Genomic DNA, 84,767 nt, shown 5'->3' with positions numbered 1-84,767 from the left:
AGCGCCTCGCCGTCCTTGACCACCCGCACGATGAAGTGGCTGCCCTTGCGCAGGCCGCCGGAGGCGAGCACGTGGATCTCACTCGGGTAGCCGTAGACCTCGGCGATCTCCCGCCGCAGCCGGCGGGCCACCGCGCCGGTGTCCAGCTCCGCCTCGACCACGACGCGACCCGACACGATGTGCAGGCCGCCGGCGAAGCGCAGCAGGGCCGCCATCTCCGCCCGGCGGCAGCAGGGCTTGGGCACGTCGACCCGACTCAGCTCGTCCTTGACCGCAGCCGTCATCGCCATTCCAGCGCCCCCTCAGGACCGGTTCCGGCGTGTCGCCGGTGATTACGTACGTGTCTAACGATCGGCGCCCAGGACAGGCACCAGTGCGGCGCCGAGTGCGGCCGGATCATGACGGGGCGTGCCGTCGGTGACGGCGACGGGGGCGAGGACCAGCCGGGCACCCAGCGATTCTGCCGCACGTTCGACCGCCGCGGGTCACCCACCGCCGTGGAGTCGGCCAGCACCATGTCCACCTTCAACTCGGGCAGATAGCGCCGCAGGGTGTCCAGATGGTCGGGCAGGGAGAGCCCGGAGGTCTCCTTCTCGGCCACCAGGTTCAGCGTCACCAGCCGGCGGGCCGGGCTGGACACGATCGCGTCGGCCAGGCCCGGCACCAGCAGGTGCGGCAGCACGCTGGTGTACCAACTGCCGGGCCCGAAGATCAGCCAGTCCGCGGCGCGTACCGCGGTCACCGCCTCGGCGCACGCGGCCGGCGCGGCCGGGGTCAGTCGCAGCGACTCCACAGTGCCCGAGGTGACCGCCACCTGGTGCTGGCCGCGCACGGTGCGCACCTCGTCCGGGTGGGCCGGGTCGACGCCGCGCACCCGGGCCTCGATGCCGACCGGCTGGCGGGACATCGGCAGCACCCGGCCGACCGCGCCGAGCATGGCGCCGGCGTGGTCGAGCGCGGCCACCGGGTCGCCGAGCAGCTCGGTCAGCCCGTGCAGCAGCAGGTTGCCGACCGCGTGGCCGACCAGCGGATCGCCCGCGCCCGACGCGACCGGCACGGCGGGTGTCGGCGCCGGCGCGCTGGCGGCGAAGCGGTGCTGGAAGAGCGCCGCGCTGCGCCGGGTGGCCGGGTGATCCCCGGCCAGAGCGACCAGCGCCTGGCGCAGGTCACCCGGGGGCAGGCCGCCGCGCTCGGCGCGCAGCCGGCCGCTGGAGCCGCCGTCGTCACCGACCGTGACCACCGCGGTGATGTCCAGGTCCAGTCCGGGTACGCAGTGCCGCAGCGCCCGCAACGACGCCGAGAGCCCGTGCCCGCCGCCGAACGCGACCACCCTGGTCGGGCTCATTCCCGCCCCAGGTCCCGGTGCTGCGCGTTGGCGGCGATGCCGGAGCGGCGCAGCCGGGCGGCCAGTTCCTCGGCGATCGCCACGCTGCGGTGCTTGCCGCCGGTGCAACCGACGGCCACGGTCAGGTAGCGCTTGCCCTCCCGCTCGAACCCGGCCGTGGTGGCGTTGACCAGGTCGGCGTAGCCGGCGACGAACGCGTCCGCGCCCTCCTGGCCCAGCACGTACGCGCTGACCGCCTCCTCCCGACCGGTGTGCTCGCGCAGCTCCGGCACCCAGTACGGGTTCGGCAGGAAGCGCGCGTCCATCACGAAGTCGGCGTCGGGCGGGAGGCCGTACTTGAAGCCGAACGACAGCACGGTGATCCGCAGCCGGCGGGCGTCCTCCCCGCCGAACAGCTCCTCCACCCGGCGGCGCAGCTGGTTGACGTTCAGGTGGCTGGTGTCGATGATCACGTCGGCCTGGTCGCGGGCCTCCTCCAGCAGCGCCCGCTCCACCGCGATGCCGTCGGCCAGCCGCCCGTCGCCCTGCAACGGGTGCGAGCGGCGCACGCTCTCGAACCGCCGGATCAGCACCTCGTCGTCGGCGTCCACGAAGACCACCCGGGGGGAGAAGCCGCGCTCGCGCAGCTCCCGGATCGCCCCGGCCAGGTCGGTGGAGAAGGCGCGCGAGCGCACGTCCAGCACCATCGCCGTACGCCGGGCGGCGCCGCCGGCCTTGAACGCCAGCTCGGCCATGTCGAGCAGGAGCGCCTGGGGCAGGTTGTCGACCACGTAGTAGCCGACGTTCTCCAGCGCCCGCGCCACCGTGCTGCGCCCGCCGCCGGACAGGCCGGTCACCACCACCAGGGAGGTGTCCGCCTCGGCCGGCGCCGGCCGCACCGGCACCGTCTCCGTGTCGGTCGGCACCAGCTCTCCCGCCGTCCGCGCCTCGCTCACCCGCTACCCCCAGCCGTGGCGCCGCGGCCGAGCGGCCGCGCATGGTCAGTCGCCGACTCTAACGGCTGCGACCCCGCCCGGGATTCCACGGGGTGACCACCGGAACAGGCGGTTGCCCGATTTGTCGGGGTACCCGTACCCGCCACACGCCCGCGCGGGACGGGGCGTTGTCGGCGGGCGCTCGTAGACTGCGCGGATGGTCTCCCCCACCGACGAGCGGACCGAGGACGCGCTGCGGGTGTTGCGCCGGGTCTTCGGCTACGACGCCTTCCGCGGCTTCCAGCAGGAGGTCGTCGAGCACGTGGTGGCCGGCGGCGACGCGCTGGTGCTCATGCCCACCGGTGGCGGCAAGTCGCTCTGCTACCAGATCCCGGCGCTGGTCCGCGACGGCGTGGCGGTGGTCGTCTCCCCGCTGATCGCGCTCATGCAGGACCAGGTCGACGCGCTCACCGCGGTCGGCGTCCGGGCCGGCTTCCTCAACTCAACCCAGGAGCCCGCCGAGCGACGCCGGGTCGAGGCGGCCTACCTCGCCGGCGAGCTGGACCTGCTCTACCTCGCACCGGAAGGGCTCGCGGTGCGGTCCACCCTCGGCCTGCTGGAGCGCGGCCGGATCGCCCTGTTCGCGATCGACGAGGCGCACTGCGTCTCGCAGTGGGGGCACGACTTCCGTCCCGACTACCTCAGCCTGTCGATGCTGCACGAGCGGTGGCCGGACGTGCCGCGGATCGCGCTCACCGCCACCGCGACCCGGGCCACCCGCACCGAGATCGCCACCCGGCTCCGGCTCACCGAGGCCCGGCACTTCGTGGCCAGCTTCGACCGGCCCAACATCCAGTACCGGATCGTGCCCAAGCGGGAGCCGCGCCGGCAGCTGTTGAGCCTGCTGCGCGACGAGCACCCGGGCGACGCCGGCATCGTCTACTGCCTGTCCCGGGCCTCGGTGGAGAAGACCGCCGAGTTCCTGGTCGCCAACGGCATCCCGGCGCTGCCCTACCACGCCGGCCTGGACGCGCGCACCCGCGCCGCCAACCAGCAGCGCTTCCTGCGCGAGGACGGGCTGGTCATGGTCGCCACGATCGCGTTCGGCATGGGCATCGACAAGCCCGACGTCCGCTTCGTCGCCCACCTCGACCTGCCCAAGTCGGTCGAGGGCTACTACCAGGAGACCGGCCGCGCCGGCCGCGACGGGCTGCCCTCGACGGCCTGGCTGGCCTACGGGCTGCAGGACGTGGTGCAGCAACGCAAGATGATCGAGACGTCGGAGGGCGACCTGGCGCACCGGCGCAACCTCGCCGCCCACCTCGACGCCATGCTGGCGCTCTGCGAGACGGTCCGGTGCCGCCGCGCCCAACTGCTCGACTACTTCGGCGAGTCCGGCGCGGCCACCTGCGGCAACTGCGACACCTGCCTCGACCCGCCGGAGTCCTGGGACGGCACGGTCGCCGCGCAGAAGCTGCTCTCCACCGTCTACCGGCTCGACCGCGAACGCAACCAGCGGTTCGGCGCCGGGCACAGCATCGACATCCTGCTCGGCAAGCACACCGACAAGATCGACCAGCACGGCCACGACACGCTGAGCACCTTCGGCATCGGCACCGAGCTGCGTGACGCCGAGTGGCGCGGCGTGGTGCGTCAACTGCTGGCCGAGGGCCTGCTCGCGGTGGAGGGCGACTACGGCACGCTGGCGCTGACCGAGGCCAGCGCCGACGTGCTCGGCCGGCGGCGCACCGTCACCCTGCGCAAGGAGCCGGAACGGCCGCTGTCCGGCCGGGCCGCGAAGCCCCGGGGCGCGGCCACCGTCGTCGCCGACCTCTCCCCCACCGCCGCGCCGGTCTTCGAGCGGCTCCGTGCGTGGCGCGCGGCCACCGCCAAGGAACAGGGCGTGCCGGCATACGTGATCTTCCACGACGCCACCCTGCGCCAGATCGCCGCCGAGCCGCCGGCCTCGCTGGCCGAACTGTCCCGCGTCAACGGCGTCGGCGAGAACAAACTCGCCAAGTACGGCGAGGGGATCCTCGCGGTCCTCGCCGACGGATGAGAAAGGGCCCGACCCCGTGGTGGGGTCGGGCCCTTTGCCGTGTTGGTGGGTCAGCTGGTGCTGTAGCCGCGGGTGGCGATCCAGTCGGCGAGGTTGTCGATGCTCATCCGGTAGGAGGCCATGTTGGGGTCGGCGCTGTCGGCGATGGTGACGGTGTTGCCGTTGTCGCGGTAGCCGATGACGCTGATGTAGTGGCCGCCTTCGAAGGAGTGGGTGGTGTTGTCGGTGTCGGTGGCGGTGCCGGCGATGTTGGCCACGACGGCGCGGCCGTCGTCGACGGTGCGGATGATGTCGGCGCGCAGGGTGTCGGTCTGCTTGTTGTCGGCCTTACCGCTCTTGATTTCGACGGAGCGGTAGGGCTTGCCGGTTTCCTTGTTCAGGACGGGGGTGATGTCGTTGATGCTGTTGGTGCCGGCTTCGGTGGTGCCCATTTCGCGGGCCATGGCGTGGACGTCGATGTTCTTGCCCAGGACGCTGATGGCGTTGCGGGTGGCGGCGGGGCCGCAGTAGTAGAAGTTCGGCTGGGCTTCGTAGCGCACGTCGAGTTCCCGCTCACCGTGGCCCTTGCGGTCGGCGACCACGGTGGTGGTGTCGGTGGGGGCGGCGTGGGCGGCGATCGCGGGGCCGGCGATGCCACCGGCGGTCGCGGCGATACCAGCAGCGGTCAGCACGGTCTTACGCAGCAGAGTGGTAGCCATGATGATGCCTCCCAAAGGGGGGGGTGGGGGCACGGCACGGGGGTGCCGTGTGAAAGGGGGGAAGTCTGAAAGTCCGGCAGCCCGACAGGGCGTGCACGGGGCCTGCGCGGCGGCCAGCGGGGGGGCCTGCACGGGCGGCTCAGGGGGATGTAACCACCGGCGGGGGCCGGTCATTCCAACTGCGGCCTGCCGGGGGCCGGGTGTGTAACCCCCGTGGCGGCCGGTCATTTCCGACCGGGCGGCCTCCCGAACCGGGTGTGTAACCACCGGTCGCGGCCGATCATTCCGACCGGGCCTGGCCTGCCGACGCGATGGTCGGGGCGGCGCGTGGTCTACCCGGTACAACGCCGCACCCCCGGCACCGATTCCACGCTCACGGTGGCGCCGACCACCGCCAAACCCGGCACACGGGTTCATGGCACGCAGCCACTGTGCGTGGCGGCCCGCCGAACCGGACATCAGGGCGGTTATCTCCGGACACCTCCGCGTCGACGTCGGCTCTGGTCGACGGTCCCGAGATCTTGGAAGGTAGCGGCCCTCATCGGGGCCGTTTCCTTCCAAGATCTCGAGGCGTCCCGGGCGGTGATCCTGAGGCGAGCAGCCAACACCCCACACGGCGCAGTTGGCATCCGGCCGGCGGGCACCACCGACGGGGGACGTCTGGTGACCCCGCACGGGCCGGGCCGTGCCCTGTCACGGTGCCTATCGAGCTGATGCCGTCAGTGACTCACGCTCTCGTCGGGGGCGGGCGCCGACGCCCGGAAGCGACTCACGCTCTGGTTGCGGGCGGGTCCCGGCCCTCCGAGTCGTTTCTGATATCAGCTCGAAAGGCGTTGCGGAGGCGAGTGCTGCGGGCGCGGGCTGTGCCCGATCCGTCCTGGGTGCGGTGGCGGCGAACAGGGCCGCCGGCTCGATCACACCCCGGGTCGCAGCCACTCGGCGGCCGGCTGGCGGAGAAGCGGATCGCGCGGCGCGACGCCACCGGCAGCAGGCCACCTCACACCGCGTGTCCCAGCCAGGGGCATGTCTCCTCTTTGCCGATATGACTGAGCGTCATAGATATGCCTCTGAGGTATATCCGTGTCAGCGCATGCCTCGTGGTCAGGCCGACACGCCCGGCAACCAAAGGGAAAGCCGACCAACCGACCCCAACGCCGGGTCCCACGACAACCACGCCCACCACGACCACGCCGCCACCGGTGCCTGCCCGGGCGCCATCCGCCGTACCGCGTCGCCAGGCGGCGCGGAACGCGCCGCGCCGGTGTCCTCGTGCGGCCGGTGGCGCTCCCGTCCAGGTCACCCGGCCGGGGTGGCGGCGTCGGAGCCGTCGAGCGCGGCCAGGATCGCCTCGGCCGTCCGCCGGCCGACCCCCGGCACCTCGGTGATCTCCTCGACCGTGGCGGCGGACAGCCGCTTCAACGAGCCGAAGTGCCGCAGGAGCGCCTTGCGCCGGACCTCGCCGAGGCCGGGGACGTTGTCCAGCGCCGACTCGGTCATCCGCTTGGAGCGGCGCTGGCGGTGGAACGTGATGGCGAAGCGGTGCGCCTCGTCGCGTACCCGTTGCAGCAGGTAGAGCGCCTCGGACGTGCGGGGCAGGATGACCGGGAAATCGTCGTCGGGGAGCCAGACCTCCTCCAGCCGCTTGGCCAGCCCGCACAGTGCCACGTCGTCGATGCCCAGCTCGGCGAGCGCCTGCGCGGCGGCGGCCACCTGGGGCGGGCCGCCGTCGACCACCACGAGCTGCGGCGGGTACGCGAACCTGCGCGGCCGCCCGGTGGTCGGGTCGATGCCGGGCCGGTCGGGGTCGGCGGCGGTTTCCTCGCCCAGCTCCCCGGTCTCGGCCCGGGCGTCCAGGTAGCGGGCGAACCGCCGGCGCAGCACCTCGGACATGGCGGAGAGGTCGTCGGTGGCGCCGCGCACGATGAACCGGCGGTATTCGCTCTTGCGGGGCAGCCCGTCCTCGAACACGACCATGCTGGCGACCACGTCGGTGCCCTGGATCTGGGAGACGTCGAAGCACTCGATCCGCAGCGGTGAGGTGCGCATGGCGAGCGCGTCGGCGATCTCGTCGAGGGCCTGGCTGCGGGTGGTCAGGTCACCGGCCCGCTTGAGCTTGTGCCGGGCGAGCGCGTCCTTGGCGTTGCGCTCCACCGTCTCCAGCAGCGACCGCTTGTCGCCCCGCTGCGGCACCCGCAGCGACACCCGGCTGCCCCGCCGGGCGGAGAGCCAGTCGGCCAGCGCCTCCGCGTCCCCCGGCAGCTCGGGGACGAGCAGCTCGCGCGGGACGTCGGCCTCGCCCTGCTCACCGCCGTAGACCTGGGTGCAGAAGTGGTGCACGAGGTCACCGGTGGTCAGCTCCTCGGTCTTCTCCACCACCCAGCCGCGCTGGCCCCGCACCCGACCGCCGCGGACGTGGAACACCTGCACCGCCGCCTCCAGCGGGTCGTCGGCGAAGGCGACCACGTCCGCGTCGGTGCCGTCACCGAGCACCACGGTCTGCTTCTCCATGGCCCGGCGCAACGCGGCGACGTCGTCGCGCAACCGGGCCGCCCGCTCGAACTCCAGCTGCTCGCTGGCGTCGAGCATGTCTCGCTCCAACCGGCGGACCATGGTGTCGGTGCGGCCGGCCATGAAGTCGCAGAAGCCGTCGACGATCTCACGGTGCCGCTCGGCGCTGACGCTGCCGACGCACGGCGCCGAGCACTTGCCGATGTAGCCCAGCAGGCACGGTCGACCGACCTGGCCGGCCCGCTTGAAGACGCCCGAGGAACACGTCCGCGCCGGGAAGACGCGCAGCAGCAGATCGAGCGTCTCGCGGATGGCCCAGGCGTGCGAGTAGGGCCCGAAGTAGCGCACGCCCTTGCGCTTGGCGCCACGCATCACCTGCAGGCGCGGATATTCCTCGTCGAGGGTGACCGCCAGGTAGGGGTAGGACTTGTCGTCGCGGTAGCGGACGTTGAACCGGGGGTCGTACTGCTTGATCCAGGTGTATTCCTGCTGGAGCGCCTCCACCTCGGTGGCCACGGTGATCCAGTCCACCGACTCGGCGGTGAAGACCATCTGCCGGGTGCGCTGGTGCAGGTTGACCGGGTCGGCGAAGTAGGAGTTGAGCCGGCTGCGCAGGTTGCGCGCCTTGCCGACGTAGATCACCCGGCCGGTGCCGTCCCGGAAGCGGTAGACCCCTGGCAACTCCGGGATGGTGCCGGTCGCGGGACGGTAGGTCGAGGGGTCAGCCACGGCCCAAGCCTAGTCCGCACCCCCGACACCCGGCCGCCGCCGCGCCCCCGCCCGCGAGCGGCGGGCGGGGAGGGCGGGATGCCGGTCAGGCCAGCGTGATCTGGTCGCCCTCGACCTTGATCTCCTTCGCGGCCAGGGGCTTGGTGGCGGGGCCCTGCTTGACCGAGCCGTCGCTGATCGAGAACCGGCTGTTGTGGCAGGTGCAGTTGATGGTGCCACCGTCGACGTTCGACACGGGGCAGCCCTGGTGCGTGCAGATGGGGTCGAACGCCTTGAACTGGCCGGCCTCGGGCTGGGTGATCACCACGCCCTTGCTGGCGTAGATCGCGCCGCCGCCCACCGGGATGTCGGTGGTGCGGGCCAACGGCGCGCTGCTGTCCCGGTCGCCGCCGCCCGCGTCGCCGGTCGCGGTGGCGCCGGGCGGCCCACCGCTGGTCGGGGCCTGCCCGGGGGTCGCGTCGTCGTCGCCGCATCCCGCGAGCACCACGGCCGCGCCGACGGCTCCGGCACCCGCGAGCAGGGTCCGACGGGTCTGGGTGATCGGTCCGGTCCGCGCCTGGTCGTCACTCATATCCGGCCTCTCTCTCGGCTGTCGCCACCGGTCATGATCCGGCGCCACAGTGTGCAACACGCACCAGGATCCGGCACGGTTCATACTGCCGCGTCACGAAACGGGCGTCTGTGCGGATGACGGACGGGCCGGACCGCCGGCCCCGTCCGTCATGCCCGTGGGTCAGCGCGCCCCGGCCGGCACCTTGCGGGCGCGGGTCTTGGCCCCGCCGTTGGCCTTGGCCGCCCGGGTGGTGGCGGCCTTGGCGCCCTTGGCCGCGCCGTCGAGCTTGAGGATCGGCCGCAGGAACTCGCCGGTGTGACTCTCCGCAACCTCGGCGACCTCCTCCGGGGTGCCGGTGGCGAGCACCGTGCCACCCCGGTGACCGCCCTCGGGGCCCATGTCGATGAGCCAGTCGGCCGTCTTGATCACGTCGAGGTTGTGCTCGATGGTGATGACCGTGTTGCCCTTGTCGACCAGGCCCTCCAACACCATCAGCAGCTTGCGGATGTCCTCGAAGTGCAGCCCGGTGGTGGGCTCGTCGAGCACGTAGACGGTGCGGCCGGTGGAGCGCTTCTGCAGCTCGGAGGCGAGCTTGACGCGCTGCGCCTCACCGCCGGACAGCGTCGGCGCGGGCTGGCCGAGGCGGACGTAGCCGAGGCCGACGTCGACCAGGGTCTTCAGGTGCCGGTGGATGGCCGGGATGGCGGAGAAGAACTCGGCCGCCTCCTCGATCGGCATGTCCAGGACCTCGGCGACCGTCCGGCCCTTGTAGTGCACCTCCAGCGTCTCCCGGTTGTAGCGCGCGCCCTTGCACACCTCGCAGGGGACGTAGACGTCGGGCAGGAAGTTCATCTCGATCTTGATCGTGCCGTCGCCGGAGCACGCCTCGCAGCGCCCGCCCTTGACGTTGAACGAGAACCGGCCCGGGCCGTACCCCCGGACCTTGGCCTCGGTGGTCTCGGCGAAGAGCTTGCGGACGTGGTCCCAGACCCCGGTGTAGGTGGCCGGGTTGGAGCGCGGGGTGCGCCCGATCGGCGACTGGTCGACGCCGACGACCTTGTCCACGTGCTCCAGGCCGGTGATCCGGGTGTGCCGGCCGGGCACCAGCCGGGCGCCGTTGATCTGGTTGGCCAGCACCGTGTAGAGGATGTCGTTGACCAGCGTCGACTTGCCCGAGCCGCTGACCCCGGTGACCGCGATGAGCTGGCCGAGCGGGAAGCTCACGGTGAGGTTGCGCAGGTTGTGCTCGCGCGCGCCGTGCACCACCAGCTCCCGGCCGGGCGTCTGCGGCCGGCGGGTGGCCGGCGTCGGGATGGACTTGCGCCCGGACAGGTACGCCCCGGTGACCGACTCGGCGTTGTCGAGCAACGCCGGCACCGAGCCGCTGTGCACGATCTTGCCGCCGTGCTCGCCCGCGCCCGGACCGATGTCGACGATCCAGTCGGCGACCCGGATGGTGTCCTCGTCGTGCTCGACCACGATCAGCGTGTTGCCCAACCCGCGCAGCCGCAACAGCGTCTCGATGAGCCGGTGGTTGTCCCGCTGGTGCAGGCCGATGGATGGCTCGTCGAGCACGTAGAGCACGCCGACCAGGCCAGAGCCGATCTGGGTGGCGAGCCGGATGCGCTGCGCCTCGCCGCCGGAGAGCGTGCCCGCGGGGCGGTCCAGGGAGAGGTAGTCGAGGCCGACGTCGAGCAGGAACTTCAGCCGGGCGTTGATCTCCTTGAGGACCCGCTCGGCGATCATCTTCTGCCGGTCGGTCAGCTCGATGCCGGCCAGCAGGTCGGCCGCCTCGCCGACGGAGAGGTTGCAGACCTCGGCGATGCTCTTGCCGGCCAGGGTGACCGCGAGCACCTCCGGCTTGAGCCGGGCGCCGCCGCACGCGGCGCAGGGCACGTCCCGCATGTAGCCCTCGTACTTGTCGCGGGACCACTCCGACTCGGTGTCGGTGTGCCGGCGCTCGATCCACTGCACCACGCCCTCGAAGCCGGTGTAGTAGGAGCGCTCGCGGCCGTACTTGTTGCGGTAGCGGACGTGCACCTGGTCGTCGGAGCCGTGCAGGATCGTCTTCTGCGCCCGCGACGGCAGCGCCCGCCAGGGCGTGTCGATGTCGAAGTGCTCGGCCTCGCCGAGCGCCTCCAGCAGGCGCAGGAAGTATTCCAGGTTGTGCCCGGTGGCCCAGGGCTGGATCGCGCCCTCGCGCAGCGAGCGCTCCGGGTCGGGGATGACCAGCTCGGGGTCGACCTCCTTCTTGGTGCCCAGGCCGGTGCACTCCGGGCACGCGCCGTAGGGCGCGTTGAAGGAGAAGACCCGGGGCTCCAGGTCCTCGATCGCCAGGGGGTGGTCGTTCGGGCAGGCCAGGTGCTCGGAGTAGCGGCGCTCGCGGGCCGGGTCGTCCTCCGGCAGGTCGACGAAGTCGAGCAGCACCAGACCGCCGGAGAGGCCCAGCGCGGCCTCGACCGAGTCGGTCAGCCGCTGCTTGGCGCTCGGCTTGACGCTGAGCCGGTCGATGACCACCTCGATGGTGTGCTTCTCCTGCTTCTTGAGCTTCGGCGGCTCGGTCAGCGGGTGCACCACGCCGTCGACCCGGGCCCGGGCGTAGCCCTTGGCCTGCAGCTCGGCGAAGAGGTCGACGTATTCGCCCTTGCGGCCGCGCACCACCGGGGCGAGCACCATGAACCGGGTGCCCTCGGCCATCGCCAGAACCCGGTCGACGATCTGCTGGGGGCTCTGCTTGGAGATCCGCTCGCCGCAGATCGGGCAGTGCGGCTCGCCGATGCGGGCGAAGAGCAGGCGGAGGTAGTCGTAGACCTCGGTGATGGTGCCGACGGTGGAACGCGGGTTGCGCGAGGTCGACTTCTGGTCGATGGAGACGGCGGGGCTGAGGCCCTCGATGAAGTCGACGTCGGGCTTGTCCATCTGACCGAGGAACTGCCGGGCGTAGGACGACAGCGACTCGACGTAGCGGCGCTGCCCCTCGGCGAAGATGGTGTCGAACGCCAGGCTGGACTTGCCCGAACCGGACAGCCCGGTGAAGACGATCAGGGCGTCCCGGGGCAGGTCGAGACTGACGTCACGCAGGTTGTGCTCGCGCGCGCCACGGATGATCAGACGGTCGGCCACGGTGCGTGTGCTCCCGGAAGAAGAATGTGCGGCGGATCTGTCCGCCAGACGTCAGGTCTGGGCGGTTCTCACAGGTTGTCGAGGCGCAGGGAAGACGCCCCGGCAACTCTAGCCCCGAGGTGTGACAACTTCCGTCGGGCGCACATTCCCCCAGCTCAGACCGGTCGGGCGGGATGCGGCCGACCCCGCCCGGCCGGTCCGGGCCGACTCAGAATGCGCCGGGCGCGGGCGGGGTCGCCGGACGCCCGGTGCGCCGCCGCCCGCCACGCCACCCGCCCCGCCGCTCGGCGGCCAGCCGGGCCGCGCGACGCCCGCCCTCGTACGCGACCTCCCGCTGCAACCGGCGCCAGCTCTCCCAGCGGCGCGCCGGCAGCTCGCCGCTGTCCAGCGCGTCCCGCACCGCGCAGGCCGGCTCGGCGTCGTGCGCGCAGTCGGCGTACCGGCAGCCGGTGGCCAGCTCGGCGATGTCGGCGAAGGCCCGGTCCAGGCCGACCACGCCGTCCAGCAGGCCGACCGCGCGTACCCCGGGGGTGTCCAGCACCGCTCCCCCACCCGGCAGCGGCACCAGCGACCGCCAGGTGGTGGTGTGCCGGCCCTTGCCGTCCACCCGGCGGATCGCCTGGGTCCGCATCACGTCCGCCCCGGCCAGCGCGTTGACCAGGCTCGACTTGCCGGCCCCGGAGGGGCCGAGCAGGCCCAGGGTGCGTCCCGGGGCGACGTGCCGGCGCAGCGGCGCCAGGCCGGTGCCCCGCTCGGCGCTGACCGCCAGCACCGGCACCCCGGGCGCCAGGTCGGCCAGTTGCCGGGCCACCGCGGCCGGGTCGGCGGCCAGGTCCGCCTTGGTGAGCACCACCAGCGGCTCGGCGCCGGACTCGTGCGCGAGCGAGAGCAGCCGTTCGATCCGCGCGGCGTCCGGCGTCGGGTGCACCGGCTCGACCACCGCGGCGGCGTCGAGGTTGGCGGCCAGCACCTGCCCGCTGGCGTCCTTGCCGGCGGTGCGCCGCACCAGCGCGGTCCGTCGTGGCAGCACCGCCTCCACCGTGACCGGGCCGTCCGGCCAGGTGGCGAGCAGCACCCAGTCGCCCGCGCAGGGCAACGCGGTCAGGTCGCGGGCCGCGGCGGCGAGGACGCCGCCGCCGAGGCTCGCCCGCACCGGCCCCTCCGGGCGGAGCACGGTGCACACGCCCCGGTCCACCCGGGCCACCCGCCCGGGTCGGTGGTCGGCGCGTCGATCGAGGTGGATCGCCCAGTCGGCGTCCCAGCCGAGGGCGGTCAGGTCCAGGTTCATGGTGTCCTCATCGGTGTCGAGGGGGTTCACGGCGGAACACGCGTGCTTCGACCGGCATGCTCACCACCTCCGCTCCGACTCCCGGCGCCCGCGTCCGGCACGACGTCGGCCCGGCGCGTTCCCGCCGCGAGCCGCTGTCGTTCGACCCGACGGTAGGGGCCGCGCCGACGCGCCGAAAGCGATTTCCCCGGCGGCGCGGCCGGGTCCCGCCCGCTACTGTCGAACCGTGAGAACGAGATGACCAGTGACCCCCTGCTGTTGACCGGTGACCTGGCCGAGGCGAACGACCGGCTGCTGCGTACCGTCGCCGGCCTGACCGCCGCGGACGTCGCGGCGCCCTCGCTCCTGCCGGGCTGGACCCGCGCGCACGTGCTCACCCACCTGGCCCGCAACGCCGACGGGTTCGTCAACCTGCTCACGGCCGCGCGCACCGGCGAACCGATCCCGATGTACGCCTCGGTCGAGGCGCGTAACGCCGACATCGAGGCGGGGGCCGGCCGGGGCCCGGCCGACCTGCTGGACGACCTGCGCCGCAGCGGCCAGCGCTTCGACGCGGCGGTGGCGCAGATGCCGGCCGAGGCGTGGGGCGCCATGGTGCGGGCCCGGCGCGGTCCGTGGCCGGCGGCGCTGCTGGTCTGGGGCCGGCTGCGCGAGGTCGAGGTGCACCACGTCGACCTGGCGACCGGCTACCGCCCGGCGGACTGGCCGGAGGCCTTCGCCCAGCGCCTGCTGCACGAGGTGACGACCGGGCTCGCCGGCAACCCGGCCGCGCCGGCCATGGTGCTGCGCGTCGACGGCGCCGCACACGAACTCGTCGTGGGTGACCCCGAGGGGGCGCCCACGGTCACCGGCCCCGCGCCGGAACTCGCCGCCTGGCTGACCGGCCGGGGCGCGGGCGAGCTGCTCGCCGTCGTCCCCGACGGTCCCCTGCCGAACCCACCGGAATGGATCTGAACGCCGTCATGACCTACACCGGAGACGTCACGCCCGGCGGCCCGCCGGCCGTGCGCGAGCTCGACCGGCTCACCGTCAGCAAGCTGTCGGTGGGCCCGATGGACAACAACGCCTACCTGCTGCGCTGCCACGCCACCGGCGACCAGGTGCTGATCGACGCCGCGAACGAGGCGCCCCGCCTGCTGGAACTGGTGGGCGACGGCGGCCTGGCCGCGGTGGTGACCACCCACCGGCACATGGACCACTGGGTGGCGCTGGAGGAGGTGGTCGCCAAGACCGGCGCCCGCGCGCTGGTGCACGCCGACGACGCCGAGGGCCTGCCGATCGACGCCGAGGCGCTGCGCGAGGGCGACACCGTCGAAGTCGGCGACTGCGCGCTGGAGGTCATCCACCTGCGCGGGCACACGCCGGGGTCGATCGCGCTGCTCTACCGCGACCCGGCCGGCACCCCGCACCTGTTCACCGGCGACTCGCTGTTCCCGGGCGGGGTCGGCAACACCGACCAGGACCCGGAGCGGTTCGGCCAGCTCGTCGACGACGTCGAGGCCAAGCTCTTCGACCGGCTGCCGGACGAGACCTGGTTCTATCCGGGACACGGCAAGGACAGCACGATCGGCGCGGAGCGGGCGGCGCTGCCGCAGTGGCGGGCCCGCGGCTGGTGAGCGCGCCGGGTCCGGCCTCCCCCGTGGCGGCCGGACCCGGCCCGGTGCGCCGGTCACCGCGCGCAGCCGGCGCCGGGCGCCGAGCAGCACCGGCCCGGCCAGCAGCAGCCCGACGGCCATGGTGAGCACCGTCGGGTCGGGCGCGCCGGGCAGCAGCACGGTCAGCGTCCGCGCGGCCAGCCCGAGCGCCACGTAGAGCCCGGCCCAGAGCGTGGCGCCGAGCGCCGCGCAGGTCACGAACCTCCGGTACGGCATCCGGAGCCCGCCGGCGGCCAGCGGCAGCAGCGCGTTGAACACCGGCAGGAACGGCGCCACCAGCACGATCCGTCCGCCGCCGCGGTGCAGCAGCGCCTCGGCGGCGGCCCACCGGGACTCGCCGATCCAGCGCCCCAGCCGGCCGTGCCGCAACCGCACGCCCCAGCGCCGCCCGGCGAGGAAGCTCAACGACCAGCCGGCCACGCAGCCCGCCACCACGGCCGCGACGGTCACCGCCCCGCCCGCCGGCCGCCCCGCGCCGACCGCCGCGAGGACCGCGGCGTCCCCGGGCACCAGCACCCCGACCAGGGGTACGGCGTCGGCGAGCATCACCACGCCGAGGAGCCCCATCAGCAGCGTGGTGGGCAACTCCCCGAGCTGGGCGAGCAGGTCCGTCATGACGAGCACGCTATGCGTCACCGACCGCCCGGCACATCGGGCGTGACCCCCCACCCGACCCGGAGGCCGGACCCGGGGGCCCCTCAGGGTCAGCGGGGGCGGAGCACCTGCACCCGGCGTACCGGGGAGTCGACCGAGGGCTCGGTGGTCGGCACCGGATAGCTGGCCACCAGGTCCAGGCCGTCCGGCGGCAGGTGCCCGCGGTCCGGGTCGCCGACCAGCACCTCGACGCCGCGCTCGGCGCACCGGCGCAGGTACGGCAGCACCCGGGCGGCCAACCCGGCGTCGTAGAGGGCGTCACCGGCCACCACCAGGTCGACGACGGGGACGCCGTCGAGCAGGTCCTCGCCGTCGGCGGTCACCCGGACCTGGTTGGCCCGGGCGTTGACCGTGACGGCCGCCACCGCGTACGGGTCGACGTCGTTGGCGACCACCCGGTCGGCGCCGGCGAGCGCGGCGGCGATGGCGACCAGTCCCGACCCGGCGGCCAGGTCGAGCACCCGGCGGCCGGCGACGAGGTCGGGGTGGTCGAGCAGGTGCCGGGCGAGCGCCTGCCCACCGGCCCACACCGAGGCCCAGTACGGCGGCGGCAGCGACCGCCCGGCCGCGGCCTCCATCCGCGCCCACCACAGGATGGCGTCCTCGGCCAGGTGCAGTCGCACCTCGGGCACGAACGGCGTGCCGACCAGCCGCAGGCGGTCCGGGCCCGCGCCGGGCGCCGCGATCTCCTGTTCCAGGTCGGCCAGTGCCGTGATTGTGCTCATCGGGGCAAGCATGCCGTGCCCCGATCGGTACCGGGGGCATTTCCGGCTCGCAGGTATTCACGTGCCACGCCGGCACTTCCGCCAGCGGATCCCGGTTCGGCCGGTTACTGTCAGGGTGGTACAGGGCGATCATCGGCCGAGGGGCCGGTGCTCACCCGCATTGAACAGGGAGAGACGCATGGCAACCGGCACGGTCAAGTGGTTCAACTCGGAAAAGGGCTTCGGCTTCATCGAGCAGGACGGCGGAGGCCCGGACGTGTTCGTCCACTACTCGGCCATCCAGAGCAGTGGCTACCGCGAGCTGAACGAGGGCCAGAAGGTCGAGTTCGAGGTGACCCAGGGCCAGAAGGGCCCGCAGGCGGACAACGTCCGTCCGATGTAGCGACGTGCCGGTGGCGGCGGTCGGAGCACCGACCGCCGCCACAGTGCATTCTTCGGGCCCGGCACAGCCGGCCAGGGCATTCCTCCGGCCCCGCACAGCCGGCCGGCGCACTCCTCAGGCCGGCGCGGCCGGCAGGTCCCGTCGCCGGCGCAGCGGGCCGACCAGCAGGATCAGCGGGGTGAGCGCCAGCCAGGCGGTCATCACCCGGATCGCGCCGTCCGGCCCCCAGGCGGCGCCCAGCGCGCCGGCCACCACCGCGGCGAGCGGGATGGTGCCGTAGTTCAGCAGGTGCATGCTCACGGTCACCCGGCCGAGCAGCCGGTGCGGCGTGTAGGTCTGCCGGAAGCTGCCCTTGACCACGTTGCCGACCGCGACGCCGAGGCTCACCAGCATCCCGCCGAGCACCAGCCAGGTCACCCGCGCGCCGGGCCCGGCCAGCGGGATCAGCAGCGCGGGCGGGCCGGTGAGGGCGCCGGCGACCAGCAGCGCGCGGGCGGTGCCGAGCCGGCGGGCCAGCCGGGCGGCGGACGCCGCGCCGACGATGCCGCCGAGGCTGGCCACACCGATCAGCACGCCGACCAGGCCGGCCGGCAGGTGCGCCGAGCGGACCAGGAAGACCACCAGCACGGCCTGGTAGCCGGTCAGCCCGATGTTGCTGGCCGCCCCGAACACCGTCAGCACCCGCAGGTAGGGGTCGCGGGTGACGAAGCGCAGCCCGGCGGCGACCTCCTGACGCAACGACGACGCCCCGGCGGGGCGTCGCGGTCGGGGCTCGACCGCCCGGATCCGGTGCAGGCACAGCGCGGAGAACAGGAAGCTCACCGCGTCCAGCGCCACCGCGACGACCGCGCCGGCGAGCTGGGCGATCAGGCCGGCCAACCCCGGGCCGACCAGGTAGCTCGCGGTGTGGGTGGCGTGCAGCCGCGAGTTCGCCTCGGGCACCTGCTGGGGCGGAAGCAGCGTGGGCAGGTAGACCTGGTCGGCGGTCTCGAAGAAGACCCGGGCCAGGCCGGCGCCGAGCGCCACGACCAGCAACTGCCAGACGGTGAGCAGGCCGAGCGGCGCCGCGACCGGGACGCTGAGGAACAGCGCCGCGGCGGCCAGGTCGGCGCCGATCATCACGGGACGGCGGCGGACCCGGTCGACCCAGGCCCCGACCGGCAGGCCGGCGAGCAGCCAGGGCAGCCAGGCGGCGGCGGTGAGCACCGCCACCTGGAACGTGGTGGCGTCGAGCACCGCCACGGCGACCAACGGCAGCGCCACCGTGGTCATGTTGCTGCCCACCGCACTGACCGTGTGCCCGGTCCAGAGCAGCCGGAAGTCGCGGTGCCGGAACAGCCCGCCGCGCGGGCTGTCGACGGCCGGCGCGGACGGTCGGGCCGGGGCGCTCACGGCCGGGCCGGGACGCCGTAGGAGAACAGGAAGACCGGCTCGCGGCGCTGCCCGTCCTCGGGCACGGGCCGGTCGGCCCACCGGGCGAAGAGCGCGATCACCTCCTGGCTGAGTTGGGCCAGCTCGTCCGGGGTCAGCCGCAGCCACTTGTCGGTGCTGAACGGTCCCTCGCCCCAGGCGGCGCGGGTGTCGTCGGAGGCCGCGTGCCAGGCCCGCACCAGCTCCGCGTGCCGCTCCAGGTTCAGCGAGCCGGCCGCGTCGGCCACCGCCCGGTCGGCGGGGTCGCCGTCGAAGTCCGTGGTGGACCAGCGCACCCCCCGGTCACGCAGCCGCCACCACCGCTCGCGACGGTCCCGGGCCAGCTCCGGCGCCTCCACCAACAGGTCGGCGGCGGCCAGGACCCGGAGGTGGTGGCTGACGTTCGCGGGCGCCTGGTCGGTGTGCTCCGCGAGCAGGCCGACGGTGCACGGACCGTGCACCTTGAGCACGTCCATCAGCCGGCGACGCAGGGGGTGGGCGAGCGCCGCGAGCACTCGCGAGTCGGTGACCTGCCGGACGGTGGGCTCTGTCATGCCACCCACCCTGACATTCGCAAGAGGTGTTGCGCAATACCTGTTGCGGATTGGATCGGACGCCGCGGCGACCGCGTCGACGCGGTCGCCGCGGCACCGGACGGTCAGGCGGTCAGCCGCCGGGACAACTCGTCGGCGACGTCCCGGGCGATCTGCGGGGGGATCGCCTCGGCGATCTTCTCCGGCGGGAGGCCGGCGAGGACCCCGCTGACGATCTGCTGCTCGTCGGTGAAGTCCTTGCCCGACAACTCGTTGACCTGCGCGACGAGCGCCGGCCAGGCCCGCGCCATCGCCAGCATCTGCTGCAACGGCGAGTTGGCCATCGGCGGGCTGACCAGGCCGGTCGTGTTGACCGGTGAGATCAGCCAGTTGCGCAGGTTCTCCACGTCGGCCAGCACGTCGCCGACCGTGCGGTTCGGGTAGCCGGTGTTGCCGACGAGCTTGTCGGTCTGTTCCATGTCGTCCTCCGGTTTCACAGGGGCGATCAGCCCGATCGCGGTGAGATAGCGGCGGAACAGCGGGGTCTGGTCCCGGCCCGCCTTGGTGGAGTCGCGGAAGAAGCTGAAGTGGGTGTGGAAGAGGTGGCTGCTGTCGCCACTGGTGCGCTTGCCGAGCCGGTCCCAACGCCGCACGGTCCGGCCGTCCGGGGAGTAGATGATCTCCCGGATGTCCCGGGTGTCGGCCGCGTTCGCCGCGCACTGCGCCGCCATCCAGGTGGAGAAGGTGCGCAGGGTGTGGGTGGCGCCGCCGGAGCGGACCGAGAACGTGCCGACGTCCAGCGCGGACGCGTAGAGGGTCAGCCCGGACCGGTCCCGGGTGGACTCCACCACCGAGTAGTCGTTGACGACCACCCGGTCGGAGCCGCAGTGGTAGCCGCCCCGGTGGTTCGCGTCGCCGACGATGCCGACCTCGGCCGGCTCCAGGTCCTGATCCCGTACGGCGTTCTTGTCGACGTTGAGGTAGGTGAGCAACAGGTTGCGGACCGCCAGCAGGTTCGCCGGAGCCGAGGTCATGGTGGATCCCCTTCCGATCGATGGCCGGCAGGGCATGACGATCACAGCACGTGATGGCTTGCGATCCGCGGTCGCGCCCCGCCGATGAGTTGCACGGCACCGGGCACCTGCTCCGAGCTTAACCACGGTTCGGGGAAAACGCCCAGTTCAGAGGCGGTATTTGGAACTATCGGGCCGCTGTGGACGGTGCCGGCGTCAGCGGCAGGTCCAACCCCGAGGGATGTTCACCATCGTGCAGCACGTCGCGCCATCCAGCACGAAGAGTCACGGCGGTGCCGAGCGGCTCCCCGGTGCCGGGGTTGCGGGCGTATCGCGGGTGGGCGCCGCCGGAGACCTGGAGGCGCAACCGGTGCCCGGACGCGAACCGGTGCGCGGTCGGCCAGAGCGTGACCGGAACCCGGACCGCGCCGGAGGCGTCCCGGGGGAACCGGTCCGGCTCGACCCGGGCCAGCCCGTCGCAGACGTTCCAGGACCGCCCGCGCAGGTCCACGTCGCACAGTCGCACGAACACGTCCAGGTACGACAGTTCGCTGCGCAGGTGGATCTCGGCGTGCACCGGACCGACCACCTCGACGGCGGCCGGCAACGGCTCGGTGGTGTAGGTGAGCACGTCCGGCCGCGACTCCACCGGCCGGTTGTCCACCGCGCCCGCCCGCTGGGCCACCAGCAGCGGTCCGCCCAGCGACGGGGTCGGATCCGCCGGGTCGTACCAGATCCGGTCCGGCGTCTCGGCGTCCGGCGGCGTGCGGTCCAGCCGGCCGTCCGACCGCAGGTGCCAGCGGGTCGGGGTCGCCGGCGGCGGCCAGTCGGGCAGGTCCCGCCACCCGCCGCCGTCGCCGCCCACGTGCACCCGCACCGGTGCACGCTCCGGCCGGGCCCGGCCGGCCAGGTGCGTGTCGAGCCAGTCCAGGCCCTCCCGCAGGGCCGCCACGAGCAGCCCCGGGCTGCCGTGGGTCCAGGGACCGACGGTGAGCCGGGGCCGGGCGCCGGCGGCCCGCAGCCGGGCCCAGTCGTCGAGCTGCGCCGGGAGGAAGATGTCCTGCCAGCCGCTGACCATGGTCACCGGCGCGCGTACGTCGGTGATCCGGTCGCCGAAGACGCGGGTGCGCCAGTAGTCGGCGTCCGGGGTGTGGTGACGCAGCCACTCCTGGAAGAACGGCACGGTCACGCCGGTGGCGACCCGGTCCGCCTCGGCCAGCGGGAGGTGGGACAACGCGCGGGCCAGTCGGGGTTGGCCGCGTTTGAGCTCCCACTGCCGGGCCAGCCAGGGCACGGTCTGCGCCTCGAGCAGCTCCGCCCAGGTGAGCACCGTGTCGAGCGCGAAGGACTCCCCCGCGTACGTCGAGTCGCGGGTGGCCGAGGCGGTCACCACGGCGACCATCGCGCGCAGCTCGTCGCCCGCCTCGGCGGCCACCGCCCACTGCACGAACCCCTGGTAGCTGGCGCCGAACATGCCGAACGCGCCGGTCCACCAGGGCTGGCGGCGCAACCAGTCGAGGGTGTCCAGGCCGTCGTCACGCTCGTGCACCAGCGGGGCGAACTCGCCACCGGAGCCGTCCGTGCCGCGGCAGGACTGGATCACCACGTGGAAGCCCCGTTCGGCGATCAGGCGGCCGAGTAACCGGACCGGCCCGCCCCGGCCGTACGGGGTGCGGATCAGCACGCACGGGGCGCCGGCGAGATCCGGCGCGTAGTGGTCGGTGCGCAGGCAGGTGCCGTCACGGACCCGGACCGGGAGGTTCCGGGTGACGGTCACCCGGCCGGTGCGGGCGGCGGGCAACCGCAGCGCCGCCGCGACGAGCCGGGTGACCGGTCGCACGGTCAGCGGTCGCCGGCGGGGTCGGGGGCGGCGGCGCGGCGGGGCTCGCCGCGGGCGGCGCGCACCTCGTCGCGGTGCGCCCGCATGGACCGCATCATCTCGGACATGAACCGGTGCACCACGGCCAGCTCGTCGTCGGTGAACCGGGCCATCACCTCGTCGGTGCGGCGGCCGAGCGGCCCGAAGAAGCTCTGTGCCAGGGTGGCGCCCCGGTCGGCGTAGTGCAGCAGGACCTTGCGGCGGTCGACGGTGTCCCGGTCGCGCCGGATGTGGCCCGCGCGCTCCAGCCGGTCGACCAGCGCGGTCACCGACCCGGAGGAGAGATTGAGCACCTCACCGAGCCGGCCCGGGGTGATCGGCTCGCCGACCAGCTCGGCCTCCATCACCGCGATGAGGGCCTGCAGGTCGGTGGCGTTGAGCCCGTGCAGGCCGGCGAACGCGTGCCCGACGTGTTGCGCGTCGAACGAGTAGCGACGCAGGTCGTTGGTGATCTCCGCGACCATCCGCCCCCGCGGGTCGTCCCGCCGCCGGTACATGCCGTGCCCCGTCACCGCTCGCCGCCACCCCCCTGCCTGCTCCGGTCCGGTTGCAGCATAGGCCCTCCCCGGATAATCTCGCTCATCAAGATACTCTCTCGACAAGAATCACCCCCGCAAAGAAACCTGTGAGGGCACCGATGTCACTGTTCACCCGCGTCGCCCGGGGCCGGCTGGCCGCCTGGCTCACCGTGGTCGCCGCACTCGTCGTCGGCGCGGTCGTCTTCGGCCTACCCAAGCCGGACAATCCCCAACCCGTCTCCGCCACCGGCCTGTCCGTCGAGTGGCAGTCGACGCAGGTCGAGCGGCTCCAGGAGCAGCTGCCCTCCCGCGACACCCAGCCCGCCCTGGTGGTGGTCAGCCGCGACGACCGCGCCCCGCTCAGCGCCGCCGACCGCAGCGCGCTCGACGGCGCGGCGGCGAAGCTCGGCGCGCTCGCCGCCGGCGGCCGGGTCGCCCCCGCGCAGGTCTCCCCCGACGGCACCGTCGCGCTGGTCGTCGTGCCGCTGTCCACCGCCGGCGATCAGCAGGCCGTGGTCGACGAGGTGGTCAAGGTGCGCGACGCGGTCGGAGACCTGCCCGCCGACCTGACCGTCGAGGTCACCGGCGGGCCGGCGTTCACCGCCGACCTGAGCAAGGTGTTCCAGGGCGCCGACACCACCCTGCTGCTGGTCACCGCCGCCGTCGTGGCGCTGCTGCTGCTGGTCACCTACCGCAGCCCGTTCCTGTGGCTCGTGCCCCTGCTGGTCGTGGCCGCCGCCGAGCAGCTCACCCTGCGCACGGTGGAGACCGTCGTGCCCGCGCTCGGCATCTACCTGCCCAGCGGCCAGGTCACCGGCATCGCCAGCGTGCTGGTCTTCGGCGCCGCCACCGACTACGCCCTGCTGCTCATCGCGCGCTACCGCGAGGAGCTGCGCCGGGACGAGAACCGCTTCACCGCGATGCGCTCCGCCCTGCGCCGCACCGCCGAGCCGATCCTGGCCAGCGGCGGCACCGTCGTGCTCGGAGTGCTGACGTTGCTGCTGTCGGAGCAGGAGACGAACCGGGCGCTCGCGGTGGCCTGCGCCATCGGCGTCGTGTTCGCCATGCTCTCCGCCCTGTTCGTGCTGCCGGCCGCGCTGGTGCTCTTCGGCCGTGGCCTGTTCTGGCCGTTCGTCCCCCGGGTCGGCGGCGCCGCCCGCGAGGGCCGGCTCTGGGGCCGCCTCGGCGCGCTGGTCGTCCGCCGGCCGTTGCCGGTCGCGGTGCTGGCCACCCTGCTCCTGGCCGGCCTCGCGCTCGGCGGCCTCGGTATCCGCACCGGCCTGTCCGAGACCGAGCAGTTCCGCGAGAAGCCCGAGGCGGTCGCCGGCGCGGAGACCCTCGCCCGGGCCTTCCCCGCCGGCAGCACCCAGCCGGTTGCCGTGCTCACCAACCCGCAGGCCGCCGCGGCGGTCGTCGCCGCCGCCGACGCGGTGGACGGCGTCGCGTCGGTCCGCCCGGGCCTGGCCGGAGATCGGGTCGCCCAGGTCGACGTGGTGCTGACCGCCGAGCCGGGCACCGCCGCCTCCGACCGCGCGGTCGTGGCGCTGCGGGACGCGGTCGCCGCCGTGCCGAACTCGGCGCCGCCGACCGTGGCCGGCGCGGACGCCCCCGACGGCGCGCTGGTCGGCGGCACGGTCGCGGCCACGTACGACTCGAACGAGGCCAACACCCGCGACCTCCGGCTGATCCTGCCGATCATCCTGCTGCTGGTCGGCGCCGTGCTGGTGCTGCTGCTGCGCGGCCTGCTGGCCCCGCTGCTGCTGGTGCTGACCGTGATCGCGTCGTTCTTCGCCAGCCTCGGCGCGGCCTGGCTGCTCTTCGACCACGTGCTGGACTTCCCGGCGCTGGACTCCGGCGTGCTGCTGCTGGCGTTCGTGTTCCTGGTCGCCCTCGGCGTGGACTACAACATCTTCCTGGTCACCCGGGCCCGGGAGGACGCCCGCCGGGTCGGCACCCGGGACGGGATGCTCTCCGCGCTGCGCGTCACCGGCGGTGTCATCACCAGCGCCGGTGTGCTGCTCGCCGCGGTCTTCGCGGTGCTGGGCGTGCTCCCGCTGATCACGCTCACCCAGATCGGGATCATCGTCTGCATCGGCGTGCTGCTGGACACCCTGCTGGTCCGCACCGTGCTGGTGCCGGCGCTGGCGTTCCTGCTCGGCGACCGGTTCTGGTGGCCCGGTCGGATCACCCGGGAAGCGGACGCGCCGGCCGAGGCGCCCGGCGCGCCGGCCGAACCAGTCACCGCGCGGGACTGACCCGACGTCCGGGGGCCGGCGTCACGCCGGCCCCCGGACGCCCGACGGGCCTCAGAACGCCAGGCACTCGCAGCTGGTCATCAGCTCGCGCACGTTGTAGACGTACTGCGGGTTGGGGACGGCCAGTGGCTGCCCCTCCCGGGCGACCGCGCCGTGCCCGTAGTTGTACGCCGCGATCACGGCGTTGAGCAGGCACGAGTTCAACTCGGCGGTGCACAGCGAGGCGTCCAGCCGGTAGTCGGACTCGAAGTACATGTCGCCGATGTACTTGGTCAGCCAGGCCAGGTAGGTGCCGCCGAGGTAGGCGTTGTCCCGGTAGTCGTCGATGTCGTACGACTGGCCGAAGCGCTGGTTCATCCACTCCGCCGTGGCCGGCATGACCTGCATCAGCCCGACGCCGCCGTCACAGGCGACGATGGTGGACTGCCAGCCGCTCTCCTGCCAGGCGGTGGCCTTCATCAGGACCGACGGGATGCGGATGTCCGGCGCCGAGGTGGGCCAGTAGGTCCGGGCCGCGGCGTCGGCCAGCGCCGCCTTCACCTGGCTCTGCGTCGCCTTGGTGCCCCGGTGGCTGGGCGTGCAGCCGGCGGGCGCCGGCTTCGGCGGGGCCGGCGGCACCTGGGTCTCGGTCGGCGGCTTCGGCTTCGCCAGCGGCTTGGTGGACGTGCGGGACGGCTTCGGCCGGGGCTTCGCCGACGCCGACGGGCTGGGCCGCCCGCCCATCGCCTCGACCGCCGGCGGCTCCTCGCTCGGCGCGTCGGCGGGCGCCTCCTCCGGCGCCTCGACCGGGGCCACCGTGGGCAGCTCCGCGGCCACCTCCCGGACCGGCTGCTCCTCGCCGCCGCAGCCGGTCACCAGACCGGCCGCCACCAGCGCCGCCACCGCAGCCGCAGCCCACCGGCTGACTCCTCGCCGCATCGAACCTCCCCGTGGTCCCCGTCCGGCGCACCCTAGCAGGGATCGACGGGCCTGCGGGGTACCCGCGACGCCGGCCGCCGCTCCCGGGGCCGCGGCGGGCCCTCCCCCACGGCCGGCCGGGCCGGGGCGGCGTCCCCGGGCGCCGACCCGCCGTCGCCGCCCGCCGCGCGGTCCCGGGTCGTCCAGGCGACCACGAACACGGTGGTCCACGCGGCGCCCAGCAGCACCGCGGACGCCGTGCCGCTGGCCGTGCTCCAGCCCAGGTAGAGCCGGGCGCCGGTGACCGCGACCACGCCCGCCGACGCGGCGGTCCAGACCGCGACCCCGACCGGCCAACGGGCCCCCCGCGACAGCAGCCACGCCAGCGTGCCGAAGCTCGCGGTGACCACCGCGTTCTGGGTGGGGAACAGGTCCCGGACGTCGTCCGGCCCGCCCGGACCGGTCAGGTCCGCCACCACCACCAGCAGCACCAACGGCACGGCCGCGCCGACCGTCCCCACCACCCCCAGCGGGTCCGCGCGCCAGGACCGCCGCCGGCCGGTCACCACCACCGCCACCAGGGCGACCGCCGTGATGAGGACCCAGCCGCGCAGCACCGACACCGCGCCCAGCGCGGCGTCGACCACCCCCGGGGTACGCCGGGCGGCGAACCAGTCCGCGACCAGCCCGTCGAGCACGCCCAGCCCGCTGTGCCGGACCACCGCCTCCAGCAGGGCGGCCACGGCCAACCCGGCGCCGAACAGCAGCGCCAGCCCCAGCACCAGGTTGATCAGCAGCGTCCAGACCGGGCCGACGCGCATGCCGACCAGGAAGAACAGCACCCCGTAGCGGTCCCGCAGCCAGCGCAGCGGCGGCAACGCACCGGCCCGGGCCGCCAACGCCCGGACCGGGTCCGGGTTGCGCCCGAGCCACCGGCCGGCCAGCACCACGCCGAGCAGGCAGACCAGCAGCACCAGCACCGCCCCGGTGGCCCGGCCCAGCAGCTGCGACACCCGCTCGTACGACTCGCCGGCCAGGTAGCCGGCCAGCACCGAGGCGCCGACCCAGCTCACCACCCCGGCCAGGTTCCACGGCGCGAACCGCCGGTACGGCAGCCCGGCCGCGCCGGCCAGCCGGGGCGCCAACGTGCGGGCGAACGCCACCCAGCGGGCGGCGAACACGCCCCGCCCGCCCAGGCGCTCCAGCAACTCGTCGGCGCGTCGCCAGCGGTGCGCACCGATCCGGGCGCCGAGCCCGGAGGCGCGCAGTCGCGGCCCGTACCGCCGCCCGGCCCGCCACGCGAGTGTGTCTCCCATCACGGCGGCGGCCACCATGGCCAGCAGCGTGGGGACGAGCCGTAGCGTCCCCGCGTACGCTAGGAAGCCGACCAGCAGCAGGGTCGCCTCGCCCGGCACCAGCAGCCCGAAGATCACCGCGGTCTCACCCGCGACGATCGTCGCGGCAGCCAGGTAGATCAGCAGGGGCGGCAGCTCCTGCAGCCAGTTCAGCAGGTCAGGCATCCGGCACCCCGCACGGGAGCCAGCATGCCAGTCGCTGGAACGGTCGGCACAGCACTTTCGCCACAGATCCGGGCGATCTCGGGGTGACCCCGAGGCGTGCCCCGGCAACCGCAGACAGGAGTATGGAGGGTATGCAGCTACGCACCGACCTCCGCAACGTCGCCATCATCGCCCACGTCGACCACGGCAAGACGACCCTGGTCGACGCCATGTTGCGGCAGGCCGGCGCCTACGGCGCCCGTGGTGAGGACACCGAGCGGGTCATGGACTCGATGGACCTCGAGCGGGAGAAGGGCATCACCATCCTCGCCAAGAACACCGGCGTGCGGTACCTGCCGGCGGACGGCGACCCGGTCACCATCAACATCATCGACACCCCCGGTCACGCCGACTTCGGTGGTGAGGTCGAGCGCGGCCTGACCATGGTCGACGGCGTGGTGCTGCTGGTGGACGCCAGCGAGGGCCCGCTGCCGCAGACCCGGTTCGTGCTCCGCAAGGCGCTGCGCGCCCGGCTGCCGATCATCCTGGTGATCAACAAGGTGGACCGCCCCGACGCCCGGATCAAGGAGGTCGTGGACGACACCTACGAGCTCTTCCTCGACCTGGACGCCGACGAGGAGCAGATCGACTTCCCGATCGTCTACGCCTGCGCCCGCGACGGCATCGCCTCGCTCACCCAGCCGGCCGACGGCGCCGTGCCGGACGACAGCAGCAACCTGGAGCCGCTGTTCCGCACCCTGCTGGACACCATCCCGGCGCCGGCGTACGAGGAGGACGCGCCGCTCCAGGCGCACGTCACCAACCTCGACGCGTCGCCGTTCCTGGGCCGGCTCGCGCTGTGCCGGGTCCGCCAGGGCACGATCAGCAAGGGCCAGACCGTGGCCTGGTGCCGCACCGACGGCAGCACCCAGCGGGTCCGCATCTCCGAGCTGCTGATGACCGAGGGCCTGGAGCGCAAGCCGGCCGAGTCGGCCGGACCGGGCGACATCATCGCCGTCGCCGGCATCCCCGAGATCATGATCGGGGAGACGCTGGCCGACGCCGAGAACCCGATCCCGCTGCCGCTGATCACCGTCGACGAGCCGGCCATCTCGATGACCATCGGCACCAACACCTCGCCGCTGGTCGGCCGGGTGAAGGGCTCCAAGGTCACCGCCCGGATGGTCAAGGACCGGCTCGACAAGGAGCTGATCGGCAACGTCTCGCTGCGGGTGCTGCCCACCGAGCGGCCGGACGCCTGGGAGGTGCAGGGCCGTGGTGAGCTGGCGCTGGCCATCCTGGTCGAGCAGATGCGCCGCGAGTCCTACGAGCTGACCGTCGGCAAGCCGCAGGTCGTCACCAAGGAGATCGACGGCAAGACCTGCGAGCCGGTCGAGCGGCTCACCATCGACGCGCCGGAGGAATACCTGGGCGCGATCACCCAGCTCCTCGCCACCCGCAAGGGCCGGATGGAGCAGTTGGTCAACCACGGCACCGGCTGGATCCGGATGGAGTGGCTGGTCCCAGCGCGCGGCCTGATCGGCTTCCGCACCGAGTTCCTCACCGACACCCGGGGCACCGGCATCCTGCACCACGTCTTCGAGTCCTACGAGCCGTGGTTCGGCGAGCTGCGCACCCGCAACAACGGCTCGCTGGTGGCCGACCGCGCCGGCGCGGTCACCTCGTTCGCCATGATCAACCTGCAGGAGCGCGGCCAGCTCTTCGTCGAGCCGACCACCGAGGTGTACGAGGGCATGATCGTCGGGGAGAACTCCCGCTCCGACGACATGGACGTCAACATCACCAAGGAGAAGAAGCTCACCAACATGCGGGCCTCGACCTCCGACGAGACCGAGAAGCTGATCCCGCCGCGCAAGCTGTCGTTGGAGCAGGCCCTGGAGTTCTGCCGCGAGGACGAGTGCGTCGAGGTCACCCCGACCTCGGTGCGCATCCGCAAGGTGATCCTGGATCAGACGCAGCGGGGCCGGATGGCCGCCCGCCGCAAGCACGCCGGCTGACCCACCCGCCCCACGCCCCACCCGCCCCACGCCCCACCCGGAGCCCGGCCCGCCACCCCGGCGGACCGGGCTCCCCCTTTCCCCGTCACCCCGTCACCCCGTCGATCATGAAGTTGGCGGCGATTTTGGAGATCAACTCTGCCGCCAACCTCATGATCGACGGGGTAGGGGCGAGATCTTGGTACGAAATGGCCGCCATAGGGGCGTTTTCCTTCCAAGATCTCCGCGCGTCTCGATTTGTGGTATCGGCTCTCGGATTGTGGGAGGGAGCGAACCGGCGGGGCGGGGCTGAACGGAAGGGGGTCGCGATGGGGTGCGGGAGGCGGGGACGCGTTCCGCGGTGAAACTCCGGGGGCGCCCGGTTCCTGGCCGTCAGTGGGGTCTGGTGGCGCGCAGGGCCAGGACGTCGGGGATCGGGCCGGAGCCGGACTCCACCACCCGGTCGAGCACCAGGCCGGCGGCGGCGACGGCGGTGAGCAGGTCGGCCAGGGGCAGGTGCCAGGCGCCCACCCGGGCCCGTACCCCGCTCGCGTTCCAGGACCGGGTCGTGCGCTCCCGGGTGGCGTAGCCGCCGTCGATCACGATCCGCTCCGGCTCGGACCGGTCCGCGAAGGCGCCCACGAAGCACGGATGCACCCCGATGTGCACCAGCCGGCCGCCCGGGGCCAGCACCCGGGCCGCCTCCGCGATCGCGGCCGGGTAGTCCGGCACGTCGGTGTGCGCGAGCACGCAGACCACGGCCGGCAGGGCACCGTCGGCCAGCGGCAGGGCGGTGGCGTCGGCACCGGCCACCGGCAGCCGGGAGCGGGCGTGCCGCAGTTGCCCGGTCGACAGGTCCACCCCCACCGGCGACCAGCCGAGCCGGTGCAGCTCGGCCACGTGCGCCCCGGTGCCGCAGCACAGGTCCAGGCACCGCCCGGGGCCGGCGCCCAACAGCTCCGCCAGCACCGATCGGACCCGGTCCATGTAGGCAGCGGAACCGACGGTGGCGTACTCCTCGTACCAGTCCGCGATGTCGTCGTACAGGGCGGTCGTCATGTCCGCACGCTAGCCCCGGACCCGGCCGTGCCGCTGCCCCGCGACCGCCGAAGATCCGCTACGGTCACCCCATGATCTGGGAGGACCTCGACGCGCACCTGGACAAGGTGCCCGGCACCGTCTCCGCGTACGTGGGCCGCCCCGGCGCGCGGCCCACCTGGACCCGGCGGGCCGACACCACCCACTACGCGGCGAGCACCATGAAGGTCGCCGTCCTGGTGGCGCTGCACCGCGCCGCCGAAGCCGGCCGGCTCGACCTGGACGCGCCGCTGCCGGTGCGCAACTCCTTCGACTCCGCGCTGCCCGGCGCGCCCCGCTTCACCAACGCCCGCGACTACGACAACGACGAGGCGGTCTGGGAGCGCGTCGGCGGCGCCGCCCCGCTGCGCTGGCTCGCCGAACGCATGATCATCCGCTCCAGCAACCTGGCCACCAACATCTGCATCGGCCAGGTCGGCCTGCCCGCCGTCGCGCAGGCGTGGGCGCTGGCCGGCGCGCGACACAGCGTCACCGGCCGCGGCATCGAGGACTTCGCGGCCCGCGACGCCGGCATCGACAACCTGGTCACCGCCGCCGACCTGGCCGCCCTCCTCGGCGAGCTGGCGCTGGGCGCGACCCGGCCCGGCCCGCTGGCCTCGCCGGCCGGCTGCGCCGCCATGCTCGACGTGCTCGTCGCCCAGGAACACCGCGAGGACCTGGCCGCCGGCCTGCCCGACGGCACCCGCATCGCACACAAGAACGGTTGGGTACGCGGTGTCCGCCACGGCGCCGGCGTGGTCTTCCCGGACGACGCGCCGCCGTACACCGTGGTGGTGTGCACGACCACCGACCTGGCCGACGGCGGCGCGGACGGCGAGCAGGTCGAGGACGACGCCTGCCGGCTCATCGCGCACGTCTCCGCACGGGTGTGGGACGCCCGGCACGAGCTGGCCGGCTGAGCCCCTACTCCAGCAGGCCCGCCCGCAACCCCGCCCGGACCTCGTCGGTCACGCCCAGCCCGTCACGCAGGTACGCCTCGAACGTGCCGTGCACCCGGCGCACCTCGTCGTAGGCGGCGTCGAGATACTCCGGGCGCACCTCCAGCAGCGGCCGGGCCACCGCCGGGTCCAGGTCCGGCCGACGGCGCGTCATGGCCGTCAGCAGCACCTCGCGCAGGCTCTCGGTCAGCTCGTTGTGCCGCAGGTAGTCGGCCCGGATGGCCGGCTCCGGCACCCCCAGCGCGGTCAGCAGCACCACCGACAGCCAGCCCGTCCGGTCCTTTCCGGCCGAGCAGTGGAACAGCAGCGGCAGGTTCCCACCGTCCGCGGCCAGCCGCACCGCGGCGCCGAACCCGGCCCGGGCCGACTCCCCGGTGACGAACCAGCGGTAGATCGCCGTCATCGCCCCCGGCATGCCCTCGGTGGCCAGCGCCGCGTACGCGTTCAGGTCGTGGCCCTGGAGCACGGCCGAGACGTACGTGAACACCGGGTGCGCCGCGTCGTAGACCGGCAGGTGCACCCGCCGGGGCTCACCCACCAGTCGGTCCGGCGGGGCCACCGCCTGCTCGTCGGCGTCGCGCAGGTCCACCACGCAGGCCACACCGAGCTTGCCCAGCACCGGCAGGTCGTCGTCGGTGAGCCGGCCCAGCGCCGCGGTGCGCAGGAGCCGCCCGGCGCGGACCCGCCGCCCGTCCGTCGTCGGCAACCCGCCCAGGTCGCGGGCGTTCGGCGCGCCCACCAGCTCCCAGTCCCGCCCGGTCATCGGCCCTCCCCTGCTCGCCACCAGTTGCCTATAGGGTGCCCCACATGACGATCGCCGCGGTACGCACCCACCGGCTCTCGGCCCCCTTACACACCCCGTTCGTCACCGCGCTGCGCCGCACCACCACCGTGGAAACCCTGGTCGTCGAGGTGATCGACAGCGACGGTCGCTCGGGTTTCGGCGAGGCCCCGCAGGTGTGGCAGGTCACCGGCGCGTCGGTCGCCGGGGCCGAGGCGTGCGTCCGCGAACTGCTCGCGCCGCTGCTGACCGGCCGCGACGCGGACGACCTCCAGGCCCGGTGCGCGCAGGTGCGCGGGGCCGTGGTGGGCAACGAGTCGGCGAAGGCGGCCGTCGACGTGGCGCTGCACGACCTGGCCGCGCGGCGACTCGGCGTACCCCTGGTGCGGTTGCTCGGCGGCACCGCGCTGCGCGTCCCGACGGACGTCACGCTGGCCGCCGGCGACGCGGTCGACCTGGCCACGGCGGCCGGCCGGCGGCGGGCCGAGGGGTTCACCGTGCTCAAGCTGAAGGTCGGCACCGACGCCCGCGGCGACCTGGACCGGGTCCGTTCGGTGCGCGCCGCCGTCGGCCCGGACGTCCGGATCCGGCTGGACGCCAACCAGGGGTGGACGCCCCGCGAGGCGGTCCGGGTGATCCGCGGCATCGAGGACGCCGGGCTCGACGTCGAGCTGGTCGAGCAGCCGGTGCACCGCCGCGACCTGGACGGGCTGGCCTGGGTCAGCGACCGGGTGGACCTGCCGATCCTCGCCGACGAGTCGGTCTTCGACGTGCGCGACCTGGTCGAGGTGATCCGCCGCCGGGCGGCCGACATGGTCAACGTCAAGCTGGCCAAGTGCGGTGGGCTCCAGCCGGCCCGCACGCTGCTCGACCTGGCCGCCGCGCACGGCATGGGCACGATCGTCGGCTCGATGATGGAGGGTCCGGTCGGCGTGGGCGCGGCCGCCAGCCTGGTCGCCGCGTACGGCACCACGGCTGTGTCGGACCTCGACGCCGCCTGGTGGCTCGCCTGGTCGCCGGTCAGCGGCGGGCTCCGGTACGAGGGCTCGACAGTGCTGCTGCCGGACGCGCCGGGGCTCGGGATCACCGACGTGAGTGAAGCTAAGGTTCAAAGCCGCGGTTGAGTGTCGTTGGAATTTTTCATAGGGTCGCCCGGAGAAGCGTGGGAGGAGGGGTGCACATGGCGCCTCAGCCGGGCCACCAGGCCGTCGTACGGGTCGCGGTGGCGACCCTGTGGACCGCACCCGAGGCGGTCCGCGCGATCGACCGCCCCGCCCTGGCCGACCCACCCGACGTCGCCGCCTGGATCGCCGCGATGGACACCGAGCAGCAGGTCGGCGACTGCGTCCTGACCCAGCTGCTGCTCGGCGAGCAGGTGCTGGTCACCGAGGTCCGGCCGGACGGCTGGGCCCGGGTGGTCGCGCTCGGGCAGCCGGCCGCCAAGCTCGACGTCCGCGGCTACCCGGGCTGGCTGCGCACCGCCCACCTCGCCGGGCCGGCCGACGCCGCGCCGTCCGCCGGCACGCTGGTGGTCGACGTCGTCCGCACCGCGCTGCGCGCCGCCCCGGACGGCCCGCCGGCGCTTCCCGGCGTGGTCCTCGGCACCCACCTCGCCTCGGCCGGGCGACCGGTGGACGGCTGGCGGCCGGTCCGCGCGCCCGGCGGGGTCGACCCGCTCTGGGCGCCGGAGGGCGACCTGGTGCCGCTGCCCGGCGAACGGCCGGAGGCCAAGGAGGTGCTCGCGGTCGCCGAACGGCTGCGGGACCTCGTCTACGTCTGGGGCGGCCTGTCCACCGACGGCATCGACTGCTCCGGCCTGGTGCACCTGGCCTGGCGGCGGTACGGGACCACCCTCCCCCGGGACGCCGACGACCAGGCCGAGGCCACCACGCCGCTGGCGTTGGACGACGAGCGTCCGGGCGATCTCTACTTCTTCGCCCGCCCCGGCCGGCGCATCCACCACGTCGGCATCGTCTCGGCCGAGCCGCACGACGGCCGGCGCCGGATGCTGCACGCCTGCTACCGCACCCGCCGGGTGATCGAGGAGGAGCTGCCGGAGGCCCGGGTCGCCACCCTCGTCGGCGCCCACCGGGTCTGACCGGGCAGACGGATCAGGGGCGCCCCCGACCGGCGGGGACGCCCCTGACGTACGTACCGGTCAGCTACGCGCCTCGGCCAGCTCGCGCCGCCGGTCGCGGGACGACTTGACCAGGCTGGCCACCGTGGCGACGGCCAGCGTGCCGAGGATGACGGTCAGCGACAGCCAGATCGGGATGTGCGGCGCCCAGGCCACGTGCTCACCGCCGTTGATGAACGGCAGGTTGTTGTCGGCCAGCGCCTCCAGGACCAGCTTGACGCCGATGAAACCGAGCACCACGGCCAGCCCGTAGCTGAGGTAGATGAGCCGGTCGAGCAGCCCGCCGAGCAGGAAGTAGAGCTGCCGCAGCCCCATCAGCGCGAAGACGTTGGCGGTGAAGACGAGGTAGGGCTCCTGGGTGATGCCGAAGATCGCCGGGATCGAGTCGAGCGCGAAGATCAGGTCGGTGGTGCCGATCGCGATCATCACGATCAGCATCGGGGTGAACAGTCGCCGCCCGTTCTCCCGGGTGGTCATCCGCGCCCCGTCGAAGTCCCGGGACAGCGGCAACGCCTTGCGGCTCCACCGGATCAGCAGGTTCTCGCTGAACTCGTCCTCGTCCGGCTCGCCCTGCCGGGCCAGGTTGACCGCCGTGTAGATGAGGAAGGCGCCGAAGATGTAGAACACCCAGGAGAACTGGGAGATCAACGCGGCGCCGGCGGCGATGAAACCGCCGCGCATGACCAGCGCCAGCAGGATGCCGATGAGCAGCACCTTCTGCTGGTACTGCCGGGGCACACCGAAGCGGGCCATGATGATCACGAAGACGAAGAGGTTGTCCACCGAGAGGCTGTACTCGGTGAGCCAGCCGGTGTAGAACTGGCCGGCGATGCTCGCCCCGGAGGTCGCCCAGAGCACCGCGCCGAAGACCAGGGCCAGCGCCACGTAGAAGCCGACCCAGAGGCTCGACTCCCGGACGCTGGGCTCGTGCGGGCGGCGACCGATGATGAACAGGTCGGCGAGCAGGACCGCGATCATCGCGGTCAGGGTTACCGCCCACACCAATGCGGACACGTTCAAATCCATCCTCCGGCAGACACGCAGCGTCGGGCACACCGTACGCCGGGTGTGGGGCCGGGGTGCGTCGACGCTGACTCTGGTGACTGTCGGAGGTCTCTTCCGCCGGGGCCTGGTGGTCCCGACCGACGGAGCCGGGTCGAACCACCGGGGGTGCCGGCGCTCTTCCGTGCTGACGACTCCGTCGCGGGGGAATACTCCCCTCCTCGGCCGCCATTGTTCACCATCACCCCCGGGTGCCGCATCTCCGGGCGTCCGAACGCCGCCGGCACGTGCGCAGGCTCACGTCGCGCACGGCGTCCTAGGAGGCTAGGTGAGGGTCTGGAGGCGGCCCTTCGGGCGTGCCGCCGGGAGCCGAGCCGAACAGTCGAGAGCGATACACCGCTGAGGCATAAAGATGACCCAGCGGTATATCGCCCGTCGCGAACCCATCGGTCGGAAGCACCTCGCGGGCCGATGTCCGGCGGCCCACCGGGACACGAGCAGGGCGGGCGCGCCAGTGGAGCAGGAGCCGTCAGGGGCGCGCGGGCAGCACCGGATCGGTGAACGACCAGCCGGCGGCGAGCAGCGCGTCGCATGCGGTCACGGCCGTGGCCAGCCGCTCCTCGTGCCCGCCGCGCAGCTCGACCACCGGCACCCCGCACCCGGCCAGCTCGGCCCGGAACCGCCCGGTCATCCACGCCCGCAGGTGCTCCCCGTCGCGCAGGCCGTCGTCGTCGAACGGCACCCCGGCGTCGTCGGTGAGCAGGTACAGCGCCGGACGGCGGGCGGCGGCCCGGACCTCGGCCGAGGACGACCCCAGGTAGCGCTCCTCCCAGATCGCGGTGGCCCGGGCGTCGGTGTCGCAGAACAGCAGCGGACCGCTGAGCCGGGCCGCCGCGTCCTCGGCGGCCTGCTGCTCGCGGACCACCTCGACGAAGTCGTCCCGGTCCCAGCTCACGTCGACGACCGTCGCCGCCGGGCGGGACCGGCGCAGCGCGGCGAGCTTGCGCTCGGTCAGCTCGCGGCCGTACTCCGGCACCCAGGCGGTCCGGTAGTGGGCGGCCAGCGCCCGCGCCATGGTCGTGGTGCCGGTGGACTCGGCGCCGACCACCACCACCCGGCGGACCAGCCACGCCCGCACCGGCGGGCTCAGCCACCGCCAGTGCGCCGCCGGGTCCGCGCGCACCGCGGTGCCGGACACCGGTACGGCCCGACGCCCCGGGTCCACGGCGACCGCGACCGCGTCGAACCGGCGGGCCAGTTCCTCGCCGTACGCCTCGGAGGAGAAGACGGCGTCCACCGGCTCGCCGCCGAGCGCGTCGGCGAACACCGCGCAGTGCAGGTCCCAGACCGCCGGGTCCGCGTAGTCGACGGGGTGGTCGTCGTACCGGCCGACGAAGCGCACCCACGGCGTGTCGGCGTGGGTCTCGCGCAGCCAGGCCAACCTCAGCTCCAGCGGGATCGACTCCCGGCGGGACGGCGCCACCACCACGGTCACCGCGGCGCAGCGGGCGGCGGCCGCCTCGACCAGCGCGTGGTGCCCGGCGTGCGGCGGATAGAACTTGCCCACCACCAGGCCGTGCCGGGACGGCCGTCGGTCGCCCGCGGGCCCGCTCACGCGGCCACCGGCGCCGGGCCGGGTGGCACCGGCGTGGCCGCCGCACGTCGCCGCAGGTCCGCCCGCCAGGCCCGCAACCCCACCACGCAGAGCGCCAGGAAGATCAGGTACAGGCCGCCGGTCAGCCACAGTCCCTTGTACGCGTAGAGCGGGATGTAGATGAGGTCGGCGGCGATCCACAGCCACCAGCTCTCCACCAGCTTGCGGGTCTGACCGTAGGTGGCCAGCAGCGACAGCGCCGTGGTGACCGCGTCGGCGAGCGGGACGGTGGAGTCGGTGGCCCGGTCCAGCAGCACCCACAGGCCGGCGGTGAGCAGCACCCCGGCCGCGCCCAGCGCCCACCACTCCCGCCGCCGCGTGCGGGTGACCGTCAACCGGCTGCGCCGCTCGCCGCCGACCAGCCAGTGCCACCAGCCGTAGACACCGAGCGCCACGTAGACGAGCTGGAGGCCGGCGTCGGCGTACAGGCCGGCGGTCCAGAACAGCACCATCAGCAGCAGCACGTTCGCGATGCCGACCGGCCAGTTCGCGATGTGCTGGCGGGTCACCAGCCAGACGTTCACCACGCCGGTGACGAAGCCGAGCAGCTCGGCCCAGGTGGTGCCCGCGCCCAGGACGGTGAACGCGCTGCCGGTGAGCCAGTCGAGCATGTGTCCTCCCCCGCCGCCGGCGCCGCCATGGAGGGATGCGGCCCGCCGGAGCGCCCCCGGAGCGTACCGGTGGGCGCCCGGCATGAAAGGCTGCGGTCATGGTTCTTGAGGTCGCGCTGATCGACGTGACGCCCGGAAACGAGGACGACTTCGCCGCCGCCTACGCGAAGGCCCGTCCGGTCCTCGCCGGCGCCGAGGGGTGCCGCTCCGTGCGGATGACCCGCGGGGTGGAGTCCCCCACCCGGTTCGTGCTGCTGGTCGAGTGGGACTCGGTCGAGGCGCACGACGTGAACTTCCGGCAGACCGAGCGGTTCGCGCAGTGGCGGGGGCTGATCGGCCCGTACTTCGCCGGCCCGCCGTTGGTCGAGCACTTCGTCGACGTGCCGGCCTGATCTGTCGTACCCCTCACATAGCCTGCGCGCGACGCGCGGCCACCGGTCCCGACGGGCATCGGGGGCGCCGGGCCCGGTGGACGCGCGGCGTCACTCCAGCTCGTGCGGGTCCCGGGGCCGGGGTACCGGCGCGGCCCCGAGCCGGCGGGCCAGCAGCTCGACCGTCGCCTCCTCGGTCAGCGCCGCCGCGAGCAGCCGCTCGATCACCTGCTCGTAGCGGGCCACGTCGGTCTCCGCGACCAGGCGCAGGTCCGTGGTGAGCGTCTCCACCAGCACCGTGCGCGGGTCGGCCGGGTCGGGATAGGCGTAGTAGGAGAAGGGCGCCAGCGGGTGCAGGTCGTCGCCGGGCGAAGCGCCGCGCGGCAGCACGCGGACGGTGACGTGCGGCCGCTCGGCCAGCGTCAGCAGGTGCCGCAGCTGGTCCCGCCACACGTCGGCCGGCAGACCGCCCGGGTCGCAGGCCCGCTCGTCGATCAGCGCGGTGTAGTGCGGCGGGTCCGACCGCACCAGCAGCTCCTGGCGCACCGCCCGGGCGCGGACGTCGGCCTCCACGTCCACGCCGTCGGCGAGCAGCGCGCCGGCGGTCACCCGCAGCCGGGCGTACGCCGGGGTCTGCAACAGCCCGGGCACGAGCGCCGGCTGGTACTCGACGATGCGCTCGGCGCCCGCCTCCAGCTCGGCGTACGCCCGCTGCCGCTCACCCATCTCGCCCAACGCCTTGGACCAGCCGCGGCCGGTGGCGGCGTCGCGGGCGATGACGATCAGCTCGTCGCGCTGGTGCGCTGGCACCGCGTAGACGTCGAGCAGGTCGAGGACGTCGGCCAGATCGGGCCGGCTCTGGCCCAGCTCGATGCGGGACAGCTTCGATGTGGACGCCCAGCCGAGCCGGGCGCACACCTGCTCCAGCGTCATCGACTCACGCCGACGCAGCCGGCGCAGCTCGACGCCGAGCCGCACCCTCCGGACGACAGGACTTGCTGACAACGGCATGCGCGCCTCCCAGGGTGGGAGCGTACGCATGACCATCACACACGGCAATACCTCGCTCGCGCAGAGCTACCGGGCGGGACGCGGTCAGGGACGGTAGGTGCCGAAGGACCAGACCACGCCGGCCACGTCGCGGGCGGCGTAGTCGCGGGAGCCGTAGTCGGTGTCGAACGGCGCCCGGACGATCTCCGCGCCGGCGGCGCGGGCCCGCTCGTGGTGCGCGTCGACGTCGTCGACCGCCACGTAGACGCGGTAGTCGTCGTCGGCCGGCCGGCTCGCCGGCGCGGGCCCCGGCCCGACCATGACCAGGTCGTCGCCGTGACCGAGTTGGGCATGGCGGATCGTGCCGTCGGGCCCCTCGTGCAGCTCGTGGACGGTGAGCCCGAACGCCGACCGGAGGAAGTCGACGCCGGCGCGGACGTCGGGATAGCGCAGGACCGGATAGATGCTTCGCATGCTGGTCAGTCTGCCGCCCGCCGGGTCAGCCGGGATTGGACGAATGCGATCCGGCCCGGACCAGCGCCGCGGGCGTGGCGCCGGCGAACTCCTGGAACTCCCGGATCAGGTGCGACTGGTCGTAGTAGCCCCACCGGGCCGCCCGCTCCGCCCACCCCGCCCCGTGCGGACCGGCGGCCGGCGCCGCGCACAGGGTGCGGCCCAGGCTGGCGTACGCGCGCTCGAAGCGCAGGAGCCGGGCGACGGTCTTCGGCGGCAACCCGAACTCCTGCCGGAACCGCACCGCCAGATGGCGACGCGACCAGTCGACCTCGTCGGCCAGAGCGCCGACGCTCACCGCTCCCCCGGTGCGGTCGAGTCGCCGCCAGGCCCTCAGCAGGCGACCGTCGACCGGATCGGTGGCCGCCAGCCGCGCGGCGAGGGCGGCGTCGAGCCGGGCGAAACGCGCCGGCCAGGCCGCCTCGGCGGCCAGCTCGTCGCGGAGCCGGACCAGCCAGCCGCCGACCCCGTCGACCGGGACCGCCCGGTTGGCCAGCTCACCCAGGGGCACGCCGAGGAACCGCCGGGCGGCCGGCGCGCTCAGCACCACCTGCACGCCCGCGCCGGTCCCGGTGGTGCGGGTGACGCACCAGCCGTCGAACGGGCCGGCCAGGAAGGCGCTGCCGGAGACCCCCCGACCGACGGCGCGCGGGTCGGCGACGTCGAGCGGGTCGGCCCAGCCGAGGATCAGCACCACGAAGGCGCCCGCGACCTCCCGGCGCACCAGCGGGGTGGACGCGACCTCCCGGTAGCCGAGGTAGCGGTCGACCCACGGACACAGCCGGGGATCGGGCAACCCGACGACGGCCTCGGTCAGCATCGCACCCCTCCCCGCGCCGGCGCGCCGGTCACCGCACCCCGGCGGCGTCCATCCCGCGCAACTCCTTCTTGAGGTCGGAGACCTCGTCCCGGATCCGCGCGGCCAACTCGAACTGCAGCTCCCGCGCGGCCGCGAGCATCTGGTCGTTGAGCTCCTGGATGAGGTTGGCCAGGTCGGCCCGGGCCATGCCCTCGCGCGACGGGGTCGCCGCACCGCCCCGGCCCCCACGGCTGCGCGTCTCCTTCACCGGCGCCTTGCCCCGGGACAGCTGCCGGGCGGCCCCGCCGACCGTGGCGTTCTCGGTGTCCTCCGCCTCGCGGTAGATGTCGTCGAGGATGTCGTGGATCTTCTTGCGCAGCGGCTCCGGGCTGATCCCGTGGGCCTCGTTGTGCGCGATCTGCTTGGCCCGGCGGCGGTTGGTCTCGTCGATCGCGTTCGCCATCGACGGGGTGATCTTGTCGGCGTACATGTGGACCTGACCGGAGACGTTACGGGCCGCGCGGCCGATCGTCTGGATCAGCGACCGGCCGCTGCGCAGGAACCCCTCCTTGTCGGCGTCGAGGATCGCCACCAGGGAGACCTCGGGCAGGTCGAGGCCCTCCCGGAGCAGGTTGATGCCGACCAGCACGTCGTAGTCGCCCTTGCGCAGCTCGCGCAGCAGCTCGACCCGGCGCAGCGTGTCGACCTCGGAGTGCAGGTAACGCACCCGGATGCCGTTCTCCAGCAGGTAGTCGGAGAGGTCCTCGGCCATCTTCTTGGTCAGCGTGGTGACCAGCACCCGCTCGTCGCGCTCGGTGCGCAGCTTGATCTCGTGCATGAGGTCGTCGATCTGCCCCTTGGTGGGCTTGACCACCACCTCGGGGTCGATCAGGCCGGTGGGCCGGATCACCTGCTCGACGAACTCGCCCTGGGCCTGCTCCAGCTCCCACGGGCCGGGGGTGGCGGAGAGGAAGACCGACTGGCCCACCCGCTCCAGGTATTCGTCGAACCGCAGCGGCCGGTTGTCAGCGGCGCTGGGCAGCCGGAAGCCGTGGTCGATCAGCATCCGCTTGCGGGAGGCGTCGCCCTCGTACATCCCGCCGATCTGCGGGATGGTCACGTGCGACTCGTCGACCACGGTGAGGAAGTCGTCGGGGAAGTAGTCGAGCAGGCAGTGCGGCGGGCTGCCGGGCAGCCGGCCGTCCATGTGCATCGAGTAGTTCTCGATGCCGGAGCAGAAGCCGACCTGGCGCATCATCTCGATGTCGTAGGTGGTGCGCATGCGCAGCCGCTGCGCCTCCAGCAGCTTGCCCTGGCGCTCCAGCTCGGCCAGCCGCTCGGCCAGCTCGGCCTCGATGTCGCGGATGGCCCGCTCCATCCGCTCCGGACCGGCCGCGTAGTGCGTCGCCGGGAAGATCACCAGGCTGTCCACCTCACGGACCACGTCACCGGTCAACGGGTTGAGGTAGTAGAGCTTCTCGATCTCGTCGCCGAACAGCTCGATCCGGACGGCCAGCTCCTCGTAGGCCGGGATGATCTCCAGCGTGTCGCCGCGGACCCGGAAGGTGCCGCGCTGGAAGGCCATGTCGTTGCGCGTGTACTGGATGTCGACCAGCCGGCGCAGCAGCTGGTCGCGGTCGAGCTCCTGGCCCACCTTGGCCCGCACCGCGCGGTCGAGGTATTCCTCCGGCGTGCCCAGGCCGTAGATCGCCGAGACGGTGGCGACGACGATGACGTCGCGCCGGGTGAGCAGCGACATGGTCGCCGAGTGCCGCAGCCGCTCGACCTCCTCGTTGATCGAGGAGTCCTTCTCGATGTAGGTGTCGGTCTGCGGGATGTAGGCCTCGGGCTGGTAGTAGTCGTAGTAGGAGACGAAGTATTCGACCGCGTTGTGCGGCAGCAGCTCGCCGAACTCCTTGGCGAGCTGGGCGGCGAGGGTCTTGTTCGGGGCGAGCACCAGGGTGGGCCGCTGCAGCCGCTCGACCAGCCACGCCGTGGTGGCGCTCTTGCCGGTGCCGGTCGCGCCGAGCAGCACCGTGTTGCGGTCGCCGCGGCGCACCCGACGCTCAAGGTCGTCGATGGCTGCCGGCTGGTCGCCGGCCGGCTGGAACTCGCTGACGACCTGGAAGCGGCCGTCGAGCCGGGGAATGTCGAGCGCCATGACACCAACCGTACGCCCGCGGTCCGACACTTCCCCGACGACCACGGACCGTCCCTGATCGGCTTCGATATTCCCATTGTGTGGCTCATCTCACCGGTCTACCCTCGTACCGTAGGCCGCTCGCGGCGGCCGCCCGGGCCGGTGGCCGCCCCCTCCGGGGGCCCGGCCGCCCCCGGCGCCAGGGCCGCAGCACCCGGGACGACCGGCGTGCGCGCCCACGGTGGTCGCGCCGACGGCGCTGACCGGCCGCCGCGAGCGCCCCTGCTCGTCACCGAAACCCCACCGCCGCGTTCTCCACGTGTGGAGACCTCTCCCGAGCGCCGGCCGCGAGGCGATCACACCCCGGACACCGGCGTGCCCACCCCGGCCGCGGAACCGGGCCGGCCGCGCACCGAGAGAGCCCCCCACCGGCCCACCGCGCGCGGCGGCGGCGACCAGGCCGTGCCACGCGAGCCGGGCCGGGGGCACCGGCGCGGCCGGACCAACGCCCCGGCGCGGCCGGCCACGGTCGCCGGTCGCCGTCGGCGGACCGACGCCGGCGCCGGCCGGTTGTCGGCCCGGTCCACCGGCCTCGGCGACGACCCGGAGACGGACGGCAGGGCCGACCCGCCCGATCCGCCGGGCCGGCGGCGCGTCGCGTTGGCCGCGCTCGTGGCGGCCGCCGCGGCCTCCGCGGCCGTCCTCGTCGCCGGCCTGCCGGGCGGCCCGCCGGAGCCGGCCGACCGACCCGGGGCGACGCGCGCGCTGAGCGCGGACGAGACCGATCGGGTGGCCGCGCTGCGGGTCGGCAACCTGCGGGACGTCCGCGCCGGCGTGCGGATCGCCGTCGGCGCCGGCGGCGACCGCGTCGAACTGCTCGGCTGGGTCGACTGGGCCCGGCCGCTGGTCTACCTGGACGTCGGCGGTCCCGGCGCGGGCGCCGACCGCGGGCTGGCCCAGGCCACCGCGTCGACGCTGCTGGTCCGCCCCGACCCGAGCGCGCTGCCCACACCCGCGCGCCCGCCGCTGGTCCCGCCGGTCGACCGCTGGCGACTGCGCGAGCCGCCCGCCGGGCGGGGCCTGGCGGCCGTACGCGACCTCCTGCTCTCACTCGGTGCGGACCGGGTCGACACGGCCGGATCGGACGGTCGCTGGCTGCGCCGGGAGACCCTCGGGGGCGTGCCGGTGGACGTGGTCCAGGCCCCGCTGGCCGGCGGCGCCACGCCGTCGGGCGGCCCCGCGCCGACGCTCTGGATCGACCCGGACGCCCGCCTGCACCGGCTGACCGGCCGGCTGCCCGACGGCGCCCCCGTCACCGTCGACCTGGTTCGCGCCGACCGACCCACCCTGCGCCCGGTGGACGCGCTCGGCGGGCCGCCCGGGCAGCCCCGGGCGCTCACCGACGACGAGGCCGACCGGCTGGCCCGGCTGCCCGCCCGGCTGCGTGCCGCCGGTGGCGCGGCGGTGACCGTGGCCGCCCCGCTCGGCCCGTCCGCCAACCTGGGCGGCAACGGCACGCTGAGCTGGGCGGCGCCGTCGGCCTACCTGGCGGTGACCGACGAGGACACCGGCCGCCGCTCGCTGCGGTGGATCCGGCCGGGGCGGGTGGCACAGACACCCGGGTCTCCCGACGGTCCGGGCACGCCGCCGACGCCGGTGCCGACCGGGCTGCTCACGGCCACCGCCCGGCCGGCCGCCGACGACCTGGACCGGCTGGTCGACGCCACGCTGCGGGCCACGACCCGGGCACCCGCCGCGGCGGCGGTCCGGATCCGCGAGGACCGGCTGGCCGGCCGCGTGGTGGACGTCGTCGAGGTCCCGGGCGGCCGGCGCTGGTGGCTCGACCGGGGCGGGCTGCCGCGCCGGGTGGAGCTGCGTACCGGCCGGGGCGTCTGGGTCCGGCTCGACCTCACCCCCGGACGGAGACCGGGCGCCGGCCCGACGGCCGCGCCGTCCGCACGCTGATCGCCCACGGCGGGACAGGCGCCGCCTCAGGGGCGCCAGCCGGTCTGCGCGGCCCACTCCTCGGCCCGCAGGTGCTCCTCGTCGAACCAGGGATCGCCGAGCGTGCCCTGCTCGGCGCCCGCCGGCGCGGTGGCCGCCAGATCCCGCTTGACCTGGAGGTAGTCGGCCCGCCGCCCGGGGTCGGCGCGGAGGTGGTCACGCATCAGCAACGCGTACCGCCAGCCGGCGGAGCCGGCCGGGCGCAGGTGCAGCAGCACCGGACGACCGGGGTCCGCGCCGCCGTGCAGCCGCTTCGCCCAGTGCACCCGGTCGGGCCGGCGCGGCGCGTCCCACCACTCCCCCGGCAGGCGGGGGAAACCGGCCTCGGCGAGCCGGTCGGCGAGCGGCCCGTCCGCCTCCTCCAGCGACGGCACCGTCAGCTGGATGTCGATGACGTCGGGCGCGGCCAGCCCGGGCACGGCGGTGGAGCCGACGTGGTCGACCCGGACGTCGCCGCCGACCGCGTGCCGGATCCGGGCGGCCAGCCGCGCGTACTGCTCGGGCCAGGTCGGGTCGGGCCCGGTCGGCGCCGTCGGACCGGGCCGCACCGCGTGCCGCGCCCGGAGGTTGCGCTCGTAGGGCAGCAGGCGCTCGTGCCAGAGGCGGTCCACCGCGTCGTGCAGCTCGGCCAGTGTGCCGTCGTTGGTGAGCAGCGCGTCCGCCACCGCCCGCCGGCGGTCGTCGTCGGCCTGGGCGGCGATCCGCCGCTCTGCCTCGGCCGGGTCCATGCCCCGGTCGCGGGACAACCGCGCCAACCGGGTCGCCACCGCCGTCTGCACCACCAGCACCAGGTGGTACGTGGGCGCCAGCCCCACCTCCACCAGCAGGGGCACGTCGTTGACCACCACCGCGTCGGCGGGGGCGGCGGCGACCAGCTCGGCGGTCCGCGCCCGTACCCGGGGGTGGGTGATCGCCTCCAGCCTGCGGCGGGCCGCCTCGTCGCCGAAGACCACGGCGCCGAGGGCGGCCCGGTCCAGCGCCCCGTCGGCGTCCAGGACCCGGTCGGAGAAGGCGGCGACCACCTCGGCCAACCCCTCGGTGCCCGGGGCGACGACCTCGCGGGCGATCCGGTCCGCGTCGACGACCACCGCGCCGAGCGCGGCCAACCGGCGCGCCACCGCGCTCTTGCCGGATCCGATTCCGCCCGTCAACCCCACCTTCAGCACCCGGACAGTCAACCGGATGCCCGTCCGCGTGCCAACCGGGCCCCACCGGCGACGACCGGATCCGGTCGTCGCCGGAAACGGAGCGGACCCCGCCCCCGGCGCTCCGCTGGTGCGGAACGCGGGGACGGGGCCCGTTCGTCGGAGGCGACCTGCCGGCCCGCCCGAGGGTGGACCGACGTCAGCGACCGGTCACTTGCCGCCGGCGAGCTTCTCCCGCAGCGCGGCGAGCGCCTCGTCGGTGGCCAGCGTGCCGGCCGGCTCCTCGGCCTGACGGCTCGGGGCCGAGGTCGAGGTGGTGGTGGCGCTGGTGGTGGCCGGAGCCGGGTTGGCGGCGGCCTCGGCGTCGGCGGCGCGGGAGGTCTGCACCTGCTTGGTGTGGGCCTCCCAGCGCTGACGCGCCTCGGCGTACTGCTGCTCCCAGGTCTCGCGCTGCTTGTCGTAACCCTCGAGCCACTCACCCGTCTCCGGGTCGAAGCCCTCGGGGTAGATGTAGTTGCCCTGGTCGTCGTAGGTCGCGGCCATGCCGTAGAGGGTCGGGTCGAAGTGCTCCTCGCCCTCGACGAAGCCCTCGTTGGCCTGCTTGAGCGACAGCGAGATCCGGCGGCGCTCCAGGTCGATGTCGATGACCTTGACCATGACCTCGGAGCCGACCTGCACGACCTGCTCGGGGATCTCCACGTGGCGCTCGGCCAGCTCGGAGATGTGGACCAGGCCCTCGATGCCGTCGTCCACCCGGACGAAGGCGCCGAACGGCACCAGCTTGGTGACCTTACCCGGCACGATCTGCTGGATCGCGTGGGTGCGGGCGAACTGACGCCACGGGTCCTCCTGGGTCGCCTTCAGCGACAGCGAGACCCGCTCGCGGTCCAGGTCGACGTCCAGGACCTCGACCTCGACCTCCTGGCCCACCTCGACGACCTCGGACGGGTGGTCGATGTGCTTCCAGGACAGCTCGGAGACGTGCACCAGGCCGTCCACGCCGCCCAGGTCGACGAACGCGCCGAAGTTGACGATCGAGGAGACGACGCCCTTGCGGACCTGCCCCTTCTGGAGCTTGTTGAGGAACTCGGTGCGCACCTCGGACTGCGTCTGCTCCAGCCAGGCACGGCGGGACAGGACCACGTTGTTGCGGTTCTTGTCCAGCTCGATGATCTTGGCCTCGAGCTCGCGGCCGACGTACGGCTGCAGGTCACGCACCCGCCGCATCTCGACCAGCGACGCGGGCAGGAAGCCGCGCAGGCCGATGTCGAGGATGAGACCACCCTTGACGACCTCGATGACCGAGCCGCGGACGACGCCGTCCTCGTCCTTGATCTTCTCGATCGTGCCCCAGGCCCGCTCGTACTGCGCCCGCTTCTTGGAGAGGATCAGCCGACCCTCCTTGTCCTCCTTCTGGAGGACGAGGGCCTCGATGTGGTCACCGACCGAGACGACCTCGGCGGGGTCCACGTCGTGCTTGATCGACAGCTCCCGAGAGGGGATGACGCCCTCGGTCTTGTAGCCGATGTCGAGCAGGACCTCGTCCCGATCGACCTTGACGACGGTGCCTTCGACAATGTCGCCGTCGTTGAAGTACTTGATGGTCTCGTCGATCGCGGCGAGGAAAGCCTCCTCGGAACCGAGATCGTCGTGCGTGACCTTGTTGGCGCTCGAGGGGGCCTCGATGCTGCTCGTCATGTGGGCGGTTGCTCCGGTCGGATGGGTTGTCACAGCGGGCATGGGTGTCGCGGTGACTCTTCCGCGCCAGCGGATCCGTCGCGGGGCACACCGAACGATCGACGCGAGAAGATCATTAGTGGCTCCGGTGACCGCGCACCTGCTCCCTGCCGAGGCACACGATCCGCGAGCGCATCGTCTAGCCTACCCGCTGCATTACCACAGCGTGCAAGCCCTCCCGGGTCCGTGCGACCTCATCCGCTGCGAAAGCGGAGATTTCGCGCGGTAAGGTGCCACAGCTGTCTCGTCCGTCACACCTGCCCCACCCGCAACACGCCGACCCCGACCGGATCCGGCGCCCCGGTCCGCCCTAGCGTGGACGGGTGGACGACGACAGGGTGACCCGCCGGCGGGTCGACGCCGCCGAGATCCGCCGCGCCAACCGGGGCTGGTGGGACACCGACGCCGACGCCTACCAGGCCGAGCACGGCGCGTTCCTCGGCGAGACGGACTTCGTCTGGTGCCCGGAGGGGCTGCGCGAGGCCGACGCGCGGCTGCTCGGCGACGTCGCCGGCCGGCGGATCCTCGAACTCGGCGCCGGCGCGGCCGCCGCCGCCCGCTGGCTGGCCGCGCAGGGCGCCCGACCGGTCGCGCTGGACCTCTCCGCCGGCATGTTGCGGCACGCCGCCGAGGCCGCCGACCGGACCGGGGTACGCGTGCCGCTGGTGCAGGCCGACGCGCTCGCGCTGCCGTTCGCCGACGCCGCCTTCGACACCGTCTGCACCGCGTTCGGGGCGATCCCGTTCGTGGACGACTCCGCGGCGGCGATGCGCGAGGTGGCCCGGGTGCTGCGTCCGGGCGGCCGGTGGGTCTTCTCGGTCACCCACCCGATGCGCTGGATCTTCCTCGACGACCCGGGCGAGGGCGGGCTGACCGCCGTGCACTCGTACTTCGACCGGTCCCCGTACGTCGAGCAGGACGAGCGCGGCGTGGCCACGTACGTGGAGCAGCACCGCACGCTCGGCGACCGGATCCGGGAACTGGTCGGCGCCGGCTTCCGCCTGCTCGACCTGGTGGAACCGGAGTGGCCGGCCGGGCACGAGGGGGTCTGGGGCCAGTGGAGCCCGCTGCGCGGTCGGCTCTTCCCCGGCACCGCGATCTTCGTCGCCGAGAAGCCGGCGGACTGAGCGCGTCGCACGTCCGGTCCGACACCGGCCCGGTTCCCCGGCGGTACGCTCGCCGCATGAGCGCCGAGCCCGTCCCGACATCACCTGGCCCCTGGTGTCCGGACCCGATGCGGCAGCAGCGTGCGGACTACACGCTGGACGACCTGCTCACCCTGCCGGACGACGCCCCCCGCGTCGAACTCGTCGACGGAATCATCCAGGTGACACCCTCCCCCACCCTGGGCCACCAAACCATCGCCAGCCTGCTCTGGCTCTGGCTCCGGTCCCACGCACCGACGCATGTCCAGGCCTCCCTGGCTGTTGGCGTTGGGCTCAGCCCCAACACCAGCCGGCAACCGGACGTCCTGCTCCATCACGCCGGGCTGCCGAGCGACCGGTCGCTGCTGCGAGCGGCGGACGTCGTCCTGGCCGTCGAGATCGTCTCCCCCGGCACCCGGCGGGTCGACCGGTTCGCCAAGCCGGGCGAGTACGCCGCCGCCGGCATTCCGTTCTACTGGCGGATCGAGCAGGATCCGGTGCACCTCTACGCCTACCGCCTCGGTGACCGGATCGGCCCTGGTGGCGAGCGCCAGTACGAGCTGGTGACCGACGGCAGCGAGGTGATCGAGCTGACCGAGCCCTTCGCCATCAAGCTGCCGATCGCGGAGATCCGGCCCTGACCGTGCCGTTAGCCGCTGGTGCCGGCGGGTAACCGGCCGGCATGGCCGAGATGGAGTTCCGCGCCGGCGACCACGTCTCCTGGGCCAGCCACAGCGGCCGGGCGTACGGGGTCGTCAAGGAGAAGCTGACCGAGCGCACCCACGTCCGCGGCCACACGGTGGACGCCTCGCCGGAGCAGCCGCAGTACCGGATCACCAACGACGACTCGGGCCGCGACGTCGCCCACCGCCCGGAGGTGCTGCGCCATGAGTCGCGCTGAGGATCCGCAGCAGACCTACCGGGAGTTCACCGACGCGGTGAACATGAAGCCCGCCGAGCTGACCCGCTGGCTGGAGAGCGACGAGTCCAAGCACGTCGGCTGGCACAAGAAGGGCACCAAGGGCGGCGAGTCCGTCGGGCACGACTCCGGCCGCAGGATCGTCGACCTGCTGCGCCGCAAGCGCGCCGACCTGACCGCGGCCGACTACAAGCACATGCGCAAGGTGATCGGGTACGTCCACCGGCACCTCGCCCAGCGGCCCTCCGGCGACGTCCGGGACACCCGCTGGCGCTGGTCGCTGATGAACTGGGGGCACGACCCGCTCAAGGGCTGAGCCCGCCTGGTCGCTCGCGGCGTGTTGGTACCGTGCCGGCGATGACGACAGGCACCTCGATCGACGGCCGTCATCCCCGCGCCGGGCGGGTGGTCCTCGTCGCGGGCCTCGGGCTCGTCGTCGTCGCGGCCGTCTTCCTGGTGGCCACCGGGAACACCGGCGTCAGGTACAGCGCCGACCACGACGGCACCGTACCCATGTGGAACCGGTGGATCCCGGCGCTCGCCGGCATCGCCCTGATCCGGCTGATCCCGCCCGCCGCCGACCCGAGGTGGCCGGACCCGGTCGCGCCGTACCGCGAGGCGGTGCCGCTGCTGCTGGCCGGCGTCGCGTTCGCCGCCGTCATGCCGCTGCTGGGCGGCGAGCCCGCGTACTCCGTGCTGAAGCTCGCGCTGCTGCTCGGCGTACCGGTCGGGGTGTTCCTGGCCGCGCGCCGGCGGCCGCCGCGGTGGCGGCCCGGGCCGGCCCCGGCGGACGCCGCCCACCGGTGGGGTCCGGCGCTGCCGGTGGCGGTGTGGCTGGTGCTCAGCTACGCGACGCCGCTGGCCGTGCCGGCCAGTGACTGGGGGCGCACCGTCACCGTGGTCGAGCTGGTCGTCGTGCTGCTGGTGGGCTTCGCGGTGAACGCGGTGCTGGAGGAGGTCTTCTACCGGCGGTGGCTGCAGACCCGGTGGGAGTCGCTGCTGGGCCGCTGGCCGGCGATCGTGCTCGCGTCGCTGGTCTGGGCCGCCTGGCACGTGGCCATCCAGGGCAGCGGCCGCCCCGGCGTCGACCTGGCGTCGGTGATCGTGAACCAGGGCGTGACGGGGCTGTTCCTCGGCTACCTGTGGTCCCGGTACCGCCGGATGTGGCCGCCGCTCGTGGCGCACGGCGCGGTCAACGCGGCGCCCCTCCTGCTCGGTCTCTGACCGGCTGTCCCGGTGACCGGACGCGGCCGGCCGACCCGGAGGGTCAGTGGTCGGCGCTGTTCCAGTCGCGGCCGTCGCCGACCGACACCTCCATCGGGACCGAGAGCGGGTGCGCCTGGCCCATCTCCCGGCGCACCAGCGCCTCCAGCGCCTCGCGCTCCCCCGGTGCGACCTCGAAGACCAACTCGTCGTGCACCTGCAGCAGCATCCGGGACCGCAGCCCGGCCTCGCGCAGCGCGGCGTCGACGCGCAGCATGGCGACCTTGATGATGTCGGCGGCCGAGCCCTGGATCGGGGCGTTGAGCGCCATCCGCTCGGCCATCTCCCGGCGCTGCCGGTTGTCGCTGACCAGGTCGGGCAGGTAGCGGCGGCGACCCAGGATGGTGGAGGTGTAGCCGTCCTGGCGTGCCCGGGCCACCACCTCCTGGAGGTAGTCGCGGACCCCGCCGAACCCGGCGAAGTAGTTCTCCATCAGCCCACGCGCCTCCTCGGCGGTGATGCCGAGCTGCTGGGACAGGCCGAACGCGCTCAGCCCGTATGCCAGGCCGTAGTTCATCGCCTTGATCTTGCGCCGCTGGTCGGCGGTGACCTGGTCGACCTCGACGGTGAAGACCGACGAGGCGGTCGCCGCGTGGAAGTCGTGCCCGGAGTTGAACGCCTCGATCAGCGCGTCGTCCGAGGACAGGTGCGCCATGATCCGCATCTCGATCTGGCTGTAGTCGGCGGTCAGCAGGGACTCGTAGCCCTCGCCGACCACGAAGGCCCGGCGGATCCGCCGGCCCTCCTCGGTGCGGATGGGGATGTTCTGCAGGTTCGGCTCGGTCGAGGAGAGCCGCCCGGTCGCCGCCACGGTCTGGTTGAACGTGGTGTGGATCCGGCCGTCGTCGGAGACCGACTTGAGCAGCCCGTCGACCGTCGACTTGAGCTTGGCGACGTCGCGGTGCCGCAGCAGGTGGTGCAGCAGCGGGTGCTCGGTCTGCGCGTAGAGCCACTGCAGCGCGTCGGCGTCGGTGGTGTAGCCGGTCTTGATCCGCTTGGTCTTGGGCAGGCCCAGCTCGGTGAAGAGGATCTCCTGAAGCTGCTTCGGCGAGCCGAGGTTGAACTCCCGGCCGACCACCTCGTAGGCGGCCTGGGCGGCGGCCTTCACCTCGGCGGCGAAGTGCGCCTCCAGCTCGGAGAGGTAGTCGGTGTCGGCGGCGATGCCGGTGCGCTCCATGGTGGCGAGGACCCGCATCAGCGGCAGCTCCACGCCGGCCATCAGCCGGGCGGACTGCTCGCCGTCGCGGGACAGCTCGGCGTCGATCGCGTCGGCCAGGTCGAGGGTGGCCCGGGCCTGGAGCATCAGGTTCTGCTCGGCCGCGCCGTCGTCGCCGAACCCGTCGAGCGTGAGCTGGCCGGTCTCCGGGGCGTCGACGCGCAGCTCGCGGTGCAGGTAGCGCAGCGCCAGGTCGGTGAGGTCGTAGGACCGCTGGTCGGGGCGGGCCAGGTAGGCGGCGATCTGCGTGTCGCGGGCGATGCCCTGCAGGTCCCAGCCGTGCGCGGCGAACGCCAGCACCGCCGGCTTGCTGTCGTGCAGCACCTTCGGGCGCGTCGCGTCGGCGAGCCAGCCGGCCAGGGCGCCCTCGTCGTCGGCGCCCAGGCCGCTCGGGTCGAACCAGGCCGCGGCGCCGCCGGCGGTGGCCAGCGCCATCCCGGTCACGGTGGCGGTGTGCCGACGGTTGGGTCCGGTGTCGAGGGTGACCGCCAGACCGACGGGCGCGCCCGCGCCCGCGTGCGTGTCCAGCCAGCCCGCGACCGCGCCCGGCTCGGTGAGCACCTCGCCGGCCAGCTCGAAGCCGGCCTCCGCCTCCGGTTCGACCGCCTCCAGGTACTGGTAGAGCCGGTCGCGCAGGATGCGGAACTGGAGCGTGTCGAAGACCTGGTGCACGGCCTCGCGGTCCCACCCCTGCCAGCGGGCGTCCTCCGGGCGCACCGGCAGCTCCAGGTCGGAGACCAGGCAGTTGATCTCGTAGTTGCGGATCACGTCGGCCAGGCGCTCGCGCAGGCTGTCGCCGGCCTTGCCCTTGATCTCGTCGGCCCGGGCCACCACGCCCTCGACGCCGCCGTAGAGGTTGATCCACTTGGCCGCGGTCTTCGGCCCGACGCCGGGGACGCCGGGCAGGTTGTCACTGGTCTCGCCGACCAGCGCGGCCAGGTCGCGGTAGCGGTCCGGCGTGACACCGTACTTCGCCTCGACCGCGGCCGGGTCCATCCGGGCCAGGTCGGAGACGCCCTTGCGCGGGTAGAGCACGGTGACCCGGTCGCCGACGAGCTGGAACGCGTCCCGGTCGCCGGTGGTGATCAGCACGTCCATGCCCTGGTCGCGGGCCTGGCAGGCGAGCGTGGCGATCACGTCGTCGGCCTCGAAGCCCTCCTTCTCGACCACCGGCACGCGCAGCGCGGCGAGCACCTCCTTGACCAGACTGACCTGCCCCTTGAAGTCGGTCGGGGTCTCGCTGCGGCCGGCCTTGTACTCCGCGTAGCGGTCGGTGCGGAAGGACCGGCGGGAGACGTCGAAGGCGACCACGATGTGCGTCGGCTGCTCGTCGCGGAGCACGTTGATCAGCATGGAGGTGAAGCCGTAGACGGCGTTGGTCGGCTGCCCCGTCGTGGTGGAGAAGTTTTCCACCGGCAGGGCGAAGAAGGCCCGGTATGCCAGGGAGTGTCCGTCGACGAGGAGCAGGCGCGGCGTCGTAGCTGTCACGGCAGCGACTCTAGTCCGTGGCCCCGACAACCCGTGGCCGGCGGCACCGGGAACGCGACGGCCGGTCGCCCCCCGCGGGGACGACCGGCCGTCGACCGGTACGACCTCAGGCCACGCCGAGGTACGCCTCCTTGACCGCCGGGTCGTGCAGCAGGTCCCGGCCGGTGCCCTCCTTGACGATCCGGCCGGTCTCCAGCACGTAGCCCCGGTGGGCCCGGGAGAGCGCCTGCTGGGCGTTCTGCTCGACCAGCAGGATGGTGGTGCCCTGCTCGTTGATCCGGGTGATGATCTCGAAGATCTGCTGGATCAGCATCGGCGCGAGACCCATCGAGGGCTCGTCGAGCAGCAGCAGCTTCGGGCGGGCCATCAGCGCCCGGCCCACCGCCAGCATCTGCTGCTCGCCGCCGGAGAGCGTGCCGCCGGCCTGCTTGCGCCGCTCGTGCAGCCGGGGGAAGAGGTCCAGGACCATCTTCATGTCCTCGGCGATGCCCGCGCGGTCCCGGCGGGTGTACGCACCCATCTCCAGGTTCTCCACGACCGACATGCCCGGGAAGACGCCCCGACCCTCCGGCGCCTGCCCGATGCCCCGGACCACCCGCAGGTCGGCCCGCATCCGGGTGACGTCGGTGCCGTTGAACATGATCGAGCCGCTCGCCACCGGGCGCAGCCCGGAGATGGCGCGCATGGTGGTGGTCTTGCCGGCGCCGTTCGCGCCGATCAGGGCCACCACCTCACCCTCGTCGACGTGCAGGCTGATCCCGTGCAGCGCCTGGATCCGCCCGTACAGCAGGGTCAGGTCGTTGATCTCAAGCAGCATCGGTCGGCACCCCCAGGTACGCCGCGATCACCTTCGGGTCCTCGCGGACCTGGGCCGGCAGGCCCTCGGCGATCTTCTTGCCGAACTCCAGCACCACGATCCGGTCGGTCACGCCCATGACGAGACGCATGTCGTGCTCGATCAGCAGCACCGTGGTGCCATTGTCGCGGATCTTCCGGATCAACCCGTTGAGTTCCTCCTTCTCCGCCGGGGTGAAGCCGGCGGCCGGCTCGTCCAGGCAGAGCAGGCTCGGGTTGGTGGCCAGGGCCCGCGCGATCTCCAGCCGGCGCTGCTCGCCGTACGAGAGGTTGCGGGCCAGATCGCCGGCGCGGCGCTCGATACCGACGAAGCGCAGCAGCTCGTGGGCCTTGTCCCGGCCCTGCCGCTCCTCCCGCCAGTGCCGCGGCAGCCGCAGCATCGCGGCGATCACGCTGGTCTTGTGGTGGGCGTCAGCGCCCACCATCACGTTCTCCAGCGCGGTCATCTCCGGGAACAGCCGGATGTTCTGGAACGTCCGGGCGATGCCCGCCTTGGTGATCCAGCTCCGGCGCTTGCCGTTGATCCGCTGCCCGGCGAACCGGATCTCGCCCTCGGTGGGCCGGTAGACACCCGTCATCGCGTTGAAGCAGGTGGTCTTGCCGGCGCCGTTCGGGCCGATCAGGCCGAGGATCTCCCCCTTGTACAGGGTGAACGCGACGTCGTTGAGCGCCACCACGCCACCGAAGCGGAGCGTGACGTGGTCGACCTCCAGCAGCGGCTCCCGGCCGGCCGGGGCGGTGTCGCCCGGGTTGGCCTCGACCGGGGTGTCCGACCCGGACTCGGGCGGGGTGCCGACCGTGCTCCGGCCGTCGTCGGCGATGTCCCGCTCGCTGGTCTGATCCCGCTCGCTGTGCATCTGCGGCTCACTCATTGGGCACCGTCTCCTGGGGAACCGCTTCCTTGCGCCGGTCGGCGAACTCGGCCGCCCGCCGCCGGTTGGGCACCAGACCCTGCGGCCGGAAGATCATCATGACGATGACCACCAGACCGAAGACCAGGATCCGGTACTCGGCGGCGTCGAACTCCACGCCGAGCAGGTCGCCGACGCCGCGCAGCCACTCCGGCAGGTACCAGGTGAGCGCGCCGCCGACGATGGCGCCCTTGATGTTGCCGGCGCCGCCGAGGATCACCGCGGCGAGCACCAGGATGGAACTCTCCAGCACGAACTGGTCCGAGTTGATGAACGTCTGCTTGCCGGCGAAGACCGCGCCGGTCAGACCGGCCACCGCCGCGCCGATGGCGAACGCCCACAGCTTGTACTTGAACGTGGGCACACCCATGATCTCGGCGGCGTCCTCGTCCTCCCGGATCGCCACCCAGGCCCGACCCACCCGGCTGTTGGCCAGGTTCCGGATCAGCACCAGCACGATCAGGATCAGCGTCAGCATCAGCCAGTAGTACGGTCGCGCGTCGACCACCCCGAACAGGGGTTTGCCGTCGCTGCCGCTGCCCGGCGGGTGCGGGATCGCCGGGATGCCCCGCTGACCCTGCAGGATGCCCTCGTTGCGGGCCGCGTACAGGCGGATCATCTCGGCGAAGCCGAGCGTCACGATGGCCAGGTAGTCGCCGCGCAGCCGCAGCGTCGGGCCGCCGAGGATGACGCCGGAGACCATCGCCACCATCACCGCCAGCGGCACCGCCGCCAGCCACGGCCAGTTCGTGCCGAACCGGCTCTCCGGCGACGTCAGCAACGCCACCGTGTACGCGCCGAGCGCGTAGAAGCCGAAGTAGCCGAGGTCGAGCAGGCCGGCGAAGCCGACCACCACGTTGAGGCCCACGGCGAGCAGCACGAACACGGCGGTGTCGAAGAGCACGCCGGCGAAGTCCGAGCGGGTGGTGTAGAAGGCGAAGTAGTCGCTGCCGAGCGGGAAGCCCAGGTATTCGTAGAACCACTTGTTGGGCAGGATGTAGAGCAGGACGATCAGCGCGGCGATCGCCGCCCAGCGCACCTGCTTGGGCATCGCCGCCCAGCGGGTCTTGAAGCCCGCGGTCCGCTTGTTGTCCACGGTGGCGGTCATGCGCGCGCCCTCCCGAGAGATTCGCCGAGCAGACCGGTCGGCCGGAACATCAGCAGCACGATCAGCAGCACGAAGCCGGTGAAGTCCTTCCACTCGCCGCCGAACAGGCCGGCGGCGTAGTTCTCCACCACACCGAGCAGCAGGCCGCCGAGCAGCGCGCCGCGCAGGTTGCCGATACCGCCGAGCACCGCGGCCGAGAACGCCTTGAGGCCGATCAGGAAGCCGACGTTGAACTTGGTGAAGCCGAACCGGAGGTCCCACAGCAACGCGCCGACACCGGCCATCAGGCCGCCGAGCACGAAGACCAGCAGGATGACCCGGTTCTTGTTGACCCCCATCAGCGCGGCGGTGTCCGCGTCCTGGGCGACCGCCCGGATGCCGCGGCCGAGCCGACTGCGGTTCACGAACTGGTCCAGCCCGATCATCATGATCAGCGTGACGCCGAGGATCACGAGCTGGAGGTTGGTCACCGCGGCGCCGAAGATGGTGAAGACGGTGTCCTGCGTGATCATCGTCGGCATGCCGAAGGGCGCGCGGCTGGTGCCGATGCCGAAGGACTCGGCGAGCACGAACGAGGCGCCGATCGCGGTGATGAGGAAGGCCAGCGGCGGCGCGTTGCGCTTGCGCAGCGGCCGGTAGGCCACCAGCTCGACGGTGACCGCCGTAGCGGCCGCCGCGACCATCGCCACCGCGAGTCCGGCGACCAGGGCCACCAGCAGGGGTCCGAGCGCGGGGGCGGCGGAGTTCTGGTCGTAGCCGAGGGCCTGCCAGGTCCACAGGGCGGTGAAGGTACCGACCATGAAGACCTCGGAGTGAGCAAAGTTGATCAGACGCAGAACGCCGTACACCAGGGTGTAGCCGAGGGCGATGAGCGCGTAGATCGCGCCCTGTTCCAGCCCGGTGATGGTCAGCGTCGGGAAGTTCCCGAACAACTCATCGAAGTTCAAGTGGGGGCTCCAACTGTGCGGCCAAGCGGTGCGGCCGGGAGGTAGCCTCCCGGCCGCACGCCTGGTGTCCCGTTACCGGACCGGACGAACCGGTCAGCTCTTGGGGATCTCGATGTCGGGGACGACCTTGCCCGCGTTCACCTTGAACGCCCACACGATGACCTGGGCCGGGTCCAGCTCGCCGGTGGACTCGAACTTGTAGGTCACGCCGGTCGCACCGCCGGCCTTGTTGTAGGACTTGATGAAGCTCAGCAGGTCGGCGCGGGTGCCCTTGCCGTCCTTGATGCCCTCAAGCATGATCTTGGTGATGTCGTACGACACGTCGGCGTAGGTGCCCGGCTCGGCGTTGTCGAACGCGGCCTTGTAGTCGGTCACGAACGAGCCCTTGGCCGCGGTGGCCGGGGCGCAGGGGCAGGTGAGGATCGTGCCCTCGGCGACCTGCTGGCCGGCGACCTTGATGAAGTTGGCGTCGTTGACACCGTCACCGGCGACCATCGTGCCCTTCCAGCCCGCGCCCTTGAGCTGCTTGAGCAGCAGGCCGGCCTCGGTGTAGTAGCCACCGAAGAAGAGGACGTTCGCACCGCTGCTCTGGATCTTGGTGACCACGGCGGAGAAGTTGGTCTGCTTGACCTGGATCTTGTCCTCGCCGGCGACCGAGCCGAGAACCTTCTTCACCTCGTCCACCAGACCCGCGCCGTACGCGGACTGGTCGTCCACCACGTAGACCTTCTCGGCCTTCAGGACGTCCTTGATGTACCGGCCGGCCGCCGGACCCTGCGAGGTGTCGTTGCCGACGCCCCGGTGGAAGATCTTCCAGTTCTTGGTGCTCAGGCTCGGCCGGGTCGCCGACGGCGTGATGATCGGCAGGCCGGCCTCGTCGAAGATCGGGTCGGCGACCTCGGACTCACCCGAGAACGCCGGGCCGATGATGCCGACGACCTTGTTGTCGCCGACGGCCTGCTGGGCCAGCGCGGGGGCCTTGGCCGGGTCACCCTGCGAGTCGTACTCGGCCAGGTTGACCTTGCAGTCCGCGTTGTCCTTGTTGTACTGGTCGATGGCCAGCTTGGTGCCGTTGCGCATGTGGATACCGAGACCCGCGGCGTCGCCGGTCAGCGGGCCGAAGAAGCCGATCTTCAGGTCGCAGGCGGCCTTGCTGCCCCCCGCATCGCTACCACTGTCAGCCTTGCAGGCCGCGCCACTGAAAACGAGCGCGCCGATGGCCACACCACCGAGCACCCGTGCGAGCTTCTGCCTCACGGCTCGTACCCTCCTCCGTCCGAAGGCCCGGAAACCACCCAGCGCGAATTGGACCTTGCGAGGGTTGGCCGGACCGACCGCGATCCCGGTCTGGGCCGGGACGTTATCCCACCAGCGGGGGGCGAAGGTAGACCTGAGAAGCGGGGTTGACCTAACCGTTACGTTGAGTGGCCGGATTCACAGCTGTGCTGTAACACACCCGATCACGGGGTGGGACGATCGGACATCCGACACAGACCGGAAACATGCTGGTGAGAACGTCACGCGGGCCGCCACGACCCGCGTGCCGACCAGACCCGCGCCCGGCCACCGTCGTCCACCAGCAGCAGGACGTCGTCACCCGCCGCCGCGACCGCCACCGACCGGTCACTGCCCCCCGGGACCGCCGCCGGCAGCGCCACCGGCAACCACCGGTCACCGTCCGGCGAGAACCAGCCCGCCCCCGCCGCCGGACCGGCGAGCACCGCGAACACGCCGTCACCGCGCGCCGCCAACCCCCACACCCGGGCGGGCCGGTCCGCGCCCCCGGCCGCCGGACCGCCGGTCGGCCGCCAGGCGTCGCCCTCCCCCACCCATGCGCCCACGCCGTCGCCCCGCCGACCCAACGCCACCGACCGGTCGCCCAGCCGGACCACCCGTTGCAGGTCCTGGTCCACGCCGCCGTCGGCGAGCACCGCCCGCCGCCAGGACGACCCGTCCGCCGAGGTCCACACCGCCGCGTCCGATCCGGTACGCCCCGACGGCCGCACCGAGCCCACCATGAGCCACCCCGACCCGGTCGCCGCGCCGTCGGTCACCCAGGGCCGGCCCGAACCGTCGGCGACCAGCCCCGGCACGCCGCTGACCAGCCGGAACTCCGAGGCGTCCGGCGACACCCAGGCCGCCGCGCCGGTGGCCCGGTTCCCGGAGATCAACCAACCGCCCGGCCCGCCCGCGACCCGACCCACGTTCACCGCGTCCGGGCCGCCGAACAGCTCGAACTCCGCCGGCACCTCCACCAGCGCGCCGTCCCGGTCCTGGCGCCAGGTGCTGATCCGGGGATTGCCGTGCACCCCGCCGCTGCGACCACCCACCGCCACCGGCCGGCCGTCCCGGCAGCCCACCGCGGTCAGCACGTTCTCCGCCCCGTACGCGCTACGCGGCACCGGACGCAGCGGCGTCCAGGCAGCGCCGTCCACACTCGACCAGGCGGCCGGATGCGGCGTCCCGTCCGGGTCCCGCACCGCCCCGACGACGAACCACCGCCCCGCGCAGGCCGCGGCGTCACGCAGCACCTCCCGACCGGAGAGGCCGGCCGGCAGCGGCAGGTCGACCTGCTTCCAGGCCGGGCGCAGCGGCTCCGGCGCGGGCCGATCGGCGGCGTGACACGCGGCCAGCAGGGCCACGAGCAGGCCGAGCATCGTCGCCGGTCGTCGCATGCCGGCGATCGTATCGACCGCCGCCGACCCCGGTAACCCGCTGACGGGTCAGGAGGCGGGCTGCGCCACCTCGCCGCCGGCGGTCTCGGCGAGGATCCGCTCGGCGACCTCCTTCATGGTCATCCGGTGGTCCATCGCGGTGCGCTGGATCCACTTGAACGCCTGCGGCTCGGTCATCCCGTACGTCGTCATCAGCGCGCCCTTGGCCCGCTCGACGGTCTTGCGGATCTCCAGCCGGTCGGTCAGGCCGGCGACCTCCGCCTCCAGCGCGGCGATCTCCGAGTAGCGGGACAGCGCGATCTCCACCGCCGGCACCAGGTCGCTCTTCTGGAACGGCTTGACCAGGTAGGCCATCGCGCCGGCCGCCCGGGCCCGCTCGACCAGGTCCCGCTGGCTGAACGCGGTCAGGATGATCACGGGGGCGATGCGCGCGCCGGCGATCCGCTCGGCGGCGGCCAGCCCGTCCATGATCGGCATCTTGATGTCGAGGATGACCAGATCCGGCTTCAGCTCCTCGGCGAGCTTGACGGCGGTCTCGCCGTCACCGGCCTCGCCGACGACCTCGTAGCCCTCCTCGACCAGCATCTCGGCCAGGTCCAGCCGGATGAGCGCCTCGTCCTCAGCGATCAGAACGCGCTTGCGCTCGGCATCCGTCTGCATCTCGCCCACGAGCCACTCCCACCATCGATCCCGGCACGGTCACCACCCATGCTCCCGCATGAGCCTAGTCGGGTACAGTTACCGCACCCCGCCGGGATGGTGGAACGGCATACACGGAAGTCTCAAACACTTCTGCCCGAAAGGGCTTGCGGGTTCGAATCCCGCTCCCGGCACTTCTTGTCATACACGTGTTCGAGGATGTTGCTGTGCATCCTCCCGAAATGCGGGCACGAGCCCGCGCCCTTCGCGCCCGGGGTCACAACATCCATTCGGTGGCCCGCAGCCTTTCCCTGCCCTACATCACAGTCTGGCACTGGTGCGTCGACCGGCCGCAGCCGGCAGTCTTCGGCAGCGCGGTCCGCTGCTTCCGCTGCCACCCCGACCAGGACGGGCCGCCTGATCCGGCCGCCTACGCCTATCTGCTCGGGCTCTATCTCGGTGACGGGCACCTGGTGACCACCGACCGAACGCCGGTGCTCCGCGTCTACTGTGCCGACGCCTGGCCGAACCTGATCGACAAGTGCGACGCCGCGATGCGGGCGGTGTTGGCCAACAAGGTGCAGCGCATCCAGAAGCGGGGCTGCGTCGCCGTGCAGAGCACCGCCACCCACTGGCCTTGCCTGTTTCCGCAGCACGGGCCGGGCAAGAAACACGAGCGACCGATCGTCCTGGCTGACTGGCAGCGCGCCATCGTCGAGGCCCAACCGGGCGACTTCCTGCGGGGCCTGTTCCACTCCGACGGCTGCCGCTTCGCCAACCGGGTCGTCGTTCGCGGGAAGGAGTACGTCTATCCCCGCTACATGTTCTCCAACCGCTCCACCGACATCATGGCGCTGTGTCAGTGGTCCCTCGACCTGCTCGGCATCGCGTGGCGGATGAACCTGCCGTGGTCGCTGTCGGTGGCCCGGAGGGAAGCCGTCGCCGCACTGGACCGGCACGTCGGCCCGAAGTCCTGACCGGATGTGGCCGGCAACGGCCGCACTTCAGATAAGGGCGAGCGCCCGCGCCAGGTCGGCCCGCAGGTCCTCCGGGTCCTCCAGCCCGACCGAGACGCGCAGCAGCCCGCCGCACGGCTTCGCGTCGCCCTCGACCGGCCGGTGGGTGAGCGAGGCCGGGTGCTGGATCAGCGTGTCGACGCCGCCGAGCGACACCGCGTGGGTGATGAGCTCGCAGGCGCCGGCGACCACGGCGGCGGCGGGCGCGCCGCCGCGTACCTCGAAGGCGAGCAGGCTGCCGGTGCCGGACATCTGGCGGCCGACCAGCCCGGCCGGGTCGTGCAGCGACGGGTGATGGACGCGCTCGACGGCGGGGTGGCCGGCGAGCCAGGCGGCGAGCTTCTCGGCGCCGGCCTGCTGGGCGCGGACCCGCAGCGGCAGGGTCTGCAGGCCGCGGTGCAGCAGGTACGCGCCGAGCGGGTGCAGGACGGCCCCGGTGACGGCGCGGACCTGGCGCAGCCGGGCGGCCCACTCGGGCGCGCAGGCGACGACGCCGGCGAGGACGTCGCCGTGGCCGCCGATGCTCTTGGTGGCGCTGTGCAGCACGAGGGCGGCGCCGTGGCGGGCGGGTCGCTGGAGCACGGGGGTGGCGACGGTGTTGTCGACCAGCAGCGGGACCTCGCCGGCGGCGGTGGCGAGCGCGGCGATGTCGACCAGGTCGAGGGTGGGGTTGGCGGGGGTCTCGACGACGACCACTGCGGTGTCGGGGCGGATCGCGGCGGCGACCTCGTCGGGGCGGGCCCAGGTGACCTGGGTGCCGAGCAGGCCGGTGGCGAGGACGTGGTCGGTGCCGCCGTAGAGGGGGCGGACGGCGACGACGTGGCGGTTCCCGTCGCGGGTGGCGGCCAGCAGGGTGGCGGTGAGCGCGGCCATGCCGCTGGCGAACGCGACCGCCTCGGCGGTGCCCTCGAGCTGGGCGAGCGCGGTCTCGAAGCGGGCCACCGTGGGGTTCCAGAGGCGCTGGTAGACGGCGCTGCCGCCGGCCGGGAGGGTGCCGCCGGTGGCGAGCGTCTCGTAGTCGTCGCCGCCGCCGGCGACGGAGGGCAGCGGGTTGGTGGTGGAGAGGTCGATGGGCGGGACGTGGACGCCGAGCCCGGCCAGGTCGTCGCGTCCGGCGTGCACGGCTGCGGTGTCCACGGAAGTCATGGCGGGAAGCGTCGAACATGACGACGCTCTGGGGCAAGAGAAGCGAACAAGATTCTGCGAATCACGCTTTCGCCTCGCCTGAGTTCGGTGGAAGATGTCGGCATGCCTGCCGCACCGAATGATGTACGGCCGTTCGCCGGTCTGGACGACGTCGACCGCGCGATCCTCACCGAACTGGCGACCGACGGGCGGCTGCCCAACAACGCGCTCGCGGAGCGGGTGGGGGTGGCACCCTCGACGTGCCTGACGCGGACCCGGGCGTTGCGCGAGTGCGGGGCGATCCGCGGGTTCCACGCCGAGGTGGACCCGGCGGCGGTGGGCCTGCCGTTGCAGGCGCTGGTGTCGGTGCGACTGACGGCGCACGAGCGGGCCGCGGTGGACGCGTTCCGGGCCCGGTCGGTGCGGCTGCCGGGGGTGGTGTCGGTGTTCCACGTCGCCGGCGCGGAGGACTATGTGCTGCACGTGCGGGCGGCCTCGGGTGACGCGCTGCGCGATTTCGTGCTCGACCACCTGGCGGTGGATCCGGTGGTGCAGCACACCCAGACCAGTCTGATCTTCGAGCAGGCCCGGGGTATGGGGTAGCGCACCCGAGGGAACAATTCCGGCACTCGGCGGGTTGCACCCAGCCGTGATCGACGTACCGATGTCTGTCCTTGACCTTGCCCCGGTGGCCGCGACCGGCAGCGCCGGTGAGGCGCTGCGGCACACCACCGAGCTGGCCCGCCGCACCGAGGAGCTGGGCTACCGCCGGTTCTGGGTGGCCGAGCACCACAACATGCCGGCGATCGCGAGTTCGGCGCCGGCGGTGCTGCTCGCGCACCTGGCCGCGAACACCAGCACGATCCGGCTGGGCTCGGGCGGGGTGATGCTGCCCAACCACGCGCCGCTGGTGGTGGCCGAGCAGTTCGGCACCCTGGAGGCGCTGCACCCGGGCCGGATCGACCTGGGCATCGGGCGGGCGCCCGGCACCGACCAGGTGACCGCGCTGGCGCTGCGCCGCACCATGGAGGGCCTGTCCGCGGAGCACTTCCCGCGCGAGCTGGCCGACCTGATGAACTACTTCTCCGGCGCCGAGCCGGGGCCGATCACGGCGACGCCGGGTCGGGGGCAGTCGCCGCAGGTGTGGCTGCTGGGATCCAGCGGGTTCAGCGCCCAGCTCGCCGGCCTGCTCGGGTTGCCGTTCTCGTTCGCGCACCACTTCAGCGCGCAGAACACGGTCCCGGCGTTGCAGCTCTACCGGCAGCACTTCCGGCCGTCGCAGTGGCTGGACCGGCCGTACGCGATGGTGGCGGTCAACGCGGTCTGCGCGGAGACCGACGAGCGGGCGGAGTGGCTGGCCGGGCCGGCCGGCCTGTCGTTCCTGAAGCTGCGCTCCGGGCGGCCGGAGCCGCTGGTCACGCCGGAGGAGGCGGCGGCCTACCCGTACTCGGAGTTCGAGCGGGAGTTCGTGGCCCAGCGCCGCGACGGCCAGGCGACCGGCTCACCGGAAACGGTGGCCCGGCAGCTTGGCGAGTTGCTGCAGCGCACCGGCGCGGACGAGTTGATGCTGACCGCGATGGTCTACGACGTGGCGGACCGGGTCCGCTCGTTCGAGTTGATCGCCGACAAGGTGGCGGGTGGCCTGCGCCGGGAGGGCTGAAACACGCTCTTCATAGCCACGTCACCGCAGCGTCGCGTGGGACGCATAGCTTTGTCCCCGGTGGTGGTACGGCATTCCCGGTCGGGACGGGTCGGGAATGCTGCGGTGTGGTGCACCGGGTCGCCGGCCGAGCGGATTCCGCGGCCGGCGGCCCGGTGCCTGCTTTTCCGTCAGCGCAGGTAGATGTTCGGCGCGGCCGGCGTGCTCATGCCGTCGCCGAGGTGGAATCCCGGGTGCGGCGGTTGGTTGTAGGCGGTGTTCTGCCAGGCCACGGCCACCCGATACTGCGGGTCGTGCATCAGGGTGGGCAGCCGCAGGCCGGTGGTGACCGGTGTGCTGTAGATCCGCAGCGCGGTGCTGTCGGCGGTGCGCCAGACCACCTCCTCGCGCCAGTCGCCGAGGATGTCCCCGGAGAGTGCCGGGGTGGACTTGGTGCCGTTGTTGGACGCGACGTTGCCGCCGGTGAGCAGGCGGGTCTCGCCGCCGGTGCCGTATTTGTCGACCTTGGTGCCGTCGAGCAGCTCGCGGACCGGATCGCCGTCCCACCAGATCAGGAAGTTCGCCGAGGACGGCTTGCGGCCGACGTTCTGGCCCCGGGTGTTGAGCAGGCCGTCGACCGCCGACGACCAGGACTCCGCGCCGGGGCTGCCGGCCCAGACGTCGTCCGAGACACCCCGGCCGTTGTCGCCGTTGGGCGCGGTCTGCCAGAGGATCTGCCCGGTACGCGCGTCGGCCATCCACGAGCTGGGCTTGCTGGCGTCCTCGTCGACCTTGAACACCTCCAGGCCGGCGCGGGCCGGGTCGAGGTCGCCGACGTGCAGCGCGTCGCCGTGACCGTTGCCGGTGGAGTAGAGCAGCCGGCCGTTGTCGTCGATCGTGGCCGCGCCGTACACGATCTCCTGGCGGCCGTCGCCGTCCACGTCGGCGACAGACAGGTTGTGGTTGCCCTGACCGGCGGCGGCGCCGTTGCCGGACGCGTTGGAGTCGAACGTCCACCGCCTGCGCAGCGTGCCGTCGCGGAAGTCCCAGGCGGCGATCACCGCCCGGGTGTAGTAGCCGCGCGCCATGACCAGCGAGGGGCGCTGCCCGTCCAGGTAGGCGGTGGCGGCGAGGAACCGGTCCACCCGGTTGCCGTAGGAGTCACCCCAGGACGAGACGGTGCCGCGCGGCGGGTCGTAGTCGACAGTGGACAGGGCGGCGCCGGTGCGGCCGTCGAACATGGTCAGGTACTCGGGGCCGGCGAGCACGTAGCCGCTGGAGTTGCGGTGGTCGGCGGAGGCGTTGCCGATCACCTGGCCGGTGCCGGAGCGGGTGCCGTCGGCGGTCTTCATGGCCACCTCGGCGTCCCCGTCGCCGTCGTAGTCGTACACCTGGAACTGGGTGTAGTGGGCGCCGGCGCGGATGTTGCGGCCCAGGTCCACGCGCCACAGCCGGGCGCCGGTGAGGGTGTAGGCGTCGACGTAGACGGTGCCGGTGTAGCCGGACTGCGAGTTGTCCTTGCTGTTCGACGGGTCCCACTTGAGCACGAACTCGTAGCGGCCGTCGCCGTCGAGGTCGCCCACGCTCGCGTCGTTGGCGGAGTAGGTGTACGCCTCGCCGATGGGCGTGGTGCCGCCGGGCGGCGCCTGGATCGGCACGTCGAGATAGCCGTTGGCGAACTGCAGCGCCGGGGCGGAGGCCGCCTGCTCGGCGCCGTCCACCACGGCCCGCACGGTGTACGCGGACCCGGCGGCCGCGCCGGCGTCCAGGTAGGTGGTGGCGCCGGTGATCGGGCTGCCGTTGACCTTCGTGCCGCCCCGGTAGAGGTTGAACGACACACCCGAGGTCTCGGTGCCGAGCAGCCGCCAGGAGACCAGGTTCCCGCTGCCGGAGCGGACGCTGACCAGCCCTCGGTCGAGCTTCTCCATCTGCTTGGCGCCGGCCGGTGGCGTGGTCGGTGGAGGCGTCGTGGGGGGTGGCGTGGTCGGCGGCGCCGTGGTGGGGGGTGGTGTGGTGGGCGGAGGCGTGGTCGGGGTAGCGCCGGTGCAGGTGGTGCCGTTGAGCGTGAACGCGGTCGGCGCGGGGTTGGCGGCGTTGTTCCACGAGCCGTTGAAGCCGAAACTCGAGGTGCCGCCGGTGCCGATCGCCGCGTTGTAGCCGGCGTCGCGGGCGGTGACCTGGGTGCCGGACTGGCTGACCGTGGCGTTCCAGGCCTGGACGACCTGCTGCCCGGCGGCGAAGCTCCAGGCGAGCGTCCAGCCGTTCACCGGGTCGCCGAGGTTGGTCACGGTGACGTCGGCGCCGAAGCCGCCGCTCCACTGGTTGGTGATCCGGTAGTCGACCCGGCAGGCGGCGGCCGCCGCGGCGGCGGTCACCGTGGTGAGCGCGCCGGCCGTCAGGGTGAGCGCCGAGGCCGCGGCGAGCAGCGCGAGCCGACGGCGTGGGGTGGTGGGGTGCACGGGGATGCCTTTCGCGGAGGTCAGACACGCGAGGGTGCCGGCCTGCCCGGGCCGGCGAGAGGCTACGCGCGCTGACGCGACGGCCGACGCCGGACATCGACGTCGGTAACTAGGCTCCGCGTTCGGTCAGGTTAGGGCATCCCCGCACGCCCGACAAGTCGCTCCCCCGACAAGGCCGGCGCGCCCCGGCCGCTCGCCGGAGGCGGAGACCGCCGACCGCTGACTCCCGCCGGCCGCTGGCCGGTGACGGTGAACGCGTCCCCTCCGCGGTCCCGGCCCCGGCCACGGGCCGGGCTGTCGGCTGGTGGTCCGTCACTCCCGGTAGCCGCCGTCCACGACCGACGATGGAAAGGGCCGATATACCGCTGAGTCATAAATATGACCCAGCGGTATATCGCTCGAAAGGGATGGGGTCTCGACCGGCGACGCGCCGACGGAGGCCGCGCCGGCGGGTGTTCAGCCGAGGGCTTGTCGTTTCTGTACCGCCCCCGGGGAGACGCCGCTCCCGCCCGGCACGGATCACCAGGCTCGGGCCGGGGCGGGCCGCGTCAGCTCTCGACGGCGGCAGCGAGCCGGCGGGACTCCCCCGGCTCGTCGAGCGGGGTGGCAGCCTCGGGGGCGGCGCGAACGGCCGAAGCGGCGGGAACGGCCGGAGCAGCAGAAGCGGCGGGAACGGCCGGATCGGCGGCGAGCACCGCGTCGACAGTGGCGCGGGCACGGCGGGCACGGCGCAGCGCGCGTACCGCCAGCACCACGGCGACCAGCCAGCCGGCGCCGAGCGCCGCGTAGACCAGGGCCGGCACCGGGCCGCCCAGCTCGCCGGCGCGCAGCAGGGTGCGGGCGTTGGTCAGCACGATCACGCCGCCGATGACGGCGCCGAGCACCTGGGCGGGCACGATGCGAACCAGCCAGGCCGCGATCGGCGCGGCGATCAGGCCGCCGACCAGCAGCGCGGCCACGGTGGGCAGCAGGAAGCCCTCGGAGCCGAGCCCGATCAGGAAGCCGAGGCTGGCCGCGCCCGCCACCACGAACTCGGAGGTGTCCACCGAGCCGATGACCTTGCGCGGCTCCATCCGGCCGGAGACCAGCAGCGCCGGGGTGGCGACCGGACCCCAGCCGCCACCGCCGGTGGCGTCGACGAAGCCGGCGACCAGCCCGAGCGGGGCCAGGAAGCGGCTGCGCAGCCGGCCGGCGGCGCGGTTGGCGCGCAGCGGCCGGGAGAAGCGGACCAGCAGGTACGCGCCGAGGGTGAACAGGATGGCGGCCATCCACGGGGCGGCCGACTCGGTGGAGATGGAGCTGAGGAAGGTGGCGCCGGCGAACGCGCCGAGCGCGCCCGGCAGGGCGATGCGCCCGACCACCTTCCAGTCGACGTTGCCGAAGCGCCAGTGCGAGACGCCGGCGGCGAGCGTGGTGCCGATCTCGGCCAGGTGCACCGAGGCGGAGGCGGCGGCCGGCGCGACCCCGGCGAAGAGCAGCAGGGTCGAGGAGGTCAGCCCGTACGCCATGCCGAGAGCGCCGTCGACCAGTTGCGCGGCGAGCCCGACGAGGGCGAGGACCAGCAGCTTGCGCACGAGCGCCCCCTGACTTTTCGGTATCTCCTATCGACTTGGTCGACAATGCGGCACGGAGGGGGTCCCGGTCAAGTCCCCCATCCGGTTGGTGGGAACACGCCGGACGGCCCCGACGGTGGTGCCGAGGGCGCGACGGGGGGCGTCAGCTCCAGGCGCGCGGGTCGGCGGCCAGCTCGTTGACCCGGCCGGGCAGCGAGCCGGCGGCCACGTCGGCGATGGTGACCAGCTCCAGGATCTCCCGCTCGCTGGCCCGCAGCGCGATCCAGACGTCCTGCAGCGCACGGGCCGCGCCCTGGTAGCCGAGTTGCTCCGGACGCTGCCCGCGCACGTGCGCGAGCGGGCCGTCGATCACGCGGATCACCTCGGCCAGGGAGATCTCGGACGCCGGTCGGGCCAGCCAGTAGCCGCCCTCCGGGCCGCGCTGCGCGTGCACGATGCCGCCCCGGCGCAGCTGGAGCAGGATGCTCTCGAGGAACTTCGGCGGGATGTCCTGGGAGCGGGCGATCTGCTCGGCGGTCACCGGCCGACTCCGCCCGACGGCCGCACCGTCGGCGACCGAGGCCAGCTCGGCGGCCGCACGGAGGGCGTAGTCGACCCGGGCGGAGAGACGCATGCCGGCAAGGTTAGTCGCCGGTTCAGCCGCCCGGACTCCCGACCCTCGGCCGATCGGTCACGGTTGCCGGCTCAGCCGCCGACCCGGCGCAGCAGCCCCTCCTGCACGGCGCTGGCGATGTGCCGGCCGTCGGTGGTGAACATCCGGCCGGTGGCCAGGCCACGGGCCCCCGACGCCGACGGGCTCCAGCAGTCGTAGAGGAACCACTCGTCGGCGCGGAACGGCCGGTGGAACCAGAGCGCGTGGTCGAGGCTGGCGCCCACCACACCACCCGGCCCCCACACCTCGCCGTGCACCGACAGCACCGAGTCGAGCAGCGTCAGGTCGGACGCGTACGTGAGGGCGCAGGCGTGCAGCAGCGGGTCGTCCGGCAGCTTGCCGTCGATGCGCATCCAGACCCGCTGGTGCGGCTCGGCCGGCCGGTCGCCGGGGCGTACCCAGCCGGGCTCGCCGACGTAGCGCACGTCGATCGGGCGGGGGATCTGGCCCCAGATGCCGAGCCGTTCCGGGTAGCGGGACAGCCGGTCGGTCATGGTCGGCACGTCGTCCGGCGCGGGCACGTCGGGCGGGAGCGGGGCGTGGTGGTCCAGCCCCTCCTCCTGCCGCTGGAACGACGCCGACATGAAGAAGATCGGCTTGTCGTGCTGCAACGCCACCGAGCGGCGCACCGAGAAGGAGCGGCCGTCGCGGACGTTCTCCACCTGGTAGTCGATCGGCTCGGCCGGGTCACCGGGCCGGACGAAGTAGCCGTGCAGCGAGTGCACGGCCCGCTCCGGGTCGACCGTGCGGCCGGCCGCGACCAACGCCTGGCCGGCGACCTGACCGCCGTAGACCCGCTGCGGGCCCACCGGCGGGCTCATCCCGCGGAAGGCCATCTCGCCGGTCTGCGCCAGGTCCAGCACCTCCAGGAGCTGGTCGACCGCCGCCTGCCCGGTCGCCACCGGAGCGTCACTCACCGCGCCACCTTCGTTCGCGACTGCGGGGCTCGCAACACCGGCTCACTCCTCACGCTCACTGAAGGGCCCGGGCCGAGGCCGCGTCGACGAGCGAACCGAGCTGGTGCACCCGCAGCGTGTTGGTGGAGCCGGGGGTGCCGGGCGGGCTGCCCGCCACGATCACCACATAGTCGCCCGGGTTGGCCCGGTTGAGGCCGAGCAGCGCCTGGTCGACCTGGCGGAACATGTCGTCGGTGTGCTCGACGAACGGCATCAGGAACGTCTCCACGCCCCAGCAGAGCGCGAGCTGGTTGCGCACCTCCGGCACCGGGGTGAAGGCCAGCAGCGGCAGGTCGCAGTGCAGCCGGCTGAGCCGCTTGACGGTGTCGCCGGTCTGCGAGAACGCCACCATGGCCTTGGCACCGATGGCGCGGGCGATGGAGGACGCGGCGACGGTCAGCGCGCCGCCGTGCGTACGCGGGTCGTGCTGCAGCCGGGGGACGGCGATCGAGCCGGCCTCGGTGGTGGTGACGATCTTCGCCATGGTGCTGACGGTGAGCACCGGGTACTTGCCGACGCTGGTCTCGCCGGAGAGCATCACCGCGTCCGCGCCGTCGAGCACCGCGTTGGCCACGTCGGAGGCCTCGGCGCGGGTGGGGCGGGAGTTCTCGATCATCGAGTCGAGCATCTGGGTAGCCACGATGACCGGCTTGGCGTTCTCCCGGCAGAGCTGCACGGCGCGCTTCTGCACCAGCGGGACCTGGTCCAGCGGCAGCTCGACGCCGAGGTCGCCGCGGGCGACCATGACGCCGTCGAAGGCGAGCACGATCGCCTCCAGGTGGTCGACCGCCTCCGGCTTCTCGACCTTGGCGAGGACCGGGCGGCGCACGCCCTCCTCATCCATGATCGAGTGGACCAGCTTGATGTCCTCCGCCGAGCGGACGAACGACAGCGCGACCAGGTCGACGCCGAGGCCGAGGGCGAAGCGCAGGTCCTCGGCGTCCTTGTCGGACATGGCCGGGACGCTGACCGCCACGTTGGGCAGCGAGACGCCCTTGTTGTTGGAGACCGGGCCGCCCTCGGTGACCAGGCAGCGGATGTCGTTGCCGGTGACGTCGCTGACCTCGACCGCGACCCGGCCGTCGTCGATCAGCAGCCGGTCGCCCGGCTTCACCTCCTGCGGCAGCTTGCGGTAGGTGCAGGAGACCCGCTCCTTGGTGCCGACGATCTCGTCGCTGGTGATCACCACGGAGTCGCCGGTGCGCCACTCGTGCGGCCCGTCGGCGAAGCGGCCGAGGCGGATCTTGGGGCCCTGGAGGTCGGCGAGGACGGCGACCGGCTTGCCGGAGGCCTCGGCGGCCTCCCGGACCATCCGGTAGACCGACTCGTGGTCCTCGTGACTGCCGTGGCTGAAGTTGAGCCTCGCCACGTTCATGCCCGCCTCGACGAGCCCCCGGATGCGCTCCGGGGACGAGGTGGCGGGGCCGAGAGTGCAGACGATCTTCGCGCGGCGTGTCACGCCCATCAGGCTAGTCTCTCCTCCGGATCGACCTGCCGGCCGACCCCTTGCGGACTGTGGAACAGTTGTCCAACGACGCGCGAAACCCGCGCGGGCGGGCGGTGGATGCACCGCACCGCGACGTCGTGAGTGGCGGGCATCGGCGACCGCGCGGCGGAAATCGTACCGCTCGCCGTCACCGTCCGGCCGGGTGCTCCCGGGGATCCGGTCGCCCCTGTCCGACCCGGGGCACGGGCGGGCCGGCCGGCGGCAGCGTGGGCACGGCCGAGAAGACGCCCCGCGGGTCGTAGCGGCGCTTGGCCCGGCGCAGCCGGTCCCAGTTCGGACCGTAGGCCAGCCGGACCCGGTCGGTCTCCTCCGGCGCGAGCAGGTTCGGGTAGCCACCGGGCAGCGCGTGCGGGGCCAGGGCCGCGCTGGTGTGTTCGGCCCACGCCCGGTGCGGCGCCGGGTCGTCGCCCGGCGCCCAGACCGCGATGATCTCGGCGAGCAGGTGGTCGGCGCGCAGCCCGAACGCGGTCTCCCCCACCCCCACCCGGGCCGCCGCGCCGTGGAAGTGGTGCAGCGCGATCGCGGAGAACGGCGAGGTGACCGCGCCGGCCGCCGCGGTCAGCGCGGCCACCACCGGCTCGTCCACCCGGGGCAACCACCGGGTACGCAGCAGGTAGTGGTTGCCGTCGGCCATCCCGCCGTCGAACATGCGCAGCACGTCCTCGTACGGCAGCGGTGCGACCTGGTCGACCAGCGGGGTGCCGAGCGCCCGCAGCCGGTCCACCGCGGCCCGTCCCGCCGCCTCGTCGGCGCCGGTGAACACCGGGGCGAGGAAGACCACCGGCTCCCCCGCCGGGCCGGGCAGGAAGCCGGCCATCACGGTCAACTCGTCCGGCGCCCGGCGCACCTCCTCGCCGTAGCCGCGCAGCACCGCCGTCGCCTGGTCCAACGGGAACAGCAGCATGCCGGCGAGCGCGGCGGCCAGCGGGTGGGTGCGGTAGCGCAGCGCGGTGACCACGCCGAAGTTGCCGCCTCCGCCGCGCAGCGCCCAGTACAGCTCGGGCTCGTGCGTGGCGTCGGCGGTCACCCGGCGGCCGTCGGCGAGCACCACCTCGGCCCCGAGCAGGTTGTCCAGCGCCAACCCGAACCGGCCGCAGAGCGGGCCGTAGCCGCCGGCCAGGGTCAGCCCGGCCAGCCCGACCGCGCGCACCACGCCGGTGGCGACGACCCGGTCGTACGGTCGCAGGGCGGCGAGCACGTCGGCGGCCGTCGCCCCGCCGCCCACGGTGACCTCTCCGGTCCCGGGGTCGAGGTCCACCCGGCGCAGCGCGGTGAGGTCGAGGACCAGGCCACCGTCGCGCAGGGCCCGGCCGGCCCAGTCGTGGCCGCCGGCGCGCACCGACAGCGGCACGTGGCAACGCCCGGCGACGCGAACCGCGTGCGCGACCTCCCCGGCGTCGCGGACGCGGGCCACCAGGGCGGGAGCGGCAACCGGGGCGCCGTTCCACAGCCGCACGGCGTCGGGGTAACCGGCGTCGGCCGGGGTGAGCAGGCGGTCGCCGAGCAGCTCGCGGAGCAGGTCGGTGGCGCGCGGCAGGTCCGGGGCGGAGGTCATGGCGGCTCCTCGACCGACCCGGGCCGGCGGCGCCGGACGGGCCGGGGCGGCTCACTGCGCCGGACCGTAGCACCGCCGCGACGCCGCCGCCGTCGCCCGCGCGACAGTGCGCGACGACCGTCAGCTCTGGGTCTTGAGCAGCGGGAACTCCAGCGAGCCGGCGGGGCAGAGGAAGGTGAGCACCTCGACCCGGTAGAGCCCGGCCTGCACCGCGGGATCGGCCTCCATGACACTGCGCACGTCGTCCACCGAACCGGTCCGGGCCAGGCCGAAGCCGATCGGCGGGTCGGGTTCCCGGGCCGGGCCGTCCACCGAGCCGTCGACCAGCACGATGCCGCGTCGCTGCAGCGCCCCCATGTGCTGGACGTGCTCGGCCTGCAACCGCTGCACGGTCTCCTCCGGCAGCGCCCGCCCGGACGGACCGGGGTAGAGCACGATGCACTCGTACGTGTCGAGCGCGAAGTCGAGCCGTGGCGTCGCCCCCATGCGCACCTCCTGACCACCGTCCCGCCCAGCCTCGCACGCCGGCCCCGGGGCCCGGGCGGGCTCAGCGCAACTGGGTACGCCGGCGGCCCGGTTGCCGACGTGCTGGGAGGTACGTCCAGCCGGGCCGCGCCGGGGACCGGATCGACGATCGCCATCCACCTCGGGCCGCTGGTACGTTTCCGGAAACTGAGGACGCCTGATGCCGAGCGGAGGTCCCGGTGAGCAGCACCCCGCCGGACGACGCCCGGTGGCCGGACGTCGTCGCCGCCACGGGCGGGGACGCGGGCGCGGTTCGCGGCGACCAGCGGCTGCGGCTGCTCGCCGCGCTGGCCACGGCGCTGGCCGACGCGAGCGACCCGGACGAGGTGGCCCGGCGGGCGGTCAAGGTGCTGGCCGGAACTCCCGCGCTGCCCTTCGTGCAGCTCCACCTGGCCGGGCCGGACGCTCCACGACCGGCCGCCACGGACGGGGTCGAGGTTCCGCCGGCGCCGGCGGACGGGTGGCCGGTGGCCGCCGTGCTGGCCGACGGCATGCCCCGGCTGCTGCCGCCGCGCACCGACGACGGCTCGACCGCGCCGGTGGTTGCCGTGCAGCCGGTGCCCGACCCCGACGGCGACCGCCCGGCCGGGGTGCTGGTCGCCGCGCTGGCTCCGGGTGGCCCGGTCGACGCCGACGACCGCACCTTCGTCGAGCTGGTCGCCGGGCAGGTCGGCACGGCTCTGGCGCTGGCCCGGGCGAGGCGGGCGGCGGACGGCGCCGCGCCGGCCGAGCTGCGGCTGTTCCAGGCGCTGGTGGAACGCTCCGGCGACTTCATCGCGGTGGCCACGCCGGACGGTCGGACCGTCTACGTCAACCCGGCCGGACGGGCGCTGGTCGGGCTCGGTGACCGGGAGCGGGTGGACGGGCTGGGCCTGGTCGACTTCGCCGCCCCGGACGCGCGGGAGCTGTGGCGTACCGAGCTCATCCCGACCGCGTTGCGCGAGGGGCACCACCGGGCGGAGAGCCGCCTGGTGCGCCGCGACACCGGCGAGGCGATCGACGTCGACCACCAGACGTTCACCGTCGCCACCGGCGACGGGCGGGACGGCACCGCGTTCGTGGCCACCGTGGCGCGCGACGTCAGCGACCGGCAGCGGGCGCTGCGCCGGGCGGAGGCGCTGGCCCGGCTCGCCGGGGCGCTCAGCTCGGCGCGTGGCCACGAGGCCATCGTGGAGGTGGTGACCACGGTCGGGCCGGCCGTGGTGGACGCGGTCGCGCTGCGGGTGGCGCTCGCCCGGCCCGGCCGTACCGTGCTCGACGTGGCCGGCGGCGACGTCCCCGCCGAGCGGGTGCCGGTGGACGCCGAGGCCCCGCTGGCCCGCGCGGTACGCGACAACGCGGCGCTGCCGCTGACCGGCGTCGACGGCCGGACCACCGGGCTGTGCCTGCCGCTGCGCTACGGCGACGGTGCCGCGCTGGGCGCCCTGGAGGTGCGCTGGGCCGGGCCGGTCGCCGAGGACGAGGCGCTGCGGAACCTGCTCGACGCGGTGGCCGGGTTGAGCAGCCAGGCGCTGCAACGGGCCGAGCTGACCGGGTCGGCGCAGGCGATGGCCGGCTTCGCCGCCCGGCTCAGCGTGACCCGCTCCACCGCCGAGGCGATCGAGGTGATCCTCGACGCCGCCACCACGGCGCTCGGGGCGGAGCTGCCCGGGCTGGCCATGCGGGACGAGGGCCGCCGGGTCCGGCTCTGGCACCACGGCGACGTGCCGGGCACGCTGGCCGCCACGTTCCGCGACCTGACCGTCGACGATCCGCGCCCGATCGTGCGCGCGCTGCGCGACGGGGAGCGCATCGTGCTGCGCGACCGGGCCGACTTCGCCGCCCGGTTCCCCGGGCTGCCCGACCCGGTCGGCGGACACGGCCTGGTCACCACCGTGGCGCTGCCGCTGTTCGGCGCCGGTCGCCGCCCGATCGCCGCGCTGGGTTTCGGCTGGCGGCGGGAACAGCCGCTGCGCGACAGCGACCTGGCGTTGCTGGACACCGTCGCCGACCTGTGCGAGCAGACGCTGGAGCGGGTCCGGCTGGCCGCCGCCGAGCACAACCTGGTGACCCGCCTGGCCGGCCGGCTGCGCAGCTCGTCGCTGACCACACCGCGCGGCCTGGAGGTGGCCACCCGCTACCGGCCCGCGATGAGCGGCCTGCACCTGGGCGGCGACTGGTACGACCTGGTCCGCCAGGAGGGCGACCGGCTGGCCGTGGTGCTCGGCGACGTGGTCGGGCACCAGGTGGAGGCCGCGGCCGACATGGCGCAGCTGCGCACCATGCTGAACACGCTGATCCGGCTGGGCGTGCCGCTGGAGGAGGTGTTCCTGCGGCTCACCGAACTGCTCGGCGTCGGCTTCCTCGGCACCTGCCTGGTCGTGGTGGTCGACCCGCGGGCCCGCACCGCGCGGGTGGCCCGCGCCGGCCACCCGCACCCGGTGGTGCTGCCCGCCGGCGCGCCGCCGCGCACCGTGCAGACCGAGAACGCGATGCCGCTGGGCATGGTCGACCGACCGATGACCGTCACCACCGTCCCGTTCGGCCCCGGCGACCTGCTGGTGGCGTACACGGACGGGCTGGTGGAGCGGCGCGGCCGGCCGTACGACGAGGGCGTCGCGGCGCTGCACCGGGCGCTGGTCGCGGTGCGCGACGAGCCGGCGGAGGCGATCGCGGACGCATTGCTGCGCGACCTGGCCGGCTCCGAGGACGACCAGGCGCTGGTGGTGCTGCGGCACCTCGGCTGAGCGGGCATCGGCGGGCCGTTTCGGGGAATGTCGAACGGTCGGGCGACGTGACCGCCCGCCGACCGCGCGACACAGGAGGACCGTGATGGCCACCAGCACCCAGCCGGCGAAGGCGTCGGGCAGCTACCGGATCGGCGGTGACCTGCGGGTCGACCGCCTCGGCTACGGGGCGATGCAGCTCACCGGCCCGGGCGTCTGGGGCGACCCGAAGGACCCGGCCGAGGCGGTGCGGGTGCTGCGCCGCGCGTACGAGCTGGGCGTGACGTTCATCGACACCGCGGACTCGTACGGGCCGTTCGTCAGCGAGATGCTTATCCGGGAGGCGCTGCACCCGTACGCCGAGGACCTGGTGGTCGCGACGAAGGCCGGGCTGACCCGCTCCGGTCCGGGCGACTGGCGGCCGGTGGGGCGCCCGGAGTACCTGCGCCAGCAGTGCGAGCTGAGCCTGCGTCACCTGGGGCTGGACTGCATCCCGCTCTACCAGCTGCACCGGATCGACGAGAAGGTGCCGCTGGCCGACCAGCTCGGTGAGCTGGCGCTGCTCAAGCAGGAGGGCAAGATCCGACACATCGGGCTCTCCGAGGTGAGCGTCGAGCAGATCGAGCAGGCCCGGGCGATCACCCCGATCGTGTCGGTGCAGAACCTCTACAACCTGGCCGACCGCAGCGCCGAGGACGTGTTGACCCACTGCGAGCGCAACGACCTGGCGTTCATCCCGTGGTTCCCGATCGCCACCGGCAACCTGGCCCGCCCCGGTGGCCCGCTGGACGCGATCTCGACCAGCCACGGGGCCAGCCCCGCGCAGCTCGCCCTGGCCTGGCTGTTGCGGCGCTCGCCGGTCATGCTGCCCATTCCGGGTACGTCGTCGGTGGCGCACCTGGAGGAGAACGTGGCGGCGGCCGAGGTGGAGCTGAGCGACGACGAGTTCGAGGCGTTGGCGCACGCGGCCTGAGCCGGTCGGCCCTTTGCGGCGCGTGATCGAACAACTACCGTCAGAAGGATTCTCACGAGTGGGGGTCCGCTGTGGACGAGTTCGACTACGTCGTCGTGGGCGCCGGTGCGGCGGGATGCGTGCTGGCCAACCGGCTCTCCGAGGACCCGGGCACCCGGGTGCTGCTGCTGGAGGCGGGCGGCTGGGACCGCAGCCCGTTCGTCCGCGTGCCGAAGGCGTTCTCCCGGTTGATGGACGACCCGCGCACCGCCTGGCACTACCCGGCGACGATCGGGCCCGACCGGCGGGAGACCTGGCAGCGCGGCCGGATGATCGGCGGCTCGACCTCGGTCAACGGGATGATCTGGAGCCGGGGCGCGGCCCGGGACTGGGACGCGCTGGCGCCGCTGGGTTGGGGCTGGTCCACGATGCGGCAGGTGTTCCAGCGGCTGGAGGACCACCCGCTGGGCCCGGCACCGCACCGGGGCGTCGGCGGTCCGGTGCGGCTCTCCGTCGCCACCGGCACCGACCCGCTCGCCGAGGAGATGGTGGCGACCGGCGTCGGGCTGGGCTGGCGCCGGGTGGACGACCTGGACGCCGACGACGACGAGCGGATCGGCTACCCGACCGCCACCATCCACCGCGGACGCCGGGTCAGCGCCGCCGACGCGTTCCTGCACCCGTGCCGCAGCCGGCCCAACCTGACCGTCGTGGTCGAGGCGGTCGTGCTGCGCGTGCTGGTCGAGGGCGGCCGGGCGGTCGGCGTACGGGTCGCGCACCGGGGCCGGGAGGTCGAGCACCGGGCGGCCGGCGAGGTGATCCTCGCCGCGGGGGCACTGGCCACCCCGCAGCTGTTGCAGGTCTCCGGCATCGGTCCGGCGGACACCCTGCGCGCGGCCGGCGTGCCGGTGCTGCTCGACCGGCGTCGGGTGGGCGCCGGCCTGCGAGAGCACCGGTCCGTGGCGATGCAGTACCGGCTCGCCGGGCCGGGCGGCTACAACGCCCGGCTCGGCAGTCCGCTCGGGCAGGCCCGCGCGGCGCTGCGCTGGCTGCTCACCCGGGGCGGCCCGCTCGCGCTGCCGGTGCTCGACGTCGCGGCCCACGTGAAGTCCCGGCCGGAGCTGGACCGCCCGGACGCCCACCTGCTGATGGCGCCGTTCTCCGCCGCCCCGCCGCGTCCGGGTCGGGCGCTGGAGCTGGAACGGGAGCCCGGCGTGATGTGCCTGGGCACGGTGACCCGGCCGGACAGCGAGGGCCACCTCGCGATCACCGACGCCGACCCGCGTACCGCACCGGCGATCGTGGCGAACTACCTGGCCACCGTGCACGACCGGCGGGTGGCGGTCGACCTGTTCCGCCGGATGCGGGAGTTCTTCGGCGCCGGGCCGATCGCCGGGCGGGTCCGGGCGGAGACGGTGCCCGGGCCGGCCACCCGGACCGACGAGGAGATCGTCGAGGCGGCCGTCGCGCACGGCTACTGCGGGTACCACGCCATCGGCACCTGCGCGATGGGACCGGACGACGACCACGTGGTGGATCCGCGGCTGCGGGTGCGCGGCGTCGACGGGCTACGGGTGGTCGACGCGTCGGTGCTGCCGGTGATGGTGGCGGGCTGGACCAGCGCCCCGGTGACCGCACTGGCCTGGCGGGCGTCCGACCTGATCCTCGGTCGCGACCGGGGGTGAGCGTTCCGTTCCGGGCCCGCCCGTCGGCGGGCCCGGAACGGGTCAGACGGCGAAGCAGTTCGGCCGGATCTGCGCGTCGGCCAACGTCTGGCGCACCGCCGTGTAGGTGGTGCCGTCCAGGACCAGGCCGAGGTGCCCGACGATCCGCAGCGGGCACCACGCCTGCACCAGGATGTTGGTCGCGCCGTCGGCGAGCGCCGCGTTGTCGACCGGCCGGACCAGTTCGTCCTGCCAGGTGCGCACCGTGGTCCAGCGGACCGGGCCCGGCGTGTCGTCACCGGCGTTGAGGTCGGCGAGGAAGCTCGACCCGATGGTCATCTGCTGGCAGGCGACGATGCCGGCACAGCTGCCCAGCCCCAGGAAGTTGACGATGTTGGCGACGTAGGTGCCGTATTGCGGGCTGCCCAGGCTGACGTACTGGTCGACCTTGGCGGAGCCGCCGAGGAACTTGACGTACCAGCGGCTGACCAGGCCACCCTCGGAGTGGGTGACCAGGTCGACCCGGCTCGCGCCGGTGGCGGCACGGACCTGGTCCACGTAGGACGACAGCGCCCGGGCGGACTCGCGGATGTCGCCGAAGCCGAGGTTCGGCAGTTGGTAGATGGAGACCCGGTAGCCGTCGGCCCGCAGCCGGGCGGCGATCGGCTCGTAGGCGATGGAGATTCCGATCAGGCCGCCGACCACGACGACCGGGTCGGCCGCCGCGGCGGCGGCCCGGTCGGCGGCGGTGACGGTGTCCACGGTGGACGCCGTGGCCGGCGGGGTGGTGGGTTCGGCTGCGGCGTGCGCGGCGGTGGCCGGCAGGAGCAGGGCGGTGGCGGCGGTGGTGGCGGCCAGGATCGTTCGGAGCAGCATGGGCTGCACCTCCGGTGGGGAGGCACCCGGGAGACCCGGGAGGGACGGGTGGGATCCGATCGATCGTGGGAACGATGATGCGTGTCCGATTTCACACACGTCAATGGAAAGTTACGCGCCGGTAACCAGTTGTCGCGCCCTCCGCGCAAACCGGCATGCCGGGCGGCTCAGTTGCCGAGCGCCTGGACCTTCGCGATCGTCTCCTGCACGTGCTGCCGCGCCGGCTCCCCGCCCTGCGCCGCCTGCGCCAACGCCTGCCGATAGGCGTCGATGACCCCGATCAGCGGGCCGGCCGTGGCTCCCTCCAGCGCGCCGGCCACCAGCGCCCGCGCCTCCGCCGCGTCCTGGGCGGCGGCCGCGGTGCGCGCCTTGGCCTCGTCCAGCTTCTGCGCCGCCGCCGCCAGCCTCGCGATGATCTCCGCCGCGCTCACAAGCCCTCCCCGCTCCCGCCCTCCCGACCACCGCGCAGCCTACCGCCCGCCGCAACCACGCCACGCTCGTCGATCTTGGAGTTACGGCGCCCAGGAAATGAGGTTTCGTGGCTTTTCTGTGGTGCCACAACTCCAAGATCGACGAAGCGGGCGGGCAGGGGTCAGCGGAGGAGGCGGAACAGGACGAGGTAGAGGCAGAACAGGGACGGGGAGACCAGGGCGCAGATCACGAAGCCGAGCGGAACGTAGCGGCCGGCCGGGGCGGCCCCGTCGTCGATCACCGGGCGGCCCCACCGGGCCAGCACGAGCTGACCGGCCACGAAGGACATCAGCGGCACGCCGGCGCAGGACAGCGCCGCCACCAGGTCCATCCCGGACACCGGCAGCGGCGAGCCGACCAGCGCGGCCAGCATGAGCAGCGAGCCGACCAGCGCGCAGCCGCCGTACACCGCCACCGCCCGTGCCGGCGCCGACCAGGTGGGCAGCAGCACCGGCGTCCGGGCCAGCGCCTCGGCCTCCTGCCCGTGCCGGTCGGCCTCGTCGGCGAGGCGGCCGGCCGCCGCCAGCTCCGTCGCCGGGTCACCGGCCCGCGGCTCCGGCACGCTCCCCCCGGGATACGCCCCGACCTCCGCCCGCCCCGGCGCGGCGGCTGCGCCGCCGGTCACCCCGTCCCCCGGTCCGGAGCCCGTCGGCGGCCCCGCCGACACGCCACCGGCCGGCACCGCCGGGGCCGGCACCTCGGCCGGAACCGCACTCATCGGCACCCCGATCGCCTGCCCGAACTGCTCCAGGCGCCGCCCCTGCGCGGCGAGCCGCTGCCCGAGCGTGTCCACCCCGGTCTGCAGCCCGCGCCGGCGCTCCGCCTCGGCGGCGATCGCCCGTTCCCCGCCGCGCTGCCGGCCGGACAACTCCCGGATCAGCGCCGCGTAGTCGTCGAACCCGCTCACGGCTGTTCGCTCTCGCCGGCGAACGGCACGATCAGGGCGGTGCGGTGCTCGTGCCGGTCGACCAGCAGGGCGCGGCCCTCCCGTGGGGTGTAGGCGAGGTCGTGCGTGCCGAGGTGCAGGCCCAGGTCGGCGGCCGGCACGTTCAGCGCGACCAGGGCGGTCACGTCGTCGCGGTGGCCGCTGCCGCCGAGGTCGTCGGCGAGCCGGCGCAGCCCGCGCCACCAGCCGAGCACGTGCACCCCGCGCGCCGGGCCGTGGCGCAGTACCGCGCGCAGGTCGTCGTACCCGGAGCGGAACGTGCCCGGGTCGGTCGCGCCCAGCACGCCGGCCGCGGCGTCCATCCCGAACCCGACCAGGTAGGTGCGGCCCGCCGTCGGGGCTCCGCCGCCGGCCGCCTCGGCGAGGTGGGCGCGCAACCCGTCGACGTCCAGCCGGCGTACCGGGTGGCCGGCCGCGGCCAGCGTCATGGCCAGGTCGTCGGCGACGTCGGTGGTGCCCGGCGCCAGCGGGGCGAACAGGAACCGGGCGCTGCCGGGAGCGTGCTGCCGGGCCAGCGAGAGAGCCGCCGACCGGAGCACGCCCGCGCCGCCGGCGGCGGTGCCCACCACCGCCAGGTGCCGGCCCGGGCTCGCGTCGAGGGCGAACCCGGCGGCGCTGCCGGCGACGTCGACGACGCGGCCCACCAGCGCATACGGCGGGTCGGCGCCGGGCGCCAGCGCGGCCCAGGCGGGGTCGTCGGTGAGCCGGGGCGTCTCGTGGCCACGGAAGACCGTCGGCGGGTGGGAGCCGTCGGGTCGGGCCGCGTGCAGCTCGTGGCGCAGCGCCGCCAGCTCGGCCGAGGCGGCGTGCGCGTCGGGGAACCGCACCTCGACGTCCGCGCCGGGCGCGCCGGCGGAGGTGTTCACCACGGCGGTGCCGACGGTGAGCCCGCGCGCCGCGTCGTTGCGCGGGTCCAGCACGGCGTCCCCGCCGGGCAGCGCGACGCGCAGCGGGAACTGACCGAAGATGGCCTCGGCCCGGCCGTAGAGCGCCTCGATGCCGGTGGCGCTCTGGCTGGCCAGCACCAGGTGCAGGCCGTACGAGCGGCCCTTGCGGGCCAGCTCCTCGATCAGGTCGACGGCCTGCCGGGCCAGCGCGTCGTTGCCGGCGAACAACACGTGGAACTCGTCGACGACGGTGACGATCCGGGGCGGCCGGGCGTTCGGCGGCAGGTCGGCGAGTCGGCTGACCCCGTGGCGTTTGAGCAGGTCGGCACGGCGGCCCAGCTCGGCGCGCAGCTCGCGCAGCACGGCGACGCCGTACTCCCGGTCGGACTCGATGCCCACCGCGCGGGCGTGCGGCAGCCAGGACGGGTCGCGGTCGGTGGGCACGAACTCGGTGAAGCTGACCCCCTCCTTGAAGTCGAGCAGCATCAGCCGCAGCTCGGCCGGGGAGTAGCGGGCCGCCAGCCCGTAGAGCACGTCGAGCAGCAGCACCGTCTTGCCGGCGCCGGTGCGCCCGCCGACCAGCCAGTGCGGGGTGGCGTCGTCGAACGCGACGGCCAGCGGCCGACGGCCGGCGCGGCCGAGCGTGGTCCGCAGGCCGGTGGCGGCGGAGGACGTCCAGCGCTCCGCCGGGAGCAGGTCGGCGAACGTGACGACGTCCTGGTCGACCGCCTCGGCGTAGCGGCGGGCCAGCGCGGTCACCGCGGCGTGCGACGGGTCGCCGTCGAGCACCACCGGCGCGGCCAGTCCAGTGCCGTCGGTGCTGAACGGGCGCCCGGGCGGATCGCCCACGAGGGTGTAGCGCTCGGTGAGCCGCAGCTGGGTGGTGGCGCCCAGCGGCGGCGCCGTGGTCACTCCGGCCGGCGGGTGCCCGGCCAGCAGCACGCACACGGCCGCGGCCGGGCCGGCGTGGGTCAACGCGGCCAGCCGGGCCAGTTCCCGGGGCGCGGGCGCGGACGCGGCGACCACCACCAGCAGCTCACGGTCCTCCGGTGCGCTGCGCTGGGCGGCGCGGGCGTGCCGTTCCGCCGCCTCCAGCAGCGCGGTCGTCTCCGCCTCGGTGGTCGCCGCCGGGCCGAGCACGCCGACGTCGTGCAGCGGGCGCAGGGGCAGGAAGGCCGCGCCGAAGGCGGCCTGGTCGATGCCGACCACCCGGACCGCGCCGGCCGGGGCGGCGGTGAGCAGCCGCACCACCACCGCGCGCAGCAGCTCGCCGACGCGCGGGTCGCGGGCATCCGCGTCGACCGCGAGGTGGGCGCCGGCCCCCACCGGCACGAGGACCGGGAACGCGCCGTCGACCGTCCGGGCCTCGCCGAGGCGTACCGGGACGGGGTGGGTGGCGACGCGGGCGGTGCCGGGCACCGCGGCGGCCATCTCCCCGCCCAGCCGGGCCAGCCGCGCGACCAGCGCGGGGCTGCCGACGGGCGCCGGGCCGGCGGCGCCGAGCATCCGCCGGGCCACCTCCCAGTGGCGCAGCGCCTGCCGGTGTCGGTCGACCGCCTGCCGGTACGCCGCCGCGAGCCTGCCCACCGTCCGCCCTCCGACGCCGTCTGCGATCGAAGGAACCCTAACGGACGCGCGCCGCACCGGCACGGGACGCTCGGCACCCGAGGTTCGTCCACTGTTCACCCCGGGTCGCACGGCCGGGCCGCCCGCCGTTCCCCCGGCGCGGATTGCCTGCCAGTGCAACCCGTGTGCACAGGAAGGCGACGACGTGACCTCCTCTCCCCTCTCCCGGCGGTCCCTGCTGCGCGGCAGCGCGGCCGGTGGACTCGGCATCGTGGTGGCCGGCAGCCTGGACGCCATAGCCGGCCCGGCGGCGGCCCGGGCCGCGTGCCGACCAGCGGTCGGCTACGGCGACCTGGTGCCGGACCCGGCCGGCCTGCTGGCCCTGCCGCCCGGTTTCTCCTACACCGTCGTCGCGCAGGCGGGGGTGACGCTGCTGGAGTCGGGGCAGCCGACCCCGAGCGACGCCGACGGCACCGGCTGCTTCCGCGGCCCGCGCGGATCGGTGCTGGTGAACAACCACGAGATCGGCGGCGACGAGCCGTACCCGGTGCCGGCGCTGCCCGGCCTCACCTACGACCCCGGCGCGCGCGGCGGCACCACCACCATCGAGGTGGACCGGCACGGCCGGCGGCTGCGCGAGTACGTCAGCGTGGCCGGCACGCACAACAACTGCGCCGGTGGCATCACGCCGTGGGGCACGTGGCTGACCTGCGAGGAGACCGAGCAGCGGGCCGGCGGTCAGTTCCTCAAGGACCACGGGTACGTCTTCGAGGTCGACCCGCACGACCGGTCGGCCAACCAGGACCCGGTGGCGCTGCGGTTCCTCGGCCGCTACGCGCACGAGGCGGTGGCGGTCGACCCGTACACCCACTCGATCTACCTGACCGAGGACGCGAGCGGCCCGAACGGCCTCTACTTCCGGTGGACGCCGCCGCCCGGCTTCCGGGGTGGCAAGGGCGCGCTGCGGGCGCTCGCCCAGCGGCCGGACGGCGCCACCGCCGGCAGCCTGGCGGCGATGCGCTGCCTGCGCGGCGACGGGCACGTGGCGGACCTGTCCGAGGCCACCACGCCGGGCACCCGGTACCGGGTGGAGTGGATCGAGGTGCCGGACCGGGACGCCCGTACCGTGTCGGTGCGCAAGCAGTTCACCGACGCCGAGGTGACCCGCAGCCGCAAGCTGGAGGGCGCCTGGTGGGGCGACGGCGGCGCGTACTTCGTGGCCAGCTACGCCCGGCGCAGCGACGGCAGCGTCAACGAGCACGACGGCCAGGTCTGGTTCTACGACCCGCGGCGGCAGACCGTCACGCTGAAGACCATCTTCGGGGTGAACACCGACCCGGAGGCGGACCACGGCAACTACGACGGGCCCGACAACATCACCGTCTCCCCGTACGGCGGGGTGATCCTGGCCGAGGACGGCGAGGGCGTGTCGCACCTGGTCGGCGTGACCGAGCAGGGCAAGGCGTATCCGCTGGCGCGCAACGAGCTGAACGACAGCGAGTTCACCGGCCCGACGTTCAGCGCGGACGGAAAGATCCTCTACGCGAACATCCAGTCCCCGGGCTACGTCTTCGCGATCACCGGCCCGTGGCGCCGCCCCAGCAACGCCCACCCCTGACCTCGCCTCTCCCGCCGACTCTCGTCGATCTTGCACTTGCTGCCCCGGCAAAGGGCGCATGAGCCGCGTCTTGTCGACCCGAAGTGCAAGATCGGCGGGAGCTAGCGGGTGCCGGCGGGTGTCCGGGTGACGTTCTCGGCGATCGCGCGGAGCGTGGTGGGGTCCGCCGCTCGTGGGTCGGCCAGGACGTCGACCGCCACCCCGGGCTCGACGAGCCAGAACGCTTCGGTGTCGCCGGCCAGGGCCGGGCCGTCGGGGTGGGCGAAGTCGACAAGCTCCCAGGTGGCGGTGTCGCGCTCGTGGTAGTCGGCGAGGAAGTCGCGGACCGCGCCCAGGTCGGTGAGTCGGTCGCCC

69 protein-coding genes, 1 tRNA gene and 3 pseudogenes (1 of these 73 cut by a window edge) are annotated in these 84,767 nt (G+C 73.7%); 24 read left to right on the top strand and 49 right to left on the bottom strand.

Going from position 1 to position 84,767, the window contains the following annotated elements; all coding sequences use genetic code 11:
• The 3 genes and pseudogenes from whiA to rapZ form a co-directional block, all read right to left on the bottom strand.
• On the bottom strand, positions 1 to 290 hold a 290-nt coding region (gene whiA, locus COO58_RS29485; protein WP_098748157.1), incomplete at its 3' end, for a DNA-binding protein WhiA.
• A gap of 54 nt (positions 291 to 344) precedes the next feature.
• Positions 345 to 1,345, bottom strand: a pseudogene (gene yvcK, locus COO58_RS29480) (uridine diphosphate-N-acetylglucosamine-binding protein YvcK).
• A complete protein-coding gene (rapZ, locus tag COO58_RS29475; protein ID WP_369700232.1) occupies positions 1,342 to 2,250 on the bottom strand; it encodes an RNase adapter RapZ in 909 nt (302 codons plus the stop codon). Before rapZ ends, yvcK begins: the two are co-directional and overlap by 4 nt.
• A gap of 226 nt (positions 2,251 to 2,476) precedes the next feature.
• On the opposite strand from rapZ, the gene recQ reads away from it, so the two are divergent.
• Positions 2,477 to 4,318: a DNA helicase RecQ gene (gene recQ / locus COO58_RS29470; RefSeq protein ID WP_098748155.1), complete on the top strand. Its 1,842-nt coding sequence runs from the start codon at positions 2,477 to 2,479 to the stop codon at positions 4,316 to 4,318.
• Between the two features lie 50 nt (positions 4,319 to 4,368).
• On the opposite strand, the gene COO58_RS29465 is transcribed toward recQ, so the two are convergent.
• The 5 genes from COO58_RS29465 to rsgA all read right to left on the bottom strand — a co-directional run bounded on the left by COO58_RS29465 (position 4,369) and on the right by rsgA (position 13,217).
• Positions 4,369 to 5,016 carry a C39 family peptidase gene (locus COO58_RS29465; RefSeq protein WP_098745102.1) on the bottom strand — a complete coding sequence of 216 codons (648 nt, stop codon included), beginning with the start codon at positions 5,014 to 5,016 and terminating at the stop codon, positions 4,369 to 4,371.
• A 1,296-nt stretch (positions 5,017 to 6,312) separates the two neighbouring features.
• Complete coding sequence (uvrC, locus tag COO58_RS29460; RefSeq protein ID WP_098748153.1) at positions 6,313 to 8,253, bottom strand: excinuclease ABC subunit UvrC; 1,941 nt, start codon at positions 8,251 to 8,253, stop codon at positions 6,313 to 6,315.
• An 85-nt stretch (positions 8,254 to 8,338) separates the two neighbouring features.
• Positions 8,339 to 8,824 (bottom strand): Rieske (2Fe-2S) protein, encoded by a 486-nt coding sequence (locus COO58_RS29455; protein WP_091573394.1) that lies wholly within the window; start codon positions 8,822 to 8,824, stop codon positions 8,339 to 8,341.
• Between the two features lie 162 nt (positions 8,825 to 8,986).
• Positions 8,987 to 11,929 (bottom strand): excinuclease ABC subunit UvrA, encoded by a 2,943-nt coding sequence (gene uvrA, locus COO58_RS29450; protein ID WP_091573393.1) that lies wholly within the window; start codon positions 11,927 to 11,929, stop codon positions 8,987 to 8,989.
• Positions 11,930 to 12,137: 208 nt separating this feature from the next.
• Positions 12,138 to 13,217 carry a ribosome small subunit-dependent GTPase A gene (gene rsgA, locus COO58_RS29445; protein WP_098748179.1) on the bottom strand — a complete coding sequence of 360 codons (1,080 nt, stop codon included), beginning with the start codon at positions 13,215 to 13,217 and terminating at the stop codon, positions 12,138 to 12,140.
• 237 nt (positions 13,218 to 13,454) lie between these two features.
• Here rsgA and COO58_RS29440 point away from each other — a divergent pair, with 237 nt between their 5' ends.
• Together COO58_RS29440 and COO58_RS29435 are read left to right on the top strand one after the other, a co-directional pair.
• Complete coding sequence (locus tag COO58_RS29440) at positions 13,455 to 14,171, top strand: maleylpyruvate isomerase family mycothiol-dependent enzyme (protein WP_098748152.1); 717 nt, start codon at positions 13,455 to 13,457, stop codon at positions 14,169 to 14,171.
• Between the two features lie 8 nt (positions 14,172 to 14,179).
• Complete coding sequence (locus COO58_RS29435; RefSeq protein WP_098748177.1) at positions 14,180 to 14,833, top strand: MBL fold metallo-hydrolase; 654 nt, start codon at positions 14,180 to 14,182, stop codon at positions 14,831 to 14,833.
• On the opposite strand, the pseudogene COO58_RS29430 reads toward COO58_RS29435, so the two are convergent.
• Positions 14,816 to 15,487 (bottom strand): annotated as a pseudogene (locus COO58_RS29430) (DedA family protein); the annotation flags it as partial. The gene COO58_RS29435 and the pseudogene COO58_RS29430 sit on opposite strands and share 18 nt — an antisense overlap.
• Positions 15,488 to 15,576: 89 nt before the next feature.
• Positions 15,577 to 16,251 (bottom strand): methyltransferase, encoded by a 675-nt coding sequence (locus tag COO58_RS29425; protein ID WP_098748150.1) that lies wholly within the window; start codon positions 16,249 to 16,251, stop codon positions 15,577 to 15,579.
• Between the two features lie 178 nt (positions 16,252 to 16,429).
• On the opposite strand from COO58_RS29425, the gene COO58_RS29420 reads away from it, so the two are divergent.
• Positions 16,430 to 16,633 (top strand): cold-shock protein, encoded by a 204-nt coding sequence (locus tag COO58_RS29420; RefSeq protein ID WP_013287480.1) that lies wholly within the window; start codon positions 16,430 to 16,432, stop codon positions 16,631 to 16,633.
• Between the two features lie 114 nt (positions 16,634 to 16,747).
• On the opposite strand, the gene COO58_RS29415 is transcribed toward COO58_RS29420, so the two are convergent.
• From COO58_RS29415 to COO58_RS29395, 5 genes are all read right to left on the bottom strand, one after another.
• Positions 16,748 to 18,025 carry an MFS transporter gene (locus COO58_RS29415; RefSeq protein WP_098748148.1) on the bottom strand — a complete coding sequence of 426 codons (1,278 nt, stop codon included), beginning with the start codon at positions 18,023 to 18,025 and terminating at the stop codon, positions 16,748 to 16,750.
• Complete coding sequence (locus COO58_RS29410) at positions 18,022 to 18,597, bottom strand: helix-turn-helix transcriptional regulator (protein ID WP_098748147.1); 576 nt, start codon at positions 18,595 to 18,597, stop codon at positions 18,022 to 18,024. Before COO58_RS29410 ends, COO58_RS29415 begins: the two co-directional genes overlap by 4 nt.
• Before the next feature lie 104 nt (positions 18,598 to 18,701).
• Positions 18,702 to 19,610, bottom strand: coding sequence for a hypothetical protein (locus COO58_RS29405; protein ID WP_091573388.1), 909 nt, complete (start codon positions 19,608 to 19,610; stop codon positions 18,702 to 18,704).
• Between the two features lie 166 nt (positions 19,611 to 19,776).
• A complete protein-coding gene (locus tag COO58_RS29400) occupies positions 19,777 to 21,429 on the bottom strand; it encodes a CocE/NonD family hydrolase (protein ID WP_098748145.1) in 1,653 nt (550 codons plus the stop codon).
• A gap of 2 nt (positions 21,430 to 21,431) precedes the next feature.
• On the bottom strand, positions 21,432 to 21,965 hold the full coding sequence (locus tag COO58_RS29395; protein ID WP_098748144.1) for a MarR family winged helix-turn-helix transcriptional regulator: 534 nt from the start codon (positions 21,963 to 21,965) through the stop codon (positions 21,432 to 21,434).
• A gap of 140 nt (positions 21,966 to 22,105) precedes the next feature.
• Here COO58_RS29395 and COO58_RS29390 point away from each other — a divergent pair, with 140 nt between their 5' ends.
• Positions 22,106 to 24,241, top strand: a complete 2,136-nt coding sequence (locus tag COO58_RS29390) for an MMPL family transporter (protein ID WP_098748142.1) — start codon at positions 22,106 to 22,108, stop codon at positions 24,239 to 24,241.
• 51 nt (positions 24,242 to 24,292) lie between these two features.
• Here the strand turns inward: COO58_RS29390 and COO58_RS29385 are convergent, their stop codons facing one another.
• Positions 24,293 to 25,159: a transglycosylase SLT domain-containing protein gene (locus tag COO58_RS29385; protein WP_098748140.1), complete on the bottom strand. Its 867-nt coding sequence runs from the start codon at positions 25,157 to 25,159 to the stop codon at positions 24,293 to 24,295.
• Positions 25,160 to 25,191: 32 nt separating this feature from the next.
• A complete protein-coding gene (locus tag COO58_RS29380) occupies positions 25,192 to 26,658 on the bottom strand; it encodes a DedA family protein (RefSeq protein WP_098748139.1) in 1,467 nt (488 codons plus the stop codon).
• Positions 26,659 to 26,789: 131 nt separating this feature from the next.
• On the opposite strand from COO58_RS29380, the gene typA reads away from it, so the two are divergent.
• The gene (gene typA / locus COO58_RS29375; RefSeq protein ID WP_091573382.1) at positions 26,790 to 28,655 is read left to right on the top strand and encodes a translational GTPase TypA; all 1,866 of its coding nucleotides are present in this window, start codon (positions 26,790 to 26,792) and stop codon (positions 28,653 to 28,655) included.
• Between the two features lie 372 nt (positions 28,656 to 29,027).
• On the opposite strand, the gene COO58_RS29370 is transcribed toward typA, so the two are convergent.
• Positions 29,028 to 29,693 carry a class I SAM-dependent methyltransferase gene (locus COO58_RS29370; protein ID WP_098748137.1) on the bottom strand — a complete coding sequence of 222 codons (666 nt, stop codon included), beginning with the start codon at positions 29,691 to 29,693 and terminating at the stop codon, positions 29,028 to 29,030.
• Between the two features lie 71 nt (positions 29,694 to 29,764).
• On the opposite strand from COO58_RS29370, the gene COO58_RS29365 reads away from it, so the two are divergent.
• Positions 29,765 to 30,631 carry a serine hydrolase gene (locus tag COO58_RS29365; RefSeq protein WP_098748135.1) on the top strand — a complete coding sequence of 289 codons (867 nt, stop codon included), beginning with the start codon at positions 29,765 to 29,767 and terminating at the stop codon, positions 30,629 to 30,631.
• Between the two features lie 4 nt (positions 30,632 to 30,635).
• On the opposite strand, the gene COO58_RS29360 is transcribed toward COO58_RS29365, so the two are convergent.
• Positions 30,636 to 31,433, bottom strand: a complete 798-nt coding sequence (locus COO58_RS29360) for a tyrosine-protein phosphatase (RefSeq protein WP_098748134.1) — start codon at positions 31,431 to 31,433, stop codon at positions 30,636 to 30,638.
• Between the two features lie 44 nt (positions 31,434 to 31,477).
• Between COO58_RS29360 and COO58_RS29355 the strand changes: the two genes are divergently transcribed.
• A complete protein-coding gene (locus tag COO58_RS29355) occupies positions 31,478 to 32,575 on the top strand; it encodes a mandelate racemase/muconate lactonizing enzyme family protein (RefSeq protein ID WP_098748132.1) in 1,098 nt (365 codons plus the stop codon).
• Positions 32,576 to 32,631: 56 nt separating this feature from the next.
• Complete coding sequence (locus tag COO58_RS29350) at positions 32,632 to 33,549, top strand: NlpC/P60 family protein (RefSeq protein ID WP_091573377.1); 918 nt, start codon at positions 32,632 to 32,634, stop codon at positions 33,547 to 33,549.
• 60 nt (positions 33,550 to 33,609) lie between these two features.
• On the opposite strand, the gene COO58_RS29345 is transcribed toward COO58_RS29350, so the two are convergent.
• The 3 genes from COO58_RS29345 to pnuC form a co-directional block, all read right to left on the bottom strand.
• On the bottom strand, positions 33,610 to 34,608 hold the full coding sequence (locus tag COO58_RS29345) for a TerC family protein (RefSeq protein WP_091573376.1): 999 nt from the start codon (positions 34,606 to 34,608) through the stop codon (positions 33,610 to 33,612).
• Between the two features lie 511 nt (positions 34,609 to 35,119).
• The gene (locus COO58_RS29340) at positions 35,120 to 36,205 is read right to left on the bottom strand and encodes an AAA family ATPase (protein WP_255292814.1); all 1,086 of its coding nucleotides are present in this window, start codon (positions 36,203 to 36,205) and stop codon (positions 35,120 to 35,122) included.
• Positions 36,202 to 36,855: a nicotinamide riboside transporter PnuC gene (gene pnuC, locus COO58_RS29335; RefSeq protein WP_098748131.1), complete on the bottom strand. Its 654-nt coding sequence runs from the start codon at positions 36,853 to 36,855 to the stop codon at positions 36,202 to 36,204. Before pnuC ends, COO58_RS29340 begins: the two co-directional genes overlap by 4 nt.
• Before the next feature lie 98 nt (positions 36,856 to 36,953).
• On the opposite strand from pnuC, the gene COO58_RS29330 reads away from it, so the two are divergent.
• Positions 36,954 to 37,247, top strand: a complete 294-nt coding sequence (locus COO58_RS29330; RefSeq protein WP_091573374.1) for an antibiotic biosynthesis monooxygenase — start codon at positions 36,954 to 36,956, stop codon at positions 37,245 to 37,247.
• 90 nt (positions 37,248 to 37,337) lie between these two features.
• Here COO58_RS29330 and COO58_RS29325 read toward each other — a convergent pair whose 3' ends face one another.
• The 4 genes from COO58_RS29325 to uvrB all read right to left on the bottom strand — a co-directional run bounded on the left by COO58_RS29325 (position 37,338) and on the right by uvrB (position 41,689).
• Positions 37,338 to 38,237: a DUF5753 domain-containing protein gene (locus COO58_RS29325; protein ID WP_091573373.1), complete on the bottom strand. Its 900-nt coding sequence runs from the start codon at positions 38,235 to 38,237 to the stop codon at positions 37,338 to 37,340.
• A gap of 84 nt (positions 38,238 to 38,321) precedes the next feature.
• Positions 38,322 to 38,690: a VOC family protein gene (locus COO58_RS29320; RefSeq protein ID WP_091573372.1), complete on the bottom strand. Its 369-nt coding sequence runs from the start codon at positions 38,688 to 38,690 to the stop codon at positions 38,322 to 38,324.
• Between the two features lie 25 nt (positions 38,691 to 38,715).
• The gene (locus COO58_RS29315) at positions 38,716 to 39,549 is read right to left on the bottom strand and encodes an AraC family transcriptional regulator (RefSeq protein WP_091573371.1); all 834 of its coding nucleotides are present in this window, start codon (positions 39,547 to 39,549) and stop codon (positions 38,716 to 38,718) included.
• A 28-nt stretch (positions 39,550 to 39,577) separates the two neighbouring features.
• Positions 39,578 to 41,689, bottom strand: coding sequence for an excinuclease ABC subunit UvrB (uvrB, locus tag COO58_RS29310; RefSeq protein ID WP_091573370.1), 2,112 nt, complete (start codon positions 41,687 to 41,689; stop codon positions 39,578 to 39,580).
• 441 nt (positions 41,690 to 42,130) lie between these two features.
• On the opposite strand from uvrB, the gene COO58_RS29305 reads away from it, so the two are divergent.
• A complete protein-coding gene (locus COO58_RS29305; RefSeq protein ID WP_255292813.1) occupies positions 42,131 to 43,633 on the top strand; it encodes a hypothetical protein in 1,503 nt (500 codons plus the stop codon).
• A gap of 26 nt (positions 43,634 to 43,659) precedes the next feature.
• Here COO58_RS29305 and coaE read toward each other — a convergent pair whose 3' ends face one another.
• Together coaE and rpsA are read right to left on the bottom strand one after the other, a co-directional pair.
• A complete protein-coding gene (gene coaE / locus COO58_RS29300; RefSeq protein WP_098748128.1) occupies positions 43,660 to 44,838 on the bottom strand; it encodes a dephospho-CoA kinase in 1,179 nt (392 codons plus the stop codon).
• A 189-nt stretch (positions 44,839 to 45,027) separates the two neighbouring features.
• Positions 45,028 to 46,557 (bottom strand): 30S ribosomal protein S1, encoded by a 1,530-nt coding sequence (rpsA, locus tag COO58_RS29295; protein ID WP_091573367.1) that lies wholly within the window; start codon positions 46,555 to 46,557, stop codon positions 45,028 to 45,030.
• Between the two features lie 320 nt (positions 46,558 to 46,877).
• Here rpsA and COO58_RS29290 point away from each other — a divergent pair, with 320 nt between their 5' ends.
• The 5 genes and pseudogenes from COO58_RS29290 (at position 46,878) to COO58_RS29270 (ending at position 49,842) form a co-directional block, all read left to right on the top strand.
• Positions 46,878 to 47,681 (top strand): class I SAM-dependent methyltransferase, encoded by an 804-nt coding sequence (locus tag COO58_RS29290; RefSeq protein ID WP_098748126.1) that lies wholly within the window; start codon positions 46,878 to 46,880, stop codon positions 47,679 to 47,681.
• Positions 47,682 to 47,737: 56 nt separating this feature from the next.
• Entirely contained in the window at positions 47,738 to 48,340 is a 603-nt protein-coding gene (locus tag COO58_RS29285; protein WP_255292812.1) for a Uma2 family endonuclease, read from the top strand.
• Between the two features lie 41 nt (positions 48,341 to 48,381).
• Positions 48,382 to 48,600 carry a DUF2945 domain-containing protein gene (locus tag COO58_RS29280; protein ID WP_091573364.1) on the top strand — a complete coding sequence of 73 codons (219 nt, stop codon included), beginning with the start codon at positions 48,382 to 48,384 and terminating at the stop codon, positions 48,598 to 48,600.
• Positions 48,587 to 48,931: pseudogene (locus tag COO58_RS29275) on the top strand (DUF3140 domain-containing protein); the annotation flags it as partial. The gene COO58_RS29280 and the pseudogene COO58_RS29275, both read left to right, overlap by 14 nt.
• A 44-nt stretch (positions 48,932 to 48,975) precedes the next feature.
• Entirely contained in the window at positions 48,976 to 49,842 is an 867-nt protein-coding gene (locus COO58_RS29270) for a CPBP family intramembrane glutamic endopeptidase (RefSeq protein WP_091577217.1), read from the top strand.
• 43 nt (positions 49,843 to 49,885) lie between these two features.
• On the opposite strand, the gene polA is transcribed toward COO58_RS29270, so the two are convergent.
• The 8 genes from polA to COO58_RS29230 all read right to left on the bottom strand — a co-directional run bounded on the left by polA (position 49,886) and on the right by COO58_RS29230 (position 59,750).
• Positions 49,886 to 52,585, bottom strand: coding sequence for a DNA polymerase I (gene polA, locus COO58_RS29265; protein ID WP_091573362.1), 2,700 nt, complete (start codon positions 52,583 to 52,585; stop codon positions 49,886 to 49,888).
• A gap of 106 nt (positions 52,586 to 52,691) precedes the next feature.
• Positions 52,692 to 53,402 carry an ABC transporter ATP-binding protein gene (locus COO58_RS29260; protein WP_091573361.1) on the bottom strand — a complete coding sequence of 237 codons (711 nt, stop codon included), beginning with the start codon at positions 53,400 to 53,402 and terminating at the stop codon, positions 52,692 to 52,694.
• Positions 53,392 to 54,312 carry an ABC transporter ATP-binding protein gene (locus tag COO58_RS29255; RefSeq protein WP_176559016.1) on the bottom strand — a complete coding sequence of 307 codons (921 nt, stop codon included), beginning with the start codon at positions 54,310 to 54,312 and terminating at the stop codon, positions 53,392 to 53,394. The genes COO58_RS29260 and COO58_RS29255 overlap by 11 nt, the downstream gene beginning before the upstream one ends.
• The gene (locus COO58_RS29250) at positions 54,305 to 55,459 is read right to left on the bottom strand and encodes a branched-chain amino acid ABC transporter permease (protein WP_091573359.1); all 1,155 of its coding nucleotides are present in this window, start codon (positions 55,457 to 55,459) and stop codon (positions 54,305 to 54,307) included. Before COO58_RS29250 ends, COO58_RS29255 begins: the two co-directional genes overlap by 8 nt.
• Complete coding sequence (locus COO58_RS29245) at positions 55,456 to 56,406, bottom strand: branched-chain amino acid ABC transporter permease (RefSeq protein ID WP_091573358.1); 951 nt, start codon at positions 56,404 to 56,406, stop codon at positions 55,456 to 55,458. The genes COO58_RS29250 and COO58_RS29245 overlap by 4 nt, the downstream gene beginning before the upstream one ends.
• A gap of 93 nt (positions 56,407 to 56,499) precedes the next feature.
• Complete coding sequence (locus COO58_RS29240) at positions 56,500 to 57,663, bottom strand: branched-chain amino acid ABC transporter substrate-binding protein (RefSeq protein ID WP_091573357.1); 1,164 nt, start codon at positions 57,661 to 57,663, stop codon at positions 56,500 to 56,502.
• Positions 57,664 to 57,923: 260 nt separating this feature from the next.
• The gene (locus COO58_RS29235) at positions 57,924 to 59,081 is read right to left on the bottom strand and encodes a hypothetical protein (RefSeq protein ID WP_098748123.1); all 1,158 of its coding nucleotides are present in this window, start codon (positions 59,079 to 59,081) and stop codon (positions 57,924 to 57,926) included.
• Positions 59,082 to 59,129: 48 nt separating this feature from the next.
• Positions 59,130 to 59,750: an ANTAR domain-containing response regulator gene (locus COO58_RS29230; RefSeq protein ID WP_091573355.1), complete on the bottom strand. Its 621-nt coding sequence runs from the start codon at positions 59,748 to 59,750 to the stop codon at positions 59,130 to 59,132.
• Between the two features lie 81 nt (positions 59,751 to 59,831).
• Here COO58_RS29230 and COO58_RS29225 point away from each other — a divergent pair.
• Both COO58_RS29225 and COO58_RS29220 read left to right on the top strand, forming a co-directional pair.
• Positions 59,832 to 59,914 (top strand) — tRNA-Leu (locus COO58_RS29225).
• Positions 59,915 to 60,013: 99 nt separating this feature from the next.
• Positions 60,014 to 60,697, top strand: coding sequence for a transcriptional regulator (locus COO58_RS29220; protein ID WP_255292811.1), 684 nt, complete (start codon positions 60,014 to 60,016; stop codon positions 60,695 to 60,697).
• 27 nt (positions 60,698 to 60,724) lie between these two features.
• Here COO58_RS29220 and COO58_RS29215 read toward each other — a convergent pair whose 3' ends face one another.
• Positions 60,725 to 61,882, bottom strand: a complete 1,158-nt coding sequence (locus COO58_RS29215) for a PLP-dependent aspartate aminotransferase family protein (protein ID WP_098748122.1) — start codon at positions 61,880 to 61,882, stop codon at positions 60,725 to 60,727.
• Positions 61,883 to 61,984: 102 nt separating this feature from the next.
• On the opposite strand from COO58_RS29215, the gene COO58_RS29210 reads away from it, so the two are divergent.
• Positions 61,985 to 62,464 carry an Lrp/AsnC family transcriptional regulator gene (locus COO58_RS29210; protein WP_098748120.1) on the top strand — a complete coding sequence of 160 codons (480 nt, stop codon included), beginning with the start codon at positions 61,985 to 61,987 and terminating at the stop codon, positions 62,462 to 62,464.
• A 61-nt stretch (positions 62,465 to 62,525) separates the two neighbouring features.
• Complete coding sequence (locus COO58_RS29205; protein ID WP_176559015.1) at positions 62,526 to 63,521, top strand: LLM class flavin-dependent oxidoreductase; 996 nt, start codon at positions 62,526 to 62,528, stop codon at positions 63,519 to 63,521.
• A gap of 170 nt (positions 63,522 to 63,691) precedes the next feature.
• Here COO58_RS29205 and COO58_RS29200 read toward each other — a convergent pair whose 3' ends face one another.
• From COO58_RS29200 to COO58_RS29170, 7 genes are all read right to left on the bottom strand, one after another.
• Positions 63,692 to 65,959, bottom strand: a complete 2,268-nt coding sequence (locus COO58_RS29200; RefSeq protein ID WP_098748119.1) for a cellulose binding domain-containing protein — start codon at positions 65,957 to 65,959, stop codon at positions 63,692 to 63,694.
• Positions 65,960 to 66,507: 548 nt separating this feature from the next.
• Positions 66,508 to 67,533 carry a sulfite exporter TauE/SafE family protein gene (locus COO58_RS29195; RefSeq protein ID WP_098748117.1) on the bottom strand — a complete coding sequence of 342 codons (1,026 nt, stop codon included), beginning with the start codon at positions 67,531 to 67,533 and terminating at the stop codon, positions 66,508 to 66,510.
• A gap of 142 nt (positions 67,534 to 67,675) precedes the next feature.
• Positions 67,676 to 68,146, bottom strand: coding sequence for an Rrf2 family transcriptional regulator (locus COO58_RS29190; RefSeq protein ID WP_098748116.1), 471 nt, complete (start codon positions 68,144 to 68,146; stop codon positions 67,676 to 67,678).
• Positions 68,147 to 68,217: 71 nt separating this feature from the next.
• Positions 68,218 to 69,087, bottom strand: a complete 870-nt coding sequence (locus COO58_RS29185; protein ID WP_091573348.1) for an acyl-CoA thioesterase II — start codon at positions 69,085 to 69,087, stop codon at positions 68,218 to 68,220.
• 70 nt (positions 69,088 to 69,157) lie between these two features.
• A complete protein-coding gene (gene pyk / locus COO58_RS29180; RefSeq protein WP_091573347.1) occupies positions 69,158 to 70,606 on the bottom strand; it encodes a pyruvate kinase in 1,449 nt (482 codons plus the stop codon).
• Between the two features lie 169 nt (positions 70,607 to 70,775).
• On the bottom strand, positions 70,776 to 72,203 hold the full coding sequence (locus tag COO58_RS29175; protein WP_091573346.1) for an FAD-binding oxidoreductase: 1,428 nt from the start codon (positions 72,201 to 72,203) through the stop codon (positions 70,776 to 70,778).
• A gap of 120 nt (positions 72,204 to 72,323) precedes the next feature.
• Complete coding sequence (locus tag COO58_RS29170) at positions 72,324 to 72,689, bottom strand: YciI family protein (RefSeq protein WP_091573345.1); 366 nt, start codon at positions 72,687 to 72,689, stop codon at positions 72,324 to 72,326.
• Positions 72,690 to 72,907: 218 nt separating this feature from the next.
• On the opposite strand from COO58_RS29170, the gene COO58_RS29165 reads away from it, so the two are divergent.
• The 3 genes from COO58_RS29165 (at position 72,908) to COO58_RS29155 (ending at position 78,070) form a co-directional block, all read left to right on the top strand.
• Positions 72,908 to 75,454, top strand: coding sequence for a SpoIIE family protein phosphatase (locus COO58_RS29165; protein WP_098748114.1), 2,547 nt, complete (start codon positions 72,908 to 72,910; stop codon positions 75,452 to 75,454).
• Between the two features lie 85 nt (positions 75,455 to 75,539).
• Positions 75,540 to 76,406 (top strand): aldo/keto reductase, encoded by an 867-nt coding sequence (locus COO58_RS29160; protein ID WP_098748113.1) that lies wholly within the window; start codon positions 75,540 to 75,542, stop codon positions 76,404 to 76,406.
• 71 nt (positions 76,407 to 76,477) lie between these two features.
• A complete protein-coding gene (locus COO58_RS29155) occupies positions 76,478 to 78,070 on the top strand; it encodes a GMC family oxidoreductase (RefSeq protein ID WP_091573342.1) in 1,593 nt (530 codons plus the stop codon).
• A 42-nt stretch (positions 78,071 to 78,112) separates the two neighbouring features.
• Here COO58_RS29155 and COO58_RS29150 read toward each other — a convergent pair whose 3' ends face one another.
• From COO58_RS29150 to COO58_RS29135, 4 genes are all read right to left on the bottom strand, one after another.
• Positions 78,113 to 78,925 (bottom strand): alpha/beta fold hydrolase, encoded by an 813-nt coding sequence (locus COO58_RS29150; RefSeq protein ID WP_098748170.1) that lies wholly within the window; start codon positions 78,923 to 78,925, stop codon positions 78,113 to 78,115.
• Positions 78,926 to 79,092: 167 nt separating this feature from the next.
• The gene (locus tag COO58_RS29145; RefSeq protein WP_091573340.1) at positions 79,093 to 79,356 is read right to left on the bottom strand and encodes a DUF6244 family protein; all 264 of its coding nucleotides are present in this window, start codon (positions 79,354 to 79,356) and stop codon (positions 79,093 to 79,095) included.
• Between the two features lie 161 nt (positions 79,357 to 79,517).
• Positions 79,518 to 80,303 (bottom strand): hypothetical protein, encoded by a 786-nt coding sequence (locus tag COO58_RS29140; protein ID WP_098748111.1) that lies wholly within the window; start codon positions 80,301 to 80,303, stop codon positions 79,518 to 79,520.
• On the bottom strand, positions 80,300 to 82,816 hold the full coding sequence (locus tag COO58_RS29135; protein WP_098748110.1) for an FtsK/SpoIIIE domain-containing protein: 2,517 nt from the start codon (positions 82,814 to 82,816) through the stop codon (positions 80,300 to 80,302). The genes COO58_RS29140 and COO58_RS29135 overlap by 4 nt, the downstream gene beginning before the upstream one ends.
• Positions 82,817 to 83,000: 184 nt before the next feature.
• Between COO58_RS29135 and COO58_RS29130 the strand changes: the two genes are divergently transcribed.
• Positions 83,001 to 84,413: an alkaline phosphatase PhoX gene (locus COO58_RS29130; RefSeq protein WP_098748108.1), complete on the top strand. Its 1,413-nt coding sequence runs from the start codon at positions 83,001 to 83,003 to the stop codon at positions 84,411 to 84,413.
• A 101-nt stretch (positions 84,414 to 84,514) separates the two neighbouring features.
• Here the strand turns inward: COO58_RS29130 and COO58_RS29125 are convergent, their stop codons facing one another.
• Positions 84,515 to 84,767: the 3' portion of a hypothetical protein gene (locus COO58_RS29125; protein WP_098748106.1), read on the bottom strand. Its footprint extends 176 nt past the window's final position; the window shows 253 of its 429 coding nt (coding positions 177-429); the start codon falls outside the window, past its right edge; its stop codon occupies positions 84,515 to 84,517.

It is taken from the genome of Micromonospora sp. WMMA1996, from assembly GCF_002573675.1.
In the GTDB taxonomy this organism is placed as follows: Bacteria; Actinomycetota; Actinomycetes; order Mycobacteriales; family Micromonosporaceae; genus Micromonospora; species Micromonospora sediminicola.
The sequence above is the reverse complement of the archived record's forward strand: the minus strand, read 5'-3'. Positions and strand labels throughout refer to the sequence as shown.

What these genes read in the sequence shown, in the direction of transcription:
- COO58_RS29325 (WP_091573373.1), bottom strand. Translation starts at nt 38,237, where the DNA reads ATGCCGTTGTCAGCAAGTCCTGTCGTCCGGAGGGTGCGGCTCGGCGTC.
- COO58_RS29270 (WP_091577217.1), top strand. Translation starts at nt 48,976, where the DNA reads ATGACGACAGGCACCTCGATCGACGGCCGTCATCCCCGCGCCGGGCGG.
- pnuC (WP_098748131.1), bottom strand. Translation starts at nt 36,855, where the DNA reads ATGCTCGACTGGCTCACCGGCAGCGCGTTCACCGTCCTGGGCGCGGGC.
- COO58_RS29425 (WP_098748150.1), bottom strand. Translation starts at nt 16,251, where the DNA reads ATGAGCACAATCACGGCACTGGCCGACCTGGAACAGGAGATCGCGGCG.
- COO58_RS29160 (WP_098748113.1), top strand. Translation starts at nt 75,540, where the DNA reads ATGGCCACCAGCACCCAGCCGGCGAAGGCGTCGGGCAGCTACCGGATC.
- COO58_RS29420 (WP_013287480.1), top strand. Translation starts at nt 16,430, where the DNA reads ATGGCAACCGGCACGGTCAAGTGGTTCAACTCGGAAAAGGGCTTCGGC.
- COO58_RS29410 (WP_098748147.1), bottom strand. Translation starts at nt 18,597, where the DNA reads ATGACAGAGCCCACCGTCCGGCAGGTCACCGACTCGCGAGTGCTCGCG.
- rpsA (WP_091573367.1), bottom strand. Translation starts at nt 46,557, where the DNA reads ATGCCCGCTGTGACAACCCATCCGACCGGAGCAACCGCCCACATGACG.
- COO58_RS29355 (WP_098748132.1), top strand. Translation starts at nt 31,478, where the DNA reads ATGACGATCGCCGCGGTACGCACCCACCGGCTCTCGGCCCCCTTACAC.
- COO58_RS29385 (WP_098748140.1), bottom strand. Translation starts at nt 25,159, where the DNA reads ATGCGGCGAGGAGTCAGCCGGTGGGCTGCGGCTGCGGTGGCGGCGCTG.
- COO58_RS29170 (WP_091573345.1), bottom strand. Translation starts at nt 72,689, where the DNA reads ATGGGGGCGACGCCACGGCTCGACTTCGCGCTCGACACGTACGAGTGC.
- COO58_RS29370 (WP_098748137.1), bottom strand. Translation starts at nt 29,693, where the DNA reads ATGACGACCGCCCTGTACGACGACATCGCGGACTGGTACGAGGAGTAC.
- COO58_RS29435 (WP_098748177.1), top strand. Translation starts at nt 14,180, where the DNA reads ATGACCTACACCGGAGACGTCACGCCCGGCGGCCCGCCGGCCGTGCGC.
- uvrB (WP_091573370.1), bottom strand. Translation starts at nt 41,689, where the DNA reads ATGGCGCTCGACATTCCCCGGCTCGACGGCCGCTTCCAGGTCGTCAGC.
- pyk (WP_091573347.1), bottom strand. Translation starts at nt 70,606, where the DNA reads ATGGGCGTGACACGCCGCGCGAAGATCGTCTGCACTCTCGGCCCCGCC.
- COO58_RS29205 (WP_176559015.1), top strand. Translation starts at nt 62,526, where the DNA reads ATGTCTGTCCTTGACCTTGCCCCGGTGGCCGCGACCGGCAGCGCCGGT.
- COO58_RS29315 (WP_091573371.1), bottom strand. Translation starts at nt 39,549, where the DNA reads ATGCTGACCGAGGCCGTCGTCGGGTTGCCCGATCCCCGGCTGTGTCCG.
- COO58_RS29215 (WP_098748122.1), bottom strand. Translation starts at nt 61,882, where the DNA reads ATGACTTCCGTGGACACCGCAGCCGTGCACGCCGGACGCGACGACCTG.
- typA (WP_091573382.1), top strand. Translation starts at nt 26,790, where the DNA reads ATGCAGCTACGCACCGACCTCCGCAACGTCGCCATCATCGCCCACGTC.
- COO58_RS29235 (WP_098748123.1), bottom strand. Translation starts at nt 59,081, where the DNA reads ATGCGACGACCGGCGACGATGCTCGGCCTGCTCGTGGCCCTGCTGGCC.
- COO58_RS29440 (WP_098748152.1), top strand. Translation starts at nt 13,455, where the DNA reads ATGACCAGTGACCCCCTGCTGTTGACCGGTGACCTGGCCGAGGCGAAC.
- COO58_RS29190 (WP_098748116.1), bottom strand. Translation starts at nt 68,146, where the DNA reads ATGCGTCTCTCCGCCCGGGTCGACTACGCCCTCCGTGCGGCCGCCGAG.
- COO58_RS29250 (WP_091573359.1), bottom strand. Translation starts at nt 55,459, where the DNA reads ATGACCGCCACCGTGGACAACAAGCGGACCGCGGGCTTCAAGACCCGC.
- COO58_RS29150 (WP_098748170.1), bottom strand. Translation starts at nt 78,925, where the DNA reads ATGCTGCTCCGAACGATCCTGGCCGCCACCACCGCCGCCACCGCCCTG.
- COO58_RS29285 (WP_255292812.1), top strand. Translation starts at nt 47,738, where the DNA reads ATGAGCGCCGAGCCCGTCCCGACATCACCTGGCCCCTGGTGTCCGGAC.
- rsgA (WP_098748179.1), bottom strand. Translation starts at nt 13,217, where the DNA reads ATGAACCTGGACCTGACCGCCCTCGGCTGGGACGCCGACTGGGCGATC.
- COO58_RS29360 (WP_098748134.1), bottom strand. Translation starts at nt 31,433, where the DNA reads ATGACCGGGCGGGACTGGGAGCTGGTGGGCGCGCCGAACGCCCGCGAC.
- COO58_RS29380 (WP_098748139.1), bottom strand. Translation starts at nt 26,658, where the DNA reads ATGCCTGACCTGCTGAACTGGCTGCAGGAGCTGCCGCCCCTGCTGATC.
- COO58_RS29350 (WP_091573377.1), top strand. Translation starts at nt 32,632, where the DNA reads ATGGCGCCTCAGCCGGGCCACCAGGCCGTCGTACGGGTCGCGGTGGCG.
- COO58_RS29465 (WP_098745102.1), bottom strand. Translation starts at nt 5,016, where the DNA reads ATGGCTACCACTCTGCTGCGTAAGACCGTGCTGACCGCTGCTGGTATC.
- COO58_RS29280 (WP_091573364.1), top strand. Translation starts at nt 48,382, where the DNA reads ATGGCCGAGATGGAGTTCCGCGCCGGCGACCACGTCTCCTGGGCCAGC.
- COO58_RS29455 (WP_091573394.1), bottom strand. Translation starts at nt 8,824, where the DNA reads ATGAGTGACGACCAGGCGCGGACCGGACCGATCACCCAGACCCGTCGG.
- COO58_RS29365 (WP_098748135.1), top strand. Translation starts at nt 29,765, where the DNA reads ATGATCTGGGAGGACCTCGACGCGCACCTGGACAAGGTGCCCGGCACC.
- COO58_RS29330 (WP_091573374.1), top strand. Translation starts at nt 36,954, where the DNA reads ATGGTTCTTGAGGTCGCGCTGATCGACGTGACGCCCGGAAACGAGGAC.
- COO58_RS29175 (WP_091573346.1), bottom strand. Translation starts at nt 72,203, where the DNA reads ATGACCTCCGCCCCGGACCTGCCGCGCGCCACCGACCTGCTCCGCGAG.
- COO58_RS29255 (WP_176559016.1), bottom strand. Translation starts at nt 54,312, where the DNA reads ATGAGTGAGCCGCAGATGCACAGCGAGCGGGATCAGACCAGCGAGCGG.
- COO58_RS29395 (WP_098748144.1), bottom strand. Translation starts at nt 21,965, where the DNA reads ATGTACCGGCGGCGGGACGACCCGCGGGGGCGGATGGTCGCGGAGATC.
- recQ (WP_098748155.1), top strand. Translation starts at nt 2,477, where the DNA reads ATGGTCTCCCCCACCGACGAGCGGACCGAGGACGCGCTGCGGGTGTTG.
- COO58_RS29260 (WP_091573361.1), bottom strand. Translation starts at nt 53,402, where the DNA reads ATGCTGCTTGAGATCAACGACCTGACCCTGCTGTACGGGCGGATCCAG.
- COO58_RS29320 (WP_091573372.1), bottom strand. Translation starts at nt 38,690, where the DNA reads ATGCGAAGCATCTATCCGGTCCTGCGCTATCCCGACGTCCGCGCCGGC.
- COO58_RS29405 (WP_091573388.1), bottom strand. Translation starts at nt 19,610, where the DNA reads ATGACCTCGGCTCCGGCGAACCTGCTGGCGGTCCGCAACCTGTTGCTC.
- COO58_RS29390 (WP_098748142.1), top strand. Translation starts at nt 22,106, where the DNA reads ATGTCACTGTTCACCCGCGTCGCCCGGGGCCGGCTGGCCGCCTGGCTC.
- COO58_RS29210 (WP_098748120.1), top strand. Translation starts at nt 61,985, where the DNA reads ATGCCTGCCGCACCGAATGATGTACGGCCGTTCGCCGGTCTGGACGAC.